The 115,343-nt window shown below is 52.0% G+C and carries 107 protein-coding genes and 5 riboswitches (2 of these 112 cut by a window edge); of the genes, 86 read left to right on the forward strand and 21 right to left on the reverse strand.

The genetic code is table 11. The features are described 5' to 3' along the window. The 5 genes from ACKGJP_RS17790 to ACKGJP_RS17810 all read left to right on the forward strand — a co-directional run. Positions 1–1,273 carry the 3' portion of an ABC-F family ATP-binding cassette domain-containing protein gene (locus ACKGJP_RS17790; RefSeq protein ID WP_409346955.1) on the forward strand. 290 nt of this gene lie to the left of the window's left edge, so 1,273 of the gene's 1,563 nt are visible here — the last part of the coding sequence; the start codon falls outside the window, past its left edge; its stop codon occupies positions 1,271–1,273. Positions 1,274–1,336: 63 nt separating this feature from the next. Beyond that, positions 1,337–1,624 (forward strand): Dabb family protein, encoded by a 288-nt coding sequence (locus ACKGJP_RS17795; RefSeq protein WP_409346956.1) that lies wholly within the window; start codon positions 1,337–1,339, stop codon positions 1,622–1,624. Between the two features lie 266 nt (positions 1,625–1,890). Then, complete coding sequence (locus ACKGJP_RS17800) at positions 1,891–2,160, forward strand: hypothetical protein (RefSeq protein ID WP_409346957.1); 270 nt, start codon at positions 1,891–1,893, stop codon at positions 2,158–2,160. Positions 2,161–2,312: 152 nt separating this feature from the next. After that, positions 2,313–3,344: a M42 family metallopeptidase gene (locus ACKGJP_RS17805; protein WP_409346958.1), complete on the forward strand. Its 1,032-nt coding sequence runs from the start codon at positions 2,313–2,315 to the stop codon at positions 3,342–3,344. Between the two features lie 218 nt (positions 3,345–3,562). Continuing rightward, positions 3,563–5,185 (forward strand): ABC-F family ATP-binding cassette domain-containing protein, encoded by a 1,623-nt coding sequence (locus ACKGJP_RS17810; RefSeq protein ID WP_409346959.1) that lies wholly within the window; start codon positions 3,563–3,565, stop codon positions 5,183–5,185. Between the two features lie 127 nt (positions 5,186–5,312). Here the strand turns inward: ACKGJP_RS17810 and ACKGJP_RS17815 are convergent, their stop codons facing one another. Further along, positions 5,313–5,519, reverse strand: coding sequence for a hypothetical protein (locus ACKGJP_RS17815; RefSeq protein ID WP_409346960.1), 207 nt, complete (start codon positions 5,517–5,519; stop codon positions 5,313–5,315). Between the two features lie 103 nt (positions 5,520–5,622). Between ACKGJP_RS17815 and ACKGJP_RS17820 the strand changes: the two genes are divergently transcribed. From ACKGJP_RS17820 to ACKGJP_RS17850, 7 genes are read left to right on the forward strand one after another with little or no spacing between them, the layout of a single operon-like run. After that, the gene (locus ACKGJP_RS17820) at positions 5,623–6,297 is read left to right on the forward strand and encodes a DUF6483 family protein (protein WP_409346961.1); all 675 of its coding nucleotides are present in this window, start codon (positions 5,623–5,625) and stop codon (positions 6,295–6,297) included. After that, positions 6,297–7,118 (forward strand): radical SAM protein, encoded by an 822-nt coding sequence (locus tag ACKGJP_RS17825; RefSeq protein WP_409346962.1) that lies wholly within the window; start codon positions 6,297–6,299, stop codon positions 7,116–7,118. Before ACKGJP_RS17820 ends, ACKGJP_RS17825 begins: the two co-directional genes overlap by 1 nt. Before the next feature lie 34 nt (positions 7,119–7,152). Continuing rightward, positions 7,153–7,626, forward strand: coding sequence for an NUDIX hydrolase (locus ACKGJP_RS17830; protein WP_409347186.1), 474 nt, complete (start codon positions 7,153–7,155; stop codon positions 7,624–7,626). After that, a complete protein-coding gene (locus ACKGJP_RS17835; protein WP_409346963.1) occupies positions 7,623–7,937 on the forward strand; it encodes a thioredoxin family protein in 315 nt (104 codons plus the stop codon). Before ACKGJP_RS17830 ends, ACKGJP_RS17835 begins: the two co-directional genes overlap by 4 nt. 42 nt (positions 7,938–7,979) lie before the next feature. Continuing rightward, complete coding sequence (kapB, locus tag ACKGJP_RS17840; protein ID WP_409346964.1) at positions 7,980–8,360, forward strand: sporulation phosphorelay system protein KapB; 381 nt, start codon at positions 7,980–7,982, stop codon at positions 8,358–8,360. Positions 8,361–8,384: 24 nt separating this feature from the next. Next, entirely contained in the window at positions 8,385–9,170 is a 786-nt protein-coding gene (locus ACKGJP_RS17845; protein WP_409346965.1) for a TIGR00266 family protein, read from the forward strand. Between the two features lie 48 nt (positions 9,171–9,218). Next, positions 9,219–9,854, forward strand: coding sequence for a trimeric intracellular cation channel family protein (locus tag ACKGJP_RS17850; RefSeq protein WP_409346966.1), 636 nt, complete (start codon positions 9,219–9,221; stop codon positions 9,852–9,854). Positions 9,855–9,984: 130 nt separating this feature from the next. On the opposite strand, the gene gcvPB is transcribed toward ACKGJP_RS17850, so the two are convergent. The 3 genes from gcvPB to gcvT form a co-directional block, all read right to left on the reverse strand. Beyond that, positions 9,985–11,448 carry an aminomethyl-transferring glycine dehydrogenase subunit GcvPB gene (gene gcvPB, locus ACKGJP_RS17855; protein WP_409346967.1) on the reverse strand — a complete coding sequence of 488 codons (1,464 nt, stop codon included), beginning with the start codon at positions 11,446–11,448 and terminating at the stop codon, positions 9,985–9,987. Further along, positions 11,445–12,797: an aminomethyl-transferring glycine dehydrogenase subunit GcvPA gene (gene gcvPA / locus ACKGJP_RS17860; protein ID WP_409346968.1), complete on the reverse strand. Its 1,353-nt coding sequence runs from the start codon at positions 12,795–12,797 to the stop codon at positions 11,445–11,447. Before gcvPA ends, gcvPB begins: the two co-directional genes overlap by 4 nt. Before the next feature lie 85 nt (positions 12,798–12,882). Next, positions 12,883–13,980: a glycine cleavage system aminomethyltransferase GcvT gene (gene gcvT / locus ACKGJP_RS17865; RefSeq protein WP_409346969.1), complete on the reverse strand. Its 1,098-nt coding sequence runs from the start codon at positions 13,978–13,980 to the stop codon at positions 12,883–12,885. Positions 13,981–14,342: 362 nt separating this feature from the next. Beyond that, positions 14,343–14,455, reverse strand: a riboswitch (glycine riboswitch). 147 nt (positions 14,456–14,602) lie between these two features. Beyond that, a riboswitch (glycine riboswitch) is annotated at positions 14,603–14,707 on the forward strand. A 249-nt stretch (positions 14,708–14,956) separates the two neighbouring features. Between gcvT and gcvH the strand changes: the two genes are divergently transcribed. From gcvH to ACKGJP_RS17895, 6 genes are all read left to right on the forward strand, one after another. After that, entirely contained in the window at positions 14,957–15,349 is a 393-nt protein-coding gene (gene gcvH, locus ACKGJP_RS17870) for a glycine cleavage system protein GcvH (RefSeq protein WP_409346970.1), read from the forward strand. A 101-nt stretch (positions 15,350–15,450) separates the two neighbouring features. Next, positions 15,451–16,368, forward strand: a complete 918-nt coding sequence (locus ACKGJP_RS17875; protein ID WP_409346971.1) for a TIGR01777 family oxidoreductase — start codon at positions 15,451–15,453, stop codon at positions 16,366–16,368. Between the two features lie 109 nt (positions 16,369–16,477). Continuing rightward, positions 16,478–16,615, forward strand: a complete 138-nt coding sequence (locus ACKGJP_RS17880; protein WP_409346972.1) for a hypothetical protein — start codon at positions 16,478–16,480, stop codon at positions 16,613–16,615. A 117-nt stretch (positions 16,616–16,732) separates the two neighbouring features. Further along, complete coding sequence (locus tag ACKGJP_RS17885; protein ID WP_409346973.1) at positions 16,733–17,998, forward strand: MFS transporter; 1,266 nt, start codon at positions 16,733–16,735, stop codon at positions 17,996–17,998. Positions 17,999–18,091: 93 nt separating this feature from the next. Further along, positions 18,092–19,090: a Gfo/Idh/MocA family protein gene (locus ACKGJP_RS17890; protein WP_409346974.1), complete on the forward strand. Its 999-nt coding sequence runs from the start codon at positions 18,092–18,094 to the stop codon at positions 19,088–19,090. Then, positions 19,083–20,069, forward strand: a complete 987-nt coding sequence (locus ACKGJP_RS17895) for a Gfo/Idh/MocA family protein (RefSeq protein ID WP_409346975.1) — start codon at positions 19,083–19,085, stop codon at positions 20,067–20,069. Before ACKGJP_RS17890 ends, ACKGJP_RS17895 begins: the two co-directional genes overlap by 8 nt. Positions 20,070–20,204: 135 nt before the next feature. Here ACKGJP_RS17895 and nagB read toward each other — a convergent pair whose 3' ends face one another. From nagB to ACKGJP_RS17910, 3 genes are all read right to left on the reverse strand, one after another. Beyond that, positions 20,205–20,942 carry a glucosamine-6-phosphate deaminase gene (gene nagB / locus ACKGJP_RS17900; protein ID WP_409346976.1) on the reverse strand — a complete coding sequence of 246 codons (738 nt, stop codon included), beginning with the start codon at positions 20,940–20,942 and terminating at the stop codon, positions 20,205–20,207. Positions 20,943–20,946: 4 nt separating this feature from the next. Next, positions 20,947–21,804: a MurR/RpiR family transcriptional regulator gene (locus tag ACKGJP_RS17905; protein WP_409346977.1), complete on the reverse strand. Its 858-nt coding sequence runs from the start codon at positions 21,802–21,804 to the stop codon at positions 20,947–20,949. A 201-nt stretch (positions 21,805–22,005) separates the two neighbouring features. After that, complete coding sequence (locus tag ACKGJP_RS17910) at positions 22,006–22,446, reverse strand: GNAT family N-acetyltransferase (RefSeq protein WP_409346978.1); 441 nt, start codon at positions 22,444–22,446, stop codon at positions 22,006–22,008. A gap of 244 nt (positions 22,447–22,690) precedes the next feature. Between ACKGJP_RS17910 and ACKGJP_RS17915 the strand changes: the two genes are divergently transcribed. After that, on the forward strand, positions 22,691–22,987 hold the full coding sequence (locus ACKGJP_RS17915; protein ID WP_409346979.1) for a hypothetical protein: 297 nt from the start codon (positions 22,691–22,693) through the stop codon (positions 22,985–22,987). A gap of 96 nt (positions 22,988–23,083) precedes the next feature. Here ACKGJP_RS17915 and ACKGJP_RS17920 read toward each other — a convergent pair whose 3' ends face one another. Next, positions 23,084–24,052: an alpha/beta hydrolase gene (locus ACKGJP_RS17920; RefSeq protein WP_409346980.1), complete on the reverse strand. Its 969-nt coding sequence runs from the start codon at positions 24,050–24,052 to the stop codon at positions 23,084–23,086. 238 nt (positions 24,053–24,290) lie between these two features. Here ACKGJP_RS17920 and ACKGJP_RS17925 point away from each other — a divergent pair, with 238 nt between their 5' ends. The 4 genes from ACKGJP_RS17925 to ACKGJP_RS17940 all read left to right on the forward strand — a co-directional run bounded on the left by ACKGJP_RS17925 (position 24,291) and on the right by ACKGJP_RS17940 (position 28,384). Further along, positions 24,291–24,707 carry a thiol-disulfide oxidoreductase DCC family protein gene (locus tag ACKGJP_RS17925; protein ID WP_409346981.1) on the forward strand — a complete coding sequence of 139 codons (417 nt, stop codon included), beginning with the start codon at positions 24,291–24,293 and terminating at the stop codon, positions 24,705–24,707. Between the two features lie 95 nt (positions 24,708–24,802). Beyond that, positions 24,803–25,177, forward strand: coding sequence for a hypothetical protein (locus ACKGJP_RS17930; RefSeq protein ID WP_409346982.1), 375 nt, complete (start codon positions 24,803–24,805; stop codon positions 25,175–25,177). A gap of 73 nt (positions 25,178–25,250) precedes the next feature. Then, complete coding sequence (locus tag ACKGJP_RS17935; protein WP_409346983.1) at positions 25,251–26,789, forward strand: sensor histidine kinase; 1,539 nt, start codon at positions 25,251–25,253, stop codon at positions 26,787–26,789. Beyond that, positions 26,786–28,384, forward strand: coding sequence for a DUF3369 domain-containing protein (locus ACKGJP_RS17940; protein WP_409346984.1), 1,599 nt, complete (start codon positions 26,786–26,788; stop codon positions 28,382–28,384). Before ACKGJP_RS17935 ends, ACKGJP_RS17940 begins: the two co-directional genes overlap by 4 nt. A gap of 68 nt (positions 28,385–28,452) precedes the next feature. Here the strand turns inward: ACKGJP_RS17940 and ACKGJP_RS17945 are convergent, their stop codons facing one another. Beyond that, a complete protein-coding gene (locus ACKGJP_RS17945) occupies positions 28,453–29,238 on the reverse strand; it encodes a YheC/YheD family protein (RefSeq protein ID WP_409346985.1) in 786 nt (261 codons plus the stop codon). 268 nt (positions 29,239–29,506) lie between these two features. Here ACKGJP_RS17945 and ACKGJP_RS17950 point away from each other — a divergent pair, with 268 nt between their 5' ends. The 4 genes from ACKGJP_RS17950 (at position 29,507) to ACKGJP_RS17965 (ending at position 34,958) form a co-directional block, all read left to right on the forward strand. Further along, positions 29,507–30,724 (forward strand): AMP-binding protein, encoded by a 1,218-nt coding sequence (locus tag ACKGJP_RS17950; protein WP_409346986.1) that lies wholly within the window; start codon positions 29,507–29,509, stop codon positions 30,722–30,724. A gap of 74 nt (positions 30,725–30,798) precedes the next feature. Beyond that, a complete protein-coding gene (sbnA, locus tag ACKGJP_RS17955; protein ID WP_409346987.1) occupies positions 30,799–31,761 on the forward strand; it encodes a 2,3-diaminopropionate biosynthesis protein SbnA in 963 nt (320 codons plus the stop codon). 74 nt (positions 31,762–31,835) lie between these two features. Continuing rightward, positions 31,836–32,801, forward strand: a complete 966-nt coding sequence (locus ACKGJP_RS17960) for a 2,3-diaminopropionate biosynthesis protein SbnB (RefSeq protein WP_409346988.1) — start codon at positions 31,836–31,838, stop codon at positions 32,799–32,801. Between the two features lie 189 nt (positions 32,802–32,990). Then, positions 32,991–34,958 (forward strand): hypothetical protein, encoded by a 1,968-nt coding sequence (locus ACKGJP_RS17965; protein ID WP_409346989.1) that lies wholly within the window; start codon positions 32,991–32,993, stop codon positions 34,956–34,958. 36 nt (positions 34,959–34,994) lie between these two features. On the opposite strand, the gene ACKGJP_RS17970 is transcribed toward ACKGJP_RS17965, so the two are convergent. Next, positions 34,995–36,254: an MFS transporter gene (locus ACKGJP_RS17970; protein WP_409346990.1), complete on the reverse strand. Its 1,260-nt coding sequence runs from the start codon at positions 36,252–36,254 to the stop codon at positions 34,995–34,997. A gap of 248 nt (positions 36,255–36,502) precedes the next feature. On the opposite strand from ACKGJP_RS17970, the gene ACKGJP_RS17975 reads away from it, so the two are divergent. The 25 genes from ACKGJP_RS17975 (at position 36,503) to ACKGJP_RS18095 (ending at position 67,147) form a co-directional block, all read left to right on the forward strand. Next, positions 36,503–37,141 (forward strand): GDSL-type esterase/lipase family protein, encoded by a 639-nt coding sequence (locus tag ACKGJP_RS17975; RefSeq protein WP_409346991.1) that lies wholly within the window; start codon positions 36,503–36,505, stop codon positions 37,139–37,141. Positions 37,142–37,293: 152 nt separating this feature from the next. Further along, positions 37,294–38,076 (forward strand): electron transfer flavoprotein subunit beta/FixA family protein, encoded by a 783-nt coding sequence (locus tag ACKGJP_RS17980; protein WP_409346992.1) that lies wholly within the window; start codon positions 37,294–37,296, stop codon positions 38,074–38,076. Between the two features lie 61 nt (positions 38,077–38,137). Next, the gene (locus ACKGJP_RS17985; RefSeq protein WP_409346993.1) at positions 38,138–39,118 is read left to right on the forward strand and encodes an electron transfer flavoprotein subunit alpha/FixB family protein; all 981 of its coding nucleotides are present in this window, start codon (positions 38,138–38,140) and stop codon (positions 39,116–39,118) included. 46 nt (positions 39,119–39,164) lie between these two features. Continuing rightward, positions 39,165–40,955: an AMP-binding protein gene (locus ACKGJP_RS17990; RefSeq protein ID WP_409346994.1), complete on the forward strand. Its 1,791-nt coding sequence runs from the start codon at positions 39,165–39,167 to the stop codon at positions 40,953–40,955. 299 nt (positions 40,956–41,254) lie between these two features. Continuing rightward, positions 41,255–43,630 carry a 3-hydroxyacyl-CoA dehydrogenase/enoyl-CoA hydratase family protein gene (locus ACKGJP_RS17995; RefSeq protein ID WP_409346995.1) on the forward strand — a complete coding sequence of 792 codons (2,376 nt, stop codon included), beginning with the start codon at positions 41,255–41,257 and terminating at the stop codon, positions 43,628–43,630. A 41-nt stretch (positions 43,631–43,671) separates the two neighbouring features. Further along, positions 43,672–44,850 carry an acetyl-CoA C-acyltransferase gene (locus ACKGJP_RS18000; protein WP_409346996.1) on the forward strand — a complete coding sequence of 393 codons (1,179 nt, stop codon included), beginning with the start codon at positions 43,672–43,674 and terminating at the stop codon, positions 44,848–44,850. A 78-nt stretch (positions 44,851–44,928) separates the two neighbouring features. Further along, positions 44,929–46,707 (forward strand): acyl-CoA dehydrogenase family protein, encoded by a 1,779-nt coding sequence (locus ACKGJP_RS18005; protein WP_409346997.1) that lies wholly within the window; start codon positions 44,929–44,931, stop codon positions 46,705–46,707. Positions 46,708–46,774: 67 nt separating this feature from the next. Then, on the forward strand, positions 46,775–47,173 hold the full coding sequence (locus ACKGJP_RS18010; RefSeq protein ID WP_409346998.1) for a PaaI family thioesterase: 399 nt from the start codon (positions 46,775–46,777) through the stop codon (positions 47,171–47,173). 79 nt (positions 47,174–47,252) lie between these two features. Beyond that, on the forward strand, positions 47,253–49,424 hold the full coding sequence (locus ACKGJP_RS18015; RefSeq protein WP_409346999.1) for a (Fe-S)-binding protein: 2,172 nt from the start codon (positions 47,253–47,255) through the stop codon (positions 49,422–49,424). A gap of 124 nt (positions 49,425–49,548) precedes the next feature. Further along, a riboswitch (cyclic di-GMP riboswitch) is annotated at positions 49,549–49,636 on the forward strand. Positions 49,637–49,659: 23 nt separating this feature from the next. Beyond that, positions 49,660–49,872, forward strand: coding sequence for a putative motility protein (locus tag ACKGJP_RS18020; protein WP_409347000.1), 213 nt, complete (start codon positions 49,660–49,662; stop codon positions 49,870–49,872). Positions 49,873–50,265: 393 nt separating this feature from the next. Continuing rightward, positions 50,266–50,787 carry an RNA polymerase sigma factor gene (locus tag ACKGJP_RS18025; RefSeq protein WP_409347001.1) on the forward strand — a complete coding sequence of 174 codons (522 nt, stop codon included), beginning with the start codon at positions 50,266–50,268 and terminating at the stop codon, positions 50,785–50,787. Further along, a complete protein-coding gene (locus ACKGJP_RS18030) occupies positions 50,774–52,324 on the forward strand; it encodes an ABC transporter substrate-binding protein (protein ID WP_409347002.1) in 1,551 nt (516 codons plus the stop codon). Before ACKGJP_RS18025 ends, ACKGJP_RS18030 begins: the two co-directional genes overlap by 14 nt. A 22-nt stretch (positions 52,325–52,346) precedes the next feature. Then, positions 52,347–53,687 (forward strand): extracellular solute-binding protein, encoded by a 1,341-nt coding sequence (locus ACKGJP_RS18035; protein WP_409347003.1) that lies wholly within the window; start codon positions 52,347–52,349, stop codon positions 53,685–53,687. A 170-nt stretch (positions 53,688–53,857) separates the two neighbouring features. Continuing rightward, entirely contained in the window at positions 53,858–54,535 is a 678-nt protein-coding gene (locus ACKGJP_RS18040) for an MOSC domain-containing protein (RefSeq protein ID WP_409347004.1), read from the forward strand. A gap of 255 nt (positions 54,536–54,790) precedes the next feature. Then, positions 54,791–55,168 (forward strand): hypothetical protein, encoded by a 378-nt coding sequence (locus ACKGJP_RS18045; protein ID WP_409347005.1) that lies wholly within the window; start codon positions 54,791–54,793, stop codon positions 55,166–55,168. A gap of 31 nt (positions 55,169–55,199) precedes the next feature. Beyond that, positions 55,200–55,625: an SRPBCC family protein gene (locus ACKGJP_RS18050; RefSeq protein ID WP_409347187.1), complete on the forward strand. Its 426-nt coding sequence runs from the start codon at positions 55,200–55,202 to the stop codon at positions 55,623–55,625. Then, positions 55,612–55,977: an ArsR/SmtB family transcription factor gene (locus ACKGJP_RS18055; RefSeq protein WP_409347006.1), complete on the forward strand. Its 366-nt coding sequence runs from the start codon at positions 55,612–55,614 to the stop codon at positions 55,975–55,977. The genes ACKGJP_RS18050 and ACKGJP_RS18055 overlap by 14 nt, the downstream gene beginning before the upstream one ends. Positions 55,978–56,216: 239 nt before the next feature. Continuing rightward, positions 56,217–57,434 (forward strand): MFS transporter, encoded by a 1,218-nt coding sequence (locus ACKGJP_RS18060; RefSeq protein WP_409347007.1) that lies wholly within the window; start codon positions 56,217–56,219, stop codon positions 57,432–57,434. Between the two features lie 176 nt (positions 57,435–57,610). After that, positions 57,611–58,303 (forward strand): spore cortex-lytic enzyme, encoded by a 693-nt coding sequence (gene sleB, locus ACKGJP_RS18065; protein WP_409347008.1) that lies wholly within the window; start codon positions 57,611–57,613, stop codon positions 58,301–58,303. Between the two features lie 150 nt (positions 58,304–58,453). Beyond that, positions 58,454–59,182 carry a phosphonate ABC transporter ATP-binding protein gene (locus ACKGJP_RS18070; RefSeq protein ID WP_409347009.1) on the forward strand — a complete coding sequence of 243 codons (729 nt, stop codon included), beginning with the start codon at positions 58,454–58,456 and terminating at the stop codon, positions 59,180–59,182. Between the two features lie 52 nt (positions 59,183–59,234). Continuing rightward, complete coding sequence (locus ACKGJP_RS18075) at positions 59,235–60,893, forward strand: DUF4091 domain-containing protein (RefSeq protein WP_409347010.1); 1,659 nt, start codon at positions 59,235–59,237, stop codon at positions 60,891–60,893. 75 nt (positions 60,894–60,968) lie between these two features. Beyond that, positions 60,969–62,057 carry a M24 family metallopeptidase gene (locus ACKGJP_RS18080; protein WP_409347011.1) on the forward strand — a complete coding sequence of 363 codons (1,089 nt, stop codon included), beginning with the start codon at positions 60,969–60,971 and terminating at the stop codon, positions 62,055–62,057. Between the two features lie 225 nt (positions 62,058–62,282). Then, complete coding sequence (hrpB, locus tag ACKGJP_RS18085; RefSeq protein ID WP_409347012.1) at positions 62,283–64,802, forward strand: ATP-dependent helicase HrpB; 2,520 nt, start codon at positions 62,283–62,285, stop codon at positions 64,800–64,802. Positions 64,803–64,897: 95 nt separating this feature from the next. Continuing rightward, on the forward strand, positions 64,898–66,136 hold the full coding sequence (locus tag ACKGJP_RS18090; RefSeq protein WP_409347013.1) for a DUF445 domain-containing protein: 1,239 nt from the start codon (positions 64,898–64,900) through the stop codon (positions 66,134–66,136). A 113-nt stretch (positions 66,137–66,249) separates the two neighbouring features. Continuing rightward, positions 66,250–66,386: riboswitch (cyclic di-AMP (ydaO/yuaA leader) on the forward strand. Positions 66,387–66,394: 8 nt separating this feature from the next. Then, positions 66,395–67,147: a CAP domain-containing protein gene (locus ACKGJP_RS18095; protein WP_409347188.1), complete on the forward strand. Its 753-nt coding sequence runs from the start codon at positions 66,395–66,397 to the stop codon at positions 67,145–67,147. Between the two features lie 92 nt (positions 67,148–67,239). On the opposite strand, the gene ACKGJP_RS18100 is transcribed toward ACKGJP_RS18095, so the two are convergent. After that, positions 67,240–67,917, reverse strand: a complete 678-nt coding sequence (locus tag ACKGJP_RS18100; protein ID WP_409347014.1) for an ABC transporter ATP-binding protein — start codon at positions 67,915–67,917, stop codon at positions 67,240–67,242. Positions 67,918–68,057: 140 nt separating this feature from the next. Here ACKGJP_RS18100 and ACKGJP_RS18105 point away from each other — a divergent pair, with 140 nt between their 5' ends. The 7 genes from ACKGJP_RS18105 (at position 68,058) to ACKGJP_RS18135 (ending at position 73,177) form a co-directional block, all read left to right on the forward strand. After that, positions 68,058–68,705 carry a prolyl oligopeptidase family serine peptidase gene (locus ACKGJP_RS18105; RefSeq protein ID WP_409347015.1) on the forward strand — a complete coding sequence of 216 codons (648 nt, stop codon included), beginning with the start codon at positions 68,058–68,060 and terminating at the stop codon, positions 68,703–68,705. Between the two features lie 13 nt (positions 68,706–68,718). Further along, complete coding sequence (locus tag ACKGJP_RS18110) at positions 68,719–69,303, forward strand: hypothetical protein (RefSeq protein ID WP_409347016.1); 585 nt, start codon at positions 68,719–68,721, stop codon at positions 69,301–69,303. A gap of 214 nt (positions 69,304–69,517) precedes the next feature. Continuing rightward, the gene (locus ACKGJP_RS18115; protein WP_409347017.1) at positions 69,518–70,048 is read left to right on the forward strand and encodes an RNA polymerase sigma factor; all 531 of its coding nucleotides are present in this window, start codon (positions 69,518–69,520) and stop codon (positions 70,046–70,048) included. Positions 70,049–70,051: 3 nt separating this feature from the next. Beyond that, on the forward strand, positions 70,052–70,450 hold the full coding sequence (locus ACKGJP_RS18120) for a hypothetical protein (protein WP_409347018.1): 399 nt from the start codon (positions 70,052–70,054) through the stop codon (positions 70,448–70,450). A gap of 51 nt (positions 70,451–70,501) precedes the next feature. Next, positions 70,502–71,368 carry an ABC transporter ATP-binding protein gene (locus ACKGJP_RS18125; RefSeq protein WP_409347019.1) on the forward strand — a complete coding sequence of 289 codons (867 nt, stop codon included), beginning with the start codon at positions 70,502–70,504 and terminating at the stop codon, positions 71,366–71,368. Beyond that, the gene (locus tag ACKGJP_RS18130; protein ID WP_409347020.1) at positions 71,365–72,549 is read left to right on the forward strand and encodes a hypothetical protein; all 1,185 of its coding nucleotides are present in this window, start codon (positions 71,365–71,367) and stop codon (positions 72,547–72,549) included. The genes ACKGJP_RS18125 and ACKGJP_RS18130 overlap by 4 nt, the downstream gene beginning before the upstream one ends. Beyond that, the gene (locus ACKGJP_RS18135; RefSeq protein WP_409347021.1) at positions 72,533–73,177 is read left to right on the forward strand and encodes a hypothetical protein; all 645 of its coding nucleotides are present in this window, start codon (positions 72,533–72,535) and stop codon (positions 73,175–73,177) included. Before ACKGJP_RS18130 ends, ACKGJP_RS18135 begins: the two co-directional genes overlap by 17 nt. A 123-nt stretch (positions 73,178–73,300) precedes the next feature. Here ACKGJP_RS18135 and ACKGJP_RS18140 read toward each other — a convergent pair whose 3' ends face one another. The 3 genes from ACKGJP_RS18140 to ACKGJP_RS18150 all read right to left on the reverse strand — a co-directional run bounded on the left by ACKGJP_RS18140 (position 73,301) and on the right by ACKGJP_RS18150 (position 76,073). Then, entirely contained in the window at positions 73,301–74,320 is a 1,020-nt protein-coding gene (locus ACKGJP_RS18140; protein ID WP_409347022.1) for an ABC transporter permease, read from the reverse strand. Beyond that, positions 74,317–75,078: an ABC transporter ATP-binding protein gene (locus ACKGJP_RS18145; RefSeq protein ID WP_409347023.1), complete on the reverse strand. Its 762-nt coding sequence runs from the start codon at positions 75,076–75,078 to the stop codon at positions 74,317–74,319. Before ACKGJP_RS18145 ends, ACKGJP_RS18140 begins: the two co-directional genes overlap by 4 nt. Before the next feature lie 419 nt (positions 75,079–75,497). After that, positions 75,498–76,073, reverse strand: a complete 576-nt coding sequence (locus ACKGJP_RS18150; protein WP_409347024.1) for a beta-class carbonic anhydrase — start codon at positions 76,071–76,073, stop codon at positions 75,498–75,500. A 220-nt stretch (positions 76,074–76,293) separates the two neighbouring features. Between ACKGJP_RS18150 and ACKGJP_RS18155 the strand changes: the two genes are divergently transcribed. The 4 genes from ACKGJP_RS18155 to ACKGJP_RS18170 all read left to right on the forward strand — a co-directional run bounded on the left by ACKGJP_RS18155 (position 76,294) and on the right by ACKGJP_RS18170 (position 79,235). Then, a complete protein-coding gene (locus tag ACKGJP_RS18155) occupies positions 76,294–77,673 on the forward strand; it encodes an MATE family efflux transporter (RefSeq protein ID WP_409347189.1) in 1,380 nt (459 codons plus the stop codon). A 78-nt stretch (positions 77,674–77,751) separates the two neighbouring features. Beyond that, positions 77,752–78,273, forward strand: coding sequence for a G/U mismatch-specific DNA glycosylase (mug, locus tag ACKGJP_RS18160; RefSeq protein ID WP_409347025.1), 522 nt, complete (start codon positions 77,752–77,754; stop codon positions 78,271–78,273). A 4-nt stretch (positions 78,274–78,277) separates the two neighbouring features. Then, a complete protein-coding gene (locus ACKGJP_RS18165) occupies positions 78,278–78,775 on the forward strand; it encodes a metallophosphoesterase family protein (RefSeq protein ID WP_409347026.1) in 498 nt (165 codons plus the stop codon). Positions 78,776–78,836: 61 nt separating this feature from the next. After that, on the forward strand, positions 78,837–79,235 hold the full coding sequence (locus ACKGJP_RS18170) for a hypothetical protein (protein WP_409347027.1): 399 nt from the start codon (positions 78,837–78,839) through the stop codon (positions 79,233–79,235). Between the two features lie 58 nt (positions 79,236–79,293). Here the strand turns inward: ACKGJP_RS18170 and ACKGJP_RS18175 are convergent, their stop codons facing one another. Beyond that, positions 79,294–80,073 (reverse strand): helix-turn-helix domain-containing protein, encoded by a 780-nt coding sequence (locus tag ACKGJP_RS18175; protein ID WP_409347028.1) that lies wholly within the window; start codon positions 80,071–80,073, stop codon positions 79,294–79,296. Positions 80,074–80,261: 188 nt separating this feature from the next. On the opposite strand from ACKGJP_RS18175, the gene ACKGJP_RS18180 reads away from it, so the two are divergent. Beyond that, on the forward strand, positions 80,262–81,680 hold the full coding sequence (locus tag ACKGJP_RS18180) for a sulfatase (RefSeq protein WP_409347029.1): 1,419 nt from the start codon (positions 80,262–80,264) through the stop codon (positions 81,678–81,680). A gap of 148 nt (positions 81,681–81,828) precedes the next feature. Here ACKGJP_RS18180 and ACKGJP_RS18185 read toward each other — a convergent pair whose 3' ends face one another. Beyond that, the gene (locus tag ACKGJP_RS18185; RefSeq protein ID WP_409347030.1) at positions 81,829–83,133 is read right to left on the reverse strand and encodes a hemolysin family protein; all 1,305 of its coding nucleotides are present in this window, start codon (positions 83,131–83,133) and stop codon (positions 81,829–81,831) included. A gap of 433 nt (positions 83,134–83,566) precedes the next feature. Beyond that, positions 83,567–84,313 (reverse strand): hypothetical protein, encoded by a 747-nt coding sequence (locus tag ACKGJP_RS18190; RefSeq protein ID WP_409347031.1) that lies wholly within the window; start codon positions 84,311–84,313, stop codon positions 83,567–83,569. Between the two features lie 247 nt (positions 84,314–84,560). Here ACKGJP_RS18190 and ACKGJP_RS18195 point away from each other — a divergent pair, with 247 nt between their 5' ends. Together ACKGJP_RS18195 and ACKGJP_RS18200 are read left to right on the forward strand one after the other, a co-directional pair. Further along, complete coding sequence (locus ACKGJP_RS18195) at positions 84,561–85,295, forward strand: response regulator transcription factor (protein WP_409347032.1); 735 nt, start codon at positions 84,561–84,563, stop codon at positions 85,293–85,295. After that, positions 85,273–86,631, forward strand: a complete 1,359-nt coding sequence (locus ACKGJP_RS18200; protein ID WP_409347033.1) for a sensor histidine kinase — start codon at positions 85,273–85,275, stop codon at positions 86,629–86,631. The genes ACKGJP_RS18195 and ACKGJP_RS18200 overlap by 23 nt, the downstream gene beginning before the upstream one ends. Positions 86,632–86,690: 59 nt before the next feature. Here ACKGJP_RS18200 and ACKGJP_RS18205 read toward each other — a convergent pair whose 3' ends face one another. Continuing rightward, complete coding sequence (locus ACKGJP_RS18205) at positions 86,691–87,725, reverse strand: BMP family protein (protein WP_409340249.1); 1,035 nt, start codon at positions 87,723–87,725, stop codon at positions 86,691–86,693. 241 nt (positions 87,726–87,966) lie between these two features. Continuing rightward, a riboswitch (cyclic di-GMP riboswitch) is annotated at positions 87,967–88,055 on the forward strand. 170 nt (positions 88,056–88,225) lie between these two features. On the opposite strand from ACKGJP_RS18205, the gene ACKGJP_RS18210 reads away from it, so the two are divergent. Then, on the forward strand, positions 88,226–89,938 hold the full coding sequence (locus ACKGJP_RS18210) for a methyl-accepting chemotaxis protein (protein WP_409340250.1): 1,713 nt from the start codon (positions 88,226–88,228) through the stop codon (positions 89,936–89,938). Positions 89,939–90,004: 66 nt separating this feature from the next. Here the strand turns inward: ACKGJP_RS18210 and ACKGJP_RS18215 are convergent, their stop codons facing one another. Then, positions 90,005–90,718 carry a TioE family transcriptional regulator gene (locus ACKGJP_RS18215; protein WP_409340251.1) on the reverse strand — a complete coding sequence of 238 codons (714 nt, stop codon included), beginning with the start codon at positions 90,716–90,718 and terminating at the stop codon, positions 90,005–90,007. A 223-nt stretch (positions 90,719–90,941) separates the two neighbouring features. On the opposite strand from ACKGJP_RS18215, the gene ACKGJP_RS18220 reads away from it, so the two are divergent. From ACKGJP_RS18220 to ACKGJP_RS18250, 7 genes are all read left to right on the forward strand, one after another. Next, positions 90,942–91,343 carry a GNAT family N-acetyltransferase gene (locus ACKGJP_RS18220; RefSeq protein ID WP_409340252.1) on the forward strand — a complete coding sequence of 134 codons (402 nt, stop codon included), beginning with the start codon at positions 90,942–90,944 and terminating at the stop codon, positions 91,341–91,343. Positions 91,344–91,779: 436 nt separating this feature from the next. Continuing rightward, positions 91,780–92,331, forward strand: coding sequence for a methylated-DNA--[protein]-cysteine S-methyltransferase (locus ACKGJP_RS18225; RefSeq protein ID WP_409340253.1), 552 nt, complete (start codon positions 91,780–91,782; stop codon positions 92,329–92,331). 228 nt (positions 92,332–92,559) lie between these two features. Next, positions 92,560–93,525: a tyrosine-type recombinase/integrase gene (locus ACKGJP_RS18230; RefSeq protein ID WP_409340254.1), complete on the forward strand. Its 966-nt coding sequence runs from the start codon at positions 92,560–92,562 to the stop codon at positions 93,523–93,525. Next, positions 93,522–94,037: a GNAT family N-acetyltransferase gene (locus ACKGJP_RS18235; protein WP_409340255.1), complete on the forward strand. Its 516-nt coding sequence runs from the start codon at positions 93,522–93,524 to the stop codon at positions 94,035–94,037. The genes ACKGJP_RS18230 and ACKGJP_RS18235 overlap by 4 nt, the downstream gene beginning before the upstream one ends. 417 nt (positions 94,038–94,454) lie before the next feature. Beyond that, the gene (locus ACKGJP_RS18240; protein WP_409340256.1) at positions 94,455–96,281 is read left to right on the forward strand and encodes an assimilatory sulfite reductase (NADPH) flavoprotein subunit; all 1,827 of its coding nucleotides are present in this window, start codon (positions 94,455–94,457) and stop codon (positions 96,279–96,281) included. Positions 96,282–96,317: 36 nt separating this feature from the next. Beyond that, a complete protein-coding gene (gene cysI / locus ACKGJP_RS18245; RefSeq protein WP_409340257.1) occupies positions 96,318–98,042 on the forward strand; it encodes an assimilatory sulfite reductase (NADPH) hemoprotein subunit in 1,725 nt (574 codons plus the stop codon). Positions 98,043–98,235: 193 nt separating this feature from the next. Further along, positions 98,236–98,481, forward strand: a complete 246-nt coding sequence (locus ACKGJP_RS18250; protein ID WP_409340258.1) for an alpha-L-rhamnosidase N-terminal domain-containing protein — start codon at positions 98,236–98,238, stop codon at positions 98,479–98,481. Positions 98,482–99,150: 669 nt separating this feature from the next. On the opposite strand, the gene ACKGJP_RS18255 is transcribed toward ACKGJP_RS18250, so the two are convergent. Beyond that, complete coding sequence (locus tag ACKGJP_RS18255) at positions 99,151–102,267, reverse strand: ATP-binding protein (RefSeq protein WP_409340259.1); 3,117 nt, start codon at positions 102,265–102,267, stop codon at positions 99,151–99,153. Positions 102,268–102,654: 387 nt separating this feature from the next. Here ACKGJP_RS18255 and ACKGJP_RS18260 point away from each other — a divergent pair, with 387 nt between their 5' ends. From ACKGJP_RS18260 to ACKGJP_RS18270, 3 genes are all read left to right on the forward strand, one after another. Then, positions 102,655–102,849: a hypothetical protein gene (locus ACKGJP_RS18260; RefSeq protein WP_409340260.1), complete on the forward strand. Its 195-nt coding sequence runs from the start codon at positions 102,655–102,657 to the stop codon at positions 102,847–102,849. 537 nt (positions 102,850–103,386) lie between these two features. Continuing rightward, entirely contained in the window at positions 103,387–103,983 is a 597-nt protein-coding gene (locus ACKGJP_RS18265; RefSeq protein WP_409340261.1) for a class I SAM-dependent methyltransferase, read from the forward strand. A 234-nt stretch (positions 103,984–104,217) separates the two neighbouring features. Further along, the gene (locus ACKGJP_RS18270) at positions 104,218–104,457 is read left to right on the forward strand and encodes a hypothetical protein (RefSeq protein WP_409340262.1); all 240 of its coding nucleotides are present in this window, start codon (positions 104,218–104,220) and stop codon (positions 104,455–104,457) included. Positions 104,458–104,464: 7 nt separating this feature from the next. On the opposite strand, the gene ACKGJP_RS18275 is transcribed toward ACKGJP_RS18270, so the two are convergent. Then, the gene (locus ACKGJP_RS18275; protein WP_409340263.1) at positions 104,465–104,608 is read right to left on the reverse strand and encodes a hypothetical protein; all 144 of its coding nucleotides are present in this window, start codon (positions 104,606–104,608) and stop codon (positions 104,465–104,467) included. Positions 104,609–104,701: 93 nt separating this feature from the next. Here ACKGJP_RS18275 and ACKGJP_RS18280 point away from each other — a divergent pair, with 93 nt between their 5' ends. From ACKGJP_RS18280 to ACKGJP_RS18320, 9 genes are all read left to right on the forward strand, one after another. Continuing rightward, the gene (locus ACKGJP_RS18280; protein ID WP_409340264.1) at positions 104,702–104,851 is read left to right on the forward strand and encodes a DUF6756 family protein; all 150 of its coding nucleotides are present in this window, start codon (positions 104,702–104,704) and stop codon (positions 104,849–104,851) included. 183 nt (positions 104,852–105,034) lie between these two features. Then, positions 105,035–106,162 carry an NADH:flavin oxidoreductase gene (locus tag ACKGJP_RS18285; RefSeq protein ID WP_409340265.1) on the forward strand — a complete coding sequence of 376 codons (1,128 nt, stop codon included), beginning with the start codon at positions 105,035–105,037 and terminating at the stop codon, positions 106,160–106,162. Positions 106,163–106,384: 222 nt separating this feature from the next. Further along, a complete protein-coding gene (locus tag ACKGJP_RS18290; RefSeq protein WP_409340266.1) occupies positions 106,385–107,347 on the forward strand; it encodes an ABC transporter permease in 963 nt (320 codons plus the stop codon). A gap of 12 nt (positions 107,348–107,359) precedes the next feature. Next, a complete protein-coding gene (locus tag ACKGJP_RS18295) occupies positions 107,360–108,229 on the forward strand; it encodes a carbohydrate ABC transporter permease (RefSeq protein ID WP_409340267.1) in 870 nt (289 codons plus the stop codon). Positions 108,230–108,253: 24 nt separating this feature from the next. Next, positions 108,254–109,810, forward strand: coding sequence for an extracellular solute-binding protein (locus tag ACKGJP_RS18300; protein WP_409340268.1), 1,557 nt, complete (start codon positions 108,254–108,256; stop codon positions 109,808–109,810). Positions 109,811–109,852: 42 nt separating this feature from the next. Beyond that, the gene (locus ACKGJP_RS18305; protein ID WP_409340269.1) at positions 109,853–111,139 is read left to right on the forward strand and encodes an FAD-dependent oxidoreductase; all 1,287 of its coding nucleotides are present in this window, start codon (positions 109,853–109,855) and stop codon (positions 111,137–111,139) included. 113 nt (positions 111,140–111,252) lie between these two features. Then, positions 111,253–113,088 (forward strand): sensor histidine kinase, encoded by a 1,836-nt coding sequence (locus ACKGJP_RS18310; RefSeq protein ID WP_409340270.1) that lies wholly within the window; start codon positions 111,253–111,255, stop codon positions 113,086–113,088. Next, a complete protein-coding gene (locus ACKGJP_RS18315) occupies positions 113,085–114,698 on the forward strand; it encodes a response regulator (protein ID WP_409340271.1) in 1,614 nt (537 codons plus the stop codon). The genes ACKGJP_RS18310 and ACKGJP_RS18315 overlap by 4 nt, the downstream gene beginning before the upstream one ends. A 46-nt stretch (positions 114,699–114,744) precedes the next feature. Further along, positions 114,745–115,343: the 5' portion of an exo-alpha-sialidase gene (locus ACKGJP_RS18320; RefSeq protein WP_409340272.1), read on the forward strand. 376 nt of this gene lie beyond the right edge of the window; the window shows 599 of its 975 coding nt (coding positions 1–599); its start codon is at positions 114,745–114,747; the stop codon falls past the right edge of the window.

Raw genomic sequence — 115,343 nt, forward strand, 5'->3', positions numbered from 1 at the left:
GGAGAAGGAAATGATGGCCATAACGGATAAGATGGCCGATGCAACGCCGGAAGAGCTCGAGCTGCTGCTGGAGCAAATGGGCGAAATTCAGGACAGGCTGGAGAACAGCGGGTTCTATATGATCGACGTCAAAGTGGAGGAAATGGCTAACGGGCTTGGGATCAGCGCCATCGGCTTGGAACGGGACGTTGCATCTTTAAGCGGGGGACAGCGTACCAAAGTGCTGCTTGCCAAGCTTCTTCTCGAACAGCCGACCGTGCTTCTGCTTGACGAGCCGACCAACTATTTGGACGTTGAACATATCGAATGGCTGACGGACTATTTGCAAAACTATCCGTATGCCTTCATGCTGATTTCGCATGATACGGAGTTTATGAATAAAGTCGTTAACGTCATTTACCATCTTGAATTTGCGAAGCTGACGCGTTATTCCGCCAACTACGAGAAGTTCCTCGATATGGCCGACATGAACAAGACGCAGCATATCGACGCCTACGAGAAACAGCAGGAATTTATTAAGAAACAGGAAGACTTCATTCAGCGCAATAAGGCAAGGTATTCGACGTCGGGACGCGCCAAGAGCCGTCAGAAGCAGCTTGAACGCATCGAACGGATCGACCGTCCGGAGGAAGCGATGAAGCCTACGTTCGTGTTCAAGGAGTCGCGTGCAAGCGGCCGCATCGTATTCGAAGGGAAAGATCTCGAAATCGGCTATACGAAGGCGCTGTTGCCTCAGATGAATATGACGATCGAGCGCGGCGACAAAATCGCTATCGTCGGCTGTAACGGCGTCGGTAAATCCACACTGCTTAAGACGATTTTGGGTAAAATCAAGCCGTTTAACGGCTCCACCTATCTGGGCGATTTCTTATTCCCTGCATATTTCGAACAGGAAGTAAAAGCGCCGAATATGACGCCCATCGACGACGTGTGGAACGAGTTTTCGCATATGAACCAGCACGAAGTCCGCGGGGCTCTTGCCCGCTGCGGTCTCAAGAACGAGCATATCACGCGTCCGATGAACATGCTGAGCGGCGGTGAGCAGGCGAAGGTTCGCTTGTGCAAGCTGCTTATGCGCGAAAGCAACTGGATCTTGTTCGACGAACCAACGAACCATCTTGACGTTATCGCCAAAGCGGAGCTTCAACGTGCGCTCAAGGAATATAAAGGGACGATTCTGCTCGTTTGTCACGAACCCGACTTCTATGAAGATTGGGTAACGAAGACGTGGGACGTCGAGCAATGGTCACTCGAAAAAGAAGCTGCCCGTTAACGTGATCGGCCTTTATCCGGCCTTTCCTAATAAATCATTCGCAGATCGAAAGGTGGAACACACATGTTTACGCACATCGTCTTTTTCAAGCTGAAGGACCGCAGTCCGGAAGTCGTTGCCAAAACGAAAGAAGTACTTCTTAACATGGAAGGCAAAATCCCGCAATTGAAATATCTCGAAGTTGGCGCGGACGTCTTGCACACCGAGCGTTCCTACGACATCGCGCTCGTTACGCGCTTCGATTCCCTTGACGACCTGAACGCTTACCAGGTTCATCCTGTTCATCAAGAAGTCATTGCTTACATGTCGACCGTTCGCGAGTCGGCGGTTGCCGTCGATTACGAAGCATAATTCTATTCCGAACGGTTTTGGCAAACCGGATTTGCCGGATTTGCCGCGGCAGCCCTTTTTGATCGCCGGATCGAGAAGGGCTGTTCCGTTTTTGCTATTTTATTATAGTCCTGCTAATCCCCGCGCGTTGCGCTTTCACTTTTTGGCAATACTATTCAGTAGAAAAGCGGACGAAATAATGCCGGCGATACAAGTTTACTCTTGTTTTGAGCTTCGAATACGTCTATAATCACTGTTCAAGACACTTAATTTTTGGAGGTTTCCGCATGATCTATCGTCCTGTTGTGAAGGATGCCCAAATCGTCAAATCAAGCAAATCGGGCGATGCCTATGAAGTTGCCGTGACGCTGCAAGATTCGGCTAAATGCAAGCTTTTTGTCGTCATGGTCAATGGCGAAATGAAGCCTTCGAGCATTAACCGGCTCCAAAACGTTCCATGTCCGATCTGCAGAAAAGACTACTATTGCAACTGTATGGAGCGCTGCATGGATGAAGTGTTCGAGCAAGCGTCAGGCATGATTAAAGTGCCGTCCTAATCGGCAGCTGTTTAAGAGCCAATTGAAAAGAAGGGGCTGTCTCCGGTCATTTCGATGACTGCAGGCAGTCCCTTTACGTTTGAACGGGGCTTTTTACAAAAACGCGTTAAAAGGGTAAAATGCTTGTAGGTCAACTGAGAGAGGCGATAACGATGAGCGAAATGAACAAACCTTACATACTTAACATCCTTAAGCAATTACTTGCGATTCCGAGTCCCAGCGGCTATTGCAAGGAGATCATGGACTATGTCCGCGATGAAACGGAGAAGCTGGGTTACAAGTTCGAAACTACGAATAAAGGCTGCGGAATCATCACGGTGCCGGGCGTCAGTGAAGAAACACTTGCCCTGACTGCGCATGTGGATACGCTTGGCGCCATGGTTCGTTCGGTCAAGCCGAACGGCACGCTGCGGTTTACATCCGTCGGAGGCTATATGATGGGGTCCGTGGAAGGCGAATACTGTCTCGTTCATACGCGGGGAGGTAAAACTGTAAGCGGGACGATCTTGACGACCAAGCCGTCCGTTCACGTGTATCCGGATGCCCGGGATATGAAGCGTGAAGAAGCCGTCATGGAAATTCGGCTGGACGAAACCGTGTCGAGCAAACAGGAAACGGAAGCGCTCGGCATTCGTCCCGGCGACTTCGTCTCCTTCGATCCGCGCACGGAGTTCAAGGAGAACGGCTGGATCAAATCGCGCCATCTCGATGACAAAGCGGGCGTAGCGGCGCTATTCGGACTGCTGGAGCTATTGAAGCGCGAGCAACTGCAACCGGCCAAAACGCTATGCTTCCTCATTTCGGTCTACGAGGAGGTCGGACACGGCTCCTCTTATATTCCGGCTTCCGTTTCCGAGATGATTGCCATTGACATGGGAGCGCTCGGAGACGATTTGAACGGATCGGAGCTCGGCGTATCCATATGCGCCAAAGATTCGTCGGGTCCCTACGATTACGAGATGACCACGCGATTGATCGCGCTGGCGGAGAGGGAGAAGCTCACGTACGCGGTGGATATTTATCCGCAGTACGGTTCGGATGCGTCGGCAGCCCTTCGCGGCGGCAATAATATTCGCGCTGCGCTGATCGGGCCGGGCGTACATGCTTCGCACACCCTGGAGCGGACGCACGAGCAAGCGATTTGGAATACGGTTTCGCTTTTGACCGCTTATGTGACGGAATAACCGCATTTTTGTGCGAGACGGTTTTATCCGCCCTATGTCGGTATAGGAACAAATATGCTATAATAGTGAAGATTTGTTGTCCGGAAGGACTAAATAGAGTCACCGCATCGGGAGGACTCGAATAAACCGATTGAGGGACCACGAGGAAACTTTCAACCGCTAGCTCGGGAGAGAACGTTTCCTACCAAATAATTGAGGTAAAGGCGGTAATCGTTACAATGATTAGCACAAGCGGTATTACGTTGCGTTACGGCAGCAGAGCGCTGTTCGAGGACGTTAACATTAAATTTACACCCGGGAACTGCTACGGTTTGATCGGTGCCAACGGGGCCGGCAAATCGACGTTTTTGAAAATATTGTCCGGCGAAATCGAGCCTTCGCGCGGCGACGTGAACATCACGCCCGGCGAGCGCTTGGCCGTATTGAAGCAAAACCATTTCGAGTACGACGAAATTCCGGTGCTTACGACGGTTATTAAAGGTCACGCCAAGCTGTTCCAGATCATGGAAGAGAAGGATGCTCTTTATGCAAAGGCCGATTTCTCCGATGAAGACGGAATGCGCGCAGCCGAGCTGGAAGGCGAGTTCGCCGAAATGAACGGGTGGGAGGCGGAATCCGATGCGGCGGAATTGCTGATCGGTCTCGGCATCTCGAAAAACATGCACGACCTTCTAATGAAGGAGCTTGAAGGAGACGAGAAGGTACGCGTCCTTCTAGCGCAAGCGTTGTTCGGCAATCCGAACATCCTGCTGCTCGATGAGCCTACCAACCATTTGGATCTCACTTCGATCGAATGGCTGGAGAACTTCCTCGGGAAGTTTGAAGGCACCGTCATTGTAGTATCCCATGACCGTCACTTCCTGAACCAAGTGTGTACGCATATCGCGGACATCGACTTCGGCAAAATTCAAATGTATGTCGGTAACTACGACTTCTGGTACGAGTCCAGTCAGCTCGCTTTGAAGCTGCAGCGGGATGCGAACAAGAAGACCGAAGAGAAGCGCAAGGAGCTCGAGGAATTTATCCGCCGCTTTAGCGCCAACGCTTCGAAGGCGAAGCAAGCCACCTCCCGTAAGAAACTGCTTGAAAAGCTTACGCTGGAGGATATCAGACCTTCGAGCCGCAAATATCCGTTCATCAACTTCAAGCCGGAACGCGAAGCGGGCAAACAAATGCTTGCCGTCGACCGCATCAGCAAAAAAGTCGGCGACGAGCTGGTTCTGAACAATGTAACGTTCACAGTGAACACGGGCGATAAAATCGCGTTCGTCGGTCCGAACGGATTGGCAAAAACGACCTTTTTCCAAGTCGTCATGAACGAGCTGGAAGCGGACGCGGGCGAATTCAGCTGGGGAATCACGACATCGCGCGCATACTTTCCGAAGGACAACTCGGAGTACTTCAATACCGAATTGAACCTGGTCGACTGGCTTCGCCAATATTCGAAAGAGCAGGATGAAGGCTTTATCCGCGGCTTCCTCGGACGCATGCTTTTCTCGGGTGAAGAAGCGCTTAAGAAAGCGAACGTCCTCTCCGGGGGAGAGAAAGTGCGCTGTATGTTGTCCCGTATGATGATGACCGCAGGCAACGTGCTTATCCTTGACGAACCGACCAACCACTTGGACCTGGAGTCGATTACGGCGCTTAACAACGGCTTGATCGATTTTGACGGCACGATGCTGTTCGTCTCGCATGACCATAAGTTCCTCCAAACGATCGCCAACCGGATTATCGAAATTACGCCGAACGGCGTGATCGACAAGCTGATGACGTATGATGAATATATGGAAAGCGAAGATGTGAAACGCCAGCGTGAAGCGATGTACGGCGAAGTGAAATAAGAATGAAGCGGAGCACGCAAAAAAAGGAAGGTCCCTGACGATTGCCGGGCCTTCCTTTTCATCCGCTTAAGCTATTCGCTCATCCGTATCGCAAGCCGAATACATAGCCGTTAAGTAAGACTGTACTCTAGCTCCCGCCAGTACGGCGGCGCTGGTTGTTGACTTTCTTGGTCATCTGACTAGCGACCTTCTTCGCTGCGTTGTCCTTGCCGTGAACATTTGAGCCATTCGATTGCGCTTGCTTCTTTTGTGCGAGCTTGTTTCGCACGGCGTCAGCTAGGCTCACTTTTTTCGGTTCGCCCGCTTCCGCTTCGTGGTTTGTCGATTCCGCCATGTTGTCACCCACCTTTATTTACACTTTGCACATATTGTAATGCTTTTCTCGGCGGCAGGCAAGATGTCAATGCGAGAATGCGATCGAGAGGGGATGAAGAGCCATGTACAGCAGGGATTACTTGGTGAGAATGATCGAACAGATGACGCAATCGCTCGGACAGCTGATGGGACTAAAAGTGGAGCGGAAAGAAGCGCAAGCGCTGCTTACGATCAACGAGCTGTGGGGGAAGTGGTTTCGGTTGAATTCCAGGCTGGCAGGATCGCTGTCGGAAAAAGATCTGATCGCCATGCTGTCCGTAAACGGGAACATCGAGCCCGTTCCGCTGCAGATGGCCGGTGTTCTGCTGAAAGAAGAGGGAGATTTCTACGAACTGCAGGGACAGCGTGACGAGAGCTATCGCCGCCGGCTCAAATCGCTTCAGCTGCTGCTCGCGGCAAGCGAGAACGGCGCGGAGAAGGAGCCGATAGACGGCGGTGTCCATATCGGCGAGCTGCTTGCCGCTCTTCGGCGGTATCAGCTTCCGGCAGAGGCATGCGAGCGGCTTTGGCGGCATTTTGAGAAGGAAGGCCAGTTTGCCAAAGCGGAGGATTTGCTGCACGAATGGCTGGAAAGCGCCGCTGCCGCAGGCGACCGTGAACTGGCTTCGGAAGCGGAGAAGCAGGGGATATCGTTCTACGAACGGCTGCTCGCCATGGATGACGACGACTTGCAAGCAGGAAGCTTGCCGCGCGAAGAAGTGCTGGAAGGACTACACGCGCTGCAAGGCGTAAAATAATGGCGATTCAAATTTCGCATCGTCAGCCGAAGCAGCTGCTGAATCCCGCCACAGGCTTTTTAAACGGCTACAGCCATACGTTAAATCCGTATACCGGATGCGCCTTTGCCTGCTCCTACTGCTACGTGAGGCGGATGCCCGTCGCGCTGTTTCGCAGCGAAGCGTGGGGGCAGTGGGTGGATGTGAAAGAGGGGGCGGCGTCCAAACTGTCTCAGGAGCTTGCGAAAGCGAAACGGAAGGGTCCCGTGACGATTTTCATGTCGTCAAGCACGGATCCGTACCAGCCCGAGGAATATAAGCACCGGGTTACGCGCTCCTTGCTCGAAACGATGGCCGAAGATCCGCCGGACTTTCTATTCGTCCAAACACGCAGTCCGCTTGTCGTTAGAGACATCGATGTGCTTACCCGATTTAAAGGCCGCATACGTATAAGTATGACGGTGGAAACCGACCGGGAGGACATGCGCAAACTTTTCGCGCCAAGCTCGCCTCCGATTGCCGCCCGTCTGCGCGCCTTGCGACAACTCGCCGAAGCCGAACTGCCTGTGCAGGCGACGATCGCCCCGATGCTGCCCTGCTCCGACGAATTTGCCGCACGCTTAGCGGCCATTGTTCCGCGAGTGTGCTTGGATGATTACTACATGGGAGACGGCAGCGGAGGCAAGCGTACGGAAGCGCTAGGCGTTAAAAGCTTGTACGAAGAGCTCGGGCTGGAGTCATGGTACCGGCGTGGCGCATACGAATACGTGCTCGAACAACTGCGGCGTCATTTTTCGGACGATCGCATTTTCATCAGCAAAGAAGGCTTCTTGCCAGGTTAGGGGTTGGCGTCGCATGATTCTTTATACGATATGTATGATACGCAGGGGAGACAGCCTTTTGCTGCTCAATCGACAGTCTGCTCCTTATATGGGTTCATGGAACGGCGTAGGCGGGAAAATCGAGGCAGGGGAATCGGAGGAAGCCGGCGTTCTTCGCGAGGTGCTCGAGGAAACCGGCATCGCTTTGCCGGGCGTGCGTTATAAAGGACTGGTTACATGGACGATTGACGGAGGGCGTTACGGCGGCATGCACGCATTCTTGTCCGATCTTCCGGAGGATTTCCTCTATGCAACCCCGATCGCGACGGATGAAGGCATACTGGATTGGAAAAGGATAGAATGGATCATGCACCCGGCTAATCAAGGCGTCGCGCACAATTTGCCTCATTTCTTAAAGCGGATGCTGGAGGATGACGGACTTTACGATCACCAGTGCGTATTTACTAACGGGGCGCTCGTTTCCGTACAATCCGTTCCGCTGCAAACCCGGGAGAAGGCGCGCGCATGAAAGAGATCGACGAACGGAAGCTGATGGAAATGCTGGCGGACGATTCGAATCGTTTTGCCGTATTTGCTTACACGCCTTTCTGCGGAACCTGTAAGCTGGCGAGCCGGATGCTCGGCATCGTCGAGCAAATGCTGCCGGATTTGCTTCTCGTGCAATGTAATGTCAATTTTGCCCCGCATTGGGTGCGAGTGCAGGAAATCGTTTCGGTGCCTTGTCTCATCCTGTATGAGCGCGGGAATGAAACAGCAAGGGCATACAGTATGAAATCCGTCGATGAGCTGTACCTGCTGCTAAAGCCGCTTACGAAGTGAACTTGACGTGGAATTGTCTACGAAGAAAGGATGATAAATGAGATGTCGCATCCATGGGAAACGGGACAAATGGTTAGAGCCGGTTACAAAACGGGCGAATATGTCGGCGAAATCGTCGAACTTTCAGCTGAAAAAGCGGCAGTGCGCGTACTGGCGGTGCTCCGGCATCCGACACAGGGCGATCTGCATCGCCCGATGAACCCGGACGTCGGCTTTTTTCACCAAAGAAGGGCGCTGGCGTTTCAAGAAATCGCGTTGATGCCTCTGCAAACGTTGGAGCCTTATTCGCAGCGCGTTCCCGAATACAGAGAGTCGCTGGAAAAGGCGATTCAGTCGGAAATCGACGCTTTCCATAGAACGCTTCGTTTTGCGGAGCGGTCCTTGGAAGAACTTGAAGCTTTAAAGCGCGATTATTTCGCGTAAAATGGAAACGGGAGGCGGCCAGCCATGAACGCGCACGAAATTGACTATCGGATAGTCGGCAATGAAATGCAGTATGTCGAAATCGAGTTGGACCCGCAGGAGAGCGTCATTGCCGAAGCCGGAAGCTTTATGATGATGGACGAGAGCATTCAGATGCAAACGATCTTCGGCGACGGCAGCTACGAGAACAAAGGCTTTATGAGCAAGCTGATGGGAGCGGGCAAACGGCTTCTTACGGGAGAAAGCCTGTTTATGACCGTTTTCACGAACGGCGGATACGGCAAGCAATCCGTGTCCTTTGCGGCCCCGTACCCCGGTAAAATCATTCCGCTCGATTTGAGCGAACTGGGCGGCAAGATCGTATGCCAAAAGGATTCCTATTTGTGCGCGGCAAAAGGCGTTTCCGTCGGCATCGAGTTTCAACGGAAGCTGGGGACCGGCTTCTTTGGCGGCGAAGGCTTTATCATGCAAAAGGTTGAAGGCGACGGTCTCGCGTTCGTGCACGCAGGCGGAACGGTTTGCGAGAAGATCTTGCAGCCCGGCCAAATGATTCGAATCGATACCGGCTGCTTGGTTGCCATGACCAAGGACGTCGATTACGATATAGAGTTTGTCAAAGGCGTCAAATCGGCCTTGTTCGGCGGAGAAGGCTTGTTCTTCGCGACGCTGCGCGGCCCGGGAAAAGTATGGATCCAATCGCTGCCGTTCAGCCGTTTGGCCGACCGGATTTCCTCCGCTGCAGGCACAGTCGGCCGCAAGGAAGAAGGAAGCGTGCTAGGCGGTCTCGGTCGAATGCTGGATGGAGATTGATCCGCAAGTATAGAAACGCATCATACAGCAAGAGGAGTTGCTTGTAGCTTGGAGTGGGTAGTGTTCAGCGTCATCGGAACGATCGCATTCGCCCTTAGCGGCGCGATTGTGGCGATGGAGGAGGATTACGATATTTTGGGCGTGTTCGTATTGGGACTCGCGACAGCGTTCGGCGGCGGCATCATTCGCAATATTCTCATTGAAGCGCCGGTAACGATGATCTGGAACCAGGGCATGCTGTTGAAAATATCGCTCGTCGCGATGACGATCTTATTTTTTATGCCGGAGGGCTGGATCAGGCGCTGGAAATCGCTGGAATCCTTCTTCGATGCGATCGGGCTGGCGGCATTCGCCATTCAAGGCGCGCTGCACGCGGTTAAAATGGGGCTGCCGATCAGCGCGGCGATGGTGGCGGCCGTTATGACGGGGACAGGCGGCGGTATCATACGCGACGTGCTGGCCAAACGTAAGCCGGTCGTGCTGCGCGACGAGATATATGCCGGGTGGGCGATCCTGGCGGGACTCGCCGTAGGATTTGGCATCGGCAAATCGACGTTCGAGCTTATGCTACTCTTCGCGGTCGTCGTCGTTCTGCGCATGCTGTCAGTCTTCTACAAATGGCGGCTGCCTCGCCGTTATTTATCTCGTTCCAAGCAGGAATACAACGGCGGCAAGACCATGTGACCGCCGCGAATGCGGAGAGTGCGATGCACTTGAAGAAGGTATCGCCGAGTTCTAATTAGCTTGTCCGAATGCAAACAAAAAAAGACGGGAAGAGGCGGCGCAATGCCGCTCCTTTCCGTCTTTCGCTTTATTAGCCGCAGCTGCAGTTGAGCACCGGCTTGCGTGCCGCGAGCGCTTCGTCCAGGCGGCTTACGGCCGTCGTGTACGGCGCGTTCAGCAGCAAATCCGGATTTTGCTCGGCTTCCTGCGTAATGCGGATCAACGTATCGATAAACTCGTCAAGCGTTTCCTTGCTTTCCGTCTCGGTCGGCTCGATCATGATGCATTCCTCGACGTTAAGCGGGAAGTAAATCGTCGGCGGATGATAGCCGAAATCGAGCAGCCGCTTCGCCATATCGAGCGTGCGTACGCCAAGCTTTTTCTGGCGCGTGCCGGAGAGCACGAATTCATGCTTGCATGCCCGGTCGAACGGAACGTCGAAGTAAGGCGCCAGACGGCGAAGCATATAGTTGGCGTTCAAAACGGCATTCTCGGATACTTGACGCAAGCCTTCGCCGCCATAGGTGCGAATGTACGTGTAAGCCCGCACCAGGATGCCGAAGTTGCCGTAGTAGCCTTTGACGCGGCCGATCGTTTGCGGGATTTCCTCCAGATAGAAGGTGCCGTCTTCTTTGCGGCCGATAATCGGAGAGGGCAGGAACGGCGCCAGCTTCTGCTTGACGCCTACGGGACCCGCTCCCGGACCTCCGCCGCCGTGCGGCGTGCTCATCGTTTTATGAAGGTTCAAATGCACGACGTCAAAGCCCATATCGCCGGGACGGGTGATGCCCATGATTGCGTTCGCGTTCGCGCCGTCATAGTAGAGTAAGCCTCCGGCTTCGTGGACGATCGCCGCGATTTCGACGATTTGCTCCTCGAAGAGACCGAGCGTATTCGGGTTCGTAAGCATGAGCGCAGCGGTGTCCGGACCGACAACGGCGCGCAGCGCATCCAGATCGACAAGGCCCTTGTCATTCGATTTGATCGTGATCGTATCGAAGCCGGCTACGGTTGCGCTCGCCGGGTTGGTGCCGTGTGCGGAATCGGGGACAATCACCTTCGTGCGCAGTTCGCCGCGGCTTTCGTGGTAAGCGCGAATCATCATCAGCCCGGTCCATTCGCCGTGCGCGCCGGCAGCAGGCTGCAGCGTCACCTTATCCATGCCGGTTACTTCCTGAAGATCCTGCTGCAAGCTGTATAGCAGCTCAAGGGCACCTTGTATCGAGGACTCCGGCTGGTACGGATGAATTTTGGCAAATCCGGCGTATCTGGCGACATCCTCGTTGATTTTCGGGTTGTATTTCATCGTACAGGAGCCTAGAGGATAAAATCCGTTATCGATCCCGAAATTGCGGCGGGAAAGGGCGGTATAGTGCCGAATGACGTCAACCTCGCATACTTCCGGCAGCTCGGCGGGTTCTTTCCTCCGAAGGCTAGCGGGAATGAGCGAGTCGATATTCTGCTCCGGAACATCGCATTCCGGCAGCGCATAACCGACGCGGCCCGGTTGACTGAGCTCGAAAATCAATGCTTTATCGTGTTTTACGCTGGTCATAGCCATTCCTCCAAGCTTGCGGCAAATTGATCGATCTCTTCGCGGCTGCGCTGCTCCGTCACGGCGACGAGCAGATGGCCCTTCAGTTCCGGATAATCGCGTCCCAGATCGTAGCCGCCGATCATTCCTTGGCCGAGAAGGGATTCGTTCAGCCGGCCGATATCCGTTCCTTCGGGAAGCTTCACGGCAAATTCGTTAAAGAACGGGGAAGCGAAAGCGAGCTCGGTTTGGCGCAGTCCGCCCAGCCGGTTCGCGGCATAGTGCGCTTTCTGAACATTCAGGTTAGCTACATCCCGTATTCCTTGCTTGCCCATGGCCGACATGTAAACCGAAGCGCAAAGCGCAAGCAGCGCCTGGTTGGAGCAAATGTTGGAGGTTGCCTTCTCACGGCGAATATGCTGCTCGCGAGCTTGCAGCGTTAGAACGAAGCCGCGCTTGCCGTTCCTGTCGACGGTCTGGCCGACGATCCGGCCGGGCATCCGGCGCATCCATTTGTCCGCTACCGCGAAGAAGCCACAGGTAGGTCCGCCCAGGGAAGCGGAAATGCCAAGCGGCTGCGCGTCGCCGATCACGATGTCGGCTCCGAGTTTGCCTGGCGCTTCCAGAAGCCCGAGCGAGAGCGGATTGCTGCTGACGATAAACAGGCTCTCCGCTCCATGAGCGATTGGTTCTACAGCCGCCAAATCTTCAATACAGCCGAAGAAATTCGGGGATTGCACGATAACGGCTGCCGTATCTTTGGATACTTTTGCTTGCAGCTCTTCCAGATCGGTGACGCCGTTCTTGCAGCCGATTTCCACGACCTCGAGATTAAGGCCTTTGGCCGTCGTCCGCAAAATATGTCTCGATTCCGGATGAACGGCACGGGAAACGACAATCTGCTTGCGCTTGGTTGCGCCGCTTGCGAGAGCTCCCGCTTCCGCAAGCGCGGTCGGGCCGTCGTACATGGAAGCATTGGCGACTGCCATTCCCGTCAACTCGCAAATATAGGATTGAAATTCGAAAATCGCCTGAAGCTCACCTTGGCTGATTTCCGGCTGGTAAGGCGTATAAGCCGTGTAGAACTCGGATCGCGAAATGACATGATTGATGATGACGGGAACGTGATGGTCGTAAATGCCGGCGCCGAGGAAAGACGCGTAGCGGTCGAAGTCGGCGTTCTTGCCGGCCAGCGCCTTCATATGTTTGAGCATGGCCGGCTCGTTGAGCGGACCGGCAATGTTTAAGGTTCCTTGGAACCGAACGGAAGCCGGAATGTCGGCGAACAGCTCTTCGGTGCTCGCAATGCCGATCGTTTCCAGCATTTGCTCTTTGTCCTGCTCCGTCATCGGTAAATAGCGGTGCTTCATGGCTGTGAAATACTCCTCTCAGACTATAGACTTATGACCGTCACATCATACATTTCGGACGGGTGACCGGTTTCGGCTGCTTGCGTTATTTCGATTTTGCATAAAAAGGCGTCTTGACGACCTTCGCGCGTAGCTGCTTGCCTCTGATTTCCACGAAAAGCTCCGTCCCGAGCTCAGCGTATGCTTTATCGATCAGGGCGAGCCCGACATTCGTTTTCAGCGTAGGAGACTGGGTGCCTGTCGTAACTTCGCCGATCTGCTTGCCGTCGGCAAAAACAGGGTAATGGCTGCGCGGGATGCCGCGGTCGATCATTTCGATGCCGACTAGCTTGCGGGGGGCGCCGTTTTTTTTCTGCTCGGCCAGCACGCTGCGGCCGTTGAATTCGCCTTTATCCGGCTTGACGAAAAAGCCGACGCCCGCCTCTATCGGCGTAATCGAAGCCGAGAGCTCCTGGCCGTACAGCGGGAGCCGCGCTTCGAAACGCAACGTATCCCTCGCGCCAAGCCCGATAGGCAAAATGCCTTCCTCCGCGCCGGCTTCGAGCAGCTTCTCCCATAAGGCGGAAGCGGCAGCGCCGTCCACGTAAAGCTCGAAGCCGTCCTCGCCCGTATACCCGGTGCGGGAAACGATAGCAGATACGCCGTCTACTTTTGCATCAAAGAGGAAACGGAATGGCTGCAGATCGGCGATCGGCTCGTTCGTCAGCTTGCCCAGAACGGATGCCGCTTTCGGGCCTTGGATGGCGAGCAGCGCCGTTTGCTCCGAGATATCTTCGATCGTCACGTCGCCTTCCTTGTTCGAACGAAGCCAGTCCAAATCCTTATCGATATTGGACGCGTTGATTACAAGCATGTACCTGTCGCCCTCGATGTAATAAACGAGCAAGTCGTCGACCACGCCGCCGTCCGGGTAGCACATCAGGCTGTATTGCGCTTGCCCGGGAACGAGCTTCGAAACGTCGTTCGTCGTAACCTTCTGCAAGAAGGCGAGCGAGTCTTTGCCTGCAATGTTCACTTCGCCCATATGGGACACGTCGAAGAGTCCAGCGCGCGTGCGGACGGCTTCATGCTCCGCTTGAATGCCGGAAAATTGAACGGGGAGCTCCCAACCTCCGAAATCGATCACCCGAGCGCCGTGTTTGTCGTAAAGCGGGAAAAGGGGCGTGCGTTTTAGCGTAGTCATAACCATCACCTCATAACCGGATTTTACGTTTCGTCTTAGTATTTTCATTTGAAGCCGTTTCGTTTCCTGCAAAGTTATTCCCCGTGCAGCGAACTCCCGCAAAGGGGAGGGAATAGCGCTTACAGGCTTCCCGATTGCATGGTCGAGACACACAAAGGCGAAAGCTGGAGTAGCGCATCCGGAATGCGAACGCAAAAAAACAGAGCAAAAAGTACGCAGTCGCCTGCGCGCTTTTCGCTCTGTCCTTTTACCTGAGAGTTGCCTCTATGCGGGTGGCGTAGAGTTTCCCCTTGGGTGACCTCTATGGAATTCACGTTTTCTGACCGATAACGGGAAAATTTCCTAGGCGCTCTCCAGAGATGCGTCCGGCAAAGGTCCTTTTGCCTGAGAGATTCACCATTCCGGCTTACTCCTTCGGCGCCGTCTCCCGTCGGACCATACGGTCCGGCTTGACGGTCTCTCCCTGTGCCATCATTCGCCTTATCATGTTCAGTTCTCTTATATTATTACGGAATGACGCACCGATTTGTCAATGTTTACTTGCCGAGAACGACGAATTATTTTAAAAGATTGACAGCGCTCTTTTTGGTGTTTTATGCTAATCGTAACTGCATACACGCGGATGATCGATGCGAGAGAGACCGAAAGCAAGACGCGGCACCGAAGGAGCAAATCCCAGAAAAGACCTTGGGACCAATCTCTCAGGTAAAAGTATCTCATCGGGACGCGCCTCTGGAGAGAGCGGTACGCCACCCAAGGGGAATGTTTCTTTAACAAGGCTTGCTTAACAGGCAAGACAGGGCACTACGGTAAAGGAACGAAACTCTCAGGTACAAAGGACAGAGACAAGGGAGACGGTTCACGCCCTTGCTCTGTCCTTTTTCGAAGCTGCATGTATAGGGGCTTACTGGGAAAACTATGCCAGACATGAATAACGAAAAACTACCTAAAACGAATGTAAAGCGAGGCGTTGAAGATGAGTCAAGTGTTGGCGGAACTGTTGTATACGAAGGAGCACGAATGGGTCAAAAAGCTGGGGGGCAACCTCGTCCGCATCGGTATTACCGATTTTGCGCAAAGCCAGCTCGGCGATATCGTGTTCGTTGAGCTGCCGGAAGCGGGATCGACGCTTTCCGCACACGAAAGCATCGGAACCGTCGAATCGGTTAAGACGGTTTCCGACATTTTCACCCCGGTATCCGGTAAAGTGGTGCAAATCAACGGCTCGCTGGAAGATGCTCCGGAAACGGTCAATTCCGATCCGTACGAGCAAGGCTGGATGCTGGAAGTCGAAGTAAGCGGTGACGACGCTTTCGAAGGGTTGCTGACGGCGGAAGAGTATGCCGCATACACCGAAGGCGATCATTAATACATTTCTCACATAAAGAGCTAGAACGGCAGGCATCCTTGTGACGTCGTCCTTTTCCGGGTATGATGTAGGAAAGATTCGGAAACCGGGAGGGGAAACGCGTGATTATTGCGGTATCTGGCGGAACCGGCTTTATTGGAAATCACCTCATCAGGCATTTGCTCGAGCGAGGGGATGAAGTCGTCGTTGTCTCGCGCAGCGATAAACCTTTATGCATACATACAAGCGATGGCCGACAGTCCGAAATCCGGTCCGTGAGCTGGTCGCGGTTAGAACGGGACGTTTCGCCTTTGGAAGGTATCGACGGCTGGGTGAATTTATCCGGCGAATCGATCAATAGACGATGGACGGCGGCAGCCAAAAAGGAAATACTGGAATCCCGCCTGCGGACAACCGGCCAAGTTGCGGACGTTATCGCAAGGCTCGAAAGGAAGCCTAAGGTCGTTGTGACCGGATCCGGCATGTCGATCTACGGGACGTCCGAAACGGATTCGTACGATGAGGATAGCCCTGCCAGAAACGTCGACTTTCTGTCCTCCGTCGTTGAACAATGGGAAAGGGCGGCCGACCGAATCCCCGCACAGCGGATCGTCAAGCTTCGCGTCGGTCTGGTGCTCGGCTCGGATGGCGGCGCACTGCCGCCGATGATGCTGCCTTACAAGCTCTTTGCGGGCGGACGTGTGGGAAGCGGGAAACAGTGGCTTTCCTGGATTCACGTTCAAGATATGGCGCGGCTCATCGCCTTCTGCATGGATAACGAGCAGATTGAGGGCGCTGTGAACGGGACGGGGCCGAAGCCTGCGACGAACGACCAGTTCGGCCGCGTGCTGGGGCGAGCTCTAGGGCGTCCGCATTACTTTCCGGTTCCGGCGTTCATGCTGAAGCTTATTTTCGGCGAGCTTTCGGTGCTGCTCCTGGAGGGTCAACGCGTGTTGCCTTCCAAAGCGCTCCGGCATGGCTTTCAGTTCCGTTATAACGAACTGGAGGCCGCTTTAAGAGACATTGCCGCCAGAACATGACAAGGAAATTTCGGTTATAACGAAAACTTCCCTTTTCGGACCTATGGGGATGCGGTATGTTAAACGGTATCAGCAATACGAATCACTAAGAAAAGGGAGGTGACTGGAGATGAACGAACAGATGCGCTGCATGGCGTTCAAGCGGTCGATTACGCATGCGAATAAAGGGAACGGGATACGTCTGTCCTTTTCGATGCATACGGTTCGGCAGCTCCAGCCGCCACAATCGGGATCGCCGCAGAAGTAGCAAAGATGTTCATTTGCTTCTCGCTCATCCGATGAAACCATGGAGCTGCCGTTCCATGGTTTTTTGTTGTGTTCGTTAAACAACCGCCGCGCTTAAGCGGGCGAAAGGATGATTGTGATGAAGCAAACGCTATATAAAAGGAATGTACCGCTGTTTTTTGTTTATCAATGGCTAGGCATGTTCGTGCTGGATCGTGCCATATGGATGCTGTTTCTCGTGTCCAAAGGATTGACGCTCGGACAGATTGCTCTGCTGGAGACGCTGTATCACGGCATGAATTTTCTATGCGAGGTTCCCACGGGGATGATCGCCGACAGGCTAGGCAAACGGACAAGTCTGCTCATGGCGCAAGGCGTAGGGATAGTCAGCGCCATCTGGCTGATGACAGCTACGGATTTTTACGGACTGACCGCTGCGTTCATGCTGGGCTCGCTGGTGCATACGCTGCAGTCCGGAGCGGCATCCGCGCTTTTCTATGAAACGCTGAAAGGACAGGGGAGACGGCATGAATTTAGCGTGCTGAACTCTCGCTTGTCATCCTTGGCGCTGGTTTCGATGGGGATCAGCGGAATGGCCGGAGGCGCACTGTCCGACCTTAGCTGGTCTTACGTATACGGCGGGAAAGCGATCCTCCATATTGCATTGTTGTTCGTCATATGGAGGATAGAGGAGCCTGTCGTGCATGCGGACGAACCGGATGAACGATCTGAAGAGGCGGAAGCTGCTAGCGAGGAAAGCGGGAAGGCGGGTTTTGACCGATTGCCTCTTCATCATCAAATAGGGGCGATCTTCCGTTTTATCGGCAGGAATAAGGCGTTTGCGGCGCTTTCCGTTTTCGGGGCGGTCTTATACGCGATGTTCTGGTCAATAGGGTTCTACAGTCAGGTTCTTTTTGAGCAAGCCGGGCTAAGCAAAGGGACGATTGGAGTCGTTAACGGCGCGGAAACGTGGTTTTCTGCGGCGGTTGCCGCCGTTGCTTATTTCGGGGAGCGGTTATTCGGCAGGAAAGGGACGCTGTACGTCGCGGCCTTCGGCTTTATGCTGGCTTTTGCGCTATTTAGCTTTCAAACCGGCGGAGTCGGCACGATAACTTGCTTCTTCCTGATGGCGCTGTTCATAAGCGGGCTGGAGCCGCTCCTCGAAACGTATCTGCATGAACTGGTGCCTTCCGCGATGCGCGCAACGATGCTGTCCGTTTTCAGTATGATGATTTCGGCAGGGATGATGGTGACTTTTATGGGGATCGGTTTGCTTGCGGATGTGCGCGGTCTTTCGCCGGCCGTGCAAGCCGTCATGATCGGCTGGCTTCCGATTATGGCGATAGTAACGTTAGTCGCGGCAAGAATCGCCCATGCGAAATGGTGTCATAAACCCGTCCATTAGCCGTAATGGGTTGACTAGCGACGCTTGGTTCATATAGCATGGGAAAGGATGCGTAAAAATGAATAGGAACGACGATACATGGAGGTGCACCATATGAAAGTAGCCATTGTTGGCGGCGGCGGAATGGGTCAAGCATACGCTGCGGATTTGGCGAAAATGAACGATATCGAAGTAGTCGGCGTTTGCGATATCAACTCGGCTTCGGCGGAACGGACCGCGGCGATTTGCGGCTCTGCGGCTTTCAGCGATTTTGACGCGATGCTGTCGCAGGTTGAGGTGGATGTCGTATGCGTAACCCTGCCGACTTTCCTGCATAAAGAATATGTGATCAAAGCGGCCGAGAAGGGCAAGCACGTCATTTGCGAGAAGCCGATCGCTCTGGATTTGGCGGATGCCCGTGAAATGATCGAGGCTTGCAGCCGTAACCATGTCAAATTGTTTATCGGCCATGTCGTCCGGTTCTTCCCCAGCTACAGCAATTTGGCGGATGCCGTCAAGGACGGGCATATCGGTTCGCCGGGCGTGGCCCATCTGAAAAGAGTGGGGGCCTTCCCGCAAGCGGCCGGGCGCAGCTGGTTTGCAGACCGCAAGCTGAGCGGCGGCGTTATTCTCGACTTGATGATTCACGACATCGACTATATTTGCGGACTTTGGGGCGATGTGAAATCGGTTTACGCCATGGGCCGGTTCAGCGAAGAGCCGAAGATGGAGTACGCGCTGGCCACGCTGCGCTTCGCGAATGGCGCAATCGCCAATCTGGAGTCGTATTGGGGCTATCCAGGGCCGTTCTCGACGGCAGTCGAGCTGGCGGGCAACGGCGGCATTTTGCGCTATGACAGCCAGCAGGCTTCATCGATGACGATCACGAAAGCAAGCGAAGACGGTTCGCCTTCGATGCCTGTGCCGCACAGTCCTTCGAAGCACGATCCTTACTATGAAGAGCTCCGTCACTTCTTCTCCTGCATCCGCGACAACAAGGAGCCGATTGTATCGGCGGAGGATGCTTACAGAGCGGTTGAAATCGCCCTTGCCGCGATGCAATCGATAGAAACCGGCCAGCCGGTAAGGATCGGAGGGAATGCAGATGCGTAAAGTGAAAATAGGTATGATCAGCTTTGCCCACAGCCACGCATACGGCTATTTGGAGGGGCTGCTTCGTCTGCCGCAGGTTGAGGTTGCCGGTATCGCCGACGAAGTGCACGATCGGGTGAAGGAAGTTACCGAAACGAATGGAATTCCTTATTTTGCGAACTATGAAGAACTGCTGGCGAAAGACATCGATGCGGTGGTCATCTGCTCCGAAAACGTGCATCATGCAAAGCTTACGATCGCTTCCGCCAAAGCCAAAAAGCATGTGCTTTGCGAAAAACCGCTAGGCATTTCGGTAGCCGAAATGAAGGAAATGATCGACGTTTGCGCCGAGAACGGCGTTCAGCTTATGACGGCGTTTCCTTGCCGTTATTTGTCCGGCGTCATTGCCGCCAAGGCGGCGATCGACCGCGGCGAAATCGGCGACATCATTGCGATTAAAGGAACGAATCGCGGTTCGATGCCGGGCGGCTGGTTTATCGATAAAAGCTTGTCCGGTGGCGGCGCGGTATTCGACCACACGGTTCATGTGATGGATTTGATTCATTGGATCACGGGATCGACCGTTACGGAAGTGTATGCGGAAAGCGGAACGCTGTTCAACGACATCCCGATCGACGATGCGGGCATGGTACACGCGAAGTTCGCTAACGGGGTCATTACCGTGCTTGATCCAAGCTGGTCGAGATCCGCTCCGTTCCCGACCTGGGGCGACGTAACGATGGAAATCGTCGGCACGAAAGGGGTCATCTCAGTCGATAGTTTCGGTCAGAAGAATGACGTATACAGCAAGAAGAACGGAAGAGCCAGCTGGAGTCCGTGGACGGACAACATGGACTTTTTGCTGATCGAGGATTTTGCCGAAGCGATCCGGACCGGTTCGCCGGTGCCGATTACCGGCCAAGACGGGATGAATGCGGCAGGCGTGGCGCTAGCGGCTTACGATTCCATACAAGCGGGCAAAGCGGTCAGTATCGGATAAAAAATGGCATATACGTAAACAAGGGACCCTTCCAACGCGAGTTGAAGGGTCCCTTGTTTTATAAATAAAAGAGAGCTGTTCCAGTAGCAAATGATCTTGCTTTGGAACAGCCCTCGCTATTGTTAATGCCGCTAATTATTTTTCCTCGGCAAAATATTTGCCCGCTTCCGTATCGAGCAGCACGACGACGTTCGAATGCGTCTGCAGAAGGGATGCCGGGCACTCTGTCGTAATCGGACCAGTCAAAGCCCGGTGGACGATTTCGGCTTTTGCCTCGCCGCGTACGACGAGCAGAATCATTTTGGCTTTGAGGATTGCGCCTACGCCCATCGTCAGCGCATGGGTCGGCACTTCGTCAATCGAGTTGAAGAAGCGCGCATTCGCTTCCCGCGTCTCGCTTTTCAGCTCGACGATATGGGTCCCGCTTAATAAAGCGTGAGACGGTTCGTTGAAGCCGATATGACCGTTATTGCCGAGCCCGAGGATTTGCAGGTCGATCTGTTTAGCGTCTTCGAGCAATCGGTTATATCTTTCGCATTCCGCTTCGAGATTCGCGGCGTTGCCGTCCGGAATGTTGATCTGCGAAGCCGGCAGGTCGATATGACCGAACAAGTGGCGGTTCATGAAGCTGTGGTAGCTTTCCTGGTGATCCTTCGGAAGACCGACGTACTCGTCCAGGTTGAAGGTCGTCGTTTGGCGGAAGCTGACCATATCCTTGCGGAACGTCTTGATGATTTCTTCATAAATGCCGATCGGGGAGCTGCCTGTCGCAAGTCCGAGCACGGCTCTAGGATTCGTCTGCACAAGACTGGTAATGATACCTGCGCCTGCTTCGTTCAGTTCGTCGTTTGTGCGAAACGTTAAGATGTTCATCTGCTTATCTCCCTTTTTCTTTGCGATATTTTCTGACCATTTGGAACGAATGCTCCAACATGGGTACATACTCGTCGAAATGCTCGCTCACCATGCCGGTGAACAGGATGTCGATCACGTGCAGTTGGGCGATTCGCGAAGCCATGTCGCCGCGGCGGACGCCTTCCTCGAGCGAGGAAGTAAAAAGCGGAATATCGGACAAGCCGGCTAACGTCGTCGAGCCGTATTTGGTCAGCGATATCGTGGTGGCGCCGTTCTCCTTCGCGCAGCGCAGAGCGTCGATCGTCTCGGGCGTTTCTCCGGAATAGGAGATGGCCATCGCTACGTCGCCTGCCGACAGCGTGGAAGCAGACGTGACCTGCATGTGCGAATCGGAAAATACGGACGTCCGCTTGCCGATGCGAACGAGCTTATGGTGAAAATCCTGCGCGACGATGCCGGAGGTGGCGACGCCGTACAGATCGATCTGCCTGGCGGTACGCAGCGCATGGAGAGCGAGCTGCAGTTGACGGAAGTCGAGAAGGTGAGTCGTGTCCATGATGGAACGGACGTGATTTTTTTCGATTGCCGCCACGATTTCGTTAAGCGGATTGCCCGCTACGATATCCTGGTACGTCATTTCGATCGGCTGCTGCGCCAGATCGGCTGCGAGCTTCATTTTGAAATCGGTGAATCCGGTGAAATGGAACGTTTTGCAAAACCTCGAAATCGTTGCCGGGCTCGTATGTGACAGCTCCGCAAGCTCCGTAATATTCATGCTCACGACGGATTGAGGCTGTGCGACAATAAACTCGGCTAGCGCCAGCTCTTTCTTGTTAAAGCGGGACGTTTGCTCCCGAATGGCCTTGAGCATGCTTTGCATAGCGGGTTCACCACATTCTTCAGCTTCCTGCATCGGCAGGTTGTTCTTTACAAAATGAAAATAATTTCAGTAAAAACGGATCATTTCGAGAAAATATTTTTCATTCTGATCATATCGCATTTTCATCAAATCGACAAGTCGCAACGAAGGAAACAGGAACATTTTCTCTTTTTCCAACAGCTTGTCCCGCAAGGGGGCCGGTTATCCCGAGCAGAGCCGCATTTCATAAAAAGATTGGCCGCCTTGTTTAACGATAGATGAGGTCGGCGTGAAGCCGCATGTTTGAAACAGCCGCAAAGATGCCTCATCTTTTTTATCGACATAATGAACGATTTCCTCTAACCGCAGCACTTCGAACGCAAGGCGGCACAGCAAACGAACCGCATCGCCTTCCGGGATTTCCGGACCGGCCTCGATAAGGGTAATCACGGGGCGTCCGATCGCCGCCTCGCGTCTTTCGAAATCCGTTTCCGTCAGCGCAATCGTTCCGATCGCCGTTTTTGCGTTATCCGACTTGGACGAAATGGCGAAAATCAGACGGCGGTCGTTATTCCGTTTACGGCGTCTTCCATACAAGCCGGCTTCCTTGGCATTTTGCAGCGTCAGCCGAATATGGTCGTTTTCAATCGAGATCGGTTTCATGGGAGCGCCTCTTTTCGTCGGAATCGTTGAAGGAATGTATTACTCCTACCATATGTCACGGCTTCATGAAAGGCACGGCGTATAGCCGGGGCTTGGGGCGACGGCCGATAAAACCCAAATGATTCCTGCAAAAAAAGGAGTCTGAACCCTCGCCATTGCAAATAAGTTATTAGAGAGTTGCGTAAGCCGTTCTTTCGGGTAAGCGGCGGGGCGGCGGATTACGAAATCCTATGGGAGGGATAGCGTGATGCAGGTGGTGGACATCAACGTTGATCGGACGGAGCTTATTTTAACGGTCGACAACGGCAAACGTGTCGCTTCGCAAACGGTCGCCTTCGACAAAGTGCTAAGCATTCGGTTCAGCAAGGAAACGGTCAAAAAGTGGTTTTCAACGAAAGTAGTCAGAAGGATCGAGCTGTACACCAAGGATAAAGAGGAGCCTTATTCGATCGGCAGCGATAAAGTGAAATCGTTCGACGCGATCGAGGAGTATATCCGGCAGTTGGCCGAAAAACATCAGATTCCTTTGGAGCAAGCTTGAGCGTAATCGGTAATCGCAGCTTATTCAAGGAGGTGAGGAAACGAAGCGGCGTCAATGTCCCAAAGTTCGTACCCATGCAAAAAGGAGCCTGCCTATTCAGCGGGCTCCTTGCGTTAAGCTTTTCAGGAACGAGGTTGCGCGAAGCATATATTCTTTCTTATGAGACCTGTAGATGAGCTCGTGTTTGCTGTTCGGTACGAGCCACAACCGGGTTTTCTCGTGGTCGGGCTGGTTGTCGTAGAGCTCCTGAATCAGCTGATAGTCCGCTTTGCTGTCCTGCTTGCTGTGAATCAGGTAGATGGGGAGCTCGTAATGCGTCGTCTTCACGTCATGCGTCGGCACTTGACTCAAACTGACGCCGTTAAAAATCGGGAAGAAGAAACGGATGAGAGAAAGGGACGGAAACCTCGGCAGGTCGACATGCTGCTTCACGTTCATGTAGAGCGTATCGGGGTCGAGCAGATAGGTGCTGTCCAGAATCATGCCGCTGATTTCCTTCGTTACGAGTGCGGCTTGCAAGGCAGTTCCGGCCCCCATCGAGAAGCCCCAGACGAATACGTTCTGCGCGCCCTTCGTTTTGGCTAGGCTGATCGCGCCGAGAAGCTCCTGCGTTTCCTGGATGCCTCCGGTAACGACGCGGCCGGGCTGAACAAACCCGTAATCGAACATAAGTACGTTGTATTGCATGCGGTTTAGCGCTTTCGCCAATTCATACATCGGCACCCACGATTCCTCGCGGTTTGCGCCATAGCCGTGAGAAAAAACGACCGTTTCTTGCGACTCGCCCGGGATGTACCAGCCGTTTAAGGAGCTGCGGCCGTTGGCGCTCGGGAAGGTGACGTCTTCGTAAGAGAGGCCGATCGCTTCCAACGGATTGGAGAGCAGCGGCGCGATGGCGGGTCTTCCGAGCGTCCAGGCGATATAGCCGTGAAAGGCGAGAATCGGCATGATCAGCAGCAAAGCGACTGCCGTAGCCCATCTGGGCAACCGGATTTTTTTGCGTACGCCTATTTTGACAGCGTTTTCAAAACGGCGAAGCAACGGATTCAATGTGACGGTTTTCATCCGAATCCCTCCTTAAGATGTAATGGGAAGCTGCATAACGGGAATGGAATCTACTTTGTGTTAGTTGCTTATCTTCATAGTATGACGGGGAGGGGAGACCGTCAATAAGCGCGGCGAAATGTTATCTCCGTGTAACACGGCTGTAATGGAACGTCCAAAACTTGCCGTTTCCCGCATTGTATCGACGGCGGCCGTATGTCATAATTTTGGTAATCGGCGGTCAAATGGAGGAGATGTCATGCAGGTACCGAAACGGGCTAATCAAGAGGTTATTTTGTTCGACGGCGTTTGCAACATGTGTGCGGCTGTCGTTCGATTCGTGATCCAGCGAGATCCGAAGGGGCGATTCCAGTTCGCCGCTCTTCAGTCGGATATGGGGCGCCTGCTTCTTGAGAAGCATGGGCTGCAACCGGGCCGGCTGGATACATTCGTCCTTGTGCAGGGAGAACGCAGCTGGATCAAGTCGACGGCCGCGCTGCGCGTTTGCCGCGGGCTGAAAGGACTATGGCCGTTGCTTTATGCAGGGATCGTCGTACCTAGACGCGTCAGGGACTTGATGTACCAATGGGTGGCGCGCAACCGTTACCGATGGTTCGGAAAGACGGATTCCTGCATGATGCCTACTCCTGAGCTGCGCAAAAGATTTTTGGATTAATCGGGCCTCCGAGGAAAAGTCTTCAAAAACGCTATTGTCGAGAGATGTTGCGTTTTGTAAGATTAGAAGAAGAACGAACCGATGGAGGTTATTGGATGAAACGATTGGCGATTTTGCTTGTTGCAGGCTGTTTAACGCTTAGCGCATGCGGGACAAACCGTGAGACGGCTGGCATGATAGAGGACAAAAAACCTACTTTGGACGTCGTAATCAAGGTGGAAGGCAATAGTGCGAAGGTATCGGTTCTAACCGACCTGCATATTTCCAAGGAGCATTACGGCGGGGCCCGCAAGGCGGGGGAAGGACATATTCATACTTACTTGAACGACGGAGAAAAGGTAGCGATGGACGAGCCGGAGAAAACGTTTCCCGGCTTGGCTCCCGGTAAGCATGAAATCAAGGTTTCCCTCCATAACAACGATCATACCCCTTATGACGTCACCAAGACGGTTGCGTTCGAGGTCAAATAAGGGTTCTGAGCGGTATCGTGTACATATGCAATTGGATTCGAGTCTGTTTGGATGAATGCTTGCGGGGGGAAGAATGAAACCGTTCATAACGAAAATCAGCTTAGGAAACAAAATCATCGTACTGACGACGGCGATCACGATTGTGATGATGACGTGCGTCATTTGGTTCACCTCGATCGTATTGCGGCAATCGGTTGAAGAGACGTATAACGGGCAGCTTCAAGGCATGACGATCGCCATTAACGGCCGCTATGAAGAGTCGCATGTCCTGCAGGACGTCCAGCAAATATTCGATTATATCCAGTATAAGAACAAGAAGGTCATCGAACTGACGCTGCACGGCATGGATGGCAGCATTCTTGCTTCCACGGACCGGGCCAAAATCGGCTTGCCGTCGAAGACGTCTGTTCTCGAGCAAGCCCGAACGGACAAGTCGCTAGTCACGCGCATCAATCATGACGGGGACGGGATTCCGAAGGCGCAGCTCGTCGCTCCGCTGAAGGAGGACGGGACGACGGTCGGCGCGATCGTTCTGCTTCTGGATACATCGGAGGAAACCAAGCTGGTCGCATCGCAAATCCGGACGATCGCTTGGGTATGCTTCCTGATCGGCGTGGTCATGCTTGTTCTGCTATTGTTCATGATCCGCAAATTGCTGATCCGTCCTCTTCTGCGTCTGCGTCAGGCGGCCTCCGTGGTCAAACAGGGTCAAGACTACAATCACGTCGATTTGAACGCGAGCCTTGAAATCAATGAGGTGGCCGCTGCGTTCAACGATATGGTGGACAATTTGGACGATCGCTACGAGCAGCTCCAGCATGCTCTCGAAACGCTGCAATCGACGCAGAAACAGCTCGTGCAGTCCGAAAAAATGGTGGCGCTCGGTGGGCTTGTCGCGGGTATCGCTCATGAAATCAACACGCCGCTTGGCATCGGGGTAACCGCTACCTCGTATATGGATCAGCGTACCAAAGAGATTACGGCGTTATACAGCCAGAACAAAATGAAAAAATCCGATCTGGATACGTATCTGCAATCGGCGGAGGAGACGACGTCGATCATCATGAGCAACCTGCAGCGCGCATCGGAGCTGATCCGCAGCTTCAAGCAGGTGTCGGTAGACCAGTCGAGCGAGGCCAAAAGACGGTTCAAGCTGAAAAGCTATATCGAGGAAGTGCTGCTCAGCTTAAATCCGCGCATAAAGAAAACGAAGCTGTGCATCCGCATCGACAGCCCGCAGGGCGATATCGAAGTGGACACCTACCCCGGGGCGGTTTCGCAAATCATCACGAACTTTATCATGAATTCAACCATTCATGCTTACGAGGCGGATCAGGCCGGTACGATCCGTATCGGCATCGCCAAGCTGGGCGGCATGCTATGCATTAATTACTCGGACGACGGCAAAGGGATGACACCCGAAACGGTCGGCAAAATATTCGATCCGTTCTTCACGACGAACCGCGGGGGCGGGGGGACCGGACTCGGCATGAATATCGTATACAACATCGTAACGCAAACGTTCGGCGGCACCATACGCTGCGAAAGCGAGCTCGGCAGAGGGACTTCATTCATCATTGAAATACCCGACCAGGAGGACAATACCATATGATCAATAATCAATTGACGCAGGATACGAATAACGATCAAGTCCAGTTTGCCGAGGAGGAAGGGGAGCTGCTTTTTGCCGAGGAAGACGATGAGGCGGGCGGTTCAGGAGCAGCCAAAGAGTCTTGGAAGGTCATTATCGTCGACGACGAACAAGAAATTCACCGGGTAACGAAGCTGGTGCTCGGCGATTTCGAATTCGGCGGTAAATCGCTTTCTTTTTTAAGCGCTTATACGGCAGCCGATGCCGAAAAGCTGTTCCTCGAGCATCCCGACGCTGCGCTCGTGCTTCTGGACGTCGTCATGGAAGAGGAGGATTCGGGTCTTAAGCTCGTCCGCTTCATCCGTGAAGAGCTTAAGAACAGCACGATCAGAGTCATCTTGCGTACGGGTCAGCCGGGTCAGGCGCCGGAGAAGACGATTATTATGGATTACGACATTAACGATTACAAGGAAAAGACGGAGCTGACATCCCAGAAGCTGTTCACGACAGTCGTTTCCTCGCTTCGGACGTTCCGGGATATGAAGGTCATCGAGAAAAACAAGAACGGCTTGGAGGAAATCATCAAATCGTCCGCGACGATCTTCGAGCTTCAATCCATGCGCAAATTTGCCGGGGGCGTCCTTACGCAGCTGACCTCCATTATCAATCTGAACAAGAATGCGCTGCATTGCAGCTTGGCCGTAACGAAGGAAGACAGCGATATTTACATATTGGCTGCAACAGGCGACTATTCCTCCAAGGATAACGAACGGGTAAGAGATGTGGTGCCCGTAACGATCCTTAAGGAGATCGAAGACGCTTTTCGCGAGAAGCGCAGCAAGTTTTTCGACAGTCATTTCGTTTATTATTTCCAGAGCAAGACAGGCTCGGAGAATGTCATCTATTTAAGCGGACACAAAGCGCTTAACGAATGGGACCGTTATTTGATCGAGATTTACTGCGCTAACGTGTCGGTCGCTTTCGAGAACATCTATTTGAACGAAGAAGTGGAGCATACGCAGAAGGAAATCATCTTTACGATGGGTGAAATTACGGAGACCCGCTCGAAGGAAACGGGGTATCATGTCAAGCGGGTAGCGGAATACTCGAAGCTCCTTGCGCTCAAATACGGCTTGTCCGAAGAAGAAGCGGAAATTATCCGGCTTGCCTCTCCTCTACACGACGTAGGGAAGGTAGGCATTCCGGATTCGATCCTGAACAAGCCGGGGAAGCTGACCGAGGAAGAGTTCGATACGATGAAGCATCATGCGGGACTCGGCTACAGCATGCTGAAGCATTCCAACACGCGGCTGCTCAATGCCGCCGCCACGATCGCCTTTCAGCATCACGAGAAATATAACGGGAGAGGCTATCCGAACGGTCTCAAGGGCGAGGACATTCATATTTATGGCAGGATAACGGCGATCGCCGACGTCTTCGATGCACTCGGCAGCGAGCGTGTATATAAGAAAGCATGGGAACTCGACCGGATTATCGAGCTTCTCCGAAGCGAACGGGGGGAGCATTTCGATCCGGTCCTGGTCGATCTGTTTCTTGGAAGCATGGATGAAGTAGTGGCTATTCGAGACCGGTATCCCGATCAGAAGGTGTTTTAGCCCAAGCAAAGAACCTCCTTTATCACGGACAACCTTACGTGATCGGGGAGGTTCTTTTCTGTACGTTCCTAGTCATTTTCCGGATAAATGTTGAAAGTGAGCTTACGGCCGTATGCGGACGAATATCGCATGATTTTGCGCACGATTCGTTTGTCCTTCAGCTCGCGGAACATTTTGGATATCGGACTCATGTTGACCTCGAAGATCCATGGCTTCAGATTGGCATCCAAGCCGATGTCGAGACCGCTTTCCTTGATGTTCGGATACCTCGTAGCAAGCTGCTTAACGGTAAGCAAGCCGACCTGCTTCATGCGGACAATGACCTTGTTGAGCTTCTTCCCTTCGGCATGTTTGCGAAGAGCGCTTTGTACCGTCATTACCGTGCCGCCGTTGGAACGATTGGTTACGATTTTGCCGGGTTCGGCGACACGGCAAATGAGCCCGGTCGCTTCCCAGCGGCCGCGCGGATTCTGTTGAATCATGACGCGGATGTCGAGAGGACGCTTATCGTGCTTGAGTAATTCGATCCCTCGTTGCGCCAAATAAGGCTTGCCTGCCGTGATCGGCCGCAGGAAGGCGAGCAGAGAGTCAAGGGAGGTGAAGGAACGCTTTTTCAGCCCCGCATGACATCGGTAATCGCGTTTCCCGCGTTTTTCAATGCGTATGACCCCTTGTCCGCCCGTACCCACCTCGGGTTTTATATAGACCGACGTATATTTGTCTAACATGCTGACAAGCGATTGGCGAGTCAGTTTCTTCGTCTCCGGAATGAGGTCCCGAAGAACGGGATGACGCAGCATCACGACGGTTTTCCGCCACTTGTTCGGATCGTTTCGCCTGTAATCGAATGACACCGGTTGTCTCCTCCGTTTCCTGTAAAGAGGATTGCTTCTGCTTATCATATGTTGACATGCCTCATGTTGTATGCGTAACCGCCTAATAGTGAGCGGAGTTTGGAGCGGCTAAGAAACGGAAGGCGGAAGCCCGTTTCGTTAGCGGCGGCAGACAATCGGGCATTTGATGCGGTTCTATTCGATTGCAGGACGCATAAGTTCTAAGAGGTTGTAAGATGGCGGAACATGACGAAGCTTGTCACCGCACGAGAGCCGGAGGGAACGGATCATGGAAGCAGCGCACAAGTGGGAACAAAAATGGCGGGAGATCGAACGGCTTTACCCGTGGTATCGGGATTTGACAAAAGACCGTACGATCCGATCGCTTGAAGATCTTCCCTTCATGACCGCGCCCCTATTGGAAGCGCGGTATTACCGCCAGCCCCCGCCGGACGATCCGGCCATATCGGTCTATCGGACTTCGGGAACGAGCGCCAAAGGGCGAAAGACGATCTTATACTCGCTGGAAGACGACGATTATTACGTTGCCCTTAAACAAAAACTGTTTGCCGACATCCTGAACGGTACACAGATAACGAAGGCGGTCTCCGATATGGGGACGGGGCATGCGGCCAGCACCGCCGGAGCTATTTTCGCGGCAATGGGTATCGATTACCGGATCGTTCCGTTCGAGGAGCCGCTGGAAACGCATATTGCCTTATTGGAGTCGTATCGGCCCGAGCTGCTGTATACGATGCCATCCATTTTGGAGCGCATCGTACAGGGGGCGAGGGAGCCGCGGGCATTCGGGCTGCGCAAAATCATCCTGGTCGGCGAGGTGGCGAGTTCGCGGTGGATTGCGAACATGGCCGCTGCATTCGGTCTTTCACCTGTCGACGTGACGGATACGTACGGCTCCATCGAGCTCGGGACCATGGCGTATTACTCGCATGCCAACGGACGTTATTTCTTGGAAGACACGATTATTGCCGAAACGGCACAGCCTCAGGACCTCGGACTTACGATCGACCCGCTTCGCGAGGATGAGGCTATTCTCGTCCTGACCTCTATGAACCGGCGTTATTTTCCCGCACTGCGGTTCGTCACCTACGACGTCGTTCGCGGCTTCAGGCCGGCTGCGGAGGACGGTTCCGTACCGGCGAGCTTCGAATCCATCGTTAAGCGGGTCGGACCCGAGTTCAAGCATGGGGAGAAAATGAGCATTCACGATATCGAAGAGGTTGTCGGCTCGCTGCTTCCCGATGCGATCGCGCGCGTTGCCATTGCCGGCAATAAGCTTTGCGTGACGGTCAGCAGCGCACATATAACGGAAGAGGCGATAATCGCGATCAAAGCCGGGCTTCGGGAACAAATTCCGGAGATCGGCCTTATGATCCGCAATCGGCTGCTCGAAGACATCGAGGTAGAAACTCAGCCGTACGGGGAGCCGGGAGCCAGAAAGGGTATTAAAGAGAAGAAGCTGCGCATCGAAGAACCGGGTTCATAAGCAAGCGTGCCGTTCAAATGGCATATGAACGGCAAACCGAAGCTAGGGTTGCATAGAAGGGCGGAAAGAAGATCATGTCGTTGAAGGAAGGCATCCTATCTGCGATCGGGAATACGCCGCTTGTGAAGCTGGTGAAGCTTGGCGATAAATACCCGTTTACGGTATACGGCAAGCTGGAACTGTTGAATCCGGGCGGGAGCTCGAAGGACCGTCCTGCCCTGAGAATGATCCGATACGGCGTCGAGAGCGGTCAAATCAAACCGGGTACGGTAATTGTGGAATCCAGTTCGGGTAATATGGCGATCAGCTTGGCCAAAATATGCGCCTATATCAACCTGCCGCTTATTTGCGTCATCGATCCGAAGACAACCAATCAGAACAGGAAGATCATGGAGGCCTATGGCGCCAAAATCGAATATGTGGGAGCACCGGATCCGGAAACCGGGGAGTTTTTGCCGGCGCGCATTAATCGGGTGAAGAAGCTGCTTCAGGAAATCGAAGGAAGCTATTGGCCCAACCAATATGAAAATACGCACAACGCTTCGAGCCATTATCATACGACGATGCGGGAAATAGCCGCAGAGCTTATGCCGGTCGATTATTTGTTTTGCGCGGTAAGCACGTGCGGAACGATTCGCGGCTGCGCCGAGTACGTGCGCGATCACGGCATGTGGACGCAGGTTGTCGGCGTTGATGCGGCGGGGAGCGCCATTTTCGGCGGGCCGCAGGCGAAGCGAATGATTCCCGGCTTGGGCGCCGGCTTCGTTCCGAAGCAGCTGAGAAGAGAGCTTGTTGATCATGTCGTCCATGTCAGCGACTTGGATTGCGTTAGGGGCTGCCGCACGCTCGTGCGAAACGAATCCATCCTTGCCGGCGGTTCGTCAGGAGCCGTAGTGACGGCGCTGGATCGAATGGCTGACCATATCGACCCCGGATCGAACGTAGTGCTTCTTTTACCCGATCGCGGGGAGAGGTATTTGGACACGATTTACTCGGACGATTGGGTGAAAAGTCAATTTGGAGACGTCACACTATAAGCGCTAGTATCTACGCAGCAGGTGCCAGAACGTCCATTATGCAAATCTACTAGACATATCGGAGGGGAAGCTGCTTGCTGTACTTGAACGATGCCGATATAGCCGCAATCGAAACGGATTGGCCACGCTTGATCGACGTCATCCGTCAAACCGTACATTGTATGGACGATGGCGATTTTGCCCAGCCGATCAAGCCATACCTGCGATACCGCAATCCCAAAAACAGAATCATCGCCATGCCGGCTTTCGTGGGCGGTTCGTTCGAAACGGCGGGCATCAAATGGATCGCCAGCTTCCCGGACAACTTGGGGCGCCAGCTGCCGCGCGCGCACAGCGTAGTGATTCTAAACGATGCGGATACGGGGGTGCCGACCTCGATTATCAATACGCCCCGTTTGAGCGTTCTACGTACGGCGGCGGTGAGCGGACTTGTCATGGAGACGGCTTCGAAGCAGCGGTTCGACAAACCATTTTCGGTGGCAATCCTCGGCTGGGGTCCGATCGGTCAAGCGCATTTTCAAATGATGACGGCATGTTTCGGCGATAGGCTGAAAACGATATTTTTGCATGACCCGAAACGGCTTCACAATCGCCCGATCGATTCTCCTTACCTGAAACGGGTTCGCGTCACGGACACTTGGCAGGAAGCAGTCGTGAAGGCGGACGTCGTCATCACATGCACCGTCTCCGATAAGCGTTATATAACTCGCTTGCCGAAGCCGGGCTCCTTACTGCTGCATGTTTCGTTGCGCGATTACGTACCGGAAGCGCTGAGTACGGTACGTGCGATTATCGTAGACGACTGGGAGGAAGTATGCCGTGAGCGAACGGATATCGAGCTGCTTCATAGAGAATACGGCTTGATGAAGGAACAGACGCGATCCGTCTCGGACATCGTATGCCGAAATGCAATGGCGGAATGGCCGGCCGGCGAAACCGTGCTGTTCTGTCCGATGGGCTTGTCCGTGTTCGATATTGCGATGGGGAGCCGGTACGCGGGACTGGCGAAGGAGCGCAGGCTTGGGCTTGAGCTTGATTGAACGGACGGCAGCGCGAGACAAATGAACACCTAATGTTGATTAGGGGTTCGTCTTTTGTTAACGAAAGGACAAGCCTAACAAAAAAAGTAAACGCCGACAGAAACTTTTCATGCGAATGGCGAGTCTAACAGTTGGAGTGAAAAGCAGTCAGAGAAAGAAGTGGCACGCCACTAGACGGGAGAGATCGAAATGGGTTGGAAAAAGAAGCTGATCGGCTCGGTGCTGGGGCTTCAGGCTTTGTGGGCAATATCGGTAACGGCGCATGCGAACGAGATGTTTCCTTCCGAAACTCCGGATACGGGCCGCGTGCCGGCGGTTATTACGCTGTTAAAGAACACGCCGTTCTATGACAGCTATACCGAGTCGTCCGGGGAGCCGAAAGGCGTACTCGCACCGCAGGACGTCAGCATCGTCAAAGCAAGCATGCCATGGTACGGCTCGAACAACTGGTGGAAAGTCGAAACGTGGCTCGGAGAAAAATGGATTCTTGTCCAATCGTCTGATATGGAAGCGGCGCCTCCCCGAACGATAACGCTTATGGATGAAACGCCGATGTATGCCAAGCCCGATGAGAAGCTTACCCCGACCGGCGCATTATCCCCGCAGGACGTCACGGTAGCCGGGGCGCAGAAGCAATGGTTCGTGGAGAGCGACTATGGCGCGAACGATTGGAAATGGTTCAAAATTCAAACGACGTGGCTGGGCGAGCAGTGGATTCGTCTCCCCCTAAGCCGGATCGGGATGATTCGCGAGCTGGACCAGCAAGCGTATTACTTGAATGACATGTCTTACCATGCACCTTACATCCACCCTGCCGATCAAACGAATTACACCTCGGAAAACGTGATCGACAAGACGGTGCACATAACCGCCGAATTCATTCCGATGTCCGGAGGGTCCTGGTACAGAATAGAGACCGTGAACGGTCCGAAATGGATGGCAAATCCAGGTATGCCGGTCAAGAATGCGAAGGAAACGGTCGACGTCGCAACGCGGACAACGTTGTTCAAACAGCCTTATCCTTACGGGGAGGAAATCGCGCAGCTCGACCCTCAGAAGGTAGAGGCATTCCAGATCATGGATCAGAATCCGTATACGTATAACCCGGACAACCAGTTTCCGTGGTATCATGTACGCACGTCGAAAGGGGAAGGCTGGATCAATCGTTTGTTTGCGGATCCGGTTGGCGCCCAATCGTCCGACGTCGAGATTCAACTGGATTACAAGACGGAGCTCATGAGTTATCCGACATCGAATATTTGGTATAAATTCGCTTCGCTCTCGCCGCAAAAGGTAAAACCGACGGCCTTCTGGGACGATCCGAACGGAACGCGCTGGTACCAAATCGATTCTTATGTCGGCAAGGCGTGGTTTCAACTGTATCCGGGGCAAGGCAAACCGTTACTGCCGGATTTCGATAAGGCGGTTGAAGCGAAGTTTTTCACGCTTTACTTCTCCAGCGCTCAAACGGACGGCGACAAGCTAACCTCGGAGAATCGTCAAGTCGGCTACAAGAAGGGCGACGACTGGTTCGTTTCCATCCCTTTCGTTTCCGAAGGGTTTCGCTATACGGTAAGCGGTGCGGATAAAAGCAAAGAGGGTGTCACGTTCGAAAGCAAGACGGGATACGGGTTTCGCGTAGTTCCCGGCTCCGACGAGGCAACCGTCGTATGGCAAGGCGTCGACAGCCGTAAAGTGAAGCTGACGAAACCGGCCGAACGCTCGAAGGATGGCGTGCTTTACTTGGCGGTACCGGATATTCGCATGCTATTCGGCGCTTCCTTTGCGGATAACGAGTCCTACGTTGCTTTCCTCCTGCACGCATACAATATCGAAAAGCCGGTGCCCAAACCGGTCATTGCCGGGGATAAGCTGGAACTGTCCGTTTATTTAACGGACAATTTGCAGCAGTCGAACAGCGAAAAGCGGGATCGGCCTGTACTTGTCCTCTACGATCGCTCGAAGGAGGGCGATGCCGGCGTACAGGCGAAGGAGACGGTAGCGGTTCCGTTCATCAGGGATTTCAAAATGTTCGAGCTGAAAGGGGCTCTTACCCTAAAGCCGGGTAAAAATGAGCTTCGAGCCGTGCTCAAGATCGGCGAACGCATCCTTTGGCAGTATGATTTCACTGCGGAGGCCGAGTCGGCCGGAAAATAAACCGAACTACAAACAACCCGCTGCACCGTTACGGTGTCAGCGGGTTGTTTCCGTTTGCTTTGCATGCGCTTGAAAAAGCGGCCTCACCCAAACTAAAAAATATAGGTATCCGGCGGCGATGACGATGGCGGTCAGCAGAAAAGGCGTCGTATAATTTTTGGCCGCCAGTATAACGCCGGCCGAGTAGGAAGCGACGGAGGTGCCGACGCTGCGGCAAACGGTGCGCATGCCGGCAAAGATGTTACGTTCGCGTTCGTCGATGCAGGACATGGCCTGGCTTTCCGTCATGTTGGTCAGCAGAGTAAAGCCGCCTCCTCTGACGAGCAGTACGAAGCAAAAAATATACACGGGAAATACCATGCAAAGCAACAGCGTCAGAACGATGTTGGCCGCATAGGCGAGTGCAAAAGCTTTGCTCACCCCGGCCCTTTCCAATAGCGCCGGCATGATGAGCGAGCCCGCAAACGTAAAAAATCCAGCCGCCATCAAAAGCAAAGACACGGTCGTATCCTGCCAATCGAGACGAAATTTCACGATTACGTTCAAATACGGTCCGGTGAAGCCGAACGCCATGCCGGTCAGTAAAGTGAAAACGGAGAGCACCCAGACGGAGCGGCTCGGCAGTTTGCTTTTTCTCGCGCGAACGGCGGTGTCGGCTGCCGTACCGATTGCCGCAGCCGCTTGCGGTGCAGTTTCCGGCTTCGGTTCGGAGGGCAGCAGCAGACCGCGGGATAGTGCGCCAAGCACATGCATGATCGCTGCGACGAACAAGGTCCACTGATAGACGGTCGTACTTCCGCCGAGCCATTTGGGCAAGTAGCCCCCGAGCAGGGTGCCTACTCCGACAAATAGCGTGAATACGGCAAACAGCATGCTGAACGCGCGCGTTTCTTCCCTTTGCGACCGGCTGTACTGATAGAGCAATTGAATTTCCGAGGTTACGAGCAACGTGAGTCCGAGCGTTAGAACAAGCTGGGATGCATAGAAGAACGGGATCGTCTCCCCGAGACCGAAGCCGGCATAGCCTACGCCCATCAGGAACATGCCGAGCACAAACATGTTTTTGCGCCCGGCCCAACCCGCCATCATGCCTGCCGGGATGGACAGGAGTCCCATCAGCAAAGCGCCGACCGACGTAATTTCTCCGATTTGTTTCTCGTCCAGCTTCATTTCAAGCAAATGCAGGTTCAGAACGAGCTGAAAGATGCCGACGCCGAGGCCGAGCAGCGCTTCTGTCGCAATAAACCGGCGAACGCCCGGAGAAAAATCAAGCATCGCCTTCGCGGTATTCCACATGGTAGGACGGCTCCTTCGATAGTTAAATAGCTATGTGCGGTTTCGACATCAAAAAATCATCATATAACGCGGCTTGCGGAAAAGCAATCATTAAATGACGGCATAGGAAGGGGAAGCGAACAGCCCTTGAGTAAGGAAACGGGAAAGGCATAAATTTTTCATTTTTCGAAAAAAAACGGTCTAGGCGAATACCCAATCGCCGTCCGCGTGAATACGATGAAGTAATTCGTGTGACGGGAGCTGATACGATGAAGAAAGCGCTGCATTATATCGCCATCGGAGACTCGCTGACGGTCGGATACGGCGCATCGGCCGGACAGGGCTTCGTTCCGCGCTTCGCTATGATGGCTGAGGAGCGGCTGGGGCGGAAGGTCGAGGTTATCAATGTAGGTGTGGTCGGGGCGAAGACGGACGAAATTATTCATACGGTCGAAACGGACCGCAGCGTACGCGAGTACATCGTCAAGGCTCACTTGATCACGGTAACGGCAGGCGGCAACGATCTGCTGAGCGCGGCGAAAACGTTCTTCTACGAGGGGCGTTCCGACGAGCTGAAATCGGCTTTAAGGCATTATGCCTCGGAGTATAAGCGTCTGGTCGCCGAATTGAAGCAGCTGAAGCGTTCGGCCAAAGCGCCGTATATGATCAGGCTGGTCAATCTTTACAACCCGATACCGATGGTGCCGGTTGCAGCTTTTTGGGTACAGCAATTCAACAGGCAGTTGATGAGATATGAAGACCGAAATATACGCGTCGTCTCGGTGTTCGAAGCGTTCGAAGGACGCGAGGAGGAACTGCTGTATGTCGATCACATACATCCGAATGCAAACGGCTATGCGGTTATCGCCGAGCAAGTCAGGTTAGCCGGCTTTTCTCCGCTCGTCTAAACCGCTGAACCGCTGATCCTATGAGATCGGCGGTTTTTTTTTGAACGTAAAAGACGAATGTTGGACAACCTGCGGCCCATACAATGAAATAACCGTTAATCAACCCCTGTTCAAGGACGGGTTGTCGCTGAGCGGTAGGGGAGGGGCGAACCATGAATATCGTCGTATGCCTCAAACAAACGTTGGATACGGAGGAACGCGTCGTCAGTCGAGCCGGAACCGTCGAGCCGGAAGACGGCAAGCGCGTCGTCAACCCTTATGACGATTTTGCGCTGGAAGAGGCGATTCGGTTGAAGGAAAAGATAGGCGGAACGGTTACCGTTATTACCGTCGGTCCGCAGCGCGCGGAGGCGGCGATTCGCTCGGCGTTCGCGGTAGGCGCCGACGAAGCGCTGCTCATTCATGACGAACGATTGTTTGGCGATGAGTATGCGATAGCGGAAACGTTGGCTGCGGCCATACGCACTCGCGCAGATGCCGGCAAACCGTTCGATCTGGTGCTCGCCGGGCACATGTCGGTGGACAACGGAGCATCGCAAGGAGGTCCCCGAATTGCGGAGCTTCTCGGCATTCCGCATATCGCCGCGGTAACGGAGCTTGTCGTCTCAGGTTCCGAGGTGAAGGCTCGCCGTGATGTGGAAGGGGACGAGGAGACGGTTACGGTCAAGCTGCCGCTCCTTGCTACGGCGCAGCAAGGCTTGAACGAGCCGCGCTACCCGACGCTGCCCGGAATCATGAAAGCCAAGAAGAAGCCGATCGAGACGGCGACGGCCGAGCAAATCGGACTCGATTCCGCGCGGTTTATGCCGAAAACGATTACGGTCGAGCGCTTCTTGCCGCCGCCGAAGCAGCCGGGCCGCCTTATGACAGGGGAGTTACATGAACAAGCGGCCGAACTCGTTCGATTGCTGCATGAGGAGGCGAAGATGCTATAAAGGGGGCAACGTTACACGCTAACGAACCGGTTCACGGGCCAAACACCTGGGAGGTGAAGCTGTGGGAAGAAACGTACTCGTTTGGGCGGAAACGAAGGACGGTGCGGTCCGGCGCGTTTCGCTCGAGGCGCTGCATGCAGCCAGAACGATAGCGGGCTCGGACGGGAGCGTCGGTGCCGCGCTGATCGGACCGTTTCCGGATGGAGCCGCCGATTTGCTCGCCGCCTATGGCGCGGACCGCGTATATGAAGCGGTGGATGCGCAGCTAGCCGCATTCACGCCGGAAGGCTATACGCAAACGCTGCTGCAATTAATAGCCGCCTTATCGCCGGACGCGGTGCTGGCGCCCCATTCCGCGCGAGGCAAGGACGTGCTGCCGCGGGCAGCTGCGAGACTGGGCTGCGGCATGATCAGCGATTGCATAGCGGTATCGGATACGGATGGAGCGGCCGTCTTTACGAGACCGATCTATGCGGGCAAAGCCTTCGAACGCAGAACGTTCGAAAGCGGGATCATGTTCGCGACGATTCGGCCGAACAATATCGCCGCTCTGGAGCCGGATTACTCCCGAACAGCCGTTTGCGAGCGGATTCCGGTCAAGCTGGCCGATTTGCGTACGATCGTTACCGGTTTCGTGCATAAATCTTCAGGCGGAGTGGATTTAAGCGAAGCAAGGGTGATCGTATCCGGTGGACGCGGCGTCCGGAGCGAGAACGGATTTGCGCCGCTGCGCGAGTTAGCCGATGTGCTTGGCGGTGCGGTCGGAGCCTCCCGCGGAGCGTGTGACGCCGGGTACTGCGACTATGCGCTGCAAATCGGCCAAACCGGCAAAGTCGTAACGCCGGATCTGTATATCGCTTGCGGCATTTCCGGGGCCATTCAGCATTTGGCGGGCATGTCGGGCTCGAAAATCATCGTGGCGATCAACAAGGACCCGGAAGCGCCTATCTTCCAAGCGGCGGATTACGGCATTGTCGGCGATTTGTTCGAGGTCGTGCCTCTGCTGACGCGGCAGATCAAAGGTTTGCAGGCAGGAGGCTAACGAAGCGAAGCGTGGGAAGGAAGCCAGCCAGGAGGTGGATCGTTTCATGCGTAACGAACCGTGGTATTCGTTCTACGAACATGAAGTCCAGCCGCAGCTTGATTACCCGACCAAACCGCTAACCGCGCTTTTGAACGAAGCGGCCGAAAAATACCCCTCCCATGTTGCGATCTATTTTATCGGCAAAAAGATGACGTACCGGAAGCTTCGCGAGGATGCGTATCGATTCGCTAATGCGCTTCGCTCGCTTGGAGTCGGCAAGGGCGACCGGGTGGCGCTTATGCTGCCGAACTGCCCGCAATACGTGATCGGCTATTATGGGGCGCTGTACGTCGGTGCGGTGATCGTGCAAACCAATCCGCTCTATGTCGAAAGCGAGCTCGAAAGGCATTTGAACGATTCCGGCGCCAAAGCGATCGTATGTCTGGATCTCGTTTATCCGAGGCTGCGAGCGGTCCGAGACAAGGTGACTACGCTCCAGCATGTCGTCGTTACCAGTATTAAAGACTTTTTGCCGTTTCCGAAAAGTATGCTGTATCCGCTTGTGCAGAAACGGAAGGGCGTTCCTTTGCCCAAATTGGACCCGGCCCGCGATCGCGTGCAGCTTTTTGCCGGGTTGCTGTCGGCCTCACCGAGCACGCCGGTCGAAACGGCGGTCGATCCCGTACGCGACGTTGCGGTCCTGCAGTATACCGGAGGGACGACGGGGACGTCCAAGGGTGCGATGCTGACCCATTTCAATCTGATCGCGAACGCCCTGCAATGCCGTGCCTGGATGCACAGAATGAAGGAAGGGAAGGAAAGTCTTTTGGCTGCGGTACCGCTCTTTCATGTGTACGGAATGACGGTATGCATGAATCTGGGGGTGCTTGCAGGCGCGAGGCTTGTGCTGCTTCCGCGGTTTGAGATCGATCCGCTGCTCGATCTGATTCATACGCAAGAACCGACGCTTTTCCCGGGTGCGCCTACGATGTACATCGCCATCATCAATCATCCGAACATCGGGCGTTATAAGTTGTCATCCATACAATGCTGCATTAGCGGGTCGGCTCCGCTCCCTCAATCGGTTCAAACGAAATTCGAGGAGTTGTCCGGCGGCCGACTTGTGGAGGGCTTCGGACTGACGGAGGCATCGCCCGTTACGCATGCCAACCCGATATGGGGGAACCGCAAAACCGGCAGCATCGGACTTCCTTGGCCGGATACGATGTGCAAGATCGTCGAAACGGCGACCGGCAAGGAGCTTCCGCCCGGCGAGGTGGGGGAGTTGATCGTCAAAGGACCGCAGGTGATGCAGGGGTATTGGAACAATCCGGAGGAAACCGCCGCCGTCTTGAAGGATGGCTGGCTGTATACCAGCGATCTCGGTTACATGGATGAGGAAGGATACTTCTATATCGTCGACCGCAAGAAAGACATGATTAATGCCGGCGGCCTCAAGGTGTACCCGCGCGAGGTCGAGGAGGTGCTGTTCGGCCATCCTGGCGTTCAGGAAGCTGCCGTAATCGGCGTTCCCGATCCGTATCGGGGCGAAACGGTAAAAGCGTTTATCGTTAGCAAGAAAGGGGCCGAACTCAGCGAATCGGAGCTGGATGCGTTTTGCCGAAGCCGGCTGGCAGCCTACAAAATCCCGCGCGTGTACGAATTCCGGCAAGAGCTGCCGAAGACGTTCGTCGGCAAGGTACTGCGGCGTCTGCTCGTCGATGAAGAGAGAAAGCGGTCCTCTTCCGATGATTCGGACGGCGGAGAGCGGAGAGAAGCGGAATTAGCAGCGAATCGCGATAGCCAAGAGGCCGAAAGGACCGGCATGAAGGGCGAAGGAGAAGAGCAAGAGTAAGGCCAAGGGCGAGTGTGATGTGATTGTTTGATGACAAACCTCTGCATTAAGGGTCTTTACCGTCTTCTAATTCTCGCCTTTTCGGGAATATCGGAAAAATTGGAGTCTTTTGCGTCGTCTAAAACAACTCACTTCACAATCACACACTCGCCTAATCACTCGCTTACTCGGAACTTACAAACGATTCTGTAAATCTGCTTTATCAAAATGTTATTCTACCAGGACTTATCAGCCTTGTTGCCGACATGAAACCTGCGTTATTCGCAGCAAGCCTATTCCAAAGGAAGGAGTGTGATGGCATGAGGCCGACGATACGCAGAGCTGTCGTCCTTGGAGCGGGTGTCATGGGTGCGGCAATTGCCGCAAATCTAGCGGGAGCGGGTGTAGATGTCGTACTGTTGGACCGTCCTACGGACGATTCTTCGGAAAGGCCGGCAGCATCCGTCGATCGCAGCAGACTGGCGAACGCGGGCAAGCAAAATCTGTTAAAGCAGAAACCGTCTCCTCTCTTTGACCACTCGGATTTGGATCGTATCGACACCGGTAATTTCGAGGAACATCTGCATGCGGCGGCTGATGCGGATTGGGTGATCGAGGCGGTGAGCGAACGTCTCGACATCAAGCTGGAGCTGCTTGCGAAGCTTGCCCCGCATCTCCAAGCTGGCACCATCGTGAGCAGCAATACGTCCGGCTTGTCGATCAACCGGCTGGCGGTGGCGATGCCGGAGAAGGTTCAGCCTTTTTTTCTCGGTGCGCATTTCTTTAATCCGCCCAGGTACATGAAGCTGCTGGAGCTGATCCCCTCGGCACACACTTCTAAGGAGACGATCGAACGGCTGGCCTCATTCGCGGAGCGGCGTCTCGGCAAGGGGATCGTGACCGCGAAGGATAGCCCGAATTTTATCGCCAATCGCATCGGAACTTACGGGATCATGGTTACTTTGGAAGAAATGTCGGCACACGGATTATCCTTGTCCGCAGTCGATGCTTTAACCGGCACGGCGCTCGGAAGACCAAAAAGCGCGACCTTCCGCACGCTTGACATTGTCGGGCTTGATACGTTCGCTCATGTGGCGAACAATATGCGCGAACACGCAGACGATGAAGAGGAACGGCAAATATTTGCCCTGCCGGAATGGTTTCGTGAAATGGTCGGACTCGGCCGGTTGGGGGAGAAGACGGGGCAGGGCTTTTATAAGGCGGTTCCGGGTGAGGACGGCAGCAAAACCATTTTGCAGCTGGATCTTCTTACAATGAATTATACGCCAAAAGACAAAACCCGCTTCGCTTGTCTTGATGCAGCCAAAAACGGGAAGACAGCGGCCGAAAAGCTTACGGCTATGACTAGCGGACTCGATCCGGGATCGGCTTTCGTATGGGACGTTCTTAAGCGCACCCTCTTGTATGCCGCAGCCGTCATGCCGGTTATAGCCGACGATCTGGCAAGCGTTGACGACGCGCTTCGCTGGGGCTTTAACTGGGAATGGGGGCCGTTTGAACTCTGGGATAAACTTGGGTTCGTGAAGACGGCACTGCGTATGAAAGCGGAAGGCGAGGTTCTGCCGCTATGGATTGAACGCCGACTGGCCGACGGCATACCGAGCTTCTATGAAAAAGGTGAAGTTGTCGGCTCGGATGGCGAAAGATGCAGCCGCAAGGTGCCGCAAGAGCATATAAAGCTATCGGCGCTTAAAAAACAAGATAAGAAAATCATTCGTCAAAATTACGGCGCTACCCTCGTCGATATTGGGGACGATGTGGTCTGCTTGGAGCTCCATTCGCCGAATAATGCGGTAGGGCCGGATATTTTGCAGATGGTGACTTATTCCGTAGATGAGACCGAGCGCAATTACCGCGGACTTGTCATAGCAAGCGAAGGGAAGCATTTCTGCGTCGGAGCGAATTTGATGCTGCTGCTGATGGAGGCTCAGGACGACAATTGGACGGAAATCGATCGGATGATTGCAAGCTTTCAGCGTGCGGGAATGGCAATCAAATACAGTGCCCGCCCGGTTGTTTCGGCCCCCTACGGGATGACGCTCGGAGGAGGCGTCGAACTGTCGATTCCGGCTGCTCGCGTACAGGCATCAGCTGAAACGTACATGGGACTGGTAGAAGCGGGGGTCGGCTTGATACCAGCGGGAGGCGGAACGAAAGAAATGCTCGTGCGAGCGGCGGCGGCTGTTGATTTTGACGGCAAAGTCGATTTGCAGCCTTTCGTTAACCGCGTATTCGAAACAATCGGGATGGCAAAAGTGTCCACAAGCGCAGCCGACGCCAAGCGAATCGGCTATCTTCGGACGCACGACAATATTTCATTCAATCGCGAACGGCAGCTGTTCGACGCGAAACGGACGGTGCTTGCACTGGATGCGGAAGGCTATGTGCCGCCTGCTCCGCGGCAAACGCGAGTCGTGGGCGCACCGGGACTGGCGGCGCTTAATCTGGGCGTATACCAAATGCGCTGCGGCGGATTGATCAGCGAGCATGACGCCGTGATCGGCGGCAGACTGGCTCACATTTTGTGCGGCGGCGAGGTGCCTGCCGGGACGCTTGTGAGCGAAAATTATTTGCTGGAGCTTGAACGGGAGGCGTTCCTCAGCTTGTGCGGCGAACCGAAAAGCCAAGCACGTATGCAGCATATGCTGCTTAAAGGCAAGCCGCTGCGCAATTAGCAGGCGGCGCCAAGCGCCATCACGGGGAGGAGGAAACGTCGATGAAAGAAGCCGTAATCGTAACGGCGATTCGGACAGCGGTCGGCAGAGCGGGCAAAGGGATGCTTCGCTGCGTTCGTCCGGACGATCTTGGCGGGCATGTGGTGCGGGAAGCGATTGTTCGAACGCGCGGAGTGACTGACACCGATATCGACGACGTCATTATCGGCTGCGCCATGCCGGAAGGCGAGCAAGGACTGAATATAGGACGTATCGTGGCGCTGCGCGCAGGCTTGCCGGATAGCGTTCCCGGACTTACCGTTAACCGTTTCTGCGCTTCCGGTCTTCAGGCGATCGCCTATGCGGCGCAGCAAATTCAAAGCGGCGCAGCGGATACGATTGCGGCAGGCGGGGCGGAAAGCATGAGCATGATTCCGATGGCAGGCTCCCGGCCGCTGCCCAATCCGTACTTGGTCGAATACCGGCCCGAATTATACATGGCGATGGGCCATACTGCGGAAGAGGTCGCCAAACGATACAGCGTATCGAGAGCGGACCAGGACCGATTTGCCGAGAACAGCCACCGAAAAGCGGCGGCAGCCATCGCCTCCGGCAAATTCCGCGATGAAACGGTTCCGTATTCGGTTGAAGAAAGGTCGCTCGGTAATGACGGCAAGCTGCGCGTTCGCAGCGTGAAGTTCGATACCGATGAAGGGGTTCGCGCGGATACCAGTGTTGAGGTGCTGGCAAAGCTCAGGCCTTCCTTTCATCCGCAGGGCACCGTTACGGCAGGAAACGCATCGCAGATGAGCGACGGCGCCGCCGCCGCCATCGTGATGTCTCGGGAGAAAGCGAATGAGCTCGGTCTGAGGCCTCTTGCGATATTCCGGTCTTTTGCCGTCACCGGCGTGGCTCCCGACGTCATGGGCGTCGGTCCGCTTACGGCCATACCGAAAGCGTTGAAACAAGCGGGAATCGGGATTGCCGACGTCGATTTGTTCGAGATTAACGAGGCTTTCGCAGCGCAGTGCTTGCCGGTCATTCGGCAGCTCGGCATCGATGAAAGCTGCGTCAATGTAAACGGGGGAGCGATCGCCCTCGGACATCCTCTAGGATGTACCGGCGCCAAGCTGACGGCAACGCTGCTGCACGAGGGGCGCAGACGCAGCAGCCGTTATGGCGTCGTCAGCATGTGCATAGGCGGCGGGATGGGTGCCGCGGCGGTTTATGAATTTGCTTAGACCAGAGGTCAAGGCCAAAGCTTCCCTTCAAGGAAGCGATGAAGGTTGCGATTACTATTGGACGGAGGTGAAACGCCTATGGCTGTAAATCCGCTTATTCGCGGAGGAAGCTTCCTGCTTGGATCATCGGAAGCGGAGTCCGTGTTTACACCGGAGGATTTTACGGAGGAACAGCTTATGATCGCTGAACTGACGGAACAGTTCGTCGAGGGCGAGGTGCTGCCGCATGACGAGAAGCTGGAAAAGCAAGATTTCGAGCTGACGGTCAAGCTGCTCCGGCAAATGGGGACGCTCGGTTTGCTCGGTGCCGATATACCGGAAGTATACGGGGGAGCCGATCTTGATAAAATCAGTTCGACGCTTATTACCGAGAAGCTTGTGCGCGCAGGAGCGTTCGCATTAAGCTTCGGTGCTCATGTCGGCATCGGGAGCTTGCCGATCGCCCTGTTCGGCAATGAGCAGCAGAAGCAGCGCTACTTACCGAAACTCGTTTCGGGTGAAACGATTGCCGCCTACTGTTTGACCGAGCCGACCTCGGGTTCCGATTCGTTAAACGCACGGACGACCGCCAAGCTCAATCCGGAAGGGACGCACTATGTCTTGAACGGAGCCAAACAGTTCATTACGAACGCCGGATTTGCCGGATTGTTCATCGTATATGCAAAGGTTGCCGGCGAGAAATTCACCGCGTTTATCGTCGAACGCGAGTTCTCCGGCGTTTCTACCGGACCGGAGGAGAAGAAGATGGGAATCAAGGGGTCGTCTACACGGCCGCTGCTGCTCGACGAGGTGCCGGTTCCCGTTGAAAACGTGCTCGGCGAAATCGGCCGGGGGCACGTCATTGCTTTTAATATTTTGAACATCGGGCGGTTCAAGCTGGCTGCAGGCTGTGCGGGTTCAGCCAAATGGGCGCTCGAGCTCGCCATCCAGTACGGTAAGCAGCGCAATCAGTTCGGCAAGCCGCTCATCGCATTCCCGCTTATTCAGAAAAAGGTAGCCGATGTTGCCATCCGGACTTATGCGGCGGAAAGTATGGTCTATAGGACTTCGGGGCTGATTGAAGCGGCGATGAAGCCGCTTGATAAGGAAGCGCCGGATTACAGCCGGCTCGTGGCCAAAGCGGTAGAAGAATACGCGATGGAATGCTCGCTCAATAAGGTGTTCGCGACGGAATGCCTGGACTATGCCGCTGACGAGGGCGTACAGATTCATGGCGGCTACGGCTATATCCAGGAATATATGATCGAACGGATTTACCGCGACTCGCGCATCAATCGCATTTTCGAAGGGACGAACGAAATCAACCGTTTGCTGATTCCCGCCACGCTGCTGAGAAAGGCGATGAAGGGCGAGCTGCCGCTGTTCCAAGCGGCTGAACGGCTTCAGCAGGAACTGATTGCCTACGTCCCTGCCGTTTCGGAAGACGGGGCGCTGGCGCAGGAAACGGAAATGATCGGCGCAGCCAAAAAAATGTTTCTGATGGCGGGCGGTATGGCTGTCGCGAAATATGGGACTGAGCTGGATGCGGAGCAAGAAATTCTGGAGTCTCTCGCCAATATGATCATGGAGATTTATGCGGCGGAGTCCGCCCTGCTGCGTGCCGTTAAAATAAGCGAACGGGATGGAGCCGAAAAAGGCGGCTTGAAGTCCAAGATGGCGCAAGCGTTCGTACACGAATCGTTCGCGCGGATAGAGTCGGCTGCGCGAACCGCGCTGGCAGCTATGAGCGATGGAGATAAGCTGCAGACGGAGTTGTCTGTCCTCAAGAAATTGACCCGGTTCAAGCAAGTGAATCTCATCGCCTTGAAGCGAAGCATTGCCGCCGTCCATATTGCCGCCGGCAAATATGTGACGTGATCGTCCGCGCCGAGCTTCCGGATGACTGGCATGAAGGAGGTAATCCATCATAGATACCGGGAAGAAGATGTCGGATGAGGAGTGGGAGGCGCTTGAACGGGCCGCGCAAGGAACGTTTTGGACCTATCTCGGCTGCAAGCTGGACAAATGGGACGGCCGTCAGGTTGTCATTTCGCTTGACGTTCAGCCACACCATCTAAACTTGATCGGCATTTTGCACGGCGGCGTCCATGCGTCTCTGCTAGACAACGCGATGGGATTGGCGGCAATGGCTTCGCGTCCGAAGGAGAAGATCGTCACCGCCGTTATGAACGTGCATTTCGTATCCCCGATCCGCGCCGGACTTGCGACCGTCACGGCGGAAATCGTTCATTCCACCCGCAAGGGGATAACGGCCCAGGGACGAATCGTAGACGCCGACGGCCGCCTCGGATCAATCGGAACCGGTTCGTTTCGGGTAACGTAACGATTGGCGGAACATAACGGCATCCTAAACACGGTTCGCGTTTTGCCAAGCAAAACGACTTCGGAAAGGCGGTGCAACGATGAAGCTGTACTTTGTTTCCGCATTCGTTCATTCGTTCGCTGCTCTCTACACGCAAATAGCTCCTTCCGCGGTAAGCAGAGGAAGCGGAACGTTTCTGGCCATCCATTTGACGGCGGCTCTACTGGTGACTTGCTACGCAGTCTATTTGTTCGCGCATATCGTATACAGCCGCTATTTATTTATCCGGCTTGGGAGACCCGGTGAGGAGAACGTCAAGGCGGAATGGCGTGCCCGGCTGAAGCGAGCTGCGGCCCAAATGTTCGGTCATGGCACGCTGCTTCAGGATTGGCGAAGCGGGCTCATGCATCTCGTCATTTTTTACGGCTTCATCATGCTGCAGCTTGGCGCCTTAGATCTGATCCTGCAAGGTATCAATACGGAGTGGCATTTGCCGATCGGCGGCGTATACCCGTGGTTTGAGCTCAGTCAGGAAATCGTCGTTCTGCTCGTTATGGCGGCGGTTATGTATGCCGCCTACCGTCGATACGTCGAAAAGCTGTCTCGCTTGAAGAAGGGCTGGGGACCTGCAATCGTCCTTCTCTTCATAAGCGGACTTATGCTGAGCGTGGTGTTCACGCTCTCGGCCAAACGTGCATGGCTGGGCGAAACGGCATCCGGCTACCAGCCTCTAGCTTCGGCAGTTGCAACTTGGTTCGAACCGCTGGGCGAAGCGGCGAATGGCGTTATGTTTTATGCGGGCTGGTGGTCGCATTTGCTCATTTTGCTTGCCTTTCTCGTCTATGTGCCTCAATCGAAGCACGCTCATCTCTTATTTGCGCCGGTCAATTTGTTTTTGCGAAGCGGGAAGCCGGCGGGGAGGCTGGAACCGGTCGATTTGGAGGACGAGAATGCCGAATCGTTCGGCGCGGGGAAAGTCGAGCATTTTACGCGCAACCAGTTGACGGATTTATATGCATGCGTGGAATGCGGCCGCTGTACCTCTTCGTGCCCGGCTTCCGGAACGGGTAAAATGCTTTCGCCGATGCATCTGATCATTCATATGCGCAATCACCTGACGCATAAAGGCGCTGCGATTACGTCGCGCACGCCATGGATGCCCGCATTCGCTTTCTCAAGCACGGCGGAGAATCGGGCTGCCTCCGAAGGAAAGGGGCCGAACGTCGGAGGGACGGAACGCGCGGAATTTGCGGCGGAATTACTCGGCGATACGGTTACGGAGCAAGAGTTATGGGCTTGTACGACGTGCCGCAATTGCGAGGATCAATGTCCGGTTGCGAATGAACATGTTAGCTTTATCGTCGACATGCGACGATATTTGGTTCTGACGCAAGGCAGTTTGCCGGCGGAGGCAGGAAGAACGCTGACGAATATCGAACGGCAGGGCAATCCATGGGGGCTTAGCAGACAGGAACGCGCCCGATGGAAGGAAGGTTTGGATGCAGGAGAAGAGGCGCCGGCCATTCAGGAAGGAAAGCCCTTCGACTACTTGTTCTACATCGGCTCGATGGGCGCCTACGACAAGCGCTGCCAGAAAATAACCCGAGCGTTTATTAAAATCATGAACCGTGCCGGCATTTCGTTCGCCGTCCTCGGGAACGAAGAAACCAACTCGGGCGATACCGCAAGAAGGCTTGGCAACGAATTTCTTTTTCAGGAGCTTGCCCGCGCGAATATCGAATTGTTTGACAAGTACGGTGTCCGTAAAATCATCACGATCGATCCCCATGCCTACAATACGTTCAAGAACGAATACCCGGATTTCGGTCTCTCGCCGGATGTCGAGGTATACCATCACAGCGAATTGATTGCCAAATGGTTGAAGGAGGCTCGGATCGCCCCTGCAATGAAGCTTGCGGAAAGGGTCACGTATCATGATTCTTGTTACCTGGGGCGGTATAACGGCATTTATGGAGGGCCGCGCGAGATACTGGAGTCTGTTCCGGGATTAGAGGTGGCCGAAATGGAAAGGTCTGGACGCAATAGCATGTGCTGCGGTGCGGGCGGAGGCAGAATGTGGATGGAGGAGAACGAGGGGAAGCGGGTTAATGTCGCGAGAACGGAACAGGCGCTTGCGGTTAAGCCTACGATAATCGGAACGGCCTGCCCGTATTGCTTGACGATGATGAGCGACGGTACGAAGGCGCTTGAGGCCGACGACCGGGTAAGGACGATGGACGTTGCCGAGATCGTTGCCGCATCTCTTGAATAAAGCTTTGCATAACGCGCTCCGGGCTTCCGGGCGCGTTTGTTATGTCATTTTCCGATTTCCGGCATATTCATTGACGATTCCTGTCGAACGGCTGTATAATTTTGGAGTGGCGGGTAACTCCGTGCCGCGAGAACGGCAAACTGCGTGAAAACGCAAGACGCAAAGCTATAGGGGCTAATGACGCCAGCCGTCCAAGCCAGCCAGCTGCCGAATGGGATGAAGGGAGACGACGACAATGAACGTATCCGGAGCCAACGCCGCATTGCAAGCTGCCGGCAGCGCCGACTTGCTGCAGCAATTGATAGGCGTACGCATGCTGGACAAAACGATGGAGGCTAGCGCTGAGCAAACGAGCGTTATGCTGAACGATTTTGCGGCAGCACAGCAGAAAGTGATCGAGACTTCCGTTCAGCCGCATCTAGGTCGTTCGATTGACCTGCGAGGGTAGTGAAAACGCTGGATAAACGGCCTCCTTTTCTTCCAATGAAGAGAAGGGGGCTTTTTTTGTACATTTATCAGACTAGCATGCCGCTTTGCGGCACCACTGGATCCTTGAAATAGAAGAATTTATATGTTTCACACGATAAGCGCTTATATTTCTCCGGTAAACGCATAGCGTCATATGACGCCATGCGTTTATCCTTGTGTATACCTGAACGAAAAAAACGAAACGAACAGGGAACTTTTTCCTTTGTGACCCGTCTAATCCATGAGGAACTCACTGAGCTCGCGATTCAACTTCATCGTCGGCATCGTCCGACACCCCGGGGTTTAATTTGGTAACCGAACAGGACAGGTGAACGCTTTGGCATTCGAATATTTAGCCACTATCTCGGAAGGGATGGAAAAAAACAGGACATTAACCGACTTGATGGAAACTTACGGAAAAGATATGTGGAATTATGCGTTTTTTCTGACGCTTCGCGCCGACATTGCCGACGATGTTATGCAGGATGTATTTATTAAAGTTTATGAGAAGTTGTGTGCATTTCGCGGCGAGTCGTCCGTCCGTACCTGGCTGCTTGCCATAACCCGCAACGTTGTCCGCGATTACCAGCGTTCTTCCTGGTTTCGGCGTGTCAGCCTCGTTGAACGGTTTTTGCAGAGACAAACGACGTCTCCGTCAGCAGAGTATGTGGTCATCGATGCCTTATCGAGGGAAGAGGTGTGGCGGGAGGTGCTCGGTCTGCCGAAAAAGCTTCGTGAGACCCTTCTGTTGTACGCCCATCATCATTTGTCGATAGCGGAAATCGCCGGGCTGCTGGACATCTCGGAGGGAACGGTCAAATCGCGAATGCACCGGGCACGCGCCAAAATAAACAAGCAGTTAAACGGGGAGGTGCCGGAACATGCACGCTGCTGAATGGGAAGAAAAACTGAAGGAAGCGCTACCCCACACGGAGGAACGAATCCTCGCAAACCGCAAAAAGATTGAGGAGCGGATAAGAATGGAGCAAAGCAAAATAAAACGGTTCTCCGTAAGATCGGCTGCAGCGGTATTTGTGATGGCACTTGCGGCGGTCTTGGTTATTGCCAAACCTGATCTGCTGAGAAGCGGTTATGACTGGATGAAGAGTTTATCTGGCGGAAAAGCCGTAGTAACAGCCGATCCGCTTGATGATGGCGATGAAAAGTCGCTTAAAGTGCTCGTTTACATGAATGAAAGCAATTTTATGGACAAATACGGACGACTGATTATGCTGAAGAAACCGAACATTGCGTTCGATATCGTCATCTATAAATACGATTATAACCAACAAGATAAAGCGTACGGCGAGTTGAAACGGCAAATCGAAATCGAGAAACCTGATCTTATCTACCTTTCGGATGTAACGAATTGGTATGGCAGGCTTGTCAAGGACGGTTTCCTGGTCGAGCTGGATCCGCTGATCAAAAAAGACAAGTTCGATCTTGATAGCCTTCATCCTTCCGTTCCCAGCACAATTCGAGCGATGGGCGACGGTAAGTTGCATGCATTGGCACCAACAATGAAAAGCAAGGCGCTTTTTTACAATAAAGATATGTTCGACCAGTATCAGATCCCTTATCCTAGAAGCAAAATGAGCTGGGAGGAGCTTCTTGTGCTGGCGAGCCAATTTCCCGCCAAAAAACCGGATCTGTACGGCCTGCAAGCAAGCGGTGAAAACGACCCGTTCCAGGCGGTCGATTTGTTATCGGCCGTCCATGCGCTGTCGCCAATTTCCAAAGACGGCACCAAGGTTGATTTGCAAACGAATGAATGGCGTCAACTATGGAACACCGTAATCGCGGAGTACAAGAACAAGACGTTATACAACCGTCCAGGAATGGAGCAAGGGAAGTCGTATTCACTCTCCGATCTGGCTAAGATGAACGGATTTCTGAGTGGGAAGACGGCGATGGAAATAACTTCACATACCGAACTGGGCGAAATCGCAAAAATGAAGGAAAACGGCTTAAAGCCTTTCTCGATCGGAATAGTCACCGTACCGGTCGAGCCCGGATCTTCCGACGCAGAAGGGGTATACGGGCTGGACGACCTGTTGGCTGTGTCGGCCAATTCGGAGAACCGGCAGGCGGCATGGGAAGTGCTTCGATATATCAATTCGGACGAAATGGCGCAATTGCTGCCGAAAGCCAAGATCTATAACGCTTTCAGGCGAAATCAATATCCGCTCTTGTCTCGTCCTTCCGCCATGATTCCGGTAGCAGGGATCGATCCAAAGCCGTTTTATGAATTGAAGGCAGCGATTGAGAAGAGCGGCCGGAAACGGATTCCCAACTCGCTCTCCGGTATGTGGGCGTCAAATGGCAGCGAAGAGCTGCGAGCGGTGTTGGACGGGAGTAAACATGCGAACGACGCGCTCATTTCGCTTGAAAGCAAACTGCAGCAGCAGTTTACCAAGACAAGCAAGCCTTAGATAGAAAGGGCAGGGAAAGAGTATGAAAAACAAAATCTTCCTGCTGCTTTTGGCAACATCGCTTCTTGCGGCAGGATGCGAAAAACAGCCGGAGGCAGCATCAAAGCCGGCCGTATCCGGCAAGCTCAAAACATCGCAGACAAAGCAGCAATATTATAGGGACTATGGGGATTTGATTGACACCAAATTCCCAGAGCTTGAGATGGAGTTCGCAGATGAGACACTGAATAATCCATCGATAAGTCTGCAAAGCGCGGTTATCGACTCGATCGACAAGGAACAAGCGGATATCGTCTCTTTTGTCGGTATCGACATGTACGAAAATATGGTCAAGAGCGGCAAAATTCTTGATCTCGAGCCATACATCGCACGGGATCGATTCGAGCTCTCAGGCTTCCTTCCGTCTGTCACAGATCTGTTGCGGGACAAAGGGAACGGAAAGCTTTACGGGCTATCAGTCAGATTTTTCAGCAGTGCGCTGGCGTTTAATAAGTCGCTGTTCGATCAAAAAAAGATCCCGTATCCGACAGACCGAATGAGCTGGACGGACGTAATGAACGTGGCCGGGCAGTTCGCCCAAGAGGGGGGAGGAGAACAAAGGAATATCGGTTTTTTTACAAGCAAAAACGTATTCGTCAGCCCATCGAGCTACGTGACGATGATCGGGAAAACAAACGGATTATCGTTAATAGACGCTGAGGCTAAAGAACTTCTGCTAGGATCGCCGGAATGGCGAAATGTGATCCGCCTGATCGTGGATGCGTATGCGAAGGGGGCGCTTCTGCCTCCGGAAGAGGCGAAAGCTTACACGAACCAGGAAGTGAATGCTCTTTCCGAGTCTTCTGATCTGTTTAAAGCCGGGCGGGCTGCAATGACGCTGACAAGTACGGATTTGATCAATAAGATGAAAGCAATGGAGCTCATGTTTGACGTAGGATTCGTCACGGCCCCTGTCGATCCGCAAATGTCTGACGGCACGATCCATGTCAGCCCGGCGACGATTTTCGCAATCGACGCACGGTCCCAAAATCCGGATACAGCGTGGGAGATAATCAAATTCGTCGTCAGCGATCAGGTCGCGCGCATTACGGAAAGAAATACGAATACAAGTCAATTTACGACACGTATCCATGTACTCGATAAAGAAACGGCAGGTACTTCGCTTGAGCCGTTTTACAAACAGCCGAAACTCGATAGCCGGTCGACGATCGGTAAAATGAATCCGAAGCTGCGTCCGGATTTTGAACGCAAGCTGTTTGGTTTGATCGATCGTGAGCTGATTGCGGTATATAAAGGCGAACAAACGACCGACGAAGCGGTCGCCAGCATTTTGAAGCAAGGACAACCGTTATTGAGCCGGTGATTTATGCCAGAACCAACTTCCGGTACTTTGGCGTGATATCTATGGTTTCTGACAATGTATTCGTGCCATCGCCCTATATGGAAAAAGGTGACGGACGGTTGCAGCGGCATGTATAATAAATTCAATCATACACGCCGGAGAGGCATTTGTTTCACTTGGAGGGGAATTTAATGGAAGGCACTATCATTTCGTTGAATGTCGGAAAACCGGCTGACGTCGAACATCAAGGGAAAATCGTAAGTACCGGGATTAATAAAAGTCCGGTTGAGACGCGATTGTTTTTGTCTGCGATCAATTTCGAGGGAGACGGTCAGGCGGATCTGAAGTTTCATGGAGGCGTAGATAAAGCGGTTTGTGTGTATTGCTACGAACACTACCCATATTGGCAGCAGGAACTGGAAAGGCCGCTTTCTTTCGGCGCATTCGGAGAAAACGTGACGGTAACCGGGATGCTGGAGCCGGATGTGCACATCGGGGATACGTTTCAACTCGGGGATGCGGTCGTTCAAATCAGCCAACCCAGGCAGCCTTGTTATAAGCTCTCCGTAAAATACGGCAAGCCCGACATGCCGCTCAAGGTGCAGAATGCCGGCTATACCGGTTATTATTTTCGCGTACTTCAGGAAGGATTCGTCTCCAAAGACAGCCGGCTTGTAAGGATCGAACGGGATCCGAACGGCGTCACGATCGAATATGCCAACCGGATCATGCACCACGACAAGCAGGACCAAGATGGAATCCGGCGAATATTGGCTGTTTCCGCGCTTTCGGCAAGCTGGAGAAAGACGCTCGAGAAAAGGTTGGACGGTCAAGAAACGGATACGAAAGAAAGATTGTCAGGCGTGTAACCGTCGTTCTCGCCAAAGGAAATTTCGTATATTTGGTCGAGTTTGTTTCGAGTAAAGCTATGGATACGCCGGAGAACCGAATCATGTTGGCCGAAATTCTGAAATCGTTTAAGGCGCTCGATTAATCAAAAAGGAAAAGCCGTTCGCGTAATGCAGCGGCTTTTTATATTGCTCACAGGCTTGACACGAAACCTTCCGGTGTCCTATTATTGAAATAGGAAACCAAAAGGTTTCGCAAAAGAAAGGACTGACTTCATGGAAGAGCTGCTGAAAAAGCTGCGCTATAAAGATGGACGAGCAGCTGTATGGAACGCTCCGGAAGGCTATTTTCTCGGGATCGAGGAAGAGAAGTCCGCGGAAGGAACATACGATTTCGTACAGGTATTCGTAAACAATGCCGACGAAGCTACAGAATGGGCGCCCAAAGCGATCGGATACCTGAATGAGGATGCGGTATTTTGGATCACATATCCGAAACAAAGCTCCAAAGTGAAGACGGACATCAACCGTGATAGTTTGGCTGCTTTGGTGCAAAATATAACGCCATACCGCCCGGTTAGCAATGTTGCCGTCGATGACAAATGGTCGGCGCTTCGATTTCGTCCCGTCGACAAAGTGAAGAGCGGGAAATAACATCATTTTCAGGAAAAGGGGAATGAAAAGAATGGAAAACAACAACAAAAATACCCTGCCGGATATTCGGCAATCGATCATGTTGAAAGCGCCGGTAAGCAAAGTTTGGGATGCTGTTGCAACTTCGGAAGGAATAGCCGCATGGTTTATGCCTAACAACTTCCAGCCGATTGCCGGCTATGAATTCGAATTAAATGCCGGTCCGTTCGGCAATTCTCCGTGCAAGGTGACGGAAATCGATCCGCCAAACCGCTTGGCGTTCTTGTGGGGGAAAGATTGGACCATTACCTTCGAGCTTGTCGAGCGAGGGGATAAAACCGAGTTTACCTTGATTCATGGCGGATGGGATGCCGACCAAGTTACGGAATTCGGCGAACTTCACTCGATCGTTCGCGAAAGAATGTCGAACGGCTGGGTGGGGCTTGTTCAAAAGCTTGGCGCTTATGTCGAGGGGTAATGGGACAGCCGCTGCGCCGAAGCATGATGTTTTTCAGGCGATCGCCGATCCGACGCGCCGCAAACTGTTGAAGCTGCTTGCAGACGAGGAAATGCCCGTAACCGTCCTTAGCGGACACTTTCCGATGAGCAGGACGGCCGTTTCCAAGCATCTGCGCATATTATCCGATGCCGGGCTTGTCAAAGAACGCAAGGCAGGCAGAGAAACCCGTTACCGGCTTCAACCAGAGCCGCTGCTCGAATTGAAGCGATGGCTTTCGTATTATGAACGTTTCTGGGAAAACAAGCTTGCTGCGCTCAAGCGTTATATCGAATCCGACGAACATGGGAATGGAGACGGGGGCAACGGCTAAGAATGGCGGTTGAGGTAACGAAATCGAGTACGGATATCAAAAAGTACACATAATATATGTTATGTAAACAAATTGTGCCTCGTCATCTTGATGACGAGGCTTTTTCTTCTATTTACAAACATCCATAGACTTTCGGAATTGCTTTAATCCGCATTCCGAAGTTTAACAAGCCGACATAAAGTGCGGGGCAGCTGTAAATAGTATCGGTATATAAATCATATGGAAATGGAGTCCTTTACATGGATACTTCCGTACGAGCTCAAGAACCGAAGCAGCGGAAATTGCTGGTGAGCGCAGGGTTAAGCTGGCTGTTTGACGCGATGGATGTCGGAATGGTTTCGTTTATTGTCGCTGCGTTGGTTGTCGAATGGGATTTGGGGGCACAGCAGGTCGGGCTGATGACAGCCATTAACTCGGTCGGTATGGCTGTCGGCGCAGCCGTTGCCGGCACAATGGCAGACCGGTATGGAAGGCGTGCCGTTTTGCTATGGACGCTGCTTATTTTCTCGCTCGCGAGCGGATTGTCCGCATTGGTTACGAGTTTTGGCGTCCTCTGCGCATTAAGATTCGTCGCAGGCTTCGGGCTCGGCGGCGAGCTGCCGGTTGCTTCCACCCTCGTTTCGGAGTCGGTACCGGTCAAGGATAGGGGGCGGATTGTCGTTCTGCTGGAAAGCTTCTGGGCGGGAGGCTGGATTTTGGCGGCTTTAATCGCATACTTCGTCATCCCCCAATACGGCTGGAGAATGGCGTTCGCGATCGGGGCCCTTCCTTCGCTGTACGCTCTCTATTTGAGAAGGGCAATACGGGACTCGAACAAATTTACCGCGCAAACCGGCCGCAAGCTGTCGTTCGGAGAGCGGATCGCATCCGTATGGTCGGCCAAATACCGGTTGTCCACCATTACGTTGTGGGTGCTTTGGTTTACCGTCGTGTTCTCGTATTACGGGATGTTTCTATGGCTGCCTACCGTTATGATGATGAAGGGCTTCGGTCTCGTCAAGAGCTTTCAATACGTGCTGATCATTACATTGGCGCAGCTTCCCGGATATTTTACCGCTGCATACTTCATCGAAAAATTCGGCCGCAAGTTCGTGTTGGTCGCGTATTTGCTAATGACGGCGGTAAGCGCGCTATGGTTCGGCAATGCGGTTACGGAAGGAATGCTTATGGCGGCCGGAATCAGCTTGTCGTTCTTTAATCTCGGCGCTTGGGGAGGCATGTACGCGTACACGCCCGAGCTTTATCCGACCGCTATCCGATCCACCGGCGTAGGGCTGGCTGCATCCTTCGGAAGGATAGGCGGCGTAATCGGCCCTTATCTTGTAGGGCAGCTTGTTGCGGGCGGAACGGCTATTACGGCGGTGTTTATGTTGTTCTTTGTTGCGATTCTTGTAGGGGCGGCTGCCGTTTTGTTTTTTGGCAAAGAAACGAAGGGGACGGATCCAGACGACGAGTAGGCGGAGGACTGGGGGCGAAACGAAAGATCGATGGTTTAGTGTCGCATTTGCGAGTTAGAAAACTATAGAAAAATAGAAAGATAACGTAATAAATAATATGTAAACTTAATGTTGCTAATTATATTCAGAGAATAATTTCCATACGATACTTTCATATTAAGGGTGGAGGTGTTGGTATGCGCGGCAAACTCTATCGCTTCGTGCCTTTTCTTGCGATAATCGCTTTCTCCGTTTGCTTGCTTCTTCCGTCCAAATCGTTTTCGTTCGGCGACGCTACGCTGAAATACGGGACTAGGGGAGGCGACGTTTACGAGCTGCAGGGCAGGTTAAACTATTTAGGCTATTATAACGGCGGCGTTGACGGCGTGTTCGGCTGGCAAACCTACCAGTCCGTTCGCAATTTCCAATGGAAATTCGGGATGGCCGTCGACGGCGTCGTTGGTGCCAAAACCAAAGATATGCTCGTTCGCGCGACGCGTAACTGGAGTGGAGGTTCGACCGGAACCGGGAACTACAGCTCACAGGATATGCAGCTGCTTGCTCAAGCGATTTACAGCGAAGCCAGAGGAGAGCCTTATATTGGACAAGTAGCGGTAGGCGCGGTTATTTTGAACAGGGTAAAGAGTTCGTTATTTCCGAACACGATTTCGGGCGTTATCTTTCAACCGGGGGCGTTCACGGCAGTGGCGGACGGCCAGTTTTGGCTCACCCCCAACCAGTCGGCACGCAATGCCGCAAGAGATGCGGTGAACGGCTGGGATCCTTCGGGCGGTGCGCTTTATTATTTCAATCCGAATACGGCTACCTCCGACTGGATTTGGACGAGGCCGCAGATCAAACAGATCGGCAACCATATTTTCACGAAATGACCGGGACGGCCCGCTTCTCCAAGCGGGTTTTTCGTTATGTGGGATCGATTGCTCTCAGATGGTTTTCCTTGGCTTAGCCAGCGAGAATAGGCTATAATGAAAATGCCTTCATCGAACAAGCTTTTAACTGGAAGCAAAGGGGATTAGCACGTGATTTCGATACGCAATTTGACGAAGAAGTACGAGTCGGGTCAGGAAGTGCTGAAGCAGATCAGCTTGCAGATCGACGACGGCGATTTCGTCGCGCTGCTCGGCGTGAGCGGAAGCGGCAAGAGTACGATCCTTCGCTGCTTAACCATGCAGGAAAAATGGGACAAAGGACAGCTTATATACAATGGGGACGACGTTACGGCGATGAACTTGCTGCAGCGTTTCAAGCTTCGCACGGAATGGGCGTATTTGCACGAGAAGCCTCAGCTGAATCCGAATAAAACGGCACTCAAAAACGTGCTGTCCGGAAGGTTTTACGAAACGCCGCTATGGCGCAAACTGATAGGCAAACCGGCGCAGGACGAGCATATGCTGGCAATGGATTTCTTAGAAAAGGTGGGCATGCTTGACAAAGCGCATGAACGCGTTTCCAAACTGAGTCATGGCGAGCAGCAGCGCGTTGCGATTGCGAAAGCGCTTGTCAAGGGAGCTAAAATAATCGTCGCGGACGAGCCTGTTTCCGGTCTCGAACCCGAATCCGCCATCCAGGTCATGCAGGACTTGAAGTCCGTTTGTCAGAAGCAGCAGGTAACCGTCGTCTGCAGTCTTCACCAAATCGAATTGGCGGAACGCTTTGCTACACGGATATGGGGATTGTCCGGAGGCAAAATCGTCGTCGATATTCCGGCGAGAAAATTAACGATGCGGGAGAAAGATTTGATATTTTAATGACATAAATTATTCATGACGTAAATTATATGAGGTCGAGGGAGAGAACGTAATGGTCAGCCAACCGATAGGGAGTAATTTTGAAACAAGATGCCTACACTCGCTTGTCAAGGTGTTTGCGGACGCGGAATTGAATGAAACGCCGTTTCGGCGCGCTACCGTTCTGCATAACGAAACGTATGCGTTCCAAGTTGCCTATCGTACGAATGCTACATATAAAAACGTTCAAGTCTCCGTCGTTTCGGAGCTTTCCAATGCGGTAACCTTAAGGGAAGTCGGGTTAGCGCCTTCGGAGTTCCCGATGTATGCCAATCACGACGGCAATCTGCTGCGCTCCGCGCCAGGTTTGTATCCGGATCCGCTATACCCGATCGGGAAGGAAGGCGTCAACGCGCTTCCCAGTCAATGGAGGTCGGTGTGGGTTTCCGTTGATGTGACCCCGCTTACGGCAGCGGGCAAGCACGTTATCGAGGTTCGCTTTGCGGAAGAGAACGGCACCTTGCTCGGGAGCGAGTCGTTCGAGCTGGACGTCGTTCCGGTATCGCTGCCTGAACAGCGTCTGATACATACGGAATGGTTTCATACGGATTGCATAGCTACTTACTACGGCGATGAAGTGTTCAGCGAAAGGCATTGGCAGCGCGTCGAACAATTTGTGAGAACGGCGTCCAAGCACGGGATGAACATGCTGTTGACCCCGCTGTTCACGCCGCCTCTGGATACGAAAGTTGGCGGCGAGCGTCCGACGGTACAACTGATCGATGTTACGAAGGAAGGCGATTCTTACCGCTTCGGCTTCGATAAGCTCAAACGCTGGGTCGACATGGCCGACAGCGCCGGTATCCGCTACTTCGAATTTTCGCACTTGTTCACGCAATGGGGTGCGGCTCACGCTCCAAAAATCATGGCGACCGAAAACGGCGAGTACAAACGGATTTTCGGCTGGGAAACGGATGCGCACGGGGAAGCGTACAAAGCGTTCCTCAACGGGTTCCTGCCTGAGCTCGTGGCGTTTATCGGGAAGCACGGTTTGAACGACAGAAGCTATTTTCACGTTTCCGATGAGCCGAGCATGAGTCATTTGGAATCTTACAGGAGCGCTTACGAAACGATTAAAGTGCATTTGGCGCAGTTCCCTATGATCGATGCGCTCTCGGATTACGCTTTTTACGAGAAAGGCCTCGTCAAAAATCCGATTCCCGCGAACAATCATATCGAGCCGTTTCTTGAGAACGGCGTGCCGAATTTGTGGACATACTATTGCTGCGCTCAATACCAGAAGGTAGCGAACCGTTTCTTCGCATTCCCGTCGGTACGTAACCGTGTTCTTGCGCTGCAGCTGTATAAATTCCAGATCGCGGGCTTCCTGCACTGGGGCTATAACTTCTGGTATTCGCAATATTCCATTAAGGAGATCGATCCGTTCCGCGTAACGGATGCCGGCCAGGGCTTCCCGTCCGGAGATGCCTTCCTCGTTTATCCGGGAGAAGAGGGCCCGATCGAATCGCTTCGGCTTGAAGTATTCAACGAGACGCTTCAGGATCTTCGCGCGCTTGAGCTGCTGGAGAGCAAAATCGGCCGTGACGCCGTCCTCTCGCTCATCGAGGAAGGACTTGAACAGCCGATTACGTTCAGCGAGTATCCGAGCGATGCCGAGTGGCTGCTGGGCAAACGCGAGCAGATCAACCGCCTTTTGGCGGAATCCCACTAATAGGTTAGAAGCTTCGGATAACAAAATTGCCTTCGACAACGAGAATAGGCATTTTCAGGAAAGAAGGAAATGGAGATGACAAGCAGAATTGCCGCACTGCAGGCATATCTGGAACGAAATCAATTGGATGCGATTCTGATCACGCAGCCCAAGCATATCTATTATTTGACCGGACTTGCCACCGATCCGCATGAACGGTTCCTTGGGCTTGTTCTTTCCCGGACGGCCGAACCGCTGCTGATTGTGCCTGCGCTGGACGAAGAAGCGGCACGTGCGGCCGATGGCGTACGGCATATCGTAACGCATACGGATACGCAAGATCCTCATTCGATTCTTAAGAAGCAACTGCCTTCTACCGTCAGCCGTCTCGGTCTCGAAAAGTCGCATTTGACGGTGAATCGTTACGAGGCGATTGCCGAAGCAGTCGGTGCTGCCGCTTATATAGATGTCGACGAACCGCTGCGCGAGATGCGATTAGTGAAGTCGGCGGATGAGATCGCAAGTATGAAAAAAGCCGTTCGGATTATAGAAGACGTTCTTCGCGCCGGCTTGAAGCACGTGAAACCGGGCGTGACGGAAATCGAGCTTGTTGCCGAACTGGAATACCAGATGAAAAAGCTCGGCTCCGACGGCCCTTCCTTCGATACGATGGTGCTTGCAGGAGAGAAGTCCGCGCTTCCGCATGGGGATCCCGGCACCCGCGAAGTACGCAACGGCGAACTGCTGTTATTCGATATCGGCGTTTATGCGGACGGGTATGCATCCGATATTACACGCACGTTCGCCGTAGGGGATATCAGCGACGAGCTGAAACGGATCTACGATACCGTGCTGCAAGCAAACAAAAGAGCGATCGATGCCGTAAAGCCTGGCGTTACCTATGCAAGTGTCGATCAAGCGGCGCGCGGCTATATTACATCCAAAGGCTTCGGCCCGCAATTCATGCACCGTCTCGGTCACGGGCTGGGTCTTGACGTCCACGAATATCCGTCGGTTCACGGCGCTAACCTCGAGCTGCTCCAGGAAGGGGCAACCTTCACGATCGAACCCGGCATTTATGTGCCCGGTCTCGGCGGCGTCAGAATCGAAGACGACGTATGGGTTACGGCCTTAGGCGTCGAAGTGCTGACTTCGTTCTCGAAGGAGCTAACGGTTATCGGTTAGGCCGTAAATGCATCGCAGCATATCAAGCTCGTTATCCTTGTTTCTCCGAGGATAGCGGGCTTCTTTTCGGGTTAGGTCATTCATCGCTTGTTTCATTTCGCCTCAAGTCCTGTTCGGTAGACATCGTGCTGAGAAGGGAAGTTGTTATCGTATCATCCGGGATGACAAGGCTTTTTCCTTGGAGTATGATGGAAAGCGATAGAAAAGATAGCTGAGGAGAACGTCATGCATCAACTGCCAATCGATCCGGTATTGCCGGAATTGCTGCATAAGCTACAATCGCATGCTAATGCGGTGCTGGTCGCCGCGCCGGGTGCCGGCAAAACGACGCGCGTCCCGCTTGCGCTTCTGAATGAGCCTTGGGTTCAAGGCCGCAAAATCATCATGCTGGAACCGCGCCGTCTCGCCGCTCGCGCGGCTGCCGGCTATATGGCTAGGTCGATCGGGGAAGAAGCCGGCGGGACGGTGGGCTACCGGGTAAGAATGGATACGCGAGTCAGCGCAAAAACAAAAATAGAAGTCGTCACGGAAGGCGTGCTTACCCGGATGCTGCAGGACGACATGTCGCTTGAAGGTGTAGCTGCTGTCATTTTTGACGAGTTTCACGAACGAAGTCTGCAGGCCGATCTTGGGCTTGCCCTATGCTTGCAATGCCAAGCGGTGCTGCGCGACGATCTGAAGCTGCTGGTCATGTCGGCTACGCTGGATGCAGAACCGGTTGCCGAGCTGCTGGGAAAAGCGCCAATCGTCATCAGCGAAGGGAGATCGTTTCCTGTCGAGACGCGGTATTTGAACCGCAGCATCGACGGGAGGATCGAGCCTGCCGTCGTACGAGCCGTTACGGAGGCGCTGCAGAACGATGAAGGCGATGTTCTGGTGTTCCTGCCTGGGACCGGAGAGATACGTCGTGTCATGTCCCAGTTAACGGCCCTATCCTTGGGGAAGGGCGTTCGCATTTCGCCGCTGTACGGCAATTTGCCGCAATCCGCCCAGGATGAAGCGATCGCTCCATGCCCGGCCGGACAGCGTAAGGTCGTGCTTGCAACATCGATCGCCGAAACGAGCTTGACGGTCGATGGCGTTCGGATCGTGATCGACTGCGGCTTAAGCCGGGTACCGCGCTTTTCGCCGAAAACCGGCATGACGCGTTTGGAAACCGTCACCGTTTCCAGAGCGTCCGCCGATCAGCGCAGAGGGCGGGCGGGAAGGCAAATGCCAGGCGTATGTTACCGGCTCTGGACGGAGCAAGAGGAACGCAAGCTTGCTGCGCGAAGCGTGCCCGAAATCAACGAGGCGGATCTGGCTCCGCTTGCTTTGGAGCTTGCAGCCTGGGGAGCGGCCGATCCGGCGGAGCTGCAATGGCTCGATCCGCCTCCTGCGGCCGCTTATTCGCAGGCAAGGCAGCTCCTGCGTCACCTTGGGGCGCTAAACGGAGACGGGACGATGTCTCAACACGGAAAGCGCATGGCGGAGTTAGGCATGCATCCGCGTCTGGCCCATATGATATTGCAGGCGATTCCTTTGAAGCTTGGATCATTGGCCTGCGAGCTTGCCGCATTGCTGAACGAGCGGGATTTGCTCAGGGGACAGCCTCAGCAGCCGCCTGCGGCAGACTTGCGGCTTCGTGTCGAAGCGCTGCGGGAAGCGGTCCGCTCGAAATGGACGGAACCGCTCTTCAAGGAGGGTCATCAGGTAGACATGGCGGTATGCAGAAGAGCGGCGGCTGAAGCGGATCAATGGAAACGGCAATTCTTTATCAAAGATAGTGCCGACGGCGATGCGGAAGCGTGCGGCTTTCTGCTTGCATTTGCCTTTCCGGACAGAATCGCCGGCCGCAAGGAGGGCGGACGTTATTTGCTGCGAAGCGGCAGGGGGGCTGCTTTCTTAAACGCGCAGCCGCTTTCGTCGGAGCCATATCTCGTAGCCGCAGAGCTGGACGATATGGGAGCGGAGAGCCGAATTTTTCTGGCTGCTCCGATTCAGGAAGATGAGCTGGAGCGTTATGCAGCCGATCAGATCGAGGAGGAAACGATCATCTCTTGGGATCGTCAAGCCAAAACGGTTCGTGCGCGCAAACGGAAATCGATCGGCGCGATCGTCCTGCGGGAAGCCGCAATGCCCAATCCCAATCCGGAAGCGGTGTCTATGGCGCTGCTGGGAGGACTTAAGGCGGAAGGCATCGGATTCCTTTCTTGGACGAAAGCCGCCCGCCAGCTGCAGCAGCGAATAGTATTCATGCACCGGTTAGAACGCGAGGATTGGCCGGATGTTTCCGACGAAAGCTTAACGGATACGTTTGAGGATTGGCTCCTTCCGCATTTGTATGGTCTCAAAAACGGAGAAGATCTGAGACGTCTGCATGTGGCCGACCTGTTGGAGTCCATGCTGTCGTGGAACAAACGCCGCGAACTGGACGAGCTCGTACCGACGCACATCGTCGTTCCGAGCGGCTCTCGCATACCGATTGACTATAGCGATCCCGAATCACCCGTTTTGGCCGTCCGGCTGCAGGAAATGTTCGGCCTCGAGCATACGCCGTCGATCGGCCGCGGACGGGTGCCGCTGACCGTTCATCTGCTCTCGCCGGCGCAACGTCCCGTTCAGGTGACGCGCGATTTGGCAAGCTTTTGGCGGGATGCTTATTTTGAAGTGAAGAAGGACTTGAAAGGGCGGTATCCCAAACACTATTGGCCGGACGATCCGACAGCCGCGGTTCCGACGAATCGCACTCGCCCGCGAACCTAATGGAACCATTTTGCAGAAAGATGCTTCTTGCCGTGTAAGGCAAAGTTTTTGAGGGATACTAGTACGTATCTCTGAACGATCGGAGGATGTTTGATTTGAACACGAGGAACATTGCCGGATTTTCTCTTGCTGCTATGGGAATCGGCTTTATCGTCACGTTATTTTTGCCGGATAGCCTTATTACGACGTTGCTCCAAGGGGGATTTGAAGCTGGTCTTGTCGGCGGTATCGCAGACTGGTTCGCCGTAACCGCCCTTTTCCGCCATCCGTTCGGGATTCCCATCCCGCATACTTCGCTCCTTCTCAAGAACAGAGGGAAAATCGTTAATTCGCTTATTTCCGCTATGGAAACGGAACTGTTGAACAAAGATAGCATTACGCATAAATTAAGCCAATTGAATCTGATGACGATCATCTCTTCGGCGGTAACGAAGGTTGTGTTGAAGCGGAAAGCTAGGAAAAGGATTTTGGCGTTCCTGCAATCCTTGCTTAAACAGCTTCCTTTGGAGCGATTTGCCCCGGTAATTCAAAGCTACCTGACGAGTTATGTCCGGAACAAAGAGCTTAAGCCTCTGGCGCAATCCGCTGTCGCATCGGCCATTCGGGACGGTTGGGACGAGAAAGCGCTCGATCGGGCGCTCGAAATGGGAACGGATTGGGCCGTCAAAAGAGAAACGGAGCAGTTGCTCGGGAGAATCGCTTACGGCAAGCTGAATGAGCTTCAAGTCGGCGGGTTTATGGGGTTTGCCGTGCAAGCTTTTATCGGATTTATGAATGAAGAGAAGCTTGGCGGCATCCTGCAGGGGATGCTCGTTTCCGGCATGCGCGAGCTTCGTCAGCCGGGCAACCCTTACCGCGAGCAGCTGCTTTACGAATTGAAGGATCAAGCGGACAGACTGGCGAACAACGACGATATTCTATCGAAGCTGAAGGGGTGGCTGGAGAAGAAAGCGGAGAGTCCGGAAACCGAAGCTTTTCTGCTCGAGAGGCTGCAAGACATTCGCGACGCGGCTGTCGCAAAGCTGGAGGAAGATGAACGAAACGGCGGGCGGTATGTGTTGAGCGCATACAGGTTCGTCGTCGAGAAAATAAGATCGATTCCGGGCATGACCGACAAATGGGAAGAAGGGCTTCGTACGTTTCTCGTTGATCTTGTAGAGAAAAATCATTTCCGTATCGGCGTGCTGGTTCGCGACAATCTCAATAAGTTGGACGACCAATCGTTAGTCCAAATGCTGGAACAAAAAATCGGCGGCGACCTGCAATGGATCCGCGTAAACGGCGCACTCTGCGGCTTTCTCGTCGGTCTCGTGCTCTCGTTGTTTCATCTGTAAAGCATCGTCGTTTTCGCGTTCTGGAAGACTTTGTGTCATGAAATCGACTATCTCCCGTGCTACAATTGACCGTGCCAAAGGGAAGCCGCCCAAAACGGTTTGTCGGAGGCAAAAAAAACAGAAGGCCGAAGCTTCGTCAGAAGCACGGGGGAACCCTTGTCACTGGGGTGAAGCCACGTCGTTGTGGCCGGGTGTTTACTCTTTGACCCGAATCCGTCAGCTAACCTCGTAGGCCGGGAAAAGGAGACGATTTTTTTGATGCAACGTTTTAAGAAAGTAGCGATGACAGGTGTTCTGGTATTGGGTCCGATTATTAGCGCCGGTGCGGCTTCTGCTTCCGCAGCGCCATGCATCGTTCCGGATAATGCCCCGCAAGTCGCAGCAGCCAAGCAATATGGTATTGATTTGGGAGCCTTGCTTCAAGGAAATAAGAATTTCAATAACATTAATGTGAACGACTTGCTTGCCAAGCTTGGCGTTAAAGCGCCTGACTTCTCGGCAAAACCGGGTACGGGCAACGGAGCAGGAACGGGAGCAGGTTCGACAGGCGGTGGTTCCGGTGCAGGCACAGGCACAGGCTCGCAAACAGGCTCTGGAACTACAGGAGGCTCTCAACAAGGCTCGAACGCGAATGCTTCGCAATCGGCTTATGCCAGCCAAGTAGTCGACCTGGTCAACCAGGAACGCGCGAAAGCAGGGCTGAAGCCGCTCTCCAGCGACAGCGCTTTGGCGGCTATGGCGCTCGATAAAGCCAAAGACATGTATACCAATAACTATTTTGATCATAACTCACCGACTTACGGTTCGCCGTTCGACATGATGAAATCTTACGGGATTCGTTACACGTATGCCGGGGAGAACATTGCCAAAGGACAGCGCACTCCGCAAGAGGTCATGACTGCTTGGATGAACAGCGCCGGGCACCGTCAAAACATTTTGAGCCCGAACTTCACGAAGATCGGCGTCGCTTACTACAATGGCGAATGGGTGCAGGAGTTTATCGCGAACTAAGCTTAGCTTCACCAGAGCAAGTTGCCCTTATACGATCTTCAATCGAAACAGCCGTCAGCCTTGCGTTGACGGCTGTTTTATTTTGCGGCTTATCAGCAGACGATTAAATCTACTCGGCCATCCCGGATATGGATGATACGGTCAGCTTGCTTAGCGATAGCGGGATCATGCGTGATGAGAACGATTGTTCGCCCGTGCGCATTGAGGCGCCTTAGTATCGATAGGATATCGTTACCTGTAGCGGTGTCCAGCGCACCTGTCGGTTCGTCCGCCAGCAAAATGGGCGGGTCGCCGGCTAATGCCCGCGCAATGGCGACGCGCTGCTGCTGCCCGCCGGACAGCTCGGATGGTTTATGTTCCGCACGGTCCTGCATATCGAGCTCAGCGAGAGCGCATGCCGCCTTTTTCAGCCGTTCCTTTTTGGAAAGCCCTCGATAAATCAGCGGCAGCTCCACGTTTTCTATTGCGGTCAGCCGAGGAAGCAGGTTGAAGCTTTGAAAGACGAAACCGATTTTGCGGTTTCGGATATCGGCCAACTGAGCGTCCGTCATTCCTCGAACTTCTCTCCCGTCAAGCGAATAACTGCCGGTTTCAAGTACGTCCAGACAGCCCAGAACGTTCATCAGCGTCGACTTCCCGGATCCGGAAGGACCCATGACGGCGATGAATTCGCCCCGCTCAATGTCGAGGTTTACGTTATCGAGCGCTTTTATCGTTTCTCCGCCTAGCCGGTACGTTTTGGCTGCGCTTTCCATGCGAATAAGTACCATGCCGTACACCCCCTTATCGTTTACCTTATTCGCCTCTCCGCTAGAAATGTATATAAAAAAGGGAGGGCATGTACACAAATTCCTTGACGGTTGACCGTGACTTTACTTACAATTTTTTCAACCAGCAAGGAGGGAATCCAATGCCAATAGTAAAGCGAGCGGTACATAACGGAACGTTAGGACATCTTTGGTTCGTGCCGAACGGATATGAAGAAAACAAGGATACAACTTGGCCGTTGATCCTGTTTCTGCACGGAATCAAGAGGCGCGGAGAGGATCTAAGCATGCTTGAAGGTTATGGATTGACGGGGCTAGCCGTTAGACAAGACGATTTTCCGTTTGCCGTGGTCGCACCGCAGTGTCCTTCGAACTCTTTTTGGCCGCAAGAGCGAAGCAAGGTTATCGCTTTGCTGGATCACACGGTATCCTCCCTCCGAATCGATTCTGCGCGTGTCTATGTGACCGGCTTCAGTATGGGCGGAAACGGTGCATGGGACCTGGCTGCACATGCTCCCGACCGTTTTGCCGCGGTTGTCCCTCTATCCGGATGGTATGATCCGAAGGAGGCGAAAGTCTTCGAACGGATGCCGGTCTGGGCTTTTCACGGAGTCGAGGACGACGTAGTTCCTTACAAACATTCGGAAGAAATGGTTAATGCCATTAAGGAAAAGGGCGGTCGAAGCCTGCTAACACCGCTTCCCGGCTATAAGCATCAGATCATGGATGAGGTTTACCGCAGGCCGGATTTGTTCGAATGGCTGCTGAGTCATCGCATCGGAACGAACTAGTGACGGTCAATAAATGAGATTGCAAGGCATATTGATTTCCGCCCGCTTCCCATGTATGGTGAGGGTGGAGGCGATTATTATTCTTTTAGTTCCGGTGGAACGAGAGATTTTCGAAGCATTGGAGGGGGAAACGCTCGGGTGGGCGTGTATCGGCCCTCTGCTGCTGCAGGTGAGAGGAAAGGATGACCGAACGAAAGCGGAGATGTACCAAGCCCTTGGCGAAGGCCAAAGAGGGCTATTTCTCTTTCGCGCTTACCACAATCACGCATGCCGTTCGGCGGTCGAATGGTATTGGTGGACTTGTGAACAGCTAAGGAAGCCGAAAGCGTGGGAGGCTCTGCTTGCCGGTTTGCGCTTTTACGGGGCGGATGAGACCTTGCGCGTCATGAATAAAGCCGAGACAGCGCTTGATCGAACGAATCGCTTGTCGAACGGCAGCTGGATGGAAGCCAGTGCGCTCGATTTGGACAGGGACCCGGAGCTTAGGAGTTTGTCGGAACATTTGTTCGCTGAGTACACGTCGGCCGCAGAGAGTGCGCACCGGCTTATTGCCGCGTACATCAAAAGTCATCCCAATCAATTCGTCCTTTTATCCTAGGTAGGCATGGAATATTGGCTGGACAGGTGCAGCTCTCATGGTTGTTTTAGGGTTAAACTTATGAGCACGGTCTCTATGACCGTGCTTTTTCAGTTGCCCGGATACCGGCCGAGCGTGACGATTTCGAAGGGTTGAAAAGATTTGTTCGAGAGCCCTGTAACTTTTCAGCGCAATGATACGAATAATAGATAACCAGGCGGAAGGGAGGGACAAGATGGATGAAGAGCAGCAATGGATACAGGGTTTCATGCAAGGAGACGACGCCGGTTTCGAACGTCTTGTTCTGAAATATCGCCGAAGCGCGATTGCGTTCGGTCAACAATATGTCAGGGACTATTACGCAGCAGAAGATATCGCCCAGGAAAGCTTCGCGGAAATCTACGTCCATCGCTCCCGGTTTAATCCGAAATACAGGTTTAAGCCATATTTGTTCACTATTATCCGCAATAAATGCGTCGACCATGTCCGCAAGCTAACCCGATTCAAGCATGTCGAGCTGGATACCGGCATTCCCGTCGCCCGTACCACCGAAGAAGTCGTATTGAATCGAGAGAAACGCTCGGTGATTCAAAGCAAGCTCCTGCTTCTGCATGAGGATTACCGCACGGCTATTCATTTGATCGACGTCGAACAGTTTTCCTACAAGGAGGCTGCAGCCATCATGGGTAAAAATCTGATGCAAATGAAAATTCTCATTTACCGGGCCCGGCAAAAAATGAAGCGTCACCTGGAACAGGAGGAATAAGCGATGTTTCGTTCGTCATCAAAAGCAGAGAATGAACCGCAGGCGGCCAAGGTATACCCGAACGATTCTAACACCGAGACCGCTAACGATGCGGAAATCCGCTTTTTGCAAGGCGTTTACGCGAAGGCGGAAGACTTGCAAAAGGAACGGGCTGAGCAAGAGTGCGTGGCCGAGCTTATAAGGCGTTATCGCAAAGCGCTGCTTGCCTATATTTTTTGCACCGCTGCACTGTTAATCGTCACCGCCGTCATTCTTGCCGCTAGCGATTTCTCGATGGGCGCCGTATTCGTACTCTCATTCTTATGGATGGGTGCGGCAACCTTGTTCGAGCAGCTGCGCCTAAACGACGGTCAGGTAGTGGAGCTGCTGCGAAAAGTGGTTGGAACGGTACGCTTGCGGTAAATAGCCAGTTATGAAGCAAATGCGATCAACATACGGAAAGGCGGTTGCCAGATGGAAATACTTATCCAACAATTGACGAAAACGTTCGGCGCCAAAAAAGCGCTGGACAGCGTGAATCTGCGTATTGGCGAAGGGATGTTCGGTTTGTTGGGCCCGAACGGGGCGGGTAAAACGAGTTTCATGCGCATATTGACGACTCTGCTGCCGAAGAGCGGCGGCCACATTGAAATCGGCGGCATTGCAATAGAAGAGAAGGCTCGGATACGCGGGATGGTCGGGTATTTGCCGCAGGACTTCTCGATTTACCCATCTTTCACGGTTTATGAAGCGATGGATTATCTCGGCATGCTTTCCGGGATGAGCGACAGAAAAGCACGCGGTCATCAAATCGCATATTTGCTTGCCAAGGTCAATCTCGAAGCGCAGCGAAAGATTAAGGTTCGCGCACTGTCGGGCGGTATGAAGCGAAGGCTTGGCATCGCCCAAGCCATGCTGCACGATCCTCGCGTGCTGATCGTGGACGAGCCGACGGCCGGTCTCGATCCGGAGGAGCGAATCCGGTTCCGTCATTTGCTGCGCGATTTTTCGGAAGGGAGAATCGTCATCCTATCGACGCATATCGTCGAGGATATCGAATTTACCTGCGAGAATCTGGCGGTATTAAAGAAAGGGAAGCTGCTATACGAAGGGCGGGTAAAAGGATTGCTTGAGCACGCAAAGGACGCTGTCTGGACCGCCACGATCGAACGCGACGAGCTTGATGCGGTCCGAAGCGCATACCCGATACTCTCCACAGTGTCGGAGGGGGACGGGATCCGGTTGAGATTGCTGAGCGAACAGCGTCCTTTGGCCCAAGCGGTTTCCGTTCAACCGACCATTGAGGACGCTTATATGAAGCTGATGGAGGGATCGGCATGAAGCTGTTTATCCCGCTCCTGCGCAAAGAGCTCAAGTATCAATTTACGAATGCGACCTATTATATTTTCCTTGCCGTCATCGTTCTTTTTTACGTAACGCAATTCGATCCGCCTCGCTCGATCGCCGACATGAAGCCGCTCGCTCCGGAGGAGGCGAAGGCGCAGGGGAAGTACGCATACTACGGCCAAAAGCCGATTGCCGATCCCGACAAGGAAATGGCCGAGATGGTGCGTCAGCTGGAACGCGATTATGCAAACGGCGAAATGATGAAGGCCGTCGTGTTCATCAACAAGTTCGTCAAGCTGGACGAAGCGCAGAAGGCCTCGATCAAAAGGACGAGCGAGGCTATCGCGCCGCAAGGCGCGCCTCCCGTTTCGGCAGGCGGCGCTGACCGCGTTTCATTTGCCGTCGGCTACGACGAATATTTGCGGCTGATGCGAAATCTGGATAAAGAGCTTGGAGGCTCGACCGTGTACGGGGACAAGATGCGTGCCTCCGTCCTGAACGAACCGAGAACATACGAAGAAGCGGTTCAGGATTTCAACGATGTTGTCGAGAAAGACAAAGTGACGAATGCCGGAGGGCGTTTGTTCGCGGATTATATGGGCATTACGGCCGGCTTTTTCCCCGTCTTCCTGTCGGCATTCATGCTTGCAAGAGACAAACGCAGCCGTATGCAGGAGCTGATCTATAGCCGAAAGTTCGCCTCCTTTCACTATGTATTGCCGAAGTTTGCCGCGCTTTGCTTAGCTGTTCTGTTCGGATATTTGGCGCTCGCGACGCATGCGACCTTTGCGTTCTCTCGGATCGCCTTGGCCGAGCACCTCCAGATCGATGTATTGGCTTTCTACAAATATACGATAGCGTGGCTCCTGCCGACGGTGATGGTTACGGTTGCGGCCGGGATGCTGGTATCCGTATTGCTTACTTATGCGCTGGCGGCGATCCCGATTCAATTTTTGCTCTGGATGAGCTCGATGATGCCTCTGGAAGGAGAGTACGGCTTGAGTAAATTCGTCATCCGCTACAATACATTCGGAGGATACGAAAACTATGCCAAGTGGAGCTCCGCGATCCTGGTTAACCGGATCTTCTATGCAGCGTTAGCGCTTGCGATCGTTGCCATTGTCGCCTGGATCTGGGATAGAAAGCGGGGGAATGCCGGTGCGGCGCTTAAGTGACGCGACTTCTCATGCGGCAAGCTTGCTTTATTACAATGCCAAGACTATCGGATACGTTCCTTTTCTGATTGCGGTATCGTGCACGGTCGTCATTAGCCTGATTTTTAACCTGCGCTTTATAACCTACACGGAAATGGCGCAAATCGGCGAGCTGTATTTGTCGCTGCTAGGCATCATGCTAATGCCTCATCTTACGATTATCGAGGATGCCGACTCCATACATGAAACGGTGTACGCGAAGCGCAAGCGCCATGCGTTAACGGTATCGTTCCGTATTTTGCAAACGGTCGCGCTGCTCTGGCTTCTCATCCTGTCCGTCGCCTTGTTGGCCGGCAATCAGGGAGGAGACTTTCCGATGCTGGAGCTAACGGGCGGCAGTTGGATTTCGGCCGTATGTTTAGGTGCCGCGGGCATGACTGCAGCGACGTTCAGCCGAAATATCGCGGCGGCTTACATGACCGGCTTTCTGTATTATGTACTTGAAATGTTTACGAAGGGGAAATATACGGGGGATTTCTACCTGTTCAGCTTACTAAAGGGCAGCTTTGAGCCGGGAAAGTGGCTCCTGGCAGCCGGTGCAGCCGGTTTGCTTGCCGTTAACGTAGCGTATGTCTGGCGGAAAAGCTGAGGAACGGCCATACGAAAAAAAGAATGCCGCAACTCAAAAAAAAGGAGAGCAAGCTTCAGGGAGCGTCCTGAATGCATGTTCTCCTTTTTGAAAACGGAGCCGTTTATCCTTGACGGCAAGCATCTATATGGCTCGTTGCTTCTTCAGTGCAAGTACGTTCAACAGCGCGAAGGCGGCGGAAAAGCCTAGCAGGACATAAATATCGAGCTGGATGTCGCTTAGGCCTTCTCCGCGAATCATGATACCGCGCAATGCGTCGCCTCCGTAGAAGAGCGGCATCAGGTAGCTGAGCTTTTGCAGCCAAGGATCCATGGCTTCCAGATTAAACAGACCGGAGAAGAACACTTGAGGGACAACGACGACCGGGATAAATTGAATGATCTGAAACTCGCTCCCGGCAAAGGAGGAGAGAAGGGTTCCCAGCGTTAACGCCGTCAAGGTTAACAGAAGATTGACCAGCAGCACCAGCCATATCGAACCGGTCATATAAAGACCGAGCACATGGATGGCATACCAGGCGATAAGCGCCGCCTGCAGTAGTGTAAACAAGCCGAAGCCGGATAAGTAACCGCCTACAATTTCAGTGCGCCGAATCGGCGTAGCGAGCAATCGTTCCAGCGTCCCTGTCGTCCGTTCGCGAAGGAAGGCGACCCCTGCAAGCATAAACACGAAGAAGAAAGAAAAGAAGCCGATCAATACGGGACCGAAGGAGTCGAAGGAAGACATCTCTTCTTTGCCGTGCAAATACGCAATGTTAGGTTGTATGGCGGATATTTCTGCTTGCAACGTTTTCTGAAGCAGCAGGATTGCGGCCTTACTGATCGTCGGATCGCTGCCCTCGAGCTTGATGGACGGCTTGCCGCTTTCCATAGATACGACGGCATCCAGTTTGCCGTTCCGGAGTGCTTGTTCGGCTTCGTCGAAGCTAGCGAATGCCGTTACATTGGCGTCGGCCTTCACCAAGCGTTCCGCTAGCTGCTGCGGAACGCCTATTGTCCCGATATCCGGCTTAATCGCCTGACCGTTGAAGACGAAGTTCAACAGCGTAAGGATGAGCAGCGGGGCTAAAAAGATAAGAGCAAGCGTTCGTTTGTCCCGAATGAACTGACGTATGATTCGTAGAGCGAGCGCGCGCGTTCTCATGACCGGACACCTCCTCCGAGAGCAATGAACGCTTCTTCGATCGTGGCCGTTCCGCTTTTGGCCTTCAAAGCTTCCGGCGTATCGACTGCCGTCAGTAGACCGTCGCGGATGAGGCCGATCCGGTCGCATTTATCCGCTTCATCCATGACATGCGTAGTCAAAATAATCGTCGTTCCGCGATCGCGCATCTCGAGCAGCTCCTTCCATATCGCTTGCCGAAGTACGGGGTCAATGCCGACCGTCGGTTCGTCAAGCACAAGCAGCTCCGGTTCGTGCAGCAGAGAAATTGCCAGCGAGAGCCGACGTTTCATGCCGCCGGAATAGGCGGCAACCGGCTTGTTCATATGGTCGAGCAGATCGACGACCGCCATGGCGGCTTCCATACGCTGATTGCGCCTGGTGCCGGACAACCCGTAAAGGGAAGCGAAAAATTGCAGGTTCTGCTTGGCTGTGAGTTCGCTATACAAGGCATCGGACTGCGCCATATAGCCAAAACGCTGCAGTATCGCCAGCTTAGGCATCCGCTCCCCGAGCAGCCGGACTGTCCCGCCGTCGGCTTTGTCGATGCCGGTGATGAGTTTGATCAGCGTCGTCTTGCCGGAGCCGGATGGACCCAGCAGACCGAAAAGCTCGCCGCGTTCGACACGCAGAGAAATGCCGTTCAGGACGGTTCGGCTGCCGAAAGTGCGCACGACTTCACGAAGATCGATAATAGGCTGGGGCGAGGAAAGAGGGGGACTTGCTTCGGTTGAAGACATGATCTCACGCTCCTTTTATGAAAAGTGAGTGATCACTCACTTTTCTGATTGATTCGATTATACCGACCGTCCGTGAGCATTGTAAAGAGACGGTTTGTTAGGTTTGAAAAAAATGCAGGCGCAGCGAACCGGATCGGCATTGATTACCGTAATTTGCAAGCTCAAGGATGCAAGGATTGCTTGACACTGGAGGAAGCCGGGCATAAAGTTGAAGGAAAGGCGGGCAAGAGCCGGGAACAAATGAGGATCTCGATTCTTTCTGCGAGCAGTTGAGCAGCAGAGATGGCGAAACGGTCAAACGGTTCGAATCGACCGTCGATCCTGGCGCAATGGAGAAGGACATAGAAAGTATGCTGTAATTCGCAAAAGTGCCCGCAGCATTCCGGCTGCGGGCACTTTTGATGAGAGAAGCAGAAACCTTATCTTGGCTGTATGTATGGATATCCTTCGGAAATAAGCTCGAGCGATCCGGAATCCGGATGCATGACGAAACCGTGAACCGGAATGAACGACGGAAGCAGAGGGTGTCTGCGAATGATTTCTACGCTCTGCATGACGCCTTCTTCAACCGTATCGAATCCTTTCAGGAACCGCTCCATGCGTATGCCCGAGCGCTCCAGTGTTTGCAGAACCAAGTCGGGAATCCCGTTCGCTTTGATCTTCTCGACCATCGCTTCCGTATCGAGGCTGGTCATGCCGCAGCCGTGATGGCCGATAACAAGCACTTCCTCCACACCCATTTCATGAATGGCGACTAGAATGCTTCGCATCGCGCTGCCGAAAGGCTGCGTCAGGATGGCGCCCGCATTTTTGATGATTTTGGCGTCGCCGTTCCTAAGGTTCAACGCTTTCGGAAGAAGCTCGACAAGACGAGTGTCCATGCAGGTGAGAATGGCCATTTTTTTGTCCGGATATTTGTCGGTCAAATACTGTTCGTATTGTTTGTTTTCGACGAATTCGCGATTAAATTCCATGATATCTGAGATGATGGACATTGAGATGGAGTTCCCCTTTCCTGGTAAACCGTATCTATTTCTGTCTATATTTTATTCGTATTTGCTGCAGGTCACAACACGCGTTCAAAGGAACGCATCGGAAGTCGGGCATAGGGAAGGATCTTCAATAAAGGTAGAACGACAACCACACGAACGATTCGCCTGCAACATGAAGGTGTAAAGCATAAGGAGTGAAACGAATTTGACTGCCGCCTCAATCATGCCTACTTGGAAAAAACTTAGTCTAATGGCGGTGACATGGCCGATTTTTGTCGATACCGTCCTGCGTATGATGCTTGGAACGGCGGATGTATTTATGCTGAGCCGCCTTTCCGACACGACGGCAGGGGCGGTCGGCTTGGCCAATGAGCTCATTATTTTTTGTATTCTGATGTTCGGTTTCGTCGGAATCGGTACAAGCGTTGCCGTAGCGCAATATCTTGGAGCCGGCAAGAAGGCGGAATCAAGCCGTATTTCGGCATTGGCCATATCCTCGAATCTCGTCTTCGGCATTTTGGTCAGCGTCGTTTTTGTAGCCTTCGGGGAGCCGCTGATGACGCTCATGCATTTGAACGAGGAACAAATCAGGATTGCCCAAACCTATTTGAGCCTAATCGGCGGATTTATTTGGATCGAAGCGCTCTCTAGCGCCATTTCCTCCGTCATTCGTTCCAACGGAAACACGCGGGACGTCATGTTTGTGACGATCGGGGTGAATGTGCTTCATATTGCCGGAAACTATTTGCTGATATTCGGCAATTTGGGGTTTCCGGAGCTTGGCGTAACGGGGGCGGCCGTTTCGACCGTCATCAGCCGCTTTCTCGGCATGCTCGTCCTGTTCGTTTTTTTGTACCGCCGCATCCAAGTGCCGATCCGGTTCAAAGATTATGTCACGCCTCACGCCGCTTATTTAAAACAGATATTGGGTATCGGCATTCCGGCAGCCGGTGAGCATTTGTCGTATCAATCGCAGCATCTGATGATCGTCAGCTTCATCAATCTGATCGGCCAGACGGCGCTGAGCGCTCACGTATACGTACTCAACATATCGGGATATTTCATGGCGATCGGGATGGCGATCGGAGCGGGTACCGAAATCATTGTCGGACATATGGTCGGAGCGGGAGAGATGGGACTCGCCTATCGAAGATTGATTCGCAGCGTGCAAATGTGCCTGATCATTACATTCGGGTTCGTCTGCGTGACGGCGTTGTTCCGGGAAACGCTTATCGGATTATTTACGGATAACCCGGATATCATCGCTGCCGGCTCGGCGATCCTGCTGCTCTCCATCCTGCTGGAGCCGGGGAGGACGTTCAATCTGGTCGTCATCAACTCGCTTCGCGCCGCCGGAGACGCCCGGTTTCCCGTGTTGGCGGGCGTCGTATCGATGTGGGGGATCGCCGTGCCCTTGGCTTATTATTTAGGCGTTCACGTACAGATGGGCTTGCTCGGCGTATGGATCGCGTTCACGGTCGACGAATGGCTGCGCGGTCTCATTATGCTGCTTCGCTGGCGAAGCCGAGCATGGGAGAAGAAAGCGCTCGTGAAACCGGAAGCCGGTTCATTTATCGAGAGGGAGAGTGCGGTATCGTCCTAAGAAGATGTCCGGGAAGTTGTCCTGCATGCATTATGTTATAATAGAGGGACATTTTAGAGGGCGACGAGGAGGAGTGCTGTGAAACCGATACCCGATCATATTGGACACGGCTTGTCCGTTTTGTTCATCGGCTTCAATCCGAGTGTTCGCTCCAGCGAGACGGGGCATCACTACGCCAACCCAAACAACCGGTTTTGGAAAATCATCCATGAAGCGGGCTTGACGCCACGCAAATATAAACCGGAGGAGGACGGCGATCTGCTTCGCCTCGGATTCGGGTTTACGAACATCGTTTCCCGGCCGACGAAGACGGCTGCCGAAATTACGAAGGAAGAATACCGGGAAGGCCGGTCGCTGTTAACGGAAAAGATTCGCCATTACCGTCCGAAGGTTGCCTGTTTTGTCGGCAAAGGTGTCTATGAGCAGTACAGCGGAAAGCTTGGAGCCGACTGGGGAGAACAGCCCGAACCTATCGTCGATGGGGTTGTCGAATTCGTCGCGCCTTCGTCGAGCGGACTCGTGCGAATGCAAATCGAGGACATTACGGCAATTTTTCGGCAGCTGACACATGTTGTGCCAAGTGCTGCGGATAGAAAGTAGGGATATGATGATCATTGGGATCGTCTCGGATACGCATATAACCGGCCGTGCCCGGTCGCTTCCGGATGCCTTGGTTCAAGGGCTTCGTCAAGTGGATGCCATTATACACGCAGGAGACTGGGTCACAATGGAAGTGGCGGAGGAGTTGTCCAAGTTTGCGCCTATACATGGAGTTGCAGGCAATGGGGACGGGGAAGAGCTGGTTCGCCGTTTCGGCAGAAAAACGATCGTCGAATTCCAAGGCGTTCGCATCGGAATCGTACACGGCCATGAGGGACCCGGCAAATCGACGCCCGAACGAGCGAGCCGTGCCTTTCATGACGAAAGAACGGATTTGATCGTTTTCGGCCACTCCCATATTCCATTTATGGAGCGCAATGGCCAGACGGTATTATTCAACCCCGGGTCGCCGACAGATAAAAGAAGACAGCCGGACTATTCGTTCGGCATGCTCACTATTCACGACGGCAAGTTTAGCGTCAATCATCATTTTTTTACATGAGCCAAGCCGCGCTATCCCAATAACGATGGGCCCCATTCATCGGAAGAGGAGGATACCCGACATGAATCCCGATTTTATAAGGCTTATGCCGATGGCAGGAGATTTGAAGCTTTCGCATAAAAAAAGCCATTTCGGCATTACCGTTTCCACTAAGGAGCTAGTCTTGCACAAACCGCATGCCAATTATTATTTAAGCTTCGAAGATATTGTAAGCATTACGCCTTGCGAATCCGGGAAGCTGCTGCCTTTCCGATTGGTTAACAAGCAGGAGACCAGGCAGGAGATCGTTTCGGCAGGGGACGGTACGCCGCATTACAACGTTTACGTCAAAAACGCAACGCTTCATAACCGAAGCGGGGTGTTCAAGCTAGGTACGATGCAGTTCATTATCCCGATTCACCGAGATTTGATAAAAGCAATCGGACGCTTCGGCGGATGGGATGTAGCGATTGACCCATAGAGAAAAGAAAACGGACTTGTTCAGGTGCACTTTCGCTTGATAAGTCCGTTTTTTTCAGCTAGCGGCGCAAGGAATGATTGACCTGTTCCGAGAAAGCGGTGGGCGATATGCCGGTCTGTTTTTTGAATATCCGGTAAAAATGCGAAGTGTCGTAAAAGCCCAAATATTCGCTGACCTCCGAAATGCTGATCATGGACTCGGTTAACAACCGGCAGGCTTCTTTGATCCGGAGTCCGTGCAGGTAGTCGGTAGGGGAGACTCCCGTCACTTCTTTGAAAATCGATATCGTATAATTGGGCGATCGGTTTGTGATGGATGCAAGCTCCTCCGTCTGAACGCGTTCACGGTAATGCGAGTGCAAATACTGCTGGATTTTGCCCGCGAGAAGCACTTTATTCGGCGGCGCTTCAGCCGTTTCCCGCTGACGGTTGGCTAGACTTGTCAATTCGATCACGATACTGCGGCATAAGCTTTCGTAATAAGGCTTTTTCTCAAGCATCTCATGGAATAGCTGCGAGAACCGCCGATGTGCGTAGTCAAAGTCACGGATTTTCAGCTTCAATCTTTTTAGCAGCAAGCCGTCTTCCGGCTGAACGGGATCGTGATAGAAAAGTGCCGTCAACTTCTGATGAGGCGCATCCGTGTTTCGGGCGGAGCGGGAAGTGCCTGCCGGAATCAGAAGAAAATCGCCTTTTTCGGCTACGATATCTTCATGATTCAACGTGTAGAGGACAGTCCCTTCGAGAACAAGAATCATAATATTATACGTCAAGCGTTCGCTTCTCGTGCTCCAATTCGGGATGCGGTCATCGAAGTGGACGGAATGCAAAACGATCATCGGTCTTCATCTCTTTCCTGCAAGAATCATACGGTTTTATCGTACAATGAAAGCGATCGTCAGGCAACTGAAGCCTCGGATTGTAGGATGGCCGTAGAATTGTACATCAATCCGCATAACATACATCGATTAACGGCGGTTTCGCATCCTATAATAAAAGTAACTTCACCGTAGGAGGCTACAAACCGATGGAAACGACGAACAGACCGAACATATTGTTTATCATGAGTGACGATCATGCCGCCCATGCAATGAGCTGCTACGGCAGCAAGGTGAATCGGACGCCGAATATCGACAGGATTGCGGACGAAGGCATGCGTTTGGATAATTGCTTTTGCACGAATTCGATTTGCGCTCCCAGCCGGGCTACCATTCTAACGGGCACTTACAATCATTTGAACGGCGTCCGGACATTGTCCGACCGGTTTGACGGAAGGCAGCAAACGATGCCGAAGCTTCTGCAGAAGAACGGTTATCAGACGGCAATCGTAGGAAAATGGCATTTGGGCCATGGAGCGGAGAGCGATCCGACCGGCTTCGATTATTGGAGCGTGCTGCCGGGGCAAGGGGATTATTTCAATCCGTATTTTATCGAAGAGGGAGGCAAACGCCAAATCGAGGGCTATGTCACCGATATTATTACGGATCAATCGATCGACTGGCTTGAGCGCCGGGACGCAAGCAAGCCTTTCTACCTGATGTGCCATCATAAGGCTCCGCACCGCCCTTGGATACCGGACGCCAAACACGCCGCTATGTTTGAAAACGTGGACATTCCGGAACCTGAAACGTTCCATGACGATTATTCGAACCGAGCTGCCGCAGCGACGGAAGCGCGCATGCGAATAGATAGGGACTTGACGAAAACGGATTTAAAGATGGATCCGCCGGAAGGGTTAACCGAATCGCAGCTGAAAAGCTGGAAGTATCAACGGTATATGAAGGATTATTTGGCCTGCGTCGCTTCCATCGACGATAATGTGGGCAGGCTTCTGGATTATTTGAAGGAAGCGGGGTTGGAGGAAAATACGATCGTCGTATATACGTCCGATCAGGGCTTTTTCTTGGGCGACCACGGCTGGTACGACAAACGGTTCATGTACGAAGAATCGCTTCGCATGCCGTTCGTCATCCGGTACCCGAAGGAGATCGAGGCCGGCAGTACGGACCGGCATATTGCGCTTAATGTGGACTTTGCTCCAACCTTCTTGAGTTATGCCGGGATCGAAATTCCGGAAGAGGTACAAGGAAGCGATATGCGTCCGCTGCTGCGCGGAGAGAATCCGGAGGGCTGGCGAACCTCGATGTATTACCGCTACTGGATGCATCTGGACGTCGACCATAACGTCTATTCGCATTACGGCGTTCGTACGGAGCAGTTTAAGCTGATCTACTACTATGCGGATGCTTTGGGAACGACAGGTTCCAAGGATATTCCGAAGACGCCGGAGTGGGAGCTATTCGATCTGAAAAAAGACCCTTGCGAGATGATCAATGTGTACCATGATCCGGATTATGCCAACGTAGTAGCTCGCATGACGGAAGAGCTTCACCGGCTGCAGGCCGAAGCGAAAGACGAGCCTTATGTCGTCCGGACGAAAGAATAGCGAAATTCGCTGCTAGTGCAAGAGGGGAGCCGTTATTCCTTGAATCGTGCGGGAACGTTCATTCTATAGGATGCCGCAGGGGTGTACGATGTTATTCGAACAAAAAAAGAGTGACGATGCATGAAGCATCAGACACTCTTTTTTGTTGTTAGGAAACGACTGCCAGCGTATCGTTTCCCGCTTCCAGCTTCTGGATCGTCACCCTCGAAATGCGCAGGTGGTCGACTTCTTCGACGATAAACGCATATTCTTGGAATCGAATCCGCTGGTTTTTGGCCGGAGGCGTTTCGACTTGCGAATATACCCATCCGCCGATTGTATCGTAATCATCCGTTTCGATTTCCAATCCGAAGTAATCATTTACTTCATCGATATGGAGCAGCCCGTCTACGGAATGTATATGTTCGTCTTTTCGTTCGATCGTCGGTCTTTCTTGGTCGAACTCGTCGTGAATTTCGCCGACCAGCTCCTCCAGAATATCCTCCATCGTCACGAGACCGGATGTTCCGCCGTATTCATCGATCAGCAGCGCGACTTCCGTCCGCTTTTTCTGCATCTGCTTGAGCAGGGAGCTGATGGGAACCGTTTCGGGAACCGCCATAATCGGCCTGCATACTTGGTGTATATCGTCGAGTCCTTTTCTGGATGCGCGCATCAGATCTTTAATGTGTACAAAACCGATAATATTATCCTTGTCCGGATCGCACAGCGGGTACCGGGTACGCATTTCGGATGTCGCGATTTCGAGATTATCCTCAAAGGACGAATTTGCATATAGGCAAGCCATTTCCGTACGGGGAATCATAATTTCACGCGCTACCGTTTCCGTGAATTCGAAGACGTTATCGACTAGCGTGAGCTCCGTATTGTCAATCAAGCCGTTTCTGTGGCTTTCTTTCACCAAAAGCCGAATTTCTTCTTCCGTATGCACCGCTTCGTGCTCGGCTTCCGGTTCGATGCCGGATTTGCGCAGCATCCAGTTGGAAATGCCGTTTAGCGACCAAATAAACGGGTACATGATCTTGTAGAACAGGACCATCGGTCCGGCGGACCATAAAGTCACTTGCTCGGATTTCCGAATGGCGTACGTTTTGGGAACTTGTTCGCCGATCGTAATATGAAGGGCGGTAATGATCGTGAAGCCGATAATGAAGGCGATCACGTGAGTTACGCTGTCCGGCACGTTCCATTTGGTGAGAACCGGCTCAAGCATCCTGGCGATCGTAGGCTCTCCCAGCCAGCCGAGAGCGAGCGAAGTCAAGGTAATCCCAAGCTGACACGCCGATAAATACGCATTAAGGTTGTTCAAGATACTGCTTGCAAATTTGGCATTCAGGTTACCCTCGAGCGCGAGTGCATTAATGCGTGTGCCCCTGACTTTAACCATGGAAAACTCCGCCGCGACGAAAAAGCCGTTAAGGAGAATTAAAATAAAGGCTAAAACCAGGTTCATAAGTAACGGTCCAGGATCACTGTCCAAATAGTTTCCTATCTGCCGAACTTCAGACAGATAGGTACACCTCCCTTTTTTGATGAGAATATAAATGTACGTATTATGAATTATACTAGAAAGTCAGATAAGATCAAACTCGCGACTTTCAGGTAAATCAAACATATTCCATCGTGAAGTCTGAAAAACAGCCGTATATAGTCGTTAATACCAGCATTATTCGCATTTGCGCCATAATATGCCGTTTGCTTTCTATAGCTTACTAACCGTAGCGGCTTGGAGAGCATGTTTAACTGGTGAAAACCGTTCGTAAACAGGAAGAAGACCGCAGCTGCGAAACGTTCGCTCTGCGGTCTTCGATCCTATTTCCGTTCGGTTACATCTCCTCTAGCCCTTATATTCTCTCTTTGTTTAGCAATGACTTGCCGTTTGTCGATTATTGCTCGCTTTGCTTTCCTTCCTCTACAGGGACGGTTTCTGCATTTTTGATCGAGTAAACGAGGGTAATCGGATTTTCTTTTAACGATGCGATTTCCTGCTTGTACAGTTCAAGCTGTTTGGCTAGCGCTTGTTTAATCGCCTCGGCGTCTTTGGACTCAGTTGCTTTCTCAAGCTCGGACCAGCCTTGAAAGAAAGGGCTGACCGGAAGCTCGCCGTCAAGTTTTGTAGAAGCCAGCTTTTGAACGGCTACGCCAGCCGTTTCATCGGCGCCTGATACTTGTTGGAGAGAATTCTCGCTCAACACCATTTTCTCCAGCGCGATGCCTTCCTTAGCATCGATTGTCTTCATGTCGTCATTTTTGCTTAGGGTAAAGGTCGGTGCTTCTTCGCGTTTCACGGTTACAGTCCCGACAGGAGCCGCTTCTGCAGGGATCGCGGAAATGGCTTTTATGGACACTTGTAAAGCTTGAACGTCCGTTACCGAATCTCCGTTCGCGTTCCATACCTTCGGCGTGAGGGCCTCTTTGTACTGGTCGAGCGTTTCCTTCCAATCGTTAACGGTTTCCGGCGCATAGGTTTCGGCCAACTTCAACGGGTCAAGCATCTGCGTTGCGGCGATCTTCACGGAAGAAACGGCGGTTACCGTTGCCTTTGGCGCATCCGCAAACGCGGTCGGTCCGGCGACGGCAGAAAGCAGAAGAGTGGAAAGGGCAACTTTTCTAAACACATTGTTGCGATTCATGTTATAGCACTCCTTCGAATTTGGTTTGTCTTACAGTTCCCAGTGTACCGGCGAATTGTGGCAATCCATGTAATGGAATGTGGAAAAACGATGGCATTCCCTTCGAATTTGGTTTGTCTTACAGTTCCCAGTGTACCGGCGAATTGTGGCAATCCATGTAATGGAATGTGGAAAAACGATGGCATTCCCCCTGTGTGCGGCCCGCTCTGGTAATATAATAGGTAGAGCTGATTATGGAGGTCCAGGAATGAACGATTATCGCATTGCTATCGTAGATGACGATCAATATATACGTGAGCTTGTCGAGGCTTATTTGCAGAAGGAGAACTACCGGACGGTAACGCTTGCGAATGCAGAAGAAGCTCTGGAGCTGTGGAGAGCGGCCCCGCCGGATATGTGGGTGCTTGACATCATGCTCCCGGGGATGGACGGCTATGAGTTTTGCAAACGAATACGCGCCGAGGCCGAAGTGCCGATCATCATGATTTCCGCGAAGGATAACGAAGTGGATAAAATATTGGGGCTGGAACTCGGGAGCGACGACTATTTGGTGAAGCCGTTCAGCCCCCGTGAGTTGGTCGCCCGGATCAAGCGTCAGCTTCATCGCTGGTACAAGCTCAAGACGATCGAGGAAAACAGGAACGAAACCTCCCCTGTTCTGCAGGTCGGAGCCGGACAGCTGCAGCTCGTGCTGGAGGAACGGCGGGTTTTCTGGTGCGGGGAGGAAGTGGATATGACGTCCAAGGAATTCGCTTTGCTTAAAGCGTTCGCCGAACGGCCGAACCGCGCCTATACGAGAGACGAGCTATTAACCCTCGTCTGGGGCGACGACTACTTCGGCAGCGAACGCGCCGTCGATCATTTGTTAAAACGATTGCGCAAAAAAATCGAGCATTTGCCGATTGAGTCGGTGTGGGGACACGGCTATCGGCTGCGAACGGATGGGGGAGGGGCCGAGGATGAAGCTGTTTGTACAGATTAATGTCGCTTTTGGCGCCCTGCTCCTACTTGTTCTGTCGGTTACGGCCGTAATCTTTCACTATGTGCTGCTTGACCATTTTATCGAAGCCCAGAAGAAAGACATGAAGGAAATAAGTTCAACCATCTCCATGCAAATGAAGACATCGGCCGTTCCCGTTGAAGCGCAAGCGATCGCGATGCCCATATCGGTTTCGCCGGTCTTGGGCATTGACGCCATTCTTACCGATCGCGATGCGAAGATCGTTTATAGCACGCTTTCTGAAGCTTCAAGCCAGATGACCGTGAAAAGTATCGAATCCCGTGCAATTCAAGAATCGCCGACTGCAACCGTTCAGACGCTTCATGTCGGCAGCGAAGACCGGTTTCTCGTCGCATCGAACACGCTTGAAGAAGGGACGTTAACGTTATTTACGCCCATGAGCAAGATTAAAGCGGTCGAGCAAGCGGTAATGGGACGACTTGTTATCGTGCTGTGCATCGGTGGGGTATTGGTTTTTCTGTTAAGTCTGCTCATCACGCGCCGATTGATCAAACCGCTTATGAAGCTGAGGGGGGAACTCCGCAAAGTGGAGAACCGCCGTTTCTCCGAAGTCAAGCTTGTCAAGACGGGCGGTGAAATCGGCGACGTCGCGCAAACGGTTTACGAAATGGCGGAGGAGCTCGAGCGTTACAACAGGATCCAAAAGCAATTTATCCAAAATGCTTCTCATGAATTGAAAACGCCGTTAATGTCGATTTCCGGTTACGCGGAAGGCATACGCGACGGAGTATTCGAAGGGGAGCGGGTGCGCAAAGGGCTCGACATTATCATTAGCGAAAGCGGAAGATTGAAAAACATCGTGACCGAAATGACGCTGCTGGCCAAGCTGGATGGCGAAGAAGACAGCTTCCGCTTTTCGACCGTCAGTATCGCCGAGATGGTAAAGGAGACCGTTGTACGAATCAATCCGCTCCTAGTCAAAAACGGGCTCCATATTCAAACGGTTGTTGACGTGGATTCCATTAGGCGTTTAACGGTGCAAGCGGACAAGGATAAGTTGCTTCAGGCCATGCTAAATGTCGTTTCGAACGCGACTCGCTACGCGCGCAATCAGATTCGGATAAACGCCGGCATCAACAAAAACCAGATAGAAATTTCGATTGCCGACGATGGAGACGGCATCCCGGACGGGCTGCTTCCGCATCTGTTTCACCGCTTCGTGAAAGGGAAGGATGGCGAGACCGGGCTCGGTCTCGCCATATCACGCGCCATTGTGGAGCGCTGCGGCGGGAATATTACGGCGCGCAATCATAAAGCTGGCGGTGCCGACATCACGATGCGATTTCCTGCGGCATAAACAAATAACCCCTTTCCGCCTCCGAAGGGAAGCGGAAAGGGGTTTATTCGTGCGTGAGTTTACTCTACCGTAAACTCAGGGCCGGTGTAGGTTACATTGACTTCGATTTCGCCGGACTTGATTTTCTCGGCGAAAACGGCAATTTGATCCTTCACTTGCTGCGGAACGGAAGGGGCAAGAGCCAGACGGATCGCATCCGGATTTTCCAATCCGATTTTGACGACCGTGTTCGGCTGCCAGTCGCCTTCGACCAAATCCTTGATGGCGCTGTAAACGGTCAGACCGGCATCGGCGATCGCCGAGCCAATGAACACATCAGGCGCATCGGCATAAAAGTCGCGAACGTTGGCGAACTGGAACGTGCCGTTTTCCCGGCTTGCTTCGGTTACGCCTGCGCGTGCCCCGTTCAGCATCGTGAAAATCATATCGGCGCCTGCATCGATTTGGGCTTGCGCGACCTTCTTGGACAAGGCAGCATCGTCTTGATTGCCGGTGAAGGTTGTCACGAACCGAGCGCTCGGATTCGTATGTTTCAAGCCGTCGGCGAAAGCGGCGCGGCCATAAAAGCCAGGAGTTACGCGTGCGCCGGAAATATGTCCGACAACATTCGTTTTGGTCAACAGACCAGCCGCGGCGCCTGCCAGCCAAGCGGACTCTTCTTGCTTCACTTGATAGCTGGACAAGTTATCGCCCGTCAAATTCGTTTGCGTGTTGACGAACTTGATTTTCGGATATTCTTTAGCCACCAGCTTGACCGCTTCCGAGCTTTGGCCTGCATGCGCAATGATCATATCGGGTTTCTTCTTGGCCAATTTGCGGAGCGCATCGGCGATTTGCGCCGTATCGTGAGGGATATTGTCTACGTAGTTCGCCTTAATGCGGAACTCGTCTTTCGCTTTCATCAGACCTTTGTATGCGGACTCCATAAAGCCGCCGTCGTTCGCTTGACCTGGGATCAACAGCGATATTTTAGGCTTTTTCTTATTCTCGGACGAATGGTCTTTCTTCGCTTCGGCGGAAGAAGTGCCGAGAGGCAAAATTAGGGTGGCAAGGGCTAAGCTTGACAAAGCCAGTTTCGAAAGAAGACTTTTCATGATGTTTTCCCCATTCCAAAAAGTAGTTTTGTCCGGACAAACCAGAGAATATAACAGACTTGTGTTTTTGTCAAATAATACCGAGAAAACATAGACTTCCGGCACTGGATTTCCGTGCATACCCTATGTGGGCAAGTCTTTTTCGTTACGGTGGCCCTAGATGGTTTGTAAAAGTTTAGTTAATAGGTCTTGTGTTTTCAAAAAGGCTATATTATACTTTCGAAAGAACTTACATACCCGTATCCGATAATGGCAAACTTCTCTAAAGAGAAGGACGCAAAGCTGCGGGCCTAAGGAATGCTTGCATTCTATGGCAGCCGAGCCGCCGAAAATAGGGGGTTTCCTTGGGGATCCATCCTTTTTTGGGGTGGATTTTTTGTTGCCTTCCGACTTGCTAGGGAAGCTTGCAACGTCATTTCACGGAAACCGCGCCGTCTCCGGTTATCGCCTTGCAGGTCAAGGCAACTATACGAAAGAGGATGAGGAAGGATGCTGCCAACATGAGCTACATTCGCAATTTGAAGATTAGAACCAAAATATTCGGAATTATCGGGCTGGCGATCGTTTTCCTGCTGGTTATCGGGATCTCGGGATTCGGCGTTATGCAATCGATGGGGAACAATGCCCGTTCGATGTATGAAGAGAAGATGATGCCCAATAGCCTGATTGAAGCGCTTCTGTTCGGTAATTCCCAAATGGACGCTTTGCAGCTTGAACTGCTTCTTGCGAAGGACGAAGCTATCGTAGCCAAAATCCAACAGCAAATTACCCAAACGAGGGATAAAAATCAGGCGACGCGTAAAGAGCTTGAGCAAATCGTATTGTCGCCGCGGGCACAGGAGCAATACAAGAAATTCGTCGACCTGATTCCCAAAAACAACGAGGCGAAGAAGAAGGTCGATGAGCTCGCGGTAGCTAACAAGAAAGAAGAAGCACATAAAGAGTATGTCAATTCTTTTAAACCGATTCGTGCCGAAATGATCGCGAGCCTGGAGAACGTGGTCCAATTTAACGAAGAGGATGCGAAGCTCTTTTACGAGGAAAGCATCGATAGCTCCCGAAACGCTACGGCCGTTATCGTGATCGTAACGATATTGACGGTACTGCTGTGCTCGGCGCTTGGATATGCGATCGCCAATATGATTACCGGACCGATACGGAGCATTCAGCACTGGATGGCCAAAGCGCAAAAGGGCGATATGACGGTACAAGGCGATTATCGTTCCAAGGACGAAATCGGACTTCTGACGCATGATTTTAACGGCATGATCGCCGGATTAAGAGAAATCATCGTCAAGATCGGGACGGAATCGCAAAATTTGTCGGCTAGTTCGGAGCAACTGCTCGCAAGCTCGGAGCAATCCAGCCAATCGACCAATCAAGTCGTTCTTGCGATTCAAGAAATAGCCGCAGGTGCGGATAGACAGCTTCAGAGCACGACGGAAAGTGTTAGAGCCATGGAGGAAATGGCCATCGGCATCAATCGGATCGCCGACTTCTCGGGCAGCGTTTCCGCTATGTCCATGGATGCATCTAAAGACGCGGAGGAGGGAAATAAAGCCATTCAAAAGGCGGTCGCACAAATGGAGTCGATTCGCGAGTCGGTCAGCGATTCCGCTGTGCTTGTCAATCAACTGGGGACGCGTTCCAAGGAGATCGGGAAGATCGTCGACGCCATTACGGACATCTCGTCCCAAACGAATTTGCTCGCTTTGAACGCTGCGATTGAAGCGGCGCGTGCGGGCGAGCATGGGAAGGGCTTTGTCGTCGTGGCCGATCAGGTGCGCAAGCTGGCTGAACAATCGCGGCAATCGGCCGATCAAATTTCGAGCATCATCCGTCAGATTCAGAGCGAAACCAAGCTGGCGGTCGATTCGATGGAGAAGGGCAACAAAGAAGTCGAGAGCGGCTCGATCATCGTGCAGGAGGCCGGCGAAGCGTTCCGCAGCATTATGCAGTCGGTCCAGGAGGTTGCCAATCAAATGCAAGAGGTATCCGCCTCGTCGGAGCAAATGTCGGCCGGCAGCGAGCAGATTACCGCTTCCCTTCAGGATATGGAGAACATTACGAAATCCGCCTTTGTCAAAACGGAAAGCGTAGCAGCCGCCTCGGAGGAGCAATTGGCTACGATGGAGGAAATATCATCCGCGGTCCACGCCCTTACGGATATGGCGCAGGAGCTTCATGAAATCACGCTTCGATTCAAAAGTTGAGTAAATTTCGCTCCCATACGGAAAGCCCCGACCTTGCGGTCGGGGCTTTATTTATTAATGAGACAGTTACTCCGGCACCACCAGGCCGACCTCTTTACAAAGCTCGACCAATTGATGAACGCCATAAAATTGCTTGCGATTGCGCTGGTGAATGCTAAATAGGGCGTCTTCCGTGACTTTTTTGGCTTTCTCGATGCTTTGATGTTCCACTGCTTGGACAATTTCCTTCATATTCTCCAGAAAGTAAACGGTTCTTCGCAGGGTGCGGATGAGCAAAATTTGCCGGATGTGCATGGGGGTGAAGATCCTATAGCCATTGTCGGGATCTCTTTCCGGCTTGATCAGTCCTTCTTTTTCCCAGTGCCGGATTGCCGAATCTTGTACATTGGTAAGAGCAGCCGCTTCCCCAATGGACATGTGGGTTTTGAGCTTTTTATTTGCCACGAGCGGAAGTTCGGGGTCTTGAAGCAGCGCAAGCGTTTGATCGGCTACGGCTTTTTCATGCTGGAGGATGGCTTGTTCTTTATTGACTAGCCAGAAGGCGATGTCCATATCGGCATTTTGAATGTGACGAAGCACGTCGCAAGAGATCGAGACGCCGAATCCCGGGAACATAGCGCGAATACAGCGGAAATAAGCCAAATGCACTTTCGTATACAGACGATATCCATTCGCAGAGCGGGCGGGGGCCGGGATGACTCCCCAAGCTTCATAATGCCGCAGGGCGCTCGTACTAATGCTAAGCTCTCGGGCGATTTCAATTGGCTTGTAGTAGTGCATCTGCGTCCCTCCTAATCGTACCGGTAGAATTCCACTATAGCAAAAGCGCTCACATGAAACAAACACTAATTTAAAACCTTAAAGTGCAAAGATAATCTTGATTTCCAAGGAATCTGTTGCCTTCAAAGCCCTTGGATACTGGCCTTCTCACTTGCATGAATGTTGTAACATAGAAGATGAGGGGGAGGAGAAACGATGTGCCAAGGAAAAAGGAGGAGACCGAGTGAATATTTTGCATGAACGGCCAGGGATAAAAGAGTACTTGGAATTGAGGCTGGCAGCAGGCTTAAGTCAAAAGGAGGAATCGGCTGCCGGAACGGCGCTGAGCCATTCGGTTTTTTCGGTAGTGATACGAAACGACGATTCCGAACTCATTGGAATGGGCAGAATTATTGGCGATGGAGGGTGCTATTATCAAGTTGTCGATATTGCCGTTAACCGCTCGTATCAAGACAAGGGATTGGATAAAGTCCTAATGGATGAGATAACGGAGTACTTAAATCTGCATATCCCCAAGGATGCCGACGTTCTTTTGCTGGCAGAGGTGCCGGCTATCGGCTTGTATCAGAAGTACGGATTTGAATTCACTTACCCCAAAGCAATCAGTTTGCTCAGAAAGCTGTAAAGCTAATAAATCCCGATTCCCAACTGCCGGTACGGGGGATTGGGGTTTATTTGTAGTCGAGCGCCAAGTTATTGTCGCAGTCGGACAACAAGAGCTTGTCCCTTTTGCATCGTTTGACTTCCCTTCTGTCTATTTCAACTTCCGGATAGATTAATGAAAGAAACTTTTTGTCACAACTTCGTTGCTTCTATTAATACTGTTAAAAATAAGGTAATATACAAAGTGGCATAAAAGCACTCCGCTCATGCATACGAAGACGTCATGTCTTTGAACTTCCGGTACCGCTCCTCATGGTAACCGAGCAACGCGGCTCACAGCCGAGCGACAAGAACAAAAGCGGCGCTTTACCGTATGTGTACCGAGAACCGCAGCGCGATCGCAATAACGGATCGATTATCAATATCAGAGAGAAATAAATGCAAAGGAAGGTCTAACGATGAGAACTCAATTGAATTGGGTCAAATTAATGATTGAAGGACGAGACTGGCTTCTGCTTGCGACGGAGTTTGGCGTTTGCCGCGTTATTTTCCCGCATGAAGGACTGAAGGATTTTCAGGGTTGGCTGGATCGTTACATGCCGGGCGTCGAACCGAAAGAGGACCCGGCAGCTTTGCGGCGAACCGGTGCGATCGATTTATTGCAGGCTTATTTTGCAGGGGAACGAGTTTCATTCGCGGAGTTGCCGTTGGATTTGATCGGAACGTCGTTTCAACGAGAGGTGTGGACAGCGCTGGGACGCGTGCCTTATGGCGAAATCCGGACCTATCGCGACATCGCGGAGATGATCGGCAGACCGAATGCGGTACGCGCTGTCGGTGCGGCGAATGGTGCCAATCCGTTGCCCGTATTTCTGCCCTGTCACCGGATTATCGGTGCTGACCGCAAGCTAACGGGTTTCCGCGGCGGCCTTACGATGAAGAGTAAAATGCTGAAGCTGGAAGGCATCGAAGATGTGGAAGACGGCGGACATGCTCGGTTTCGCTTTTGAGCAGACGGTTCGAATTTCGAAATGCGAGGAACAACCCTTTTAAATCGGTATCGGCCGAAATGGGAGGGTTGTTGTTTTACATGGGTATAATCACTGAATCGAAGGCTTTGATGCAGGCTAATTTCTGCCAATAATTAATTGCATGAAATACGAATTTCACGCAATTTGCATTGTGAGTCCTCTTTTCGGTATCATGTAGAGAGAAGCTTAGCTTTGACGGAGGCAATAATGAACGCTCTTAGACACGAGGTTTTGGAAAAGTATGAGAATGAACTGCGGCTGTTTTCCATGTGGATGAAAAACCGCGGGATGACGAAAGCGTCGCAGCACGCCTATATGAGCGACGCCCATAGGTTCCTGCATACCGTTTATCCTTCGGAATTGAAAAGGATCGGCAAGGTGGAAATGATGGACTATTTGTCGCAGTCGCGGGAGCGCGGAGCAGGGGATGAATCGAGGAATCGGAAACTGGCCGCCATTCGAGCATTCTATAAAGCGCTAATGGAACTGGAAATCCTGCAAACGAATCCGGCGGCGATGATTGCCAAGTCCAAGCAAGAGAAAAACCGGATTCCCGTATATTTGGAAGAGGATCAGCTTGAAGTCTTGTTCGAATCGATTGAAGGGAAATATCGGACGCGGAATATGGCCATATTATGCTTGATGACCTATGCCGGTTTGCGCGTTGGAGAAATTCACCGGTTAAACATGCAGGATCTTACGCAGGACGGATCGATTCACGTGCTGGGTAAAGGTCGCAAGTGGCGGGTCATTCCGCTTCCTGACGTCCTGCACGCACTTTTACGACAATCTCTGGAAGAACGCCTCGAGCCTTATAAGGGGAAAGAAGAGGCCTTTTTCGTTTCGCAATTTGGAAGGCGCCTTTCTATTAGGATGGTTCAAACGATAGCGGAAGACATGTTCGCGAAGCTGAAGGCAAAGCTTCCTTTCCTGCACGCCAAAAAACTGTCCAGCCATAAGCTGCGCCATTCCTTCGCCACCATGCAAATCCGCAGCGGGACTGACATACGAACGCTGCAGGAGCTGCTGGGCCACACCAGCATCGAGACGACGCAAATCTATACGCATGTAGACAACAAGCAGCTAAAGCATGCTATGAATAACATCTCAGGGAAAATCCCCGTTTTTCTAAACGGCGAATCAACGAATGGAAGGACGATAACTTTAAAATGAAACCGCTGATTGAAACACCGCGACTTCTTATCAAGCCGTATATGATGGAGGAAATGGAGCGTCTGCTTCCTATTCTAACTGATGCTCAAACCATGTCGTTTTGGCCTGCTCCTTTTACAAAGGAACAAACGGAAGGTTGGCTGTTGAGAAGCATCGCTTCTTATGAAAAACACGGCTATGGCCGATGGGGGATAGAGTTGAAGGAGAGCGGCGAATTGATCGGCGATGTCGGCATTCAGGTATCCGAAATCGATGGAACGCTGGAGCGAGACCTCGGCTATATCATCCATTGGCCTTTCTGGCACAAAGGTTACGCAGTTGAAGCGGCCGACGCATGTTTGCACTACGGATTGAAAGAGCTCGGCTTGTCTCGGATATGCGCCAATATGCCGTATGATCATTATGTTTCCAAAAGAGTCGCGGAGAAAATCGGCATGACATTTGAAAAACAGTTCCATAACCAAAAAAACAGAGGGATCTTAACTTATTTGTTCAGCATTCAGGCTAAGTGAACGGGACGTCCTATAAAACAAGACGAAGAGGGGGATTTAATGAGAACGGAGCTGTTTTGGCGTGCGATAAATAATTATTTATAACATTAACATTCAACGTAACTAAACAAAAACTAGGGCGGGTGTAAAAGGTTGGGGTAGCGCGTTTGTAGTTTACATAATAAATAATATGTTCACTTAGTTCGACGTTGCTTTGATTTCGCTATATGCGCACATTATAAGTATACATAACAAATATTATGTAAACTTATATTGGAGAACGCTATAAATCGTTCTTTTATCAATCAAACTAATCAATCTTATAAGAACATTCTAATTGACCCTTAAGGCTTGCTGTGATAGGTTCAATAGAGATAAAATACTCTGATGCTAATACTAGGAATTAGGATCATTGCATGTTAGGTGAGGTGGATATCGTTGGATCTTCAAATAACAAACAGCCCCTTTAATCAGGAGCAAGCCGAGTTGCTCAATCGTCTTTTGCCTTCGCTCACGGAAAGTCAACGAATTTGGCTAAGCGGGTATCTAGCGGCTCTACACAGAGAAGTGGCCGCGACGACAGCTATTGCTGCACCGCTGACGGTTGTAACGCCAAGCGTAGAAGCGATTTCCAAGGAAGTGACCGTGTTATACGGATCGCAGACCGGCAACTCGCACGGGCTTGCCAAGAAAGTGTCCAAAAAGCTGGAGGACCAAGGTTTCCAGGTGTCGCTTTCCTCGATGAGCGACTTCAAACCGAACGGATTGAAAAAGGTTCAAAACCTGCTGATCTTGGTAAGTACTCACGGGGAAGGCGATGCGCCGGATAACGCCATTTCCTTCTACGAGTTTATCCATAGCAAGCGGGCTCCTCAATTAGAGGGACTTCGGTATTCCGTGCTAGCGCTGGGCGATACGTCATATGAGTTTTTCTGTAAAACCGGCAAGGATTTCGATGTTCGTCTGGAAGAGCTTGGAGGCAAACGTCTTACACCGCGTATCGACTGCGATGTTGATTTTGTGGAATCCGCTACTGAGTGGATGAAAAATGTTTTGGATTCATTGAGCGCTGCTTCGGCATCGACGGCAAACGCAAGCGGGGCAGTCGCTTCAGCGGTTGCGATCGCAACGGAATCCGAATATTCGAGATCCAACCCGTTTCAAGCTGAAATCTTGGAAAATCTAAATCTGAACGGCCGCGGATCGGACCGTGAAACTCGCCACATCGAGCTCTCCATCGACGGGTCGAATCTCCAGTACGAGCCAGGCGACAGCTTAGGCGTATATCCTGAAAACCACCCTCGTCTTGTAGATGAATTGATCGAAGCGATGGGGTGGAACGCGAATGAACAAGTTGCGATCAATAAGAACGGCGATAAGAAATCGTTGAGGGATGCGCTTCTTCGGCATTTCGAAATTACCGTTCTAACGAAACCGTTGCTGGAGCAGGCGGCAAAGCTTACTTCGAATAACGGGCTAAAAGAACTGATCGAGCCGGGCCGCGAACAAGAGCTCAGAGCGTATATAAATGGACGCGATTTGCTGGATTTGGTGCAGGATTACTCGCTTAAAGGCATTCCTGCGGCTGATTTTGCAGCGATCCTTCGGAAAATTCCTGCTCGTTTGTATTCGATTGCAAGCAGCCCGAAAGCATTCCCGGATGAGGTGCATCTCACGGTACGCACGGTACGTTACGAGGCCCATGGCAGAGAACGGTATGGCGTATGCTCCGTACATCTTTCCGAACGCGTGCAAGCGGGGGAGGCATTACCGGTTTTTATTCAACAAAACGATAATTTCAAGCTGCCGGTGAATCCGGAAACGCCGATCATCATGATTGGACCGGGTACGGGAGTCGCTCCGTTCCGAGCATTCCTTGGTGAACGTGAAGAAACGGGTGCGGAAGGAAAAAGCTGGCTGTTTTACGGCGATCAGCATTTCTCCACCGATTTTCTGTACCAACTGGAATGGCAGCGCTGGCTTAAGGATGGCGTCTTGACGCGGATGGATGTAGCATTCTCCCGCGATACGGATCAAAAAGTATATGTACAGCACCGGATGCTGGAGAAGAGAAGCGAAGTCTATAAATGGCTGCAGGAAGGCGCTTATGTGTATGTGTGCGGGGACGAAAAGAAAATGGCGCATGACGTCCATGCGGCCTTGGCCACCATTCTTGAGCGTGAAGGCGGTTTAAGCCAAGAGGAAGCGGCCGAGTATTTGAATGGTATGCAGCAGCAAAAACGTTATCAGCGGGATGTTTACTAATTCCGAGTCCCAAAGATTGCGAGAGGAGATAAACATATGTCAGAAAATAACTTGCTGTCGCCGAATAGCGCGCCACATAGCGATGTAGAACAGATTAAGATCCGAAGCAATTACCTTAGAGGTAGTCTTACCGAAACTCTGGAAAACTTAATCACCGGCTCCATTCCCGAAGACGATAACCGTCTTATGAAATTCCATGGCAGCTATATGCAGGATGATCGGGATTTGCGCAACGAACGGAATAAACAGAAGCTGGAGCCGGCTTATCAATTTATGCTTCGCGTTCGTGCGGCTGGCGGAGTCATCACGCCGGAGCAATGGTTGATGATGGACCATGTTGCACAGAAGTACGCGAATGGAACGATTCGTCTTACTACTCGGCAGTCCTTCCAATTGCATGGCGTCATTAAATGGAACTTAAAAAGCACGATCCGGGAAGTAAACGATGCAATGCTCAGCACACTGGCCGCATGTGGCGACGTGAATCGTAACGTCATGTGCAACCCGAATCCGTACCAGTCCGAAATACACGAAGAAGTTCATGAATGGGCGCGTAAGGTTAGCGTTCACTTGGATCCGCGGACTCAGGCTTATCATGAAATATGGCTGGATGGCGAGAAAATAGTGGAAAGCGTGGAAGACGGGGGAGAGCAAGAACCGATTTACGGGCCTGTTTATCTACCCCGCAAGTTCAAAATCGGCATGGCCGTGCCTCCGTCAAATGATGTAGACGTATTTTCTCAAGATCTCGGCTTTATTGCGATCATTGAAGAGGGGCGTCTCAAGGGCTTTAACGTTACGGTTGGCGGCGGCATGGGGATGAGTCACGGCGATCCGAAAACATACCCTCAAGTTTCTCGTGTGATCGGCTTTTGCTTGCCTGAGCAAATCGTCGATGTGGCAGAGAAGACAGTCACGATCCAAAGGGATTATGGCGACCGTGCGGTGCGCAAACACGCGCGTTTTAAATATACGATCGATGATCGCGGTCTTGAATGGTTTGTTAATGAGCTTAACAATCGTTTGGGCTGGAAGCTTGAGGATGCGCGTCCTTATCAATTTGATCATAACGGGGATCGCTATGGTTGGGTGAAGGGGAGCAATGGAAAATGGCATTTTACTCTTTTTATCCAAAACGGCAGGGTAAAAGATGAGGATGACTATAAGCTGATGACAGGGCTGCGGGAAATTGCTAAGTTGCATAACGGGGATTTCCGGCTCACTCCGAATCAGAACCTAATTATTGGTAATATTAGCAGCCAGAAAAAGAAAAAAATCGAAGCATTGATCAAGGAATACGGGCTCACGGACGGGATCCAATATTCCGCTTTGCGCAGAAATTCGATGGCATGCGTGGCTTTGCCGACTTGCGGTTTGGCCATGGCGGAATCGGAGCGTTACTTGCCGTCGCTGCTTGATAAGATCGAGCCGATGCTTGAAGAAGCCGGCTTGCGCGACGAAGAAATTGTCATTCGCATGACCGGTTGCCCGAATGGATGCGCACGTCCGATGTTAGCGGAAATTGCATTCATAGGAAAAGCGCCTGGCAAATACAATATGTACTTGGGCGGCGGCTTTTCCGGAAACCGTCTGAACAAGCTATATAAGGAAAACATCGGCGAAACGGAAATTCTGGAATCGCTGCAACCGATCGTTAATCAGTATGCTAAGGAACGGCAACAAGATGAACATTTCGGCGATTTTGTAATCCGTACCGGATACGTAAAAGAAGTACTTGATGGTCAGGATTTTCATTCGTAAGATTATTAAACAAAACAAAAACCCACGAAATTGAAATGTCGGACGACAAGAACATAGCCCGATTCAAACCCGCATAGGATGCGGGTTTTTTGTTCATTCGGACAAGTTCTTGTCGCGGACGGACGACAAGAATTTGACCCGTTTGTTGATGCGCGACAAGAACTTGACCCTATTTTAGGCAATTGGTAAGGGTATGGATACAAATAATATCTTTGACCAACGGTTCCGTCACCTTGGACTACTCCGCCTCCGGTATATTAAGCACTTTCATGCAGACAGAGCTAAAGTACTGGTATCCGGCATCGGTTATTTCAAGCTCAGGCTGAATGACCGAAAGGTCGGCGATCACGTGCATGATCCCGGGCCGACCGATTACGGCAAGCGGATTCTATACAGCACTTTTGATGTAACGGAGATGCCAGAAAGTTTGTTGAAGTAACGGGCAGTTATGCGTGGTGATTGTCTTGAGAGAGTATCTTTACAAGCAAATATACATTCGTTATTTTTCTCTTGAGAAAATAAAGTGTTAAACTAAAAACAAAGTATTAGACCGAGAAAATAAAGTTGTAGACTGGCGTCGGGCGTTAAGCTAACTGGCAGGTTTCGTTAATACTTACATTCCAGGGGAGGACTTGCTCGTCATCAGTTTTGTTGCAATGCACATTTCATATCGATGTTTATTCAATTATTTGACGGAGGTGAGTGTATGACAAAAAAAATCATAAAACGTATCGTTGATATCATTACGGTATGTACAATTGTGTATGTTTTATATTTGGGTTACTTTATATTTTTTGATAAACCTACGACTTCGCATAAAATTACTTCACTATATGTAAAAATGGGGTATGCTTTTCTCGCACTATTTATAATATCGCTTATAAGAACTTTAGTTAACAAAAATAGAGGGGCTTAATAATCGAGTAGGAGAGAGAGGCGTAAGCGTCAAATAGCCCCCACCTTGTCTTTCAGGTGAGGGCTATCATCATAAGATTGAATTTATTATTTAAATGGAGAGGCGGGTTGCCCTCGTCCTTTTATGCCACTGTATATGCTGGGGACGAACATCTTGGTTGATTAGGTGTTTTCACTTATGTATGAGTGAAAATTAGAACAATTGCCTGTTGTCTTTGATCTCGAGCATATGAATGATGATCGTTGTCCCTTTGCCCACTTCACTGATCATTTGAAAACGAGCTCCTTTAATAAGCGAAAGCTTTCTAAATGGATTTGTAAAGCCCAATCGCTCATTTCGACCACGCAATAGCTCTTGCTGCTTTTCTAGAGGAATCCCCACACCATTGTCCTCTATTGTGATTTGGATATGTTGCTGCTCCCGCTCGATTGTAAGACGCAGCGTTCCACCATTTTTACTTTTGGAGATCCCGTGACAAACAGCATTTTCTACTAGCGGTTGTAGTGTCACTGCTGGGATATAGGTTTGAATCGTTTCGTCGATATTGTATTCGATATGAAGCCTTTCTTCGAAGCGCATTTGTTCTATCGCTAAGTACGCCTTCACTAATTGTATTTCTTCATCCAAAGGGATGAGTGAGCGCTGCTTCTGGTAATCCAGCTTTCCTCGGAAATAGGTAGAAAGATGTTCTAATGCAGTTTGGGTTTTTTGCTGGTCAGTCCAACTTAGCGTAATAATCGAATTGAGTGTGTTGTATAAAAAATGCGGTGTAATCTGAGCGTAGAAGTAGCTGAGTTCATGCTCCACAGCATCCTGTGCTGATTTTTTCATCAATAATAAGGACTCGATTCGCATCTCTAATTCCTTCAAATTAACAGGCTTTTGCAAGTAATCGTTGGTACCTAATTGAAAGGATACAACTAAGTCAGACAATTGTCCTGCGGCTGTTAATATGATGACAGGCAAGTCTACTAAGTCCTGCTCCTGTCTGATCGTTTTGCAGACCTCATATCCCGTCATATGGGGCATCATTAAATCTAAAATTAATAGATCCACTTTTTCCGTTTCAATGATGTCGAGTGCTTCCTGCCCGCTGCCTACTGCAATTACGCTATAATGAAGCGAATGAAGCATATTAATAAGCACCTTCAAATTAGCAGGCTCGTCATCTACAACTAATATCGTATACGGTTTTGATCCTTCCACTTTTGTAGGCAGGATAACCTGCGACTGCTTCATCTCCCGATTTTTCATTTGGGCAGACGAAACTTGTTCGTTCATTTCGTGATTGTTTATTTCGTTATGCTCGAATAGCTGCTGATTAGTAGCCAGCGGGATCGTGAAGGTGAAGCATGAGCCTTTACCTATTTCTGAAGTTACCCAAATACGTCCGCCTGTACTCTCCACAATTTTCTTGGTAATGCTTAATCCCAAACCAAGTCCTTCTGATTCCCTGCTCCGGCTGCTTTCAACTTGATAAAAGGTTGTAAATATGAGGTCATGGTACTCTGCAGCAATACCTGGACCTGTATCCTCAACCGATATGTGCATCTGTTCCTCTATGATTTGAGCTGAGATCGTGATTGTTCCTTGCTTAGTGAATTTAATCGCATTGTAGATCAGATTGAAGAAAACTTGCTTTAGCTTTTGCTCATCGGTGTAGACAAGCGGCAAGTTTTCTGGGATCGTATTGATCAATTGAACAGACGGAGCGGGCGGCATGACATAGGCAATCTCAGCGAGCACTTCCTCAATAATTCGAATTTCGATCGGTCTGGATGTAAAAGAAACCTCACCTTGCTTTATTTTAGAAATAAATAGAAGCTCCTTAACCAAGCCTGCCAATCTTCTACTAACCGAGTGTATCAAAATAACACTTTCTTGTTGTTTTCTTTTTAAAGGCCCCTCTTCACCCTCCAGCAGCGATTGAGAAAGATTCATAATGCCGTGGAGCGGAGTGCCGAGCTCGTGTGATGTTTTGACTAGAAATTCATCCTTCATTCGGTCGAATTCAAGCAATTCATTGGACAGTTCCTCCACTTTTTTATATGCCTGCTGTGAACGGTGACTCATTAGTAGCGCCAAGCTCATCACCATAAGTAAAAACAAAAGAAGTGACGGGATTTCGATATCCACATCAAATAGCAGGACAATTGCGAGTAGAATACCATAAACAGCAAAAGTAAAAACGATGATCAGCACATAGTCAGACTCATCCGTTTTTTGTTTATAGGCTTTTAGCAGCATAATAAAAATATACACATAACCAATAGCCGTAGTCCCTGAAACAATGAGTTGAATGAGCGGAAATGGAACCTTTTCCATTAGATCAATGGTCATATTTAACACACACACCGCCAAGGCTTGAAATCCTAAGATTGCACTTAATGCAGTGACGATCCTTTTGCTGGCAGACATGTTGAAGAAATGATAAACAAATAGTAGGAAAAACAAAACGAAAAGTGTAAGTGAAATGGCTTGTATTCCTAGTTGTGAGGATGGGTTGAGCTCCGGAAATAGTAAGTAGATCCATCTTTCATTTATCGTAGATATATGTACAGCTTGCGCTAAACTGAATAGACTGAAATAGAGCTCATACCGGAATTTCCGTTTGTGTTGTAAATATGTCGTAAAGTATATAAATGAAAACAGAAAATAGCCGGAAATGAGAAAGGCTTCAATGAATTTTTCACGGCCTTGTTTTGCTAATATTTGATCGGCTGGACCGAAATAGAGCGAATTGACAATACCGCCAACGGCATAGTCATAATTAGCAACTAGTATAACAAGCTCTATTTGTTTATTTTTACTATTTTCCAGTACGACATACTTTTTGTAATCGAAGTGATATTCTTCGGTGTTTTTTGAAGGAACACCTGCTGAGCCAAGCTCCTCCCCGTTTACATACACTTTGTTGGCATTTCGAATCGTATTCAGCTTTACACCGTAACGGTCATCCTCCGGAACATGAATAAGCAAGCGATACGTGCCTGTTCCATAAGGAGTAGCGTTCTCAGCTCTATAGCGATCCCACGCTGCAGGTACTGGAATGGATTGGCGTTTGTTCTTATAACGTTCAAAGACATCCACATCCGGGCTTGGCACAATTAATTCATCTGGATAGAAGTCCCATTCTCCATCAAGCGCAATGGTTTTTTCATCCTGCCAATCCCAATGCTGCAATGAAAGAACACCATTTTTCGCCACGAATGTATTGGAGTCGAATACACGAAAAGAGTGAAGGACAAAGTACGTTGTCAAGAGAGTGACAGCGATCATAATTAGAGCGAGCGTCTTTCTATGTTTCACATAGCCAATTCCTTTCACTATGAGAGCTTCACCCATTATGGTACTTACTTGTAACCATTCAAACAGGCGGCAGCGCATCTTGTTCTAGTATATTTTACTAGCATCATCGCGTTCAAACCTTGATATAGAGGTGATGATGGGGGGGGACTACGGTTTGTCGAATATTTAAATAGTTTACCATAAATTTATTAGAAGTGTTGCCGAGGAATCAGTCGCGCTACTTCAGCGAGACAAAACAGATGGCGGGAATAGAATTTCTTAAAGAAAGCGACTGAAATATTCAGTTAACGGGACACACTAACTTATTAACAAATAAATGGATACCTTGATTATACCCTCCCAATCCTTGCGAAGCTAAGGATATAAATAAGTTGGGAGGGTTTAGTTATGAAACTACTATATGCTTGTCAATTGTTAGATAACGGCGCTCCATTAGATATTATTCAAGGGATGTTGAGCCACGAAAAAGCATCGACTACTCAAATCTATGGAGCGGCGAAAAGAATTGTACCGTCGTTATTTTTGAAAAGTAAGGTGGGCCCCCTTCTCAACTATAGGGCAGATTTGCCTAATTCCAAATAAAGGATATTAGCAAGCGTTTGTAGAAAACTTTATGTTAGAAGCAAGGAATAAGGTGGAGGTGGACATATGAATATGACATCAATCGAAGTGGTTATTATTCATCCAGTTTACAATCATGCATTTACTGTGTCTGAACATCCAGATGGCCAATTACCTCTCATATTGGAGATGCATTAGGTTGTGACTGTGTAATTGAAAAATTTGTAGATGGATGGATGGATGAGAAAGTGTAGGAATGATGGACGCAACAATGAGGACTGGTGCGGATGGGTGCTGACGTTCTTGCTCCTTATGACGGGATTGTAGAATCTATACATATTAACCCAATCACTAAATACTTAATATTCAACCAGAACGAGGCTGCCGATATACACCGGCAGCCTCGTTGCGCTAACGGGTAGGTTAGTTTGGGAGTGTGGTATTATATTTACTCAACAAACGGGCCATTTTGTAGAATAAGGAGTACATTTTACAGGAAATTTAGTGGATTGGACAGAATGGGTATTAAGGAAAAAAATTTATGGGCAGGTGTAAAAAATGAGTTGGGACGAAGCGTATATCAATGGGAGTTTTCGCGATATGTGGGATCTTTCGTATCCGTCACAGGAGTTGATTGCTTTTATTGCCACTATAAACTTTCCAAAGGAGACAGTGGGTTTGGATGTTGGTTGTGGAGCTGGTCGAGAAGCAGTTTTTCTTGCCCAACACGGATTGAATATGATTGGAGTGGATCTAAGTGCAGAAGCTCTCAGGATCGCTGCTGAACGGGCAAAGGAGGCTGGGGTGCAGGTTGACTGGCGTCATGGAAATGTCTTAGATTTACCGGTTGAGGACCAGTCCGTAGATTTTGTAAATGATCGCGGCTGTTTTCATTCAATTGCCGAAGTGGAACGAGATCAATTTGCACGAGAGATTGCCCGCATCCTCAAGCCGGGTGGCATGATGTTGCTCAGAGGTTGTCGTGAAAAAATAGAAGAGGGTCATTTTGTCCCTGTGACAGGACAAGCAGTCGACCGATACTTCGGTAAATACTTTGACCGTGGAGAAGTGTTTCCAATTCAAATGGTAACCGGTATTGGGTTCAGCCGTGAAGGAATGAAAGGAAACCTAGTGGTGCTTAAAAAAAGTGAATAAAGTGGTAGTGAAACCTTTAGACTACCCTACAGGGGATGCGTTTTTGAAAACATCTTTATTTTAGAGGGGACGCCTTTATTGAAAACGAACTCGCTTTATTCTACAATAGGGCGCTTTTCTTTAATAAGAAGGCGTCTTTTTGTATAGACAACACATTTAAGGGATTGGAGTTAATAACTTGAAAAGAAATGGTCCTAATTATCCCAAACTCTAAACTTTGATGATCTTACAGATATGGAAGCGGATGGATCAATTGTACGTATTACAAACGGCAACTTTAGAGTATTGCAGCGTTTATTTTCACAGATTGAGCGTATCATGCAAATCAACGATCTGAAGAACATTACAAAAGAAGTGGTTGAAACTTATCAGAGGGTTTCAATAGGATGGGCGCTTCACGTTCCCATCTTTGATCTCGATCCTGATACCGGTAACGCTCTTGCAACTTCGCTTGTTCCTTCATCCTGCGCCTAAATTCCTCTTACTGCATCTGCCGCCGCTCTTGGTCAATCGCGATAAAAGCCTGGTCGATGGCCTTAAACGCGCCTTGCAGCTTGGAAGGCTCTTTCTTTATCTTCGGCGCTTCGCTGGCCGGTGGGGTGCCGTGCTGTTCGATGTGGATCAATTGCTAAATGTGCTGAAGGTCGCGCTCGAGTACGTCGATGCGCAGTTGGTCTGGCTTTGTTATACGCTGCCATAGGTTTTTCGGACGCAGTTCGTGCAAAATATCCTTCGAGAGTGTTCTCGCTTCGAATACTATATAGTTTCTAAAAAATACTCATGGATGTTATGTGAAAACCACCACGGATGTTTATTCGGTACTGGAGACGTAATTGTCTCAAAGATGAAGAGATTAAAATACCTTTGAATAATGATTTCATGATTTCAGAGTTAAGTATAAATTATTTTCACAATAGAAGGCGGTATGTTAAAAGTAGTGCTTTTGGAAATAGTATGGTATAATAAATTCAATAACTGTAATAATATATATGACAGTTTAAGTGGTGAGGCTTATTAACCAGAGTTTATTCATAATGGAGGTAATGCTAAAATGAATAATCATAAAATCCAACCTGCCTCCAAGCTAGGACCTTTATTCGAGTCCTTCAAGCTTGGTACTTTGAAGCTAAAGAACCGGGTCGTCATGGCTCCAATGACGAGAGCCTTCTCTCCCGGAGGAGTGCCGGGTCCTGATGTGGCTGCTTATTACCGTCGCCGTGCCGAGAACGGTGTAGGGCTTATTATTACGGAGGGCACTCTGATCAACGATCCGGCTGCCACCAATAATCCGAATATTCCGAATTTCCATGGGGAGGAAGCACTGAAGGGCTGGGCTAACGTCGTCGCGGAAGTACATGAAGCCGGCGGGCTGATTATGCCGCAGTTGTGGCATATCGGCACAGACCGTAAGGTAGGAGCCGTTCCGAACCCGGAGGAGTTGCCGATCGGACCTTCAGGCTTGGATCTCGCGACCGGGGAAAAAGTCAATGAGCCGATGAGCCAGGAAAGGATCGATTCCGTTGTTGCTGCTTACGCACAAGCGGCGGCGGATGCCAAACGGATCGGCTTTGACGGGATTGAGCTTCATGGTGCTCACGGCTATTTGATCGATCAGTTTTTCTGGGAGAAAACGAACCAACGCACCGACAGCTATGGCGGAGAGCTTGTGAAAAGAACCCGTTTTGCGGCTGAAATTATTGCGGCTTGCCGTCGCGCCGTAGGACCCGATTTCCCTATCCTACTGCGGATATCGCAATGGAAATCAAGTGATTACGAGGCGAAATTGGCAGCCAATCCGGATGAACTGGCCAAATTCCTTGCGCCGCTTGTAGAAGCGGGCGTTGATGTATTTCACTGCTCGACCCGCCGCTTCTGGGAACCGGAGTTCGCCGGTTCCGATCTGAATTTCGCAGGCTGGGTTAAAAAATTAACCGGCAAACCTACAATCACTGTGGGCTCCGTAGGTCTGGATAATGAGTTTCTATCTTCGTTTAGAGGGGAAAATGCAGGTACGGTGAACGTGGATAACTTGACCGACAAGATTCACAATCGAGAGTTCGATCTGGTTGCAGTCGGCCGTGCGCTGCTGGTTGATCCGGCATGGGCGGCTAAGGTTCGCGATGGCCGGCTTGACGAGCTGAAGCCTTTCACCCCTGAAGCGTTGCGTACGCTATCTTGAATCTGCTGTAATTCTAATTTTTTGACTATTTGATCGGGCACTCCGAGTTAGTGGGAGAGCTCGTTTTTTTTGTAATCTTCGATAAAAAGTCTCGTAAATGTCATAAAACTACCAAAATAGCGACAAGATGTCATGCTACTCACCTAGTGTTTCGGACCGCACCCTTGTAGTATTGCTGTATCGGATCCGAAATACCGAAAGGAAATGGACAGGGGTGAGCCAATGAGCAGAGGAGAGATGCTGGAGCCCGCTCCTCAAGCGGTACAATATCCGGCGGCAAACCGAGCTGTCAGAAACAATTTGCGAAAATACTGGGACTTGTACTTGATCATGGTGCCGGGGATCGTTTATTTAGTGGTGTTTAAATATTTGCCGATGTGGGGCATCGTCATTGCTTTTCAGAATTACAGCGTGTTCACCGGCATTCGGGCAAGCGAGTGGGTAGGGATTGCACACTTCCAGGAAATGTTCACCAATCCTGAGTTTTTTCGCATATTTCGTAATACGCTGCTGATTAGCTTATACAAGCTGGTATGGGGATTTCCCGGGCCGATCGTTCTTGCCATCCTGTTGAACGAAGTTAGACGCGCATGGTTTAAGCGCTCTATACAAACGCTCGTCTATCTCCCCCATTTTTTGTCGTGGGTTATTATCGGAGGCATTCTGATCAATGTGCTTTCCCCGACCGAAGGCATAGTCAATCGGATCATTCAAATGTTCGGCTTGGAGCCGGTTTTTTTTCTCGCCGACCCAGGATGGTTTCGTTCGGTACTTGTCGTCAGCGACATATGGAAAGAGGTCGGTTGGGGGGCGATCATATACTTGGCAGCGCTTGCCGGCATCGATCCGCAGCAGTACGAGGCTGCGATCATAGACGGGGCGAACAAGTGGCGACAAATATGGCACATCACGCTTCCCGCGTTGCTAAGCACCATTGTAATTTTGTTCGTACTGCGGCTTGGCCATGTGCTTGATGTCGGTTTCGAGCAAATTTTCGTATTATACCATCCTATCGTCTACGAAGTGTCCGACGTCATTGAAACATTCGTATACCGCGTCGGCATTACGCAAGGGCAATTCAGTTTCTCTACCGCCGTCGGGCTGTTCAAATCGGTCATCGGTCTGATACTCGTGGTTGCGGCCAACAGATTAGCCAAAAAACTAGGACAATCGGGCATTTGGTAAGGAGACATCATCATGACAATAAGTCGTATGGAGAAATTATTCTCACTGGCCAACAGTATCATGCTCAGCACATTTGCCTTGCTTGCCGTTACTCCGTTCGTGCATGTGCTCGCACTATCGTTCAGCAGCTACCGCGCCATCATGACTGGCGAAGTCGTCTTCTGGCCGGTGGAGTGGACGCTGCACGCCTATCGGGAAGTGCTTGGTGACGACGCATTTGTCAATGCTACTGTGGTCAGCGTGGAACGAACGCTGCTCGGCACCGCCGTCAACGTTACGCTTACCTGCCTGCTCGCCTATCCGCTGTCCAAATCGTACATCTATGGCCGGCAAACGGTGTTGTTCATGCTTGCGTTCACGCTTATTTTCGGCGGCGGCATGATTCCAACTTACTTGGTCGTCAAAGAGACGGGCTTGCTCAACAGCTTCTGGGCCTACATCATTCCCAGTGCATTAAGCGCATTTAATGTTATCATCATGAAAAATTTTTTTCAAAGTGTGCCGAACGAGCTGGAGGAGTCAGCCCGCATAGACGGTTGCGGCAATTTGGGCATTTTGCTGCGCATCGTTGTGCCTCTGTCCATGCCTGCGATCGCGACCATTGCATTGTTTCACGGGGTTGGCCATTGGAATGCGTTTTTCGATGCCGTGTTGTATGTAAACGACAAAAAGTTATACCCACTGCAGGTGTATTTGCGCAATCTGATTCAACTGAACGATACCCAAATTCACCTGACCGACGGGTTGGAGCGCCAGATGCTCGCCATGGAATCGCTCAAAAGTGCAGCGCTCATCTGTAGTACAATACCGATTTTGCTTGTCTACCCGTTTTTGCAGAAGTATTTTGTCAAAGGCATTATGCTTGGTTCGGTAAAAGGATAAGCGACAATTAGGAGGGGAATCTCGATGAAACGTCAATTGGGAAGTTTGCACAGGCGGTCTGGAGTACGAGGATTATGCTTTGCGGTTCTCATCGGTTCGCTAACGTTGGTAACGGCTTGCGGAGGCAATTCGACCGGTTCGGCTGGAGAAGCCGGAACGTCGCCGTCCACGTCAAAAGTGGACGAGAAGCCGGTGCCAATCAGCATCGTGATCAGCAATACGTACAAGTATCCGGACGGCATGGACGACAGCAACAACCCGTACATCAATTACATCAAGCAAAATACGAATCTGGACATCAAAGCGATCGTGCCGCCGGCAGACGGATACAACGAGAAGTTGAACGTGATCATGGCTTCCGGCGAACTTCCAGATATGATCAAAGTAGGCGACCCTAGCTGGGTCGTCAACTACATCAACCAGAAGGCGCTCAAGCCGCTCAACGATTCGATTGACAAATACGGCGCCGATTTGAAGAAGCTGATTCCGAAGGAAGCGTGGGACAGCGTTACGATCGACGGCAAAATCTATGCGATTCCGAGCATCAACAAGACGCAGGCAATGGAATTGATGTGGGTGCGCAAGGATTGGCTCGACCGCCTCGGGCTGCAGGTGCCGAAGACGCTGGACGACTATGTTGCCGTCGCTAAGGCGTTTGCGGAGCAAGATCCGGACGGCAATGGCAAGAAGGACACGCTTGGGCTGCTGATCGGCGAAAACCTGAACAATACGACGCCATTTTTCGGCGCTTTCGGCGTGCAGCGCAGGCAATGGGTTGACCGCGGCGGTCAGCTCGTCTATTCCAGTACGCTGCCGGAAATGAAGCAGGCGCTGCAATTTTTGGCGGGACTGTACAAAGATAAAATCATCGATCAGGAATGGGCGCTGAATAAGTCGCAGGTAGTCGGGCAGAAGGTCGGCAGCGGAAAAGCCGGGTTGTACTCTGGACTGTGGAGCGCGCGGCGCGGAGAGATTCTGACAAATGAGCAGAACGATCCGAATGCCAAATGGGTCGAGGCCGGCTTCCCTATCGGCAAAGACGGCAAATCGGGAACGGTCGCGGGTAATTTGATCGCCACCTATAATGTCGTGCCGGTTACAAGCAAAAATGCCGATTCCGTGGTGAAAATGTTGAATTTCATGGTCGGAAAAGGCTACAGCGATCTGCTGCTCGGCTTCGAGAACCAAATATGGACACGCGACAAAGACGGAAAGGTAGTCACCAATTTCGAGGAGCACAACAAGCATGTATACCGGAACTCGCTTACCAACATAGTCACGCCGAGCGATCGCGCCTCTTATTATGTGCAGCTCAAATCGCTTGGCGAACAATTCAATTTGGAGCCCAATATCGAAATGATCAACAAGGTGCTGATGGAGACGAAATTTACCGGCATCCCGACCGCTTCGATGGGCAAGCATTCGGCTTCCCTCGACAAACTGGAGAACGAATATTTTACGAAAATCGTGCTTGGCATTTCCCCGATCGATACATTCGACGAATTCGTTGCGCAATGGACGAAGCAAGGCGGGGCTGAGATGACAAAAGACGTGAACGACTGGTACAAAGCGAAAAAGTAGTGGAAACGGGAGCGTAAGCACTCCGGGAGAGGAGGTTCAACCATGCAAGGTGCAACGTTAACGCATATCGCATGGAGCCGTCGCATTCCGCTGCGATATGAAGCGGATGTCGCCGTCATCGGTGGTGGAATTGCCGGCATTTCGGCTGCCTGCGCGGCGGCCGCGGGAGGAGCGAAGGTCATTCTGGTGGAACGTTTCGGCGTCACCGGCGGTAACGCCACCACAGGTGGCGTGGCGGCATTTTGTGGCGAGACGGCAGGACAGGGCGAAGTGTTCGACGCCATTATAGCCGATTTGGAACAGTTCCGCGCGATCGGCCCATACGGGTCGTATCCGAAAGTCGACCATCGGCTGTTCAATCATGAAATATTGGCGGTTGTGCTGCAAGAACTGTTGTTGCGGCGCGGAGTCAAGCTGCTGTTGCACACGCAATTCGTCGACGTGTCTGTCTCGGACGACGGTCGCATCAGGGAGTGCATCGTATGTGGCAAATCCGGACCGGAGGCGCTGCGGGCGAAGCAATTCATCGATTGTACCGGCGAAGCTCAGGTCGCCCACATGGCCGGGTTTGCCACGATGAAGGGGCGTCAGGAGGACAGCATTCAACTGCCGATGTCGTTGATGTTTTTCACCCGCGATGTGGAAGGGGACGACATCCATTGCCAAGTGCCTGAAGGCTGGTTCGAGACGATCCGTGACAGGGAAGAGTTGCCGATGACGTCAAGATGGCCCAATGGGCCGGGCAGCAGCGCTTTTAAGGTGAAAATCCCGATGTTCGACGCATCCGATACGGAGAGTATGACCGCCGCTGAAATTCGAGCCCGTCGCCGGATGATGGAAGTGCTCGATTACTACCAGCGCGTGGAGAACCGCAATTTCATTCTCGATCACTGCTCACCGCAGATCGGTATTCGCGAAGGCCGCAGAGTTGTAGGCGATTATGTGTTGACCGTCGACGATTTGCGGGCTGCCCGCACGTTCGACGATGCGATTGCACGCGGCGTTTACTTTCTGGATGCACACAAACCGGACGATGACAAACGTACATATGTGCTCGCCCATCACGATTTGAAAGTTCCGCCTTATCACATTCCGTTTCGTTCGCTGCTTGTCAAAGACAGTCGCAACATGCTTGTCGCGGGCCGTTGCATGTCGGCCGACCAGTTGGCACTTTCATCGGCACGAGTCATGCCAACGTGCGCAATGATGGGGCAGGCTTCCGGAATCGCTGCAGCGATTTCCGTACGGGACAGCTGTGATCCGCGGGATACCGATTACATGGAAGTACGGCGGACGGTGGAACAGAGAGGGGCTAATCTGTCCTTGTAATAGATACGGTTAGCAGGGAAGAAAACTTGCCAGTGCGGTGCTTATGAGTATGATGGAGAAAAGGAGCCCGCGTGCTGCAGGCTCCTGGCCAGCATACCGGGGGGAGCATATTCGTGAAATACGTCTATAAGGCGGTATTCAGATTATTCAGGGAGTCCGTTCAGGCAAGGCTGACGGCCTGTTTTTTGCTCGTACTGGTGCCGCTGGGGTTCATCGGTTTGTTTGTGGTGAGCGAATCGCAATCCATACTGGAGAAGCAGCTTGGCGAAAGAACACGGAATGCAATGGCATCTGCCATGGATAACATCGATCTTACGCTACAAGGTATTGAAGAGTTGTCGACGCTTATCGCTACCGACGAAAGCCTGAACAATATACTGAATAACGCCGGTTCCGTTCTGACCCCGAACGACGTTTACGAGTTCCGAAAAATATTGATTCAAGTCGTCAATATTTCGACAATCAATCAGGTGATCGCTCCCATTGCTATTTTACATGACAAATCCGGTATGCTCATTTCAAGCGGGTTCGGCGGCAGCCGGTTGGAAGACTATCGCGATAAGGACTGGTTCCAACAGGTGGAAGCCAACCAAGGTCGGTCCACCTTGGTTATTCCGCGTTCGCAAGCCGAGTCGCCGAATGGCGCGGATATTGTCCTGAACACCGGGAGCGTCACCTTCATTCGTTTAATGGATTTGTACAATCGGCAGCGGCAGCCGAATATGTTGATGATGACTGTACGCAAAGAGAATTTTATGCGGTCTTTCGCTAAAATAACGTCTTCTCCTCACGCGCGCTGGTATCTAGTCGCGGGAGACGGCCGGCTGGTAGCTGGGACGGCGGAAGCCGGCGATTTGCCGGAGTGGCCGGATGATGGGCAGGACATGCTCGTCCGGCGAATGCCGGATACGGGGGAGCAGGCTCTGATGTTCCGCGTACAATCGGAATTTTCCAAATGGTCGCTAGTGCTCATGCAGCCGGAAGCGGAAATTTACCGCGAAACGAAACAATTGCGGCTCTATCTTTATGTTATTATTGCGGTCAGCGGGCTGCTGGCAATCATCGTCCCCAGCGTTTTCTATACCGGTTTATCGGTGCCGCTCAAGCGGCTGCTGCATGGGATGAAGCAGATTCAGAAAGGCAACCTCGATGTCCAACTGGACGAGCTGCGACCTGACGAATTCGGCTACTTAACGAGGACATTCAATACGATGGCGCAGCGGCAGCAGCATTTGATCAAAAATATATATGAGCAGCATTTGCGCGTCGCGACGACTGAGCTTAAATTTCTGCAATCGCAAATCAACCCGCATTTTTTGTACAATACGCTCGACTCCATTTACTGGACGGCCCAAAATTACGACGCTGGCGAAATCAGCGATATGGTGCTCAACTTGTCGAAATTTTTCCGCCTGAGCCTAGGCAAAGGGCGTGATGCGTATACGATTGCCGAGACGATCGAACATTTGCAATTTTATTTACGCATCCAGCAGATCCGGTTCGAGGATCAATTCACTGTCGTTATCGATGTGTCGGAGGAGAGCAAGTCTTGCATGATTCTCAAGCTGCTGCTGCAGCCGCTTGTCGAAAACGCGATCATTCACGGGCTGGAGAAGAAGAAAGAAGGCGGGTTGCTGGAGATCAGCACGGCGATGAAAGATGGTCATCTGATCGTGTGCATCAGCGACAACGGCAGTGGCATGACGGCGGAACGGTTGGCGTTTGTAAGGGACAAGCTCGCGAAAATTGGGCAGGAATTTCTTCGGGAGCAAATCGGGGAAAGTTTCGAAGGATTGTTCGGGCTTAGTAATGTGAAAGCGAGAATGCAGCTGTACTATGGTCCTGAGGCGGAACTGCAAATCGAAAGTGAGCCGGGCAAGGGGACTAAGGTAGTCGCACGTATTCCCGAGCGACCCGGCAGCGTCGCGAACGGGGAGGAACCGACATGAATCTTGTTATTGTAGAAGACGAACCGAAGCTGCGCAACAATTTGGCGAACAATATTCCGTGGGAAGTCCACGGCATCGAAATCGCGGGATTGTACGAAGATGGGCTTGTTGCGCTGGATTTGATTGAGCGGAAGAAGCCCGACCTGCTGCTTATAGATATTGAAATTCCTGGTATGAACGGATTGGAGCTGGCGCGAACCGTTCTACGCGATGCCGCTTCTTTAAAAATTGTCATCCTGAGTGGGCACGATGATTTCGCTTACGCTCAGACTGCCATCGAGCTTGGTATAAGCAGCTATTTACTGAAGCCTGCAGGGGGGGCGGATATTCTACAAGCAGTTGCTGCCGCTGCGGATGAACTGCGACGCGAGCGAGAAGACAAGTACAACCAGATCAGTCTCAAACGGAAATGGGACGAAAATATGCCGCACCTGCAGGAGACGTTTCTGCAGCACTGGATCGGCGGCCGATACGATGCGTGGGAAGTGGAGCGTAGAAGCGGTGAATTGCAACTGGCGATCTGCAGTAGCGGCCGTTTTGCCGTTATGGCGATGGAAATCGATCCGCTTCTCGCTGACCAGCCGGACCGGCCTTCACGTTTCAGCAGCAAGGATACGGCGCTGCTGCAGTTCTCGCTGTTGTGCATTGCCCGGGAATACATGGCTGAGACCGTCTCGGGTTGGGTCGTAAACGATGAGGCCGGCCGAACGGTCTGCATACTGCCTGCTGAGGCGGACGAGATTGAGGCCATTTTCATGCAGCGCGTGCAGGCAACCGCCATCAAAATTGTGTCGCTTGTGCACGATTGCCTGAAGGTAACAGTGAGCGCCGGCATCGGTACCATCTGCTCCGGTGAACAGATTCGGGCATCGTATCAACAATCGGTACAGGCGCTGCACGAGCGGGTCGTTCACGGGCCGGACATCGTTATCCCGTATCGGCAGAACGAGATCAGAGCGAGCGTATTCTCCGTGAGTAGCCGTCCGGAACAGGCGTTGCAACGTGCTTTGGATCAGGGGGACGAAGTGGCGGCCGCAACGGCGGTTGGCGAGTTGTACGATGCTACCGTGGGGAAGGCGGAACATGCGGAGCAGGCAAGCGAATACGTTCTGTACGTGCATAGCCTGATGGTACGCGTTATTCATGCCAAAGGCTGGTCCGTCCGCGAGGTAACCGGAGTAGATTACGAATACTTCCGCCATCCGGATCGTTTGATCGGCAAAGAACAAATCGCCGCCTGGCTGCAGCGGCTGGTCGCCACGATATTCCGGTATGCCTCAGCACAGCGCAGCTCGAGTTCCAACGAGCTGGTGCGGACGATGATTGACTATGTCCAAGAGAATCTTCACCAGGACGTATCTTTGTATGCGGCATCCGAGAAACTATACGCCAATTCATCCTACCTAAGCCGCCTTTTCAAACAAGAGATCGGCAAGTCATTCAGCACTTATGTAACCGAAGTGAAGATGGAACGGGCCAGAGAACTGCTCGCGAACGGGGCCAAAGTGTATGATGCCGCCAAGCTGCTAGGCTATGGGGATGTCAGCTATTTCACTAAAATTTTCCGCAAGTTTTGGGGAGTTACTCCTGGGGAAATTAAGCGCCAGTAGCGGCAGTTCCGGTTCATTATATTTCATTTGGAGAGAGGAGAAGGTCATGAATCTCATCAGTGCAAGTAAACAGCTTATTTTCCCAGAAGCAAGTAAACCGACTGCCAATTGCCATGCATCGACGTTAGTTGTGATGCCTGACGGCTCGGTTATCAGCGCCTGGTTCGGCGGGACGAAGGAAGGGGATCAGGACGTCGATATTTGGGGAGCGATCCGAATGGACAGGGATTGGTCCGCTCCTTTTCGAATGGCTGGGGAGGCGGGAATTCCGCATTGGAATCCGGTGTTGTTCGCAGATGCCGAAGGAATCGTTCATTTGTATTACAAAGTAGGCCACACCGTTGAAGAATGGGTGACGCGGGTCTGTACATCCCGGGATGGCGGGCGTACGTGGAGCGAGTCGGTTGAGCTAGTCGCAGGCGACCGCAGCGGCGGAAGAGGGCCAGTGAAAAACAAGCTGATCATGCTGCAGGACGGAATGTTGGCGGCTCCCGCTTCGATCGAAACGGAGGAGATATGGGACGCATTCGTAGACTTATCTTCTGATGGCGGTCGGTGTTGGAAGCGCAGCCAAGTGGTACCGATTGCTCATTCCGCGCTCAAAGGGAAAGGGATCATTCAACCGACTTTGTGGGAGTCAACTCC

The sequence above is a fragment of the Paenibacillus litoralis genome, assembly GCF_046244365.1.
GTDB lineage: Bacteria > Bacillota > Bacilli > Paenibacillales > NBRC-103111 > Paenibacillus_V.

Excerpts from the sequence above, each read along its gene's own strand:
- ACKGJP_RS18180 (WP_409347029.1), top strand. The coding sequence starts at position 80,262 with ATGGAAACGACGAACAGACCGAACATATTGTTTATCATGAGTGACGAT.
- hrpB (WP_409347012.1), top strand. The coding sequence starts at position 62,283 with ATGCATCAACTGCCAATCGATCCGGTATTGCCGGAATTGCTGCATAAG.
- ACKGJP_RS18305 (WP_409340269.1), top strand. The coding sequence starts at position 109,853 with ATGCAAGGTGCAACGTTAACGCATATCGCATGGAGCCGTCGCATTCCG.
- ACKGJP_RS17880 (WP_409346972.1), top strand. The coding sequence starts at position 16,478 with ATGAACGAACAGATGCGCTGCATGGCGTTCAAGCGGTCGATTACGCAT.
- ACKGJP_RS17965 (WP_409346989.1), top strand. The coding sequence starts at position 32,991 with ATGGGTTGGAAAAAGAAGCTGATCGGCTCGGTGCTGGGGCTTCAGGCT.
- ACKGJP_RS17895 (WP_409346975.1), top strand. The coding sequence starts at position 19,083 with ATGCGTAAAGTGAAAATAGGTATGATCAGCTTTGCCCACAGCCACGCA.
- ACKGJP_RS17825 (WP_409346962.1), top strand. The coding sequence starts at position 6,297 with ATGGCGATTCAAATTTCGCATCGTCAGCCGAAGCAGCTGCTGAATCCC.
- gcvPB (WP_409346967.1), bottom strand. The coding sequence starts at position 11,448 with ATGACCAGCGTAAAACACGATAAAGCATTGATTTTCGAGCTCAGTCAA.
- ACKGJP_RS18170 (WP_409347027.1), top strand. The coding sequence starts at position 78,837 with ATGAATCCCGATTTTATAAGGCTTATGCCGATGGCAGGAGATTTGAAG.
- ACKGJP_RS17820 (WP_409346961.1), top strand. The coding sequence starts at position 5,623 with ATGTACAGCAGGGATTACTTGGTGAGAATGATCGAACAGATGACGCAA.
- ACKGJP_RS18020 (WP_409347000.1), top strand. The coding sequence starts at position 49,660 with ATGAACGTATCCGGAGCCAACGCCGCATTGCAAGCTGCCGGCAGCGCC.
- ACKGJP_RS18075 (WP_409347010.1), top strand. The coding sequence starts at position 59,235 with ATGGTCAGCCAACCGATAGGGAGTAATTTTGAAACAAGATGCCTACAC.
- ACKGJP_RS17805 (WP_409346958.1), top strand. The coding sequence starts at position 2,313 with ATGAGCGAAATGAACAAACCTTACATACTTAACATCCTTAAGCAATTA.
- ACKGJP_RS18300 (WP_409340268.1), top strand. The coding sequence starts at position 108,254 with ATGAAACGTCAATTGGGAAGTTTGCACAGGCGGTCTGGAGTACGAGGA.
- ACKGJP_RS18235 (WP_409340255.1), top strand. The coding sequence starts at position 93,522 with ATGAAACCGCTGATTGAAACACCGCGACTTCTTATCAAGCCGTATATG.
- ACKGJP_RS17920 (WP_409346980.1), bottom strand. The coding sequence starts at position 24,052 with ATGAAAACCGTCACATTGAATCCGTTGCTTCGCCGTTTTGAAAACGCT.
- ACKGJP_RS17905 (WP_409346977.1), bottom strand. The coding sequence starts at position 21,804 with ATGCAAAGCATGCTCAAGGCCATTCGGGAGCAAACGTCCCGCTTTAAC.
- ACKGJP_RS17940 (WP_409346984.1), top strand. The coding sequence starts at position 26,786 with ATGATCAATAATCAATTGACGCAGGATACGAATAACGATCAAGTCCAG.
- ACKGJP_RS18265 (WP_409340261.1), top strand. The coding sequence starts at position 103,387 with ATGAGTTGGGACGAAGCGTATATCAATGGGAGTTTTCGCGATATGTGG.
- ACKGJP_RS17800 (WP_409346957.1), top strand. The coding sequence starts at position 1,891 with ATGATCTATCGTCCTGTTGTGAAGGATGCCCAAATCGTCAAATCAAGC.
- ACKGJP_RS18190 (WP_409347031.1), bottom strand. The coding sequence starts at position 84,313 with ATGAATCGCAACAATGTGTTTAGAAAAGTTGCCCTTTCCACTCTTCTG.
- ACKGJP_RS17830 (WP_409347186.1), top strand. The coding sequence starts at position 7,153 with ATGATACGCAGGGGAGACAGCCTTTTGCTGCTCAATCGACAGTCTGCT.
- ACKGJP_RS18015 (WP_409346999.1), top strand. The coding sequence starts at position 47,253 with ATGAAGCTGTACTTTGTTTCCGCATTCGTTCATTCGTTCGCTGCTCTC.
- ACKGJP_RS18195 (WP_409347032.1), top strand. The coding sequence starts at position 84,561 with ATGAACGATTATCGCATTGCTATCGTAGATGACGATCAATATATACGT.
- ACKGJP_RS17890 (WP_409346974.1), top strand. The coding sequence starts at position 18,092 with ATGAAAGTAGCCATTGTTGGCGGCGGCGGAATGGGTCAAGCATACGCT.
- gcvT (WP_409346969.1), bottom strand. The coding sequence starts at position 13,980 with ATGACTACGCTAAAACGCACGCCCCTTTTCCCGCTTTACGACAAACAC.
- ACKGJP_RS18115 (WP_409347017.1), top strand. The coding sequence starts at position 69,518 with ATGGATGAAGAGCAGCAATGGATACAGGGTTTCATGCAAGGAGACGAC.
- ACKGJP_RS17995 (WP_409346995.1), top strand. The coding sequence starts at position 41,255 with ATGAGGCCGACGATACGCAGAGCTGTCGTCCTTGGAGCGGGTGTCATG.
- ACKGJP_RS18025 (WP_409347001.1), top strand. The coding sequence starts at position 50,266 with ATGGAAAAAAACAGGACATTAACCGACTTGATGGAAACTTACGGAAAA.
- ACKGJP_RS18010 (WP_409346998.1), top strand. The coding sequence starts at position 46,775 with ATGTCGGATGAGGAGTGGGAGGCGCTTGAACGGGCCGCGCAAGGAACG.
- ACKGJP_RS18105 (WP_409347015.1), top strand. The coding sequence starts at position 68,058 with ATGCCAATAGTAAAGCGAGCGGTACATAACGGAACGTTAGGACATCTT.
- ACKGJP_RS18140 (WP_409347022.1), bottom strand. The coding sequence starts at position 74,320 with ATGAGAACGCGCGCGCTCGCTCTACGAATCATACGTCAGTTCATTCGG.
- ACKGJP_RS18100 (WP_409347014.1), bottom strand. The coding sequence starts at position 67,917 with ATGGTACTTATTCGCATGGAAAGCGCAGCCAAAACGTACCGGCTAGGC.
- ACKGJP_RS18290 (WP_409340266.1), top strand. The coding sequence starts at position 106,385 with ATGAGCAGAGGAGAGATGCTGGAGCCCGCTCCTCAAGCGGTACAATAT.
- ACKGJP_RS17845 (WP_409346965.1), top strand. The coding sequence starts at position 8,385 with ATGAACGCGCACGAAATTGACTATCGGATAGTCGGCAATGAAATGCAG.
- ACKGJP_RS17950 (WP_409346986.1), top strand. The coding sequence starts at position 29,507 with ATGGAAGCAGCGCACAAGTGGGAACAAAAATGGCGGGAGATCGAACGG.
- sleB (WP_409347008.1), top strand. The coding sequence starts at position 57,611 with ATGCGCGGCAAACTCTATCGCTTCGTGCCTTTTCTTGCGATAATCGCT.
- ACKGJP_RS18205 (WP_409340249.1), bottom strand. The coding sequence starts at position 87,725 with ATGAAAAGTCTTCTTTCGAAACTGGCTTTGTCAAGCTTAGCCCTTGCC.
- ACKGJP_RS17980 (WP_409346992.1), top strand. The coding sequence starts at position 37,294 with ATGAATATCGTCGTATGCCTCAAACAAACGTTGGATACGGAGGAACGC.
- ACKGJP_RS18040 (WP_409347004.1), top strand. The coding sequence starts at position 53,858 with ATGGAAGGCACTATCATTTCGTTGAATGTCGGAAAACCGGCTGACGTC.
- ACKGJP_RS18210 (WP_409340250.1), top strand. The coding sequence starts at position 88,226 with ATGAGCTACATTCGCAATTTGAAGATTAGAACCAAAATATTCGGAATT.
- ACKGJP_RS18295 (WP_409340267.1), top strand. The coding sequence starts at position 107,360 with ATGACAATAAGTCGTATGGAGAAATTATTCTCACTGGCCAACAGTATC.
- ACKGJP_RS18285 (WP_409340265.1), top strand. The coding sequence starts at position 105,035 with ATGAATAATCATAAAATCCAACCTGCCTCCAAGCTAGGACCTTTATTC.
- gcvH (WP_409346970.1), top strand. The coding sequence starts at position 14,957 with ATGAGTCAAGTGTTGGCGGAACTGTTGTATACGAAGGAGCACGAATGG.
- nagB (WP_409346976.1), bottom strand. The coding sequence starts at position 20,942 with ATGAACATCTTAACGTTTCGCACAAACGACGAACTGAACGAAGCAGGC.
- ACKGJP_RS18095 (WP_409347188.1), top strand. The coding sequence starts at position 66,395 with ATGCAACGTTTTAAGAAAGTAGCGATGACAGGTGTTCTGGTATTGGGT.
- ACKGJP_RS18035 (WP_409347003.1), top strand. The coding sequence starts at position 52,347 with ATGAAAAACAAAATCTTCCTGCTGCTTTTGGCAACATCGCTTCTTGCG.
- ACKGJP_RS18155 (WP_409347189.1), top strand. The coding sequence starts at position 76,294 with ATGCCTACTTGGAAAAAACTTAGTCTAATGGCGGTGACATGGCCGATT.
- ACKGJP_RS17815 (WP_409346960.1), bottom strand. The coding sequence starts at position 5,519 with ATGGCGGAATCGACAAACCACGAAGCGGAAGCGGGCGAACCGAAAAAA.
- ACKGJP_RS17935 (WP_409346983.1), top strand. The coding sequence starts at position 25,251 with ATGAAACCGTTCATAACGAAAATCAGCTTAGGAAACAAAATCATCGTA.
- ACKGJP_RS17835 (WP_409346963.1), top strand. The coding sequence starts at position 7,623 with ATGAAAGAGATCGACGAACGGAAGCTGATGGAAATGCTGGCGGACGAT.
- ACKGJP_RS18030 (WP_409347002.1), top strand. The coding sequence starts at position 50,774 with ATGCACGCTGCTGAATGGGAAGAAAAACTGAAGGAAGCGCTACCCCAC.
- ACKGJP_RS18045 (WP_409347005.1), top strand. The coding sequence starts at position 54,791 with ATGGAAGAGCTGCTGAAAAAGCTGCGCTATAAAGATGGACGAGCAGCT.
- ACKGJP_RS18185 (WP_409347030.1), bottom strand. The coding sequence starts at position 83,133 with ATGAACCTGGTTTTAGCCTTTATTTTAATTCTCCTTAACGGCTTTTTC.
- ACKGJP_RS17975 (WP_409346991.1), top strand. The coding sequence starts at position 36,503 with ATGAAGAAAGCGCTGCATTATATCGCCATCGGAGACTCGCTGACGGTC.
- ACKGJP_RS18110 (WP_409347016.1), top strand. The coding sequence starts at position 68,719 with ATGAGATTGCAAGGCATATTGATTTCCGCCCGCTTCCCATGTATGGTG.
- ACKGJP_RS17810 (WP_409346959.1), top strand. The coding sequence starts at position 3,563 with ATGATTAGCACAAGCGGTATTACGTTGCGTTACGGCAGCAGAGCGCTG.
- ACKGJP_RS18150 (WP_409347024.1), bottom strand. The coding sequence starts at position 76,073 with ATGTCCATCATCTCAGATATCATGGAATTTAATCGCGAATTCGTCGAA.
- kapB (WP_409346964.1), top strand. The coding sequence starts at position 7,980 with ATGTCGCATCCATGGGAAACGGGACAAATGGTTAGAGCCGGTTACAAA.
- ACKGJP_RS18145 (WP_409347023.1), bottom strand. The coding sequence starts at position 75,078 with ATGTCTTCAACCGAAGCAAGTCCCCCTCTTTCCTCGCCCCAGCCTATT.
- ACKGJP_RS18130 (WP_409347020.1), top strand. The coding sequence starts at position 71,365 with ATGAAGCTGTTTATCCCGCTCCTGCGCAAAGAGCTCAAGTATCAATTT.
- ACKGJP_RS18125 (WP_409347019.1), top strand. The coding sequence starts at position 70,502 with ATGGAAATACTTATCCAACAATTGACGAAAACGTTCGGCGCCAAAAAA.
- sbnA (WP_409346987.1), top strand. The coding sequence starts at position 30,799 with ATGTCGTTGAAGGAAGGCATCCTATCTGCGATCGGGAATACGCCGCTT.
- ACKGJP_RS18055 (WP_409347006.1), top strand. The coding sequence starts at position 55,612 with ATGTCGAGGGGTAATGGGACAGCCGCTGCGCCGAAGCATGATGTTTTT.
- ACKGJP_RS18050 (WP_409347187.1), top strand. The coding sequence starts at position 55,200 with ATGGAAAACAACAACAAAAATACCCTGCCGGATATTCGGCAATCGATC.
- ACKGJP_RS17795 (WP_409346956.1), top strand. The coding sequence starts at position 1,337 with ATGTTTACGCACATCGTCTTTTTCAAGCTGAAGGACCGCAGTCCGGAA.
- ACKGJP_RS17925 (WP_409346981.1), top strand. The coding sequence starts at position 24,291 with ATGCAGGTACCGAAACGGGCTAATCAAGAGGTTATTTTGTTCGACGGC.
- ACKGJP_RS17990 (WP_409346994.1), top strand. The coding sequence starts at position 39,165 with ATGCGTAACGAACCGTGGTATTCGTTCTACGAACATGAAGTCCAGCCG.
- ACKGJP_RS18270 (WP_409340262.1), top strand. The coding sequence starts at position 104,218 with ATGGAAGCGGATGGATCAATTGTACGTATTACAAACGGCAACTTTAGA.
- ACKGJP_RS18230 (WP_409340254.1), top strand. The coding sequence starts at position 92,560 with ATGAACGCTCTTAGACACGAGGTTTTGGAAAAGTATGAGAATGAACTG.
- ACKGJP_RS17910 (WP_409346978.1), bottom strand. The coding sequence starts at position 22,446 with ATGAAACCGATCTCGATTGAAAACGACCATATTCGGCTGACGCTGCAA.
- ACKGJP_RS18060 (WP_409347007.1), top strand. The coding sequence starts at position 56,217 with ATGGATACTTCCGTACGAGCTCAAGAACCGAAGCAGCGGAAATTGCTG.
- ACKGJP_RS18200 (WP_409347033.1), top strand. The coding sequence starts at position 85,273 with ATGAAGCTGTTTGTACAGATTAATGTCGCTTTTGGCGCCCTGCTCCTA.
- ACKGJP_RS18000 (WP_409346996.1), top strand. The coding sequence starts at position 43,672 with ATGAAAGAAGCCGTAATCGTAACGGCGATTCGGACAGCGGTCGGCAGA.
- ACKGJP_RS18165 (WP_409347026.1), top strand. The coding sequence starts at position 78,278 with ATGATGATCATTGGGATCGTCTCGGATACGCATATAACCGGCCGTGCC.
- ACKGJP_RS18175 (WP_409347028.1), bottom strand. The coding sequence starts at position 80,073 with ATGATCGTTTTGCATTCCGTCCACTTCGATGACCGCATCCCGAATTGG.
- ACKGJP_RS18120 (WP_409347018.1), top strand. The coding sequence starts at position 70,052 with ATGTTTCGTTCGTCATCAAAAGCAGAGAATGAACCGCAGGCGGCCAAG.
- ACKGJP_RS18250 (WP_409340258.1), top strand. The coding sequence starts at position 98,236 with ATGGATACAAATAATATCTTTGACCAACGGTTCCGTCACCTTGGACTA.
- ACKGJP_RS18080 (WP_409347011.1), top strand. The coding sequence starts at position 60,969 with ATGACAAGCAGAATTGCCGCACTGCAGGCATATCTGGAACGAAATCAA.
- cysI (WP_409340257.1), top strand. The coding sequence starts at position 96,318 with ATGTCAGAAAATAACTTGCTGTCGCCGAATAGCGCGCCACATAGCGAT.
- ACKGJP_RS17885 (WP_409346973.1), top strand. The coding sequence starts at position 16,733 with ATGAAGCAAACGCTATATAAAAGGAATGTACCGCTGTTTTTTGTTTAT.
- ACKGJP_RS18260 (WP_409340260.1), top strand. The coding sequence starts at position 102,655 with ATGAAACTACTATATGCTTGTCAATTGTTAGATAACGGCGCTCCATTA.
- ACKGJP_RS18225 (WP_409340253.1), top strand. The coding sequence starts at position 91,780 with ATGAGAACTCAATTGAATTGGGTCAAATTAATGATTGAAGGACGAGAC.
- ACKGJP_RS18005 (WP_409346997.1), top strand. The coding sequence starts at position 44,929 with ATGGCTGTAAATCCGCTTATTCGCGGAGGAAGCTTCCTGCTTGGATCA.
- ACKGJP_RS17970 (WP_409346990.1), bottom strand. The coding sequence starts at position 36,254 with ATGTGGAATACCGCGAAGGCGATGCTTGATTTTTCTCCGGGCGTTCGC.
- gcvPA (WP_409346968.1), bottom strand. The coding sequence starts at position 12,797 with ATGAAGCACCGCTATTTACCGATGACGGAGCAGGACAAAGAGCAAATG.
- ACKGJP_RS18215 (WP_409340251.1), bottom strand. The coding sequence starts at position 90,718 with ATGCACTACTACAAGCCAATTGAAATCGCCCGAGAGCTTAGCATTAGT.
- ACKGJP_RS18315 (WP_409340271.1), top strand. The coding sequence starts at position 113,085 with ATGAATCTTGTTATTGTAGAAGACGAACCGAAGCTGCGCAACAATTTG.
- ACKGJP_RS17930 (WP_409346982.1), top strand. The coding sequence starts at position 24,803 with ATGAAACGATTGGCGATTTTGCTTGTTGCAGGCTGTTTAACGCTTAGC.